Origin of the sequence: Streptomyces canarius (assembly GCF_014650735.1) — a bacterium.
Lineage (GTDB): Bacteria > Actinomycetota > Actinomycetes > Streptomycetales > Streptomycetaceae > Streptomyces > Streptomyces olivaceoviridis.
This window is the reverse complement of sequence record NZ_BMVN01000034.1, coordinates 1-103794: the sequence shown is the minus strand read 5'-3', so window position 1 is coordinate 103794 and position 103794 is coordinate 1. Positions and strand designations below refer to the sequence as shown.

At 70.8% G+C, this 103794-nt stretch carries 83 protein-coding genes and 5 pseudogenes; 48 read left to right on the top strand and 40 right to left on the bottom strand.

Annotated elements, in window-relative coordinates; all coding sequences use genetic code 11:
• Positions 1-1021, bottom strand: a 1021-nt coding sequence (locus IE294_RS34185) for a serine hydrolase domain-containing protein (RefSeq protein ID WP_189892620.1), incomplete at its 3' end; no start/stop codon positions are given.
• A gap of 345 nt (positions 1022-1366) precedes the next feature.
• Here IE294_RS34185 and IE294_RS34180 point away from each other — a divergent pair.
• Both IE294_RS34180 and IE294_RS34175 read left to right on the top strand, forming a co-directional pair.
• Positions 1367-2128, top strand: a complete 762-nt coding sequence (locus tag IE294_RS34180) for a GNAT family N-acetyltransferase (protein ID WP_229917563.1) — start codon at positions 1367-1369, stop codon at positions 2126-2128.
• A gap of 302 nt (positions 2129-2430) precedes the next feature.
• Positions 2431-2922 (top strand): hypothetical protein, encoded by a 492-nt coding sequence (locus IE294_RS34175; protein WP_189892616.1) that lies wholly within the window; start codon positions 2431-2433, stop codon positions 2920-2922.
• Between the two features lie 166 nt (positions 2923-3088).
• On the opposite strand, the pseudogene IE294_RS48040 reads toward IE294_RS34175, so the two are convergent.
• The 5 genes and pseudogenes from IE294_RS48040 to IE294_RS34155 all read right to left on the bottom strand — a co-directional run.
• Positions 3089-3181 (bottom strand): annotated as a pseudogene (locus tag IE294_RS48040) (LysR family transcriptional regulator); the annotation flags it as partial.
• A gap of 531 nt (positions 3182-3712) precedes the next feature.
• The gene (locus IE294_RS34170; protein WP_189892614.1) at positions 3713-4480 is read right to left on the bottom strand and encodes an SDR family NAD(P)-dependent oxidoreductase; all 768 of its coding nucleotides are present in this window, start codon (positions 4478-4480) and stop codon (positions 3713-3715) included.
• 354 nt (positions 4481-4834) lie between these two features.
• Positions 4835-5182: an ArsR/SmtB family transcription factor gene (locus IE294_RS34165; protein ID WP_189892612.1), complete on the bottom strand. Its 348-nt coding sequence runs from the start codon at positions 5180-5182 to the stop codon at positions 4835-4837.
• Positions 5183-5519: 337 nt separating this feature from the next.
• Positions 5520-6209, bottom strand: coding sequence for a sigma factor (locus tag IE294_RS34160; RefSeq protein WP_189892611.1), 690 nt, complete (start codon positions 6207-6209; stop codon positions 5520-5522).
• Between the two features lie 142 nt (positions 6210-6351).
• Positions 6352-9159 (bottom strand): helix-turn-helix transcriptional regulator, encoded by a 2808-nt coding sequence (locus IE294_RS34155; RefSeq protein ID WP_189892609.1) that lies wholly within the window; start codon positions 9157-9159, stop codon positions 6352-6354.
• Positions 9160-9374: 215 nt separating this feature from the next.
• Here IE294_RS34155 and IE294_RS34150 point away from each other — a divergent pair, with 215 nt between their 5' ends.
• Positions 9375-11108 (top strand): FAD-binding protein, encoded by a 1734-nt coding sequence (locus IE294_RS34150; protein ID WP_189892607.1) that lies wholly within the window; start codon positions 9375-9377, stop codon positions 11106-11108.
• Positions 11109-11184: 76 nt separating this feature from the next.
• Here the strand turns inward: IE294_RS34150 and IE294_RS34145 are convergent, their stop codons facing one another.
• Both IE294_RS34145 and IE294_RS34140 read right to left on the bottom strand, forming a co-directional pair.
• Positions 11185-12042 (bottom strand): helix-turn-helix transcriptional regulator, encoded by an 858-nt coding sequence (locus IE294_RS34145; RefSeq protein WP_189892605.1) that lies wholly within the window; start codon positions 12040-12042, stop codon positions 11185-11187.
• Between the two features lie 308 nt (positions 12043-12350).
• Positions 12351-13817, bottom strand: a complete 1467-nt coding sequence (locus IE294_RS34140) for an aldehyde dehydrogenase family protein (RefSeq protein ID WP_189892629.1) — start codon at positions 13815-13817, stop codon at positions 12351-12353.
• A 612-nt stretch (positions 13818-14429) separates the two neighbouring features.
• Here IE294_RS34140 and IE294_RS34135 point away from each other — a divergent pair.
• Both IE294_RS34135 and IE294_RS34130 read left to right on the top strand, forming a co-directional pair.
• Positions 14430-15140, top strand: coding sequence for a sigma-70 family RNA polymerase sigma factor (locus IE294_RS34135; RefSeq protein WP_189892603.1), 711 nt, complete (start codon positions 14430-14432; stop codon positions 15138-15140).
• A 90-nt stretch (positions 15141-15230) separates the two neighbouring features.
• Positions 15231-17975: a helix-turn-helix transcriptional regulator gene (locus IE294_RS34130; RefSeq protein WP_189892601.1), complete on the top strand. Its 2745-nt coding sequence runs from the start codon at positions 15231-15233 to the stop codon at positions 17973-17975.
• A 103-nt stretch (positions 17976-18078) separates the two neighbouring features.
• Here the strand turns inward: IE294_RS34130 and IE294_RS34125 are convergent, their stop codons facing one another.
• A complete protein-coding gene (locus IE294_RS34125) occupies positions 18079-18837 on the bottom strand; it encodes an SDR family oxidoreductase (protein ID WP_189892599.1) in 759 nt (252 codons plus the stop codon).
• Positions 18838-19143: 306 nt separating this feature from the next.
• A complete protein-coding gene (locus IE294_RS34120) occupies positions 19144-19842 on the bottom strand; it encodes a sigma-70 family RNA polymerase sigma factor (RefSeq protein ID WP_189892597.1) in 699 nt (232 codons plus the stop codon).
• Positions 19843-20118: 276 nt separating this feature from the next.
• On the opposite strand from IE294_RS34120, the gene IE294_RS34115 reads away from it, so the two are divergent.
• Positions 20119-20526: an OsmC family protein gene (locus IE294_RS34115; protein WP_189892595.1), complete on the top strand. Its 408-nt coding sequence runs from the start codon at positions 20119-20121 to the stop codon at positions 20524-20526.
• A gap of 41 nt (positions 20527-20567) precedes the next feature.
• Here IE294_RS34115 and IE294_RS34110 read toward each other — a convergent pair whose 3' ends face one another.
• The 5 genes from IE294_RS34110 to IE294_RS34090 form a co-directional block, all read right to left on the bottom strand.
• A complete protein-coding gene (locus tag IE294_RS34110) occupies positions 20568-23339 on the bottom strand; it encodes a helix-turn-helix transcriptional regulator (protein ID WP_189892594.1) in 2772 nt (923 codons plus the stop codon).
• A gap of 86 nt (positions 23340-23425) precedes the next feature.
• Positions 23426-23767: a hypothetical protein gene (locus IE294_RS34105; protein ID WP_189892592.1), complete on the bottom strand. Its 342-nt coding sequence runs from the start codon at positions 23765-23767 to the stop codon at positions 23426-23428.
• A 157-nt stretch (positions 23768-23924) separates the two neighbouring features.
• Entirely contained in the window at positions 23925-24644 is a 720-nt protein-coding gene (locus tag IE294_RS34100) for an alpha/beta fold hydrolase (protein ID WP_189892590.1), read from the bottom strand.
• A gap of 95 nt (positions 24645-24739) precedes the next feature.
• Positions 24740-25690, bottom strand: a complete 951-nt coding sequence (locus IE294_RS34095) for an alpha/beta hydrolase (RefSeq protein WP_189892588.1) — start codon at positions 25688-25690, stop codon at positions 24740-24742.
• 165 nt (positions 25691-25855) lie between these two features.
• The gene (locus IE294_RS34090; RefSeq protein ID WP_189892586.1) at positions 25856-26644 is read right to left on the bottom strand and encodes a DUF427 domain-containing protein; all 789 of its coding nucleotides are present in this window, start codon (positions 26642-26644) and stop codon (positions 25856-25858) included.
• Positions 26645-26885: 241 nt separating this feature from the next.
• On the opposite strand from IE294_RS34090, the gene IE294_RS34085 reads away from it, so the two are divergent.
• The 4 genes from IE294_RS34085 to IE294_RS34070 all read left to right on the top strand — a co-directional run bounded on the left by IE294_RS34085 (position 26886) and on the right by IE294_RS34070 (position 30628).
• The gene (locus IE294_RS34085) at positions 26886-27356 is read left to right on the top strand and encodes a carboxymuconolactone decarboxylase family protein (protein ID WP_189892584.1); all 471 of its coding nucleotides are present in this window, start codon (positions 26886-26888) and stop codon (positions 27354-27356) included.
• Positions 27357-27514: 158 nt separating this feature from the next.
• Complete coding sequence (locus IE294_RS34080) at positions 27515-28477, top strand: alpha/beta fold hydrolase (RefSeq protein WP_189892582.1); 963 nt, start codon at positions 27515-27517, stop codon at positions 28475-28477.
• Positions 28474-30009, top strand: coding sequence for an MFS transporter (locus IE294_RS34075; protein WP_189892580.1), 1536 nt, complete (start codon positions 28474-28476; stop codon positions 30007-30009). Before IE294_RS34080 ends, IE294_RS34075 begins: the two co-directional genes overlap by 4 nt.
• Before the next feature lie 124 nt (positions 30010-30133).
• A complete protein-coding gene (locus IE294_RS34070) occupies positions 30134-30628 on the top strand; it encodes a cupin domain-containing protein (protein ID WP_189892578.1) in 495 nt (164 codons plus the stop codon).
• A 193-nt stretch (positions 30629-30821) separates the two neighbouring features.
• Here the strand turns inward: IE294_RS34070 and IE294_RS34065 are convergent, their stop codons facing one another.
• Positions 30822-31274: a cupin domain-containing protein gene (locus tag IE294_RS34065; protein ID WP_189892576.1), complete on the bottom strand. Its 453-nt coding sequence runs from the start codon at positions 31272-31274 to the stop codon at positions 30822-30824.
• Positions 31275-31559: 285 nt separating this feature from the next.
• Here IE294_RS34065 and IE294_RS34060 point away from each other — a divergent pair, with 285 nt between their 5' ends.
• From IE294_RS34060 to IE294_RS34050, 3 genes and pseudogenes are all read left to right on the top strand, one after another.
• A complete protein-coding gene (locus IE294_RS34060; RefSeq protein WP_189892574.1) occupies positions 31560-32300 on the top strand; it encodes an SDR family oxidoreductase in 741 nt (246 codons plus the stop codon).
• 112 nt (positions 32301-32412) lie between these two features.
• A complete protein-coding gene (aceE, locus tag IE294_RS34055; protein WP_189892573.1) occupies positions 32413-35100 on the top strand; it encodes a pyruvate dehydrogenase (acetyl-transferring), homodimeric type in 2688 nt (895 codons plus the stop codon).
• 112 nt (positions 35101-35212) lie between these two features.
• Positions 35213-36406, top strand: a pseudogene (locus IE294_RS34050) (2-oxo acid dehydrogenase subunit E2); the annotation flags it as partial.
• Between the two features lie 120 nt (positions 36407-36526).
• Here the strand turns inward: IE294_RS34050 and IE294_RS34045 are convergent.
• From IE294_RS34045 to qcrB, 3 genes are all read right to left on the bottom strand, one after another.
• Entirely contained in the window at positions 36527-37126 is a 600-nt protein-coding gene (locus IE294_RS34045) for a GNAT family N-acetyltransferase (RefSeq protein ID WP_229917561.1), read from the bottom strand.
• A 75-nt stretch (positions 37127-37201) separates the two neighbouring features.
• Positions 37202-38044 (bottom strand): alpha/beta fold hydrolase, encoded by an 843-nt coding sequence (locus IE294_RS34040; RefSeq protein ID WP_189892567.1) that lies wholly within the window; start codon positions 38042-38044, stop codon positions 37202-37204.
• 252 nt (positions 38045-38296) lie between these two features.
• A complete protein-coding gene (gene qcrB / locus IE294_RS34035; RefSeq protein WP_189892565.1) occupies positions 38297-39916 on the bottom strand; it encodes a cytochrome bc1 complex cytochrome b subunit in 1620 nt (539 codons plus the stop codon).
• Between the two features lie 422 nt (positions 39917-40338).
• Between qcrB and IE294_RS34030 the strand changes: the two genes are divergently transcribed.
• The 5 genes from IE294_RS34030 (at position 40339) to IE294_RS34010 (ending at position 45923) form a co-directional block, all read left to right on the top strand.
• Complete coding sequence (locus IE294_RS34030) at positions 40339-41103, top strand: class I SAM-dependent methyltransferase (RefSeq protein WP_189892563.1); 765 nt, start codon at positions 40339-40341, stop codon at positions 41101-41103.
• Positions 41104-41269: 166 nt separating this feature from the next.
• Entirely contained in the window at positions 41270-42508 is a 1239-nt protein-coding gene (locus IE294_RS34025; RefSeq protein ID WP_189892562.1) for an NAD(P)/FAD-dependent oxidoreductase, read from the top strand.
• A gap of 103 nt (positions 42509-42611) precedes the next feature.
• Positions 42612-43355 (top strand): PIG-L deacetylase family protein, encoded by a 744-nt coding sequence (locus tag IE294_RS34020; RefSeq protein ID WP_189892560.1) that lies wholly within the window; start codon positions 42612-42614, stop codon positions 43353-43355.
• Between the two features lie 76 nt (positions 43356-43431).
• Positions 43432-44532, top strand: coding sequence for a phenylacetate--CoA ligase family protein (locus tag IE294_RS34015; protein WP_189892558.1), 1101 nt, complete (start codon positions 43432-43434; stop codon positions 44530-44532).
• The gene (locus IE294_RS34010) at positions 44532-45923 is read left to right on the top strand and encodes an aldehyde dehydrogenase family protein (protein ID WP_189892556.1); all 1392 of its coding nucleotides are present in this window, start codon (positions 44532-44534) and stop codon (positions 45921-45923) included. The genes IE294_RS34015 and IE294_RS34010 overlap by 1 nt, the downstream gene beginning before the upstream one ends.
• Before the next feature lie 7 nt (positions 45924-45930).
• Here IE294_RS34010 and IE294_RS34005 read toward each other — a convergent pair whose 3' ends face one another.
• Positions 45931-46563, bottom strand: coding sequence for a DUF5134 domain-containing protein (locus IE294_RS34005; protein WP_229917559.1), 633 nt, complete (start codon positions 46561-46563; stop codon positions 45931-45933).
• 264 nt (positions 46564-46827) lie between these two features.
• Here IE294_RS34005 and IE294_RS34000 point away from each other — a divergent pair, with 264 nt between their 5' ends.
• Together IE294_RS34000 and IE294_RS33995 are read left to right on the top strand one after the other, a co-directional pair.
• The gene (locus IE294_RS34000; RefSeq protein ID WP_189892553.1) at positions 46828-47724 is read left to right on the top strand and encodes an RNA polymerase sigma-70 factor; all 897 of its coding nucleotides are present in this window, start codon (positions 46828-46830) and stop codon (positions 47722-47724) included.
• A 276-nt stretch (positions 47725-48000) separates the two neighbouring features.
• Positions 48001-48498 carry an Ohr family peroxiredoxin gene (locus tag IE294_RS33995; protein WP_189892551.1) on the top strand — a complete coding sequence of 166 codons (498 nt, stop codon included), beginning with the start codon at positions 48001-48003 and terminating at the stop codon, positions 48496-48498.
• 148 nt (positions 48499-48646) lie between these two features.
• Here the strand turns inward: IE294_RS33995 and fdxA are convergent.
• Positions 48647-48952: pseudogene (fdxA, locus tag IE294_RS33990) on the bottom strand (ferredoxin); the annotation flags it as partial.
• 234 nt (positions 48953-49186) lie between these two features.
• On the opposite strand from fdxA, the gene IE294_RS33985 reads away from it, so the two are divergent.
• The 3 genes from IE294_RS33985 to IE294_RS33975 all read left to right on the top strand — a co-directional run bounded on the left by IE294_RS33985 (position 49187) and on the right by IE294_RS33975 (position 52511).
• Positions 49187-50887, top strand: coding sequence for an L-aspartate oxidase (locus tag IE294_RS33985; protein ID WP_189892628.1), 1701 nt, complete (start codon positions 49187-49189; stop codon positions 50885-50887).
• A gap of 113 nt (positions 50888-51000) precedes the next feature.
• The gene (locus IE294_RS33980; RefSeq protein ID WP_189892547.1) at positions 51001-51747 is read left to right on the top strand and encodes an SDR family oxidoreductase; all 747 of its coding nucleotides are present in this window, start codon (positions 51001-51003) and stop codon (positions 51745-51747) included.
• 167 nt (positions 51748-51914) lie between these two features.
• A complete protein-coding gene (locus tag IE294_RS33975) occupies positions 51915-52511 on the top strand; it encodes a YceI family protein (protein WP_373315893.1) in 597 nt (198 codons plus the stop codon).
• Between the two features lie 121 nt (positions 52512-52632).
• On the opposite strand, the gene IE294_RS33970 is transcribed toward IE294_RS33975, so the two are convergent.
• Entirely contained in the window at positions 52633-52899 is a 267-nt protein-coding gene (locus IE294_RS33970) for a WhiB family transcriptional regulator (protein WP_189892543.1), read from the bottom strand.
• 420 nt (positions 52900-53319) lie between these two features.
• Positions 53320-54183 carry a sigma-70 family RNA polymerase sigma factor family protein gene (locus IE294_RS33965; RefSeq protein WP_189892542.1) on the bottom strand — a complete coding sequence of 288 codons (864 nt, stop codon included), beginning with the start codon at positions 54181-54183 and terminating at the stop codon, positions 53320-53322.
• 219 nt (positions 54184-54402) lie between these two features.
• Here IE294_RS33965 and IE294_RS33960 point away from each other — a divergent pair, with 219 nt between their 5' ends.
• From IE294_RS33960 to IE294_RS33950, 3 genes are all read left to right on the top strand, one after another.
• Complete coding sequence (locus IE294_RS33960; protein ID WP_189892540.1) at positions 54403-54837, top strand: cupin domain-containing protein; 435 nt, start codon at positions 54403-54405, stop codon at positions 54835-54837.
• A gap of 206 nt (positions 54838-55043) precedes the next feature.
• Entirely contained in the window at positions 55044-55298 is a 255-nt protein-coding gene (locus IE294_RS33955) for a hypothetical protein (protein ID WP_059267085.1), read from the top strand.
• Positions 55299-55491: 193 nt separating this feature from the next.
• Positions 55492-56013 carry a hypothetical protein gene (locus tag IE294_RS33950; RefSeq protein WP_189892538.1) on the top strand — a complete coding sequence of 174 codons (522 nt, stop codon included), beginning with the start codon at positions 55492-55494 and terminating at the stop codon, positions 56011-56013.
• Between the two features lie 120 nt (positions 56014-56133).
• On the opposite strand, the gene IE294_RS33945 is transcribed toward IE294_RS33950, so the two are convergent.
• The 3 genes from IE294_RS33945 to IE294_RS33935 form a co-directional block, all read right to left on the bottom strand.
• Positions 56134-57483, bottom strand: coding sequence for an NAD(P)/FAD-dependent oxidoreductase (locus IE294_RS33945; protein WP_189892536.1), 1350 nt, complete (start codon positions 57481-57483; stop codon positions 56134-56136).
• Positions 57484-57682: 199 nt separating this feature from the next.
• Complete coding sequence (locus tag IE294_RS33940) at positions 57683-57850, bottom strand: hypothetical protein (protein ID WP_189892534.1); 168 nt, start codon at positions 57848-57850, stop codon at positions 57683-57685.
• A complete protein-coding gene (locus tag IE294_RS33935; protein WP_189892532.1) occupies positions 57850-58584 on the bottom strand; it encodes an alpha/beta fold hydrolase in 735 nt (244 codons plus the stop codon). The genes IE294_RS33940 and IE294_RS33935 overlap by 1 nt, the downstream gene beginning before the upstream one ends.
• A gap of 327 nt (positions 58585-58911) precedes the next feature.
• Here IE294_RS33935 and IE294_RS33930 point away from each other — a divergent pair, with 327 nt between their 5' ends.
• From IE294_RS33930 to IE294_RS33915, 4 genes and pseudogenes are all read left to right on the top strand, one after another.
• Positions 58912-59814 carry a sigma-70 family RNA polymerase sigma factor family protein gene (locus tag IE294_RS33930; RefSeq protein WP_189892530.1) on the top strand — a complete coding sequence of 301 codons (903 nt, stop codon included), beginning with the start codon at positions 58912-58914 and terminating at the stop codon, positions 59812-59814.
• 247 nt (positions 59815-60061) lie between these two features.
• Positions 60062-60700 (top strand): annotated as a pseudogene (locus tag IE294_RS33925) (sigma-70 family RNA polymerase sigma factor); the annotation flags it as partial.
• Positions 60701-61673: 973 nt separating this feature from the next.
• Positions 61674-62255: a hypothetical protein gene (locus IE294_RS33920; protein ID WP_189892527.1), complete on the top strand. Its 582-nt coding sequence runs from the start codon at positions 61674-61676 to the stop codon at positions 62253-62255.
• 338 nt (positions 62256-62593) lie between these two features.
• Positions 62594-63511, top strand: a complete 918-nt coding sequence (locus IE294_RS33915; RefSeq protein ID WP_229917557.1) for an alpha/beta fold hydrolase — start codon at positions 62594-62596, stop codon at positions 63509-63511.
• A 585-nt stretch (positions 63512-64096) separates the two neighbouring features.
• Here IE294_RS33915 and IE294_RS33910 read toward each other — a convergent pair.
• From IE294_RS33910 to IE294_RS33895, 4 genes are all read right to left on the bottom strand, one after another.
• Complete coding sequence (locus tag IE294_RS33910; RefSeq protein WP_189892525.1) at positions 64097-65974, bottom strand: ABC transporter permease; 1878 nt, start codon at positions 65972-65974, stop codon at positions 64097-64099.
• 1020 nt (positions 65975-66994) lie between these two features.
• The gene (locus IE294_RS33905; protein WP_229917555.1) at positions 66995-67237 is read right to left on the bottom strand and encodes a prephenate dehydratase domain-containing protein; all 243 of its coding nucleotides are present in this window, start codon (positions 67235-67237) and stop codon (positions 66995-66997) included.
• Positions 67238-67358: 121 nt separating this feature from the next.
• A complete protein-coding gene (locus tag IE294_RS33900) occupies positions 67359-68309 on the bottom strand; it encodes a hypothetical protein (protein WP_189892523.1) in 951 nt (316 codons plus the stop codon).
• A 10-nt stretch (positions 68310-68319) separates the two neighbouring features.
• Positions 68320-69297, bottom strand: a complete 978-nt coding sequence (locus IE294_RS33895; protein ID WP_189892521.1) for an NAD(P)-dependent oxidoreductase — start codon at positions 69295-69297, stop codon at positions 68320-68322.
• 431 nt (positions 69298-69728) lie between these two features.
• On the opposite strand from IE294_RS33895, the gene IE294_RS33890 reads away from it, so the two are divergent.
• Entirely contained in the window at positions 69729-71654 is a 1926-nt protein-coding gene (locus IE294_RS33890) for an N-acetylmuramoyl-L-alanine amidase (protein ID WP_189892519.1), read from the top strand.
• Positions 71655-72195: 541 nt separating this feature from the next.
• Here the strand turns inward: IE294_RS33890 and IE294_RS33885 are convergent.
• The 9 genes from IE294_RS33885 to IE294_RS33845 all read right to left on the bottom strand — a co-directional run bounded on the left by IE294_RS33885 (position 72196) and on the right by IE294_RS33845 (position 82795).
• Entirely contained in the window at positions 72196-73329 is a 1134-nt protein-coding gene (locus IE294_RS33885) for a hypothetical protein (RefSeq protein ID WP_189892517.1), read from the bottom strand.
• Positions 73326-74192 (bottom strand): GNAT family N-acetyltransferase, encoded by an 867-nt coding sequence (locus IE294_RS33880; protein ID WP_189892515.1) that lies wholly within the window; start codon positions 74190-74192, stop codon positions 73326-73328. The genes IE294_RS33885 and IE294_RS33880 overlap by 4 nt, the downstream gene beginning before the upstream one ends.
• Positions 74189-75415, bottom strand: coding sequence for a M16 family metallopeptidase (locus tag IE294_RS33875; RefSeq protein WP_189892513.1), 1227 nt, complete (start codon positions 75413-75415; stop codon positions 74189-74191). Before IE294_RS33875 ends, IE294_RS33880 begins: the two co-directional genes overlap by 4 nt.
• Before the next feature lie 568 nt (positions 75416-75983).
• Entirely contained in the window at positions 75984-76793 is an 810-nt protein-coding gene (locus tag IE294_RS33870) for an ABC transporter permease (RefSeq protein WP_189892511.1), read from the bottom strand.
• Positions 76790-77554, bottom strand: coding sequence for an ABC transporter permease (locus IE294_RS33865; RefSeq protein ID WP_189892508.1), 765 nt, complete (start codon positions 77552-77554; stop codon positions 76790-76792). Before IE294_RS33865 ends, IE294_RS33870 begins: the two co-directional genes overlap by 4 nt.
• Positions 77551-78510: an ABC transporter ATP-binding protein gene (locus IE294_RS33860; RefSeq protein ID WP_189892507.1), complete on the bottom strand. Its 960-nt coding sequence runs from the start codon at positions 78508-78510 to the stop codon at positions 77551-77553. Before IE294_RS33860 ends, IE294_RS33865 begins: the two co-directional genes overlap by 4 nt.
• A gap of 463 nt (positions 78511-78973) precedes the next feature.
• On the bottom strand, positions 78974-80017 hold the full coding sequence (locus IE294_RS33855; RefSeq protein WP_189892504.1) for a S66 family peptidase: 1044 nt from the start codon (positions 80015-80017) through the stop codon (positions 78974-78976).
• 115 nt (positions 80018-80132) lie between these two features.
• The gene (locus tag IE294_RS33850) at positions 80133-81797 is read right to left on the bottom strand and encodes a hypothetical protein (protein ID WP_189892501.1); all 1665 of its coding nucleotides are present in this window, start codon (positions 81795-81797) and stop codon (positions 80133-80135) included.
• Between the two features lie 119 nt (positions 81798-81916).
• Positions 81917-82795 carry a P-loop NTPase family protein gene (locus IE294_RS33845; protein ID WP_189892499.1) on the bottom strand — a complete coding sequence of 293 codons (879 nt, stop codon included), beginning with the start codon at positions 82793-82795 and terminating at the stop codon, positions 81917-81919.
• 336 nt (positions 82796-83131) lie between these two features.
• Between IE294_RS33845 and IE294_RS33840 the strand changes: the two genes are divergently transcribed.
• The 3 genes from IE294_RS33840 (at position 83132) to IE294_RS33830 (ending at position 85961) form a co-directional block, all read left to right on the top strand.
• The gene (locus IE294_RS33840; RefSeq protein ID WP_189892497.1) at positions 83132-84070 is read left to right on the top strand and encodes a nucleoside-diphosphate kinase; all 939 of its coding nucleotides are present in this window, start codon (positions 83132-83134) and stop codon (positions 84068-84070) included.
• Between the two features lie 77 nt (positions 84071-84147).
• Positions 84148-84963: a phytanoyl-CoA dioxygenase family protein gene (locus tag IE294_RS33835; protein WP_189892496.1), complete on the top strand. Its 816-nt coding sequence runs from the start codon at positions 84148-84150 to the stop codon at positions 84961-84963.
• Complete coding sequence (locus IE294_RS33830) at positions 84963-85961, top strand: class I SAM-dependent methyltransferase (RefSeq protein WP_189892494.1); 999 nt, start codon at positions 84963-84965, stop codon at positions 85959-85961. Before IE294_RS33835 ends, IE294_RS33830 begins: the two co-directional genes overlap by 1 nt.
• Positions 85962-86115: 154 nt before the next feature.
• Here the strand turns inward: IE294_RS33830 and IE294_RS33825 are convergent, their stop codons facing one another.
• Complete coding sequence (locus tag IE294_RS33825) at positions 86116-86253, bottom strand: hypothetical protein (RefSeq protein WP_189892492.1); 138 nt, start codon at positions 86251-86253, stop codon at positions 86116-86118.
• Between the two features lie 114 nt (positions 86254-86367).
• Here IE294_RS33825 and IE294_RS33820 point away from each other — a divergent pair, with 114 nt between their 5' ends.
• The 14 genes and pseudogenes from IE294_RS33820 (at position 86368) to IE294_RS33750 (ending at position 102734) form a co-directional block, all read left to right on the top strand.
• Complete coding sequence (locus tag IE294_RS33820; RefSeq protein ID WP_189892490.1) at positions 86368-88065, top strand: hypothetical protein; 1698 nt, start codon at positions 86368-86370, stop codon at positions 88063-88065.
• Positions 88058-88789: a hypothetical protein gene (locus IE294_RS33815; protein WP_189892488.1), complete on the top strand. Its 732-nt coding sequence runs from the start codon at positions 88058-88060 to the stop codon at positions 88787-88789. The genes IE294_RS33820 and IE294_RS33815 overlap by 8 nt, the downstream gene beginning before the upstream one ends.
• Positions 88790-88799: 10 nt before the next feature.
• Positions 88800-90092, top strand: a complete 1293-nt coding sequence (locus IE294_RS33810; RefSeq protein ID WP_189892486.1) for a YcaO-like family protein — start codon at positions 88800-88802, stop codon at positions 90090-90092.
• Positions 90089-91258, top strand: coding sequence for a TfuA-like protein (locus IE294_RS33805; protein WP_189892484.1), 1170 nt, complete (start codon positions 90089-90091; stop codon positions 91256-91258). Before IE294_RS33810 ends, IE294_RS33805 begins: the two co-directional genes overlap by 4 nt.
• A 107-nt stretch (positions 91259-91365) precedes the next feature.
• Positions 91366-91812, top strand: coding sequence for a cupin domain-containing protein (locus tag IE294_RS33800; protein WP_189892482.1), 447 nt, complete (start codon positions 91366-91368; stop codon positions 91810-91812).
• Positions 91809-93119 carry a GTP cyclohydrolase II gene (locus tag IE294_RS33795; RefSeq protein ID WP_189892480.1) on the top strand — a complete coding sequence of 437 codons (1311 nt, stop codon included), beginning with the start codon at positions 91809-91811 and terminating at the stop codon, positions 93117-93119. Before IE294_RS33800 ends, IE294_RS33795 begins: the two co-directional genes overlap by 4 nt.
• Positions 93120-93232: 113 nt before the next feature.
• Positions 93233-93826: a DUF6939 family protein gene (locus IE294_RS33790; protein ID WP_189892478.1), complete on the top strand. Its 594-nt coding sequence runs from the start codon at positions 93233-93235 to the stop codon at positions 93824-93826.
• 13 nt (positions 93827-93839) lie between these two features.
• Positions 93840-95216, top strand: a complete 1377-nt coding sequence (locus tag IE294_RS33785) for a phenylacetate--CoA ligase family protein (RefSeq protein WP_189892476.1) — start codon at positions 93840-93842, stop codon at positions 95214-95216.
• 45 nt (positions 95217-95261) lie between these two features.
• The gene (locus tag IE294_RS33780; RefSeq protein WP_189892474.1) at positions 95262-96980 is read left to right on the top strand and encodes an Ldh family oxidoreductase; all 1719 of its coding nucleotides are present in this window, start codon (positions 95262-95264) and stop codon (positions 96978-96980) included.
• On the top strand, positions 96977-97777 hold the full coding sequence (locus IE294_RS33775; RefSeq protein WP_189892472.1) for an HpcH/HpaI aldolase family protein: 801 nt from the start codon (positions 96977-96979) through the stop codon (positions 97775-97777). Before IE294_RS33780 ends, IE294_RS33775 begins: the two co-directional genes overlap by 4 nt.
• A gap of 162 nt (positions 97778-97939) precedes the next feature.
• Positions 97940-98623, top strand: coding sequence for a winged helix-turn-helix domain-containing protein (locus IE294_RS50160; RefSeq protein WP_435858147.1), 684 nt, complete (start codon positions 97940-97942; stop codon positions 98621-98623).
• A pseudogene (locus tag IE294_RS49850) lies at positions 98620-98985 on the top strand (transposase family protein); the annotation flags it as partial. The gene IE294_RS50160 and the pseudogene IE294_RS49850, both read left to right, overlap by 4 nt.
• Before the next feature lie 360 nt (positions 98986-99345).
• On the top strand, positions 99346-100683 hold the full coding sequence (locus tag IE294_RS33755; RefSeq protein ID WP_189892470.1) for a helix-turn-helix domain-containing protein: 1338 nt from the start codon (positions 99346-99348) through the stop codon (positions 100681-100683).
• Positions 100684-101855: 1172 nt separating this feature from the next.
• A complete protein-coding gene (locus tag IE294_RS33750; protein ID WP_229917553.1) occupies positions 101856-102734 on the top strand; it encodes an alanine--tRNA ligase-related protein in 879 nt (292 codons plus the stop codon).
• Positions 102735-103794: the final 1060 nt, after the last annotated feature.

Sequence of the window (103794 nt, the reverse complement as noted above, 5' to 3'; positions counted from 1 at the left end):
TGAAGGCGTACGTGTAGTAGCCCTGCACGGTGCCGGTGTGACCGTAGACCGTCACGCCGCAGGACAGTTTCCTGCCCCGCAGGCCGAGTCCGTAGGACTGGGTGCCGTCCGCGTTCACCGGGACCATGCTCATCATCTCCCGCAACTGCGGCTGCGGGACGAGCTTGCCGGTGACGATCGCGGCGAAGAACCGGTTCAGATCCGCCGAGTTCGAGATCACCGCGCCGGCGGACTGAGCCCATGAGACGGTCTGCTCGGTGGAGTCCACCAGCGGCAGAGTGGTGTCGTCGTCGCGGACGTACCCCCGCGCGTAGGAGCCGGTGATGGTCGTCCGCGGATGCACGTAGGAGGTGTTCTTCAGGCCGAGCGGCTGGAAGATCCGCTGCTCGTACTGCGTGGCCATCGGCACACCGGTGACGTGCTCGATCAGCTGGCCCAGCACCACGAAGTTGGTGTTGGAATAGCTGTAGGCGGCGCCTGGCTGGTTGGTGGGCTGGTGCGCGGTCGAGAGGTCGATCAGTTCCTGGAACGTGAACACCTTGTTCCGGACCGCCTCGAAGCCCGGGACGGTGTGGTAGAACATGTCGTTCGTGTAGTCCCACAAGCCACTGCGATGGCTCAGCAAGTGCCGCACCGTGATGCGGTCGTCCGGCAGCGGCTTGGGGAGGTAGTCGTTCGCCGGCGCGTCCAGGTCGATACGTCCCTCGGCGACGAGTTGCATCAGCACCACGGTGGTGAAGGTCTTGCTGACGCTGCCGACGCGGAACCTGCGGTCGGCGTCCATCGCCGTGCCGGCCGCGGTGTCCGCCTTCCCCACGGCGATCCGGTAGCTGGAGGCCCCCGAGTCGATGCGGGTGAGCGCGCCAGGCGCCCCGTTGGCCATCGCCTGCTTCTGCACGGCGAGCACACCCGTGACCGACGGGCTGGGAAGGCTGGTGGTGGCGGCGCCGGCGGGCGTCACGGCCACGGCAGCCATCACGACGGTACCTGCGAGCACGACGCCCGCGTTCTTGATGCGCATCCGATTCTTTCTGACGTGATCGGGTGAAGACGCTGAAAGCGATCCACGGGTCGTGGGACGGTCCCTGACAAGACACGTCATTGGTCCTCACTGTGGAGGACAGTCGTGGGTTGGAGATCGCCGGCCAGAACCATAACGCACACGCCGGACACAACGGCGACCACAGGACCGCCTCGTCCTGGACCTCCCGCCGGGAACCTCACCCCGGACGGCACTACACTCACCGAGCCCCCGTCAGAACCGCGAAGCAAGAAGGCCGTGTTCATGATGCATGCAGCAAGGGCGAACAACACACCACACGATGACCGGACGCAATCCCGGGAGACTGCCCGGGTCCCCGGCCCGATGGCGTCGGTGTTCGCCAACTTCCGCCAGTACCTCTTGGGATGGGACGCGGAGAGCCGCCCAGGGCCCGAGGTCGATCAGTTCCGCAGCGGGCTCGCCACCCCGCAGTTCAACGGCGTGGTGCGCGCGCGGTCCACGTCCGCGATCGGGCCGGCCGTGGCGGCCGTTCGCCGGGACCTGGCGGATCTTCCCTGGTGGTGGTGGGTCGGGCCCGACAGCCCCGACGACACCGCCGACGCCCTGCGGCGACACGGCGGACGGGAGCTCGCCGTCCTGCCGGTGCTGGTGAGGTCGCTCGGCCACCCGGCCGACACGCTCGGTCCGACCGGTCAGGACGGTGCACTCGCCGGCCTGCGGGTGGAGACGGTGCGGGACGGCGAACGGCTGGCGGAGCTGGTCCGGACGTACCGGACGTCGATGGGTATCGCGCCCGGCCTGGAGCCGGAGATGGTGCGCATCGAGTCGCAACGCGAGGACAACGCGGACATCGTCCGGCTGGCAGCGGTACTGGACGGCCGGGTGGTCGGGTCGACGGTGGTGATCAACGCCCACCGGGTGGCCGGGATCTTCCTCGTGCACGTGGCCGAAGCGCATCGCCGGCGGGGCATCGGTGCGGCGTTGACGGTCGCCGCGCTCCGGGCGGGCCAGGAGAGAGGGATGCGCTCCGCCGCGCTCGTGGCGAGCCCAGCGGGAGAGCCGCTGTACCGGCGCTTCGGCTTCACGACGCTTTCCGAGTACCGCCTGTTCGCCTTCCCGGCCTGAACCGCCGCCCGCAGTGGTGGCGCCGGTGGTGCCGTACGACAATGGAGCGGGCTGTCACGTCACGACGTTGCGGTAGCCGCACGGAGCCTGGCAGGCACGGCCGGACGCCCCCACACGGGCCCGGTTCGCGGCCCGGCGGACGATGTGTGTCATCGGCGCCGCGGCGCTTCCGCACACTGGCGGGAGAAGGGACAGGCGCATCCGTGTCACAGATTCACTCGATGCTTGGTCATGGCGGGAGAACACTGCCAACATAACGTTGGTTGAACGGTGTGAACCGCCGAACCGTGTCGAGGACTTCAGTGAACGCCGTACGTCGCCCCACGCTGTTAGCCACTCGTAGACACCCCGAACGCATATCGGCCGCCACGTGGCTGACCTGTGCCGCCCTGACCCTGGTCGCCCTCGGCATCTCGCTCCCGCACGACGGCGCCGACACGGGTGACGACCGTGTCGGCGCCGGGCGCACCTGCCGTTCCGTCCTCCCCGCCGACCAGGAGCTGTCCTGCGGCACGTACGGCTTCGGCGACCTGCGTTACGTGTGCCCGGTGCCCGACGCGCCGCGGCGCTGTTCGAAGACCACGCAGGTGCGGATACGCAACGCCGGGCCGTCCACCGTGTACGTCAGCGTCATCCACGGGCCGCGTGAGGGCGAGCGCCGGCAGGGCCCGGAACGGGAGATCGCCCCTGGTCACACGGCTGGCCTGCGCCCTGGGCAGGGAGACCTGCTGTTCGACCTCACCCTGCGTGGCGCCGGCCCCCTCAAGACCCTGACGGTCGTCTCCGTGCGCTGAGCCCGTCCGCATCCCTCGCTCCAGTGCCGGCCGGACGCCCTGGGCGACCGGCTCGGTCACTGCCGTCGCGAGGCAGTGCCCTTCATCGCCCGGGCGCCGCCGCGGATCGATCGAGCGTCTCGGCCGTGGGCGGGTCCGCGCGGAAACGGCCCACCGTGTGTCATCGGTCAGGAGCACAGTGCGGCTGGATCGGCGTGGCGGGCAGCCGAAAGGTGTCGCCGTCCGCGGTCCAGGGCAGGACGGCGTCCACGAACTCCATGCTTCTGTACCCCTTCGGCAGTCGTGCGAACTGCCGGCACAGGCACTGATCGCCAACCGGTCCGACGCGCATGCGATGTTCGACGACGTCCGCGACGCGGTCGGGCTGCGCCGGGGCCTGGCCGTCACCGGCCCTCAGCAGTACGGCGGGTCGGCCTCCGGCACTGTCGAGGCCATGATCGGCCCGATCACCGCCGCCTGCATCCGGCTGGGCCACCCGCCGGAGCAGGCACGGGCCGCGGCCACGCTACTCGTCTCCGGCCTGCGCGGATTGTGCCAGGACCGCCTGGTGACCCATGACGTCGCCCGTACCGACGCGGCAGCCGACCGTCTCATCGACGGAGCCACCGCGGCGTCCGGCCGACCCGGCGCGCCGACCGCCTCGCTGCTCCCCGGGACCCGTCTGACCGCGCTCAGCTCGTCGGATCAGGTACGCCGCAGGCACCCTCACGTGGCTCACGGGTTCCCGTGGATCTCCCCGGGCCACGCGAGATCGTGGCGAGCCGTCAGGAGCGGGCCGGGGGCGGTGGAGTCAGATGAGTTCCAGCCCGCCGTCCACGGTGATCACCTGACCGGTCGCATGGCGCCCGGCGGGATCGGCCATACGAAGGATCCAGTGGGCCACCTCGTCAGCGCTCGCGATGTGGTGCGTGGGGATACGGTCGCGCTCGTAGGCGTACATGTCGTTGGCGGCCTCCGGGGAGAGGCCGGCGTGCAGCATGACGTCGGTCCGGGTGGGGCCGGGGGCGACCGAGTTGACCCGGACACCTTCGCCGGCGAGCTCCAGGGCCCAGCTCCGCGTCATCTGCTCGACGGCCGCCTTGGTCGCCGAGTAGTGCGCGCCGCCCGCCATGGGACGGTGGCCGTAGGTACTGGAGACGTTGATGATCGTCCCGGAGGTCCTCCGCAGGTGGGGCAGGGCCTCGTGGGCCAGCAGGCTCGGAGCGACGACGTTGAGCGCGAGCAGATCGACGATCGTCTGCTTGTCGGTCTCCGCCAGTGGCATGACCGCCGTCGCGCCGGCGTTGTTGATGAGGTGGTCGAGGCGGCCCCAGCGTTCCACGGCGGCACTGACAACCTTGGCAGGTGCGCCGTCGCCGCATATGTCGATCGCCAGGACGTCGATGTTGGCGTGGGCCGCGGCCGTCTCCCGCAACGGCGCCTCACGTCGACCCACACCGAGTACGTGGGCGCCGGCCTCGGCGAAGGCGGTGGCCGTGGCCCGGCCGATACCGGATCCGGCGCCGGTGACGATCGCGACATGGCCGGAGAAGGTCCGGTCGAGGGGGTCCGCACGCATGAGGCTCTCCTTGTTCGATGTTCGTTGTACATAGAACATTATGGAGGCTTCGTGTCACAGTCAAATGGAAAGAAGAGGCTCCGCCGGGCGACGGACTCACGGCGTGTCACACGCGACGGGGACTGGAGCATGCCGGACACCGATCGGCGCCGATCAGGCCCGGTCGCCTCCCCCAGGGGCGCTTCGGGGCGTTCGCCCCCCATGGGCACACAGTGGCATGGGTGACACGACACACCGCGACCAGTGCGGCGGACGCCAGGTCCGGTGGCAGCCCGCGTCACAACCTCTGCGGCGAGGGATCACCCGCCCGGGGACACACAGCGCATTCAGTACGGGGCGCCGACAATGACGTAGTTACGCCGGTTCGTCGCGCTCGGTGACATGGTCTCCGATGTCGTCGCTGACAGCGGCGGACAGCAGTGCCGGCAACAGGCCGGGGAAACGGGCCTCAAGGGCGTCACGCCTCAGCTTCACATAGCAGCGCGTGCCCTCCTGACGGGTCTGCGTGACACCCGCCTCGCGCAGCATCTTGAGATGATGACTGAGAGTGGACTTGGCGACGGGGGCGCTGAATTGCCCCCATCCGCGCTCGGCACCGTCGGACAGGATGCGGACGATCCCCAGCCGGGTCGGGTCGCTCAGCACTCCGAGCAGGCGCGGCAGGGCGATCTCGTTGTCGGCAGGGGACGAGTGGTCCGGCATGCCGACCATGTTACCGGGCGTTCGGTACATGTCGAACATCGCTTGCGATCATGAGCGCACTGGTGAGCGCCCGGTGCTCCGGATCACGGCTCGGGCCGTCACCCGGCGCCGCGCTTCAAGGTCCCCTCCGTGTGACACCGGCTCGGCCGGGAGACTGTTCCTCCGGGGACGCGCGTGAGCCGGGGAACTTGCCGGGTGGCAGGCCGTGCCACGGTTTCGCGTGCCTTCTCCGGTGCCGTCATCCGGCAGTCACACGACTGCGCGCTGCGGGCGGGCACGGCAGCGCCGTGGGCGCACGACCGTGGCTCCGCATGGGTCGCGCCGTTCGTGCCTCCTCTCAGGCCGGCGACAGCAGGCGGTGCACGTGGCTGCCGGGGATCAGCAACCGGATGAGGTCTTCCAGGTCGCCGGTGCTGGCCGCGGTCAGGAACGCGGACACGAGACGACGGTGCGACTCGGCGGGGACCGGCCGTTCGCGGTCGCACTCCAGGCGGGCCTGCGCTCGGTGGACCACCACGCGGGCGTTCTGCACGCTGATCCGAAGCAGCCCCGCCAGATCGGCATAGGCGTAGTCGAAGGCCTTGCGCAGCACGTAGGCGGCCAGCCGGTCCGGGGTCAGCCTCGCCATGAGCAGGGCCAGGGCCGCCTCGACTGCCACGGTTCGCTCGGCACACACCATGGGATCCTGGGCGGCCCGGTCGCCGAGGTCGGCCAGCTGCGGCTCGGCCGGTGTCTCGTGACGGTGCCGCGCGGACTGGACGACGTTGATCGCCAGACGGGTCGTGGCCGTGGTCAGGAACGCGGCCGGATTGTTGATCTCCACGCGGTGGGTGAGCTGCCAGCGCAGCCACACCTCCTGCACCACGTCTTCGGCTGCCGAGACGTCACCGACAATCTGGTAGGCGATGCGGAACAGCCGTGTCCGCTGGGCCAGGAAGGTGTCGAGGGCGATGTCCAGGTCGTCCTCGCCCGGCCGGGTGACCGGGGGTTCGGTCGGCGTCGTCGTCTCCGGGCTGGGCGCGAACATTCGGGAACCTCTCTTCGCGGGCGGGCGCCCCTCGGGGCGTTGCCTTCCACCCTCGGCCCGAGGCACCGCTCACCGCGCCCTTGGTACCCGTGGTCGAGCCCGTAGGGACCCCGTGGGGTCACCTGGGGCCCGGCACCGGCCCTCAGCCGGACGGCACCTGGTTCCCGGTGCCCGCGGCCGGGGTACTCGCGAGGGCACCCGGCAGTGCGCGACGCGATTTGATACCGAGTTTCGTGTACACCTTCCGCAGGTGCCACTCCACGGTGTGCGGGCTGATGAACAGCTCCGCGCCGATCTTCGCGTTCGTCATGCCGTCGGCGGCGAGCATCGCGACCTGCGCCTCCTGGGGGGTGAGGGCGCTCGTCGGTACGCTCTCCCGCACCCTGACGTGCTCGCCGGTGGCGAGCAGCTCGCGGCGGGCCCGCTCGGCGAACGCGTGGGCGGGCATCTTGTCGAACATCTCGTAAGCCGTGCGAAGGTGCTCCCGGGCCAGCGCACGACGGTTGCCGCGGCGGAGCCACTCGCCGTACAGGAGGTGGGTGCGTGCCACCTCCACGGCCACACTGCCGCGGCCGAACTCCTCGATCGCGGTCCGGTACAGGCGGTCGGCCTCGTCACCGTCGGCGAGGAGGGCCTGGCTGCGGGCGCTGGCGCCACGGGCCCATCCGGAGTCGGCGGCGCGGGTGAGTTCGACCAGCCGGGCCAGCGAGGCGCGGGCCTGGTCGAGCTCACCGCACCGGGTGGCGGCCTCGACGTGTTCCACCAGCGACAGGCCGGTGAAGTTGAACCCGTCGTGGTCGATGCCCGTGCGGGCGGCCGCCAAGGCCTCCTCGTAGCGTGCCAGACCGTTGAACAGCACGCCCTGGATGTAGCCCATGGCGCCCAGCAGTCCCACCTCGCCGCGTTGTTCGGCCCGCTGCCGCGCTTCTTCGATGATGCCGGCGGCGACGTCCGCCTCGCCTCGCCACGCTGCCAGGACGAGCGTCGCGTACTTGTGCGGGGCGTGGCCGGTCGCGGCGGCGAGCGCGTCGGCTTCGTCGATCATCCGGGCCGCCTCGGCGAAATCACCGTAGTGGATGTGGACCCCGCCGGCGTAGACGAGGGCCGGTGGCAGCGCGCCGAGCGCTCCGATGTCGCGGGCCAGGCGCACCGCGCGACTCGACAGCGTGTCCCACGCGTGCAGGTCCCAGGCGTAGTGGATGAACGCCTCCAGTGCGACCGGGGCCAGCAGGAGCCAGCGCACGGTCGCCTCCCGCGTGCCGAGCTCCTCGTGTGCGAGCAGCTCCAGCGCGCCGTGCAGTGCCGGGACACCGGCCTCACAGCCGTCCGCGAGGAGCGCGGCCACACCGTCCAGGAGCAGGTCGGCGGCCTTGGAGCCCGAGGGGGGCGCCCCGGACCCGCGGGCCGCGATCGCGGCGGCGCGGGCACCTGTCGGACCGTGGACCCGGCCCGCGAAGATGGTCGCGCTGATCGCCTCCAGGTACGTCTCGCGCGCCAGCGGCGACCCGGCGGCGGTGAACTGTGCGGCGGCTTCGAGGAGCAGGGGTGCCGCCTCGTCGCTGCGGCTGCGGGCGAACAGGATCCTGGCCCGCAGGCGCGCCAGGCGGGCGCGGTCCAGGGCGCTCAGGGGACACAGTTCGGCCACCGTCGCGAGCTCCGTGGCCCGATCGGGCGCGGCGGCCGAGAAGTGGGCCTCGGCGGCTGCGAGGGCTCGGCGCCCCCGCGGCCACGGGTCCGGCGTCACCTCGGCCGCGCGCTCCAGCAGTACCGCCTCGGCCGCGATCCCGCCGCGCTGCCGCGCGCGGTCGGCGGCCTGCTCCAGCCCGGCGGCGACCTCCTCGTCCGGCCCGTCGGCGGCCTGGGCGGCGTGCCAGGCGCGCCGGTCGGGGTCCAGGACCGGGTCCGTGGCCTCGGCCAACGCCCGGTGCACCGCCCGGCGTTCCTCGGGCCCGGCTCCGTGGTAGACCGCCGAACGGACCAGCGGATGCCGGAACCGTACGGACTCACCGAACTCGATCAGACCGGCCGCCTTGGCCGGTGCGGCATTGGGGGTGATCTTGAGAGAGGCGGCCGCGCGGACCAGCAGACGCGCGTCACCGACCGGTTCCGCCGCGGCGATCAGCAGCAGTGTCCGGGTCGCCGCCGGCAGCGAACCGAGCCGGCTGGCGAAGTCCCGTTCGACACGGCTCGCGACCGGTCCCTGGACGCTCCGGAACCTCGACGAGTCCAGGCCGTACGCCAGCTCGGCGGCGCTGCGGCCACGGGAGAACTCGAGCAGCGCGAGCGGGTTGCCGCCCATCTCGGCCACGAACCGGTTGCGGACCCGCTTCTCCAGCCGCCCGCCGACGGCGGCCTCAAGGAGCTCTCCTGCAGCGACGGCGTCGAGACCGCCGATCCGCAGTGCCGGCAGACCGTGGAGTGCGTCGTGACCCTCGGGGTCACGTACCGCGAACACCATCGCGACGGCCTCGGCGAGCAGTCGCCGGGCCACGAACTCCAGGGTCTGCAACGACACCTGGTCCAGCCACTGAGCGTCGTCGACCAGGACGAGCACCGGCCGGCTCTCCGAGGCCCGGGTGAGCAGTGTGAGCACGGCGAGGCCGACCAGGAAGCGGTCGGGCGGATCCCCGATCGCCATCCCGAACGCCACGCGGAGGGCGTCGCGCTGGGGTTCGGGCAGTTCGTCGAGCTCGTCCAGGAACGGCGTACACAGTTGGTGCAGGCTCGCGTAGGGCAGCTCCATGTCGGCCTCGATGCCGTGTGCCCAGGCCGACTTCACCCGTGACGCCCGCGCGGCGACGTATTCCAGGAGCACCGACTTCCCGATGCCGGCCTCGCCACGGACCACCAGGACGCGGGACCCGCCTTCACGCAGCCCGGCCAGCAGGTCGTCGAGGGCCGCGCACTCGCGATGCCGGCCGACCAGGTCGGGATGCGGGCTGGCGATCATACGACGCGGCTCCTTGGAGGAATCCGGGGGTGTAGGGCTGCCACAACGGTTGTCGGAGCGATCCTCACAACGATACCCGGGCGGCCCCTACAACTTGTGTCGGATCATTGTGACGGACTCCACAGCGAAAGTTGCTCCGACGCTGTCACACACGAGGCCGCTGTCCGGTCGACCACTGCCTATGATCTCGCCCGTCCGCTGTCGCAGGAGGTCCCGTGTCTTCGCTCGGACACCAGCTCGCCACGTCCGTTCTCGTAGTGGGAGCCGGTGGAGCTGGCCTCCGCGCGGCCATCGAAGTCGCCGAGGCCGGCATCGCGGTCGTCGTGGTGGCCAAACGCGCGGCTGACGACGTCCACCACACTGTCACGACATCCGGGTGTGCGGCTGAGGCGCCCTTCGCCACCGGTCCCGAAGAGACGTGGGAACGGCACGCGGCCGACACACTGCGGGCAGGGCACTTGCTGGCCGACCCGCGCACCGCGCAGGTCGTGGCCCGCCACGCCGCGCAGGGATTCCACGACGTGGTGCGCTACGGCATGCGTCTCGACCGCCAGGGCCGCGGCGGGGCCGCCCGGCGCCGGTTCGCCGACCACACGTACCGCCGTGCCGCGTTCACCGGCGAGCACGCCGGCCCGGACGTGCGGCGAGCGCTCCGTGAACGCGCCGAGCAGCTCGCCGTTCCCGTCCTGTCGAACGTGTACGTCACCCGGCTGCTGGTCGACGACGGGACTGTCTTCGGTGCCTATGGGTTCGATCTCGTCGACGGCTCGCGCTACCTCGTGCACGCCGACTCCGTGGTCCTCGCGACCGGAGGGCACACGCGCATCTGGCGGCGTACGTCATCGCGTCGAGGCGAGAACGCCGGCGACACGTTCCGCCTCGCCGTCGAGGCCGGCGCCCGGTTGCGTGACCCCGAGCTGGTGCAGTTCCACCCCTTCGGACTGATCAGGCCGGAGAACGCGGCCGGCATGCCCGTCAGCGAGGCGGCACGCGCCGTGGGCGGGGTCCTGCTCAACAACCTCGGCGAGCGGTTCATGACGCGCTACGACGCCGAGCGAATGGAGCTGTGCAGCCGGGACAGGGTCGCACTGGCGGCCTACACGGAGATCAAGGAGGGCCGCGGCAGCCGGGCCGGCGGCGTGTGGCTCGACCTGTCGCACCTGCCGCGTGAGACGGTGCTGACGCGGCTGCCGCGGGTGCACCAGGCGCTGTTGGACCTCCAGATGCTCGACGTCACCCGTGACCCGGTCGAGGTCGCGCCGACCGCCCAGTACTCCCTGGGCGGTGTCTGGGTACGGCCCGAGGACCACAGCACCGATGTCGACGGGCTCTTCGTGGTCGGGGAGGCGGCCAGTGGTCTGCACGGTGCGGACCGGCTGGAGGAGAACTCGCTGATCGAACCACTCGTCTACGGCCGGATCGCCGGCCGGGCCGCGGCGGAGTACTCGGCCGGGCTCACCTCCCAGCAACGGTCGCCGGCGGCGGTTCGCGCCGCGGAGGCGGACGTGAACCGGCTCGCGGTCGCCGACGGCGACCAGGACGTCCGCGCGCTGCAACGGTCGGTGCGGCACCTGATGACGGAGCGCGCCGGTGTCGTGCGGGACGAGGCGGGGCTCGCCGCCGGGCTCGCCGAACTCGACGCGATCGAGGCCCGCATGGCGTACGTGGGCGTGCACGTCGACATCGGCGGCTTCCAGGACCTCGCGTACGCCTTCGATCTCAGGTCCGCCGTCCTCGCCGCTCGCGCGACACTTCTGTGCGCGTTGGAGCGGCGGGAGACACGGGGTTGTCACCACCGGTCCGACCACCCCGACGTCGACCCCGACCTGGACGTCAATCTGGTGTGGTCCCCGGCGACCGGGGTGCGCCGTGAACCCGTCGCGCCCATCCCGACCCACATCGCCGAGTTGATGCGCGACGTCCCGGCCGACGCGCGGTTGCTCCGGTAGCGCGTCCACGGAGCCGGCGGGCGGGCCTCGGAGCGCGGCGGAGGCGGCCACCGCGGCAACCACCCGCTCGACTCCCTCAGGGTCTGCCCGGTACGGGCTGTCCCCCGGCGTTCGGCAGGAGGGACAGCAGGCGCAGGTTGGTGTGGCTCTCGGTGCCCGGTGTCGCGGTGTACACCACGAGCCGCTGGGACTGGTCGGGGTCGACCAGTGTCTGGCAGTGCAGTTCCAGCGTCCCGACCTGGGGGTGCAGGAAGCGTTTGGAGGCGCAATAGGGCCCCAGTGCGGGGCGCTCGCGCCAGATTTCGGCGAACTCGGGGCTTTCCCCGTTCAGCGCGTCCACGAGCTCGGCGGCACGCGAGTCGCCGCCGTCGCGGATGTACGCGCCGTGGAGGTCCGCCACCATCAGGCGGCTCTGCTGGGCGTGGTCGTCCTCGGGGTGGACCAGGCGGGCGGCCGGGTCGGTGAACCAGCGGTAGTGGGCACTGCGCGCCAGTCCGGTGTGGGCCGTCGTGTCACCCAGCAGCGTCACCGCCAGGCGTGTTTGTTTCAGTGTCTCGCCCAGGTGGTTCATCACCTGGGCGGGGGTGTCCTCCAGCCGGTCCAGGATGCGCATCATCCCCGGGTTGATGTGGTCGCCGCGCCGCACCCGGTGGGGCAGGGCGTGACCGGCGAGTTGGAAGAGGAGGTCGCGCTCTTCCAGTGACAGGTGCAGTCCGCGGGCTATGGCGGCGAGCATCTGTTCCGAGGGGTGGGGACCTCGTGGCTGTTCGAGCCGGCTGTAGTAGTCCACCGACATGTCGCAGAGTGCCGCGACCTCCTCGCGGCGCAGCCCTCCGGTACGCCTGCGGCGCCCGCGGGGCAGTCCGACGTCCTCCGGCTGGAGGGCCTCGCGGCGCGCCCGGAGGAAGGCTGCCAGTGCTGCCCGGTCTGCCATGGCTGTCCTTTCGCACGGGACGGTGCCGTCCCCCACGGTATTGCCCGTCCGTGGGTGTCCTGACCGGGCTTGCGGGAGAGGGCGCCGCCTCGACCGCGGCCTTCGCGAAGTGCTCCGGTCATGTGAGCAACGCGGCCAGGACCGCTCATTCCCCGCGACAGTGTGCCGTCCCGCACCTTCGCGAGCACAGGGAGGGCGTCCCTGACGGCGTCGGCCGCCGTGCGAGGGGCGTCCCCCCACGGCCGCGCCGCCCCGGGAGGAGCGTCGGCGTCCCGGCTCGCCTCCCGGGGTGATGGCGACGCGGTGTGTCAGCGGGTGATCGCCTTGGTCTCCAGGAACTCCTCGATACCGGCACGGCCCATCTCCCGGCCGTTGCCGGACTGCTTGTACCCGCCGAACGGTGCCTGGAAGTTGTGCGCTCCACCGTTGACATCGACCTGGCCGACGCGCAAGCGCCGGGCGATCGCCATGGCGTGGTCCTCGTCACCGGTCACCGCACCGTTGAGGCCGTAGATCGTGCCGTTGGCGATCTCGACGGCGTGGTCGTCGTCGACGTAGGGGATGACGACGAGGACAGGGCCGAAGATCTCCTCCTGGGCGATGACGGACTCGGGGGCGACGTCGGAGAAGATCGTGGGCCTGACGTAGGCACCGGTCTCGAAGCCCTCTGGCCGGCCGGGGCCGCCGACCACGAGCGTGGCGCCGTCGGAGATGCCACGCCGGATGTAGTCGTCGACGCGCCGGCGCTGGGTCTCCGAGGCGAGCGGGCCGATCCGTGTGCCCTCGTCGGCGGGGTCGCCGACGACGTACTCCTCGGCCGCGTCCCGGAGCTTCTCGACCACGGTCTCCTGAAGGCTCTCGGGCACCAGCAGGCGCGTGTAGGCGCCGCAGGCCTGACCGCCGTTGGCCCAGGCGTAAGCCAGTCCGCGACGGACGGCGAAGTCGAGGTCTGCCTCGGGAAGGACGATGTGGGCCGCCTTGCCGCCCAGTTCGAGTGCGACGCGTTTGACCGTGCCGGAGGCGGCCACGGAGACGCTTCTGCCTGCACGGGTGGACCCGGTGAAGGAGATCATGTCGATCTTCGGATGGCGGGAGAGTGCTTCGCCGACGACCGGGCCGGTGCCCTGCACCACGTTGAACACACCGTCCGGCAGACCCGCCTCGGTGGCGATCTCAGCGAACATGCGGGCGCTGAGCGGGCTGTTCTCCGAGGGCTTGAGGACGACAGTGTTGCCCGCCAGCATCGCAGGGACGACCTTGGTCACCAGTTGCTGAAGCGGGAAGTTCCACGGGGTGATGGCTCCCACCACGCCGATGGGTTCGCGGATGAGGAGCGAGTTCTCGACCACCTCCGTCCACTCGAACCGCTCGGCCGTCGAGATCGCGGCCAGGGTCGCCGCGACGGGGAACCCCACCTGCGCCTGTCGGGAGAAGCCGATCGGGGCGCCCATCTCCAAGGTGATGGTGGCGGCAAGTGCCTCGGAGTGCTGCTGAAGGCCTTCGGCCAGGCGCCGCATGACGGCCACACGGTGCTGCGGGGACGTCGACGCCCATGCCGGGAAGGCGGCGAGCGCGGCGTCCACCGCCTTGTCCACGTCCTCGGCCGTGCCCTCGGGCACCACGGCGATCACCGATTCGTCGGCGGGATTCACCACGTCGATCAACGGCCCGGAACCTCGCAGAGGCCGGCCGTCGATCCAGTGGGACGGCGCAGGGAAGGGAACCGCAGGGTTTTCGTTCATGCCGCCAAGAGAACATCGGCCGTCGCGAGGCAGCCATGCCTTCCCATGTCCATGATCCGCGTCACTTGCACGCCGTCCTCGTACGGGGGCAGCTGCGCGGGTGGCGGAGCGCGTGCGAGGTCTCGACCGGCTGTGCTCCATGCTGAAGGCCGGGCGCAGCGCCGTTCCGGTGCTGCGGGGCGAGGCCGGCATCGGCGGGTCCGCCCTTCCGGACCGTCTCCGGCCTCCGGCGAGCCATGTGGTGAGGGCCCGTTCGCCGGACTGCCCGGACTCACGCCGGAGGGGCTGGACCTCGACGCCTTCGCGCTGCTGGATTCGGCGACGAGAGGACAACCGGACCCATGGCCGACCGCGTCGAGCGGGCCTGTGATGTCGCTGAGACGCGCGGCTGAGCACCTCCTTCGACCGAAGGGGGCCGTTCCGCGTGGCAAGCCGACCCGGACACCGGGCAGCGGCCGGTCGTCATCGGAACGCGCTCGTCCACGGAGCGCACGAGCATGAACCGTCACCGATCCGCCACGGGTCCGCCACGGACCACTACGAACCCGCCCACGGCCTCCGGGGGGCGCGATCGGTCACACCTGGGTGCGACCTTGGCGTCTGCCGCCCTTCGGGGCGCCTTCCAGTCGAGCGAAGGAGCCGGTCGTGAAGCCGTATCCGACCAGAGCCAGACCGGTCCGGGACGTTCCGGGCATGGCGGCCCGCCCGGCCGCCGACGAATTCCGTGAGGCCGTGTCGGTGTTCGTCCGGGCGCGGCCCGGACTGCTCAGGATCGCCCACCGCATCACCGGCGACGCGGTCGAAGCCGAGGACGTCCTCCAGGAGACATGGGTGCGGTGGCAGGGAACCGACCGGACGGTCGTGCTCAACCCGCCGGCGCTGCTCAGGACGACGACGATCCGGCTCGCCGTCAATGTCGTCCAGTCCGCCCGCAGACGCCAGGAAACGTGCGCAGGCGCCTGGCTGCCGGATGCGACGGACCACCAGGCCGGTCCGGACACGGTGGCCGAGTTGCAGGACGCCGTCGAACGAGCCGTCCTGCTGCTGATGGAGACGCTGACCCCGAGCCAGCGCGCGGTGTACGTCCTACGGGAAGGGTTCGGCTACCCCTACGCCCGTATCTCCCAGATCCTGCACGTCAGCGTCCCCAATGCCAGACAGCAGGCCTTCCGTGCGCAAGAGCGTCTCGCCGGCAGCCGGCGGCCCCGGCCGGTGGACCCGGACGCACACCGACGGCTCGTGAGGGCCTTCCGCGCTGCGGCCCGGTCGGGCGACCTCGTGCCCCTGGAGAGAGTGCTCGCCGCCGACGGCGCGCCCGCTGCCGTGCGTGGCGAGCGAGTGGAGATGCGCCTGTGAGGAGCGGGGAAGACGGCCCGCTCCTCCCCCCGCCACGACCGGCTGAGCCGCTCATGGCGTTGTTATGCTCCCCCACGTGCGGGGGTCAGGATGAGTGGGGACGGTCCGGCGCGGCTGCGTGGTCGGCGCCGCGAGTGTGAGGCGCTCGAAGAGCTGGTCTCGCAGGTGGAGGCGGGACGCAGCGCCGCACTGGTCCTGCGCGGTGACGCCGGAATCGGGAAGTCGGCTCTGCTGGATCACCTGGCGGCACGCGTCGTCGGACACCGCGTCGCCCGTGTGGCGGCTGCCGAGTCCGAGATGGAACTGCCGTTCGCGGGGCTGCACCAGTTGTGCGCCCCGTTCCTCGGCCGCGTCGGCTCCCTTGCGCCCCCGCAGGGAGAAGCGCTGGCCACCGCGTTCGGACTCAGCACGGGACCACCTCCGGACCGGTTCCTGGTCGGTCTGGCCGTACTCGGACTGCTGACCGAAGTGGCCGCCGAGCAGCCGCTGTTCTGTCTCGTGGACAACGCCCAGTGGCTGGACCGGGTCTCCGCGCACACGCTGGCGTTCGTAGCGCGGCGGATCCACGCCGAACCGCTGGCCCTGGTCTTCGCCTCCCGTGAACAACGAGGACGCGACGAGTGGGCCGGTCTGCCCGAGCTGAGGCTCGACGGCCTCGACGACGCCGATGCGCGCGCGCTCCTGGACGCGGCGGCCGACGGCCCGATGGACGAGCGGATCCGCGACCGGGTCCTCGCCGAAGCACGTGGCAACCCCCTCGCGCTGCTGGAACTCCCCCGCGGCCGCATCGGGGCGGGGCCGGCCGACGGGCTCGACCTGCCCGATCCCGGACCGGTGACCGGCCGTATCGAGCGAAGCTACCTCACGCAGGTCCGCTCGCTGCCGGCCGCGACGCAGCGCCTGCTGCTGCTCGCCGCCGCCGAGCCGGTCGGTGACGCGGCGCTGCTCAGGCGTGCCGCCGAGCGACTGGGCATCGACTCCGCCGCCGCGGCCGGCCCGGCGGTGACGGCGGGGCTGCTCGACATCGGGGCTCTGGTGCGTTTCAGGCACCCGCTCCTGCGCTCCGCGATCTACCGGTCGGCCGAGCTGGCGGAGCTGCGGGAGATCCACCGCGTCCTGGCGGAGGCGACCGACCCCGACCTCGACCCGAACCGCCGCGCGTGGCACCTGGCGCGGGCGACGGTGCGGCCGGACGAGGCGGTCGCCGCCGAGCTGGAGTCCTCGGCCGGACGGGCGCTGGCCCGCGGCGGCACCGCCGCCTCGGCGGCGTTCCTCGCACACGCGGCCGTACTGACGCCTGACCCCCGGCGCAAGGCGAAGCGCGCCCTCGCCGCGGCTCAGGCGAAACTCCGCGCCGGTGCGCCCGCTGCGGCGCGCGATCTGCTGGCGCTGGCCGGGAGCGGCGTCCTGGACGCACTCGGTCGCGCCCGCGCGGACCTCCTCCAGGCCCGGATCGCCTTGGCCTCCAGCCGGGACAAAGAGGCGCTCCGCCTTCTGCTGACCACCGCACGGCGCCTGGTGCCGCTCGACGCCGGCCTGGCTCGCGAAACCTTTCTGGACGCCCTGTCGGCCGCCATCTTCGCCGGACGCCTCGCCTCCGGCACGCACGTACGCGAGGTGGCGGCGACCGCGCGGAAGGCGCTGCCGCCCGTCATGGGACCGCCGCGCACCGCCGATCTGCTTCTGGACGCCTTGGCCATCCGCTTCACCGCCGGATACCGCGAGGCGGTCGCCGCCTCGCGCGAAGCGGTACGGGCGCTGCGCCGTGAGAACGACCCCGAGGAGATCCTGCGCTTGTCGTGGCCGGCTTCGGCGCTGGCGGCCGAGATGTGGGACGACGAGGGCTGGACGGAGCTGGTGACACGCCAGGTCCGCACGGCGCGGGCCGTCGGCGCGCTGGCCGAGCTGCCCCTCGCACTCAACTCGCGGGCCGTCCTCCACACGTGCGCCGGCGAACTGAACGCGGCGGCACTGCTCCTCGCGGAGATCACCCGGGTGCAGGAGGCGGCCGGCACCAGCTTCGCGCCGTACGGCACGATGACGCTCGCCGCCTGGCAGGGCCGCGAACACGAGGCCGCTCCGCTGATCGAGGCCGGCACGGACGAGGCCGTCCACCGCGGTGAGGGCCTCGGCGTGGCCATCGGACTGCGGGCGGCAGCCGTGCTCAACAACGGCCTGGGCAGATACGAGGAGGCCTTCGACGCGGCCCGTCTGGCGACCGCGCACCAGCAGGACCTGATCGCGGTCAACTGGGGACTGGTCGAACTGGTGGAAGCCGCGGCGCGCAGCGGTCGCCACGACGCGGCCGAGGTCGCACTGGACCGGCTGACCCGGGCCACGGAAGCCGCCGCCACGAACTGGGCGCTCGGTGTCCAGGCGCGCTCCCGGGCGCTGCTCGGTCGAGGCCACGCGGCCGAAGAGCTGTACCGCGAGGCGATCGAACGACTCGGACGTACCCAGGCCGGAGTGGAGTTGGCCCGGGCCCACCTGCTCTACGGGGAGTGGCTGCGGCGGGAGAGCCGTCGCGTGGACGCCCGGGAACACCTGCGCGAGGCACACGTCCTCTTCAGCCGCTTCGGTGCGGGCGCGTTCGCCGAACGCGCCGTCCGCGAGTTGCGGGCCACCGGTGAGACGGTGACCCGGCGCGACGGTGTCGCCGCGGAGACACTGACCGCCCAGGAGACCCAGATCGCGCAGCTGGCCCGGGAGGGTCTGACCAACTCGGAGATCGGCGCGCAGCTGTTCCTCAGTCCGCACACCGTGGAGTGGCACCTGCGGAAGGTGTACGCCAAGCTCGGCATCCCCTCCCGGCGGCACCTGCACACGGCGCTGTGACCCGATGTCTCGGCGCTGGGAGCGCCGGCGTGACGGTTCCGCGGAACGACCGCCCGGGGGCTTGCTCGCCGCCGACGGACGACGGGCCCACCCCCGTCGCCGGTCACCGACCGGTTGTCATGGACCGCCCCAAGGAGGCGAGGTGTTCGTCGAACGTCCGGCGGCACTGGACGTACTCCCCGCGCGGCAGCAGGCCGCCTCCTGACATGGCGTTGCCCACCTTGCCGGGAAGTGTCACCGGCACGACGAGCCGCCGCCGGCCCCGCGAGCGCAGGATACGGCGCGTCATCTCCACCATGTCCAGCCGCTCGGGCCCCGCGATCTCCCGTGCCATGCCGGAAGGGCCCTGTACCGCGTGCTCGACGAGCTTCTCGGCGACGTCCTGGGCGGCGACGGGCTGGGTGAGCATCCTCGGCATCATGACCACCGGTGACCGGTTGTCCAGCAGCGGCTCGGGGAACTCGAAGAACTGGGTGGCACGGAGCACCGTCCACGGCACGCCTCCGTCGCGGACCAGTGCCTCCTGAACGCGCTTTCCGAAGTAGTACCCGAAATCCACCTCGTCGCTGCCGACGATCGACAAGGTGACCAGATGCCCGATCCCGTTCGACCGGGCGGCGGCAAGCAGGTTGCCGGTGACCCGGGAGAAGAAGTCGACCGCGGTCTTCCTCCTCGTCGTGACGATGTTCGTCACATCGATCACCGCGTCACTGCCGGACAGCCTGTCTTCCAGGCCGACGCCGGTGGCCAGGTCCACGCCGTGCGAACGGGCGAGAACCACAGGTCGGTGTCCCGCGGCCCGCAGCTCCGCCACGACGAACTTCCCCACCATGCCGGTTCCTCCGGCCACGGCCACCCGCATGTGATTGCCTCCTCGTAACGACGACGGATCCCTGCTCCGCCGTACAGACAAGGCAGGCGCTCCCGCTGTGACACGACGAGGTGGGAATGGCCGGTCTCACGCCGTCGGGGTGGGCGGCCACCCGGTGAGCACGGTGCGCGGCTGCCGGCGGGAGGTGATGCCGAGCTGCTCACGGGCGGCACGCGGGCCGTCCGGCAGTCGGGCACGTTGGCCGCCGGATGGTCCGGGAGGGCGGTCCTGCCGATGCCGGCCTCCCCGCGCACCACATGGACGGCGCTCCGGCCGGCTCGTACCTTCGCCGCCAGCTCATCCATGATCCGACGCGCTCATGGGTTCTCCGGTGTCGCTCAGGAGGACCTGCTCGAGACGGGCCAGGTCGCCCACCTGTGCGGCCGCGAGCAACGCCTGCACCAGCCGGCGGTGCGCGACGACATCCACGGGCTGCCGTCGCCACGGTGCATCGAGACGCTGCTGTGCACGGGTGACCTGCTGCCTGGCGTTGGCGACGGAGAGGTCCAGGAGCCCGGCGATCCGGTCGTACGGGTATCCGAAACCCTGCCGGAGGACGTACACGGCGCGCTGCTGGGGTGTCAGCTTCTCCAGCAACAGGGCGACCGCTCGCTCCACGGCGTCCTGCCGCTCGGCCACCGCGTCCGGCGTGGCATCGGGGTCCGGCGGATCCGGAAGCCACGGGGTGGCGCAGTACTCCCGCCGTCTGCGAGCCGACTGGAGCACGTTGATCGCCACCCGTACGGTGATCGTCCGCAGCAGCGCCGGAGGGCTGTGCACGGCTGTGCGGTCGGTACGCTGCAACCGCAGCCATACCTCTTGCATCACGTCTTCGGCCTCGCTCGCGTTGCCGAGGATCCGATAGGCGATGCTGATCAACGAGGGCCGGGCCCGCAGGAACACGGACACCGCGCCCTCCAGATCGTCGATCGCCGAGGCCATCGCGCGGCTGTCCTGCACCGGCGAGCGTCTGCGTTCCCTCAGATACGTGTCCACGGTCGGCTCCTGCCGCTGGAGTGGGTGAGCGACGTCGGAGCGCCGCGCGACCAACCCTCGCGCGGCAGCGCGGCGACCGCGCCATGGAGAACCCGTGGGAGGCTGCGTGGTGGTGCCCTGGTGATGCCCTGGTGGGCCGCGCCGCGCACCGCGGCAGGGGGCCCGGGACAGCACTGCGCTGTCCCGGGCCGGCCTGTCACACACACGTGCGCCGCTCGGTCTGTGCGAAAGGGGATGAGCTACCCGGTCCCCGCACCTCGGTCGAGAGGAAGACCCATGAACACACGCATCGTGTCCATTGCCGAAGGCAGACGGCTCACCCGCTCCATCGCGGTCGGCCCCCACACCCTGACGGCCGACGAACCCGAGCCCATCAGCACCGACGCGGGTCCCACCCCGGGTGAGCTGCTCCTGGCGGCGCTGGGGTCCTGCACTTCCATGGCCGTGCGGGCGCTGGCCGACCGGCACGGCTGGGCACTCGACCGCATCGACGTGGCCGTACGGTTCGGTGATCAGGGGCGCATCGTCAAAAACGTCGGGCTGACCGGCGATCTGGAGCCGGCGCAACGGGAGCAGCTGCTGGCAGCCGCCGAGCGCTGTCCCATTCACCGCCTGTTGACCAGGGAGGTCAAGATCGTCACCGTACCCACGTTGCTGGCGGAGCCGGACGTTTCCCCCGCCTAGCCGCGCCCCCGGTGACCGGGCCCGCCCGGAAACCGGGCGGGTCAGGACGTCGCCGGCGTCCCTTTGAGTGGCACGGAGCCGATCTCCTTGCGGGAGGAGATCCCCAGCTTCGCGAAGATCTTCCGCAGATGCCATTCGACCGTGTGCGGGCTGAGGAACAGCCGGGCGCCGATCTCCGGGTTCGTGAAGCCGCCCTGGGCGAGTCGCGCGATCTCGACTTCTTTCGCTGTGAGGTCCACCGGCGTCGCCGAGGCGCGTTTGCGCACCTTCACGCCCACGGCCTGCAACTCGCGTCGAGCACGTTCCGCGAATGCCTCGGCCCCGGCTTCTCCGAGCATCGTGTGCGCCTCGCTCAGCTGGGAACGGGCCTCGGCCTGTCGCTGTTCCAGGCGCAGCCATTCACCGTAGCGAAGCCGTGCCCGTGCGCCGTCCATCCGGGTCTGTGCCATGTCGAGCCGCTCGATCGCTTCCCCGTGCAGGACGTCGGCGTCCTGCCCCTCGCTCACCAGGGCACGAGTGGCGGCCGAGATGCCGAGCGCCCAGTCGGTTCCGCTGACCTGGGCCATCTCCTCGATCGTGCGCACGGCCTCGGCCGCCTGCGCGGTCCGCCCCAGTCGTACGGCCGCTTCGACGAGTTCGACCCGGGACTGGAGGGACAGTCCGAGTTCCTGCGGGTTCTCGCATCCACGCTCGGCGGATGCGAGGGCCTCCTCGTATCGGCCGAGGCCGTTGTAGAGGACCGCCGCCGCCCACTGGGTCGCCGTCGTCACCTTGCCCTCGTCCCGAAGGAGACGGTCGTGCGTGAGGGTTTCGATCGCCTGCCGGGTCGTGGACTCCCGTCCCTTGAAGGGCTCCACGACGAGTGCTCCGTAATACGCGAAGAAGCTGCTGCCCGTGGCTTCGCCGATCGCGTTCGCTTCCACGGCCAGGGAATCCGCGCCGCGGAGGTCGCCGGCGAACACCCGGTTCGACAGGCGCAGGAGGAGGGCCGAGGGCAGAACGGCAAGCGCTCCGTTGCCGCGGGCGAGGTCGACCAGCCGTGCCGAGAGCTCGGACCAGGCGGCGAAGTCCCAGGTGCTGTGTGCCATGCGGCACACAAACGGAAGCCATCCCAGACCTTCCTCCCGGGAGAGTCCTCCCGTACGGAACGCGTCGACGGCCTTCCGGAGGATCGGCGCACCCGCGGGGTATCCCTCAGTGATCACACGTGCGAGACCGGTCAGGAGAAGACCTTCACGGCTCACGGTGTCGACATGGCCCGGCGCGCTCAGCACCGCCTCGGCGACGTCACGGACCCCGCCCGTGGCCAGCCGACCCGCGGTCAGGGCTGCGTAGATCGCGTCCCGGTACGTCTCACCGGCGAGCACGGAGTCGTACGGCTGGAGCCGCTTGGCCGCTTCGAGCAACAGCGGCAGGCCGGCGCCGGCGCTCTTGGCCGCGGACATGATCTGTCCCCGGAGCAAGGTCGCCTGTGCGGCTCCGGCCTCGTCGAGATGGCTCAGTTCCGCGGCATCGACCAGTTCCCGTGCAGCGTCGAAGGCGCCCGCCTGGTATTCGGCCTGCGCCGCGGCCAGGGCCCTGGCTCCGCGGCGTACGGGATCCGGGGTCAGTTCGGTGGCCCGGTGCAGGAAGGCTGCCGCCGCAGCGACCCCGCCGCGCGCCTGCGCCCGCCCGGCGGATCCCTCCAGTTCGGCGGCCACGGCCTCGTCCGGTCCCGTCACCGCGCTCGCCAGGTGCCATACGCGGCGTTCGGGATAGAGCCTCGCGTCGATCGAGTCGGCCAGGGCTGCGTGCACGCGCCGACGTTCCTCGAAGCCGACGGCGCGGTACGCCGCGGAGCGAACCAGCGGATGGCGGAAGCGCACCCACATGCCGAGCGTCATCAGTCCCGAGGCCTCGGCGTGGGCCACGGCGGTGTCCACGGAGATTCCCAGGCGCTCGGCGGCATCCCGCAGCAGGGCCACGTCACCGACCGGCTCGATGGCGGCGATGAGCAGCAGTTGTTGCGCCTCCGCGGGAAGCGACTGGATCCTTCGCAGGAAGCCCGCCTCGATCTGACTGGACAGGGGACGGGCCTTGGGCCCTGCGAATCCTCCGGCCATCTCGACGGCGGTCAGGCCTCGCGGCAGCTCCAGGAGGGCCAGCGGATTGCCGCGCGTCTCGGCGATGACGCGGTCGCGCACACGCTGGTCGAGCGGCCCGGTGACGACGGAGTCGAGGAGTCTGCGGGACTCGCGCTCGTTCAGTCCACGCACAGCGAGCTCCGGCAGGTCGGCGAGGATCTCGCGGGAGCCGGACTCGCGGACGGCCAGTACGAGCAGAATCGATTCGGCAAGCAGCCGGCGAGCGACGAATTCCAGAACCTGGGCCGACACACGGTCCAGCCACTGCGCGTCGTCGACCAGGCAGACCAACGGCTCGTCGCCGACGGCCCCGGCGAGCAGACTCAAGGTGGCCAGACCGACGAGGAACCGGTCGGGCGCGTCACCGACCTGCATTCCGAACGCTGTGCGCAGTGCGTTGCGTTGCGGCTCGGGAAGATCATCGAGATGGGACAGCAGCGGAGCGCAGAGCTGATGCAGCCCGGCGTAGGAGAGCTCCATCTCGGACTGCACCCCGGCAGCCCTGACGACACGGCATCCGGTGGCACGGTCGCGCAGGTGGTTCAGCAACTCGGTCTTCCCGATGCCCGCCTCACCGCGCAGCACCAGAACCCCGCTTCGCCCGGCCCTGGCCTGCGTGAGAAGGTCATCGAGAACCTTGCACTCGTCCCGCCGCCCGAAGAGTCCGGTCCGTGCTCCGTCCCTCGCCATGACAGCCTCCCGGCCGCCACGATACCTTGGCGTTCAAGGACGTCGAGCCCTTCCCGAACATGCCCCCCGGTCGCACGGCGCGGGGATCAGGACACCGATCCCACGACGACGGCCGTGCACACGAACGTCAACACGGTGATCACCGCCATGGCGATCACTGTTCCGCGCAGCCATCGACCGAACCGGATGTTGTTCGCCGTCTCGGCCGCGCCGACACTGTCGGCGATGTACTTCGTCACCATGCGGGCCACGTACTTCTGCTCCTCCAGATACCACAGCTCGATATCCCTCTTCTGTTCGTGGGTCAGCCCGTCCATCCTCGCGGTGAAGGCCGTCACACGCCGGCGAGCAGCAGTGAGATGAGCCTCCCGGTACAGATATGCCTCTATGTCGACCAGTCCACGAGCTGCCTGCTTGTTCATGTTCATGATGCGTTCCCAGAGTCGGTGGCCCGGCGCTCGGCACCTGGACCGGGCTGCGGGGCGGGGCAACGGCCATCGGCGCGTGCTTCCCGACGCGCCTGCGGGCGGCCGACCGCCACTCGATCGGCCGCCCGGCGGGGCCCGATGCGCCGGGGCCGGCGGTTCAGCCGGTCGCCTGCGCCGCCTCGTTGATCAGGCGCGCGACGTCACCGGGACGCGAGACGCTGACCGCGTGGGAGGCGGTGACGCTCACGACGGTGGCCTTCGCGCGTTCCGCCATGAAGATCTGCACCTGGGCCGGGATGTTCCGGTCCTCGGTGGCCACGAGAACCCACGACGGGAGGTCCGTCCACGCCGGGGTGGAGGCACCCTCCGCCAGCGCGACGTCGGCCACGGGTCGCTGGGTCGCGGCCATGACCGCCGTGGTCTCCTCCGGAACGTCCGCGGCGAACTGCTGGTGGAACTTGCTCTTCTCGATGTAGAGATCCGTGACCTGACTGCCGTCCGGCAGGGTGACCGGTACCGGGTGGAGCGCCTCCCCCAGGGTGCTGCCCGGGAACTTGCCGGAGAGGGTGACCGCGCTCTCGCCCTCGTCCGGCAGGAAGGCCGCGACGAAGACGAGTGCCTTGACGTTGTCGAGGCCGACGGCGGCGTTGCTGATGACCGAGCCGCCGTAGGAGTGGCCGGCAAGGACCACTGGGCCGTCGATGGAGGTCACGAGTTGTCTGACGTACTCGCTGTCTTTGGCCAGTCCGCGTAGCGGATTGCTCGCGGCCACCACCGGGTAGCCGTGCGACTGGAGCCTTTCGACGACGCCGTTCCAACTGGAGGAGTCCGCGAACGCGCCGTGGACGAGGACGATGGTCGGCTTTTGTGCACTCATAAGAGAGTGGCCTTTCATTTTGCCTGTGAAGTACGCCGGTGAGGACACCGGTGAATGGGATCCTCCGGAATTGCCGCGCGAGAACGACCAGTTGATCAGTCGGTTCCCAGCGCCTTGCGCAGCACATGGACGGCCTGCTCGATCGCCGCGGTCGAGGCACGAGTTCCGCGAACCGGGTTCAGCATCATGAAGTCGTGCAGAGTGGCGTTGTAGCGGACGCTGGTGGTCGGCACGCCGGCCTGGATCAGCTTGCGGGCGTACGCTTCGCCCTCGTCGCGCAGTACGTCGTTCTCGTCGACCACGACGAACGCCGGCGGCAGCCCCTGGAGGTCTTCCAGGGTCGCGCGCAGGGGCGAGGCCGTGATCTCGTCACGCTCGGCCGGGTCGGTGGTGTAGGCGTTCCAGAACCACTCCATGGCCTTCGCCGTCAGGTGCGGACCGTGGGCGAAGAGCCGGTAGCTCTCGGTGTCCTGCCCGGCGTCGGTGACGGGGTAGTACAGCGACTGGTGCAGGAAGGTGACGTCGCCGCGCCGCTTGGCCAGGTGAGTCAGGGCGGCGCTCATGTTGCCGCCGACGGAGTCACCGGCGACGACCATACGGGAGCCGTCCAGACCCTCTTCGGCGCCCTTGGTGGTGACCCACTGGGCGGTGGCGTACGCCTGCTCGACGGCGACGGGGTACTTCGCCTCCGGCGAGCGGTCGTACTCGACGAAGACCAGGGCCGCCTCCGCGCCCACGGCCAGTTCACGCACCAGACGGTCGTGGGTGCCGGCGTTGCCGAGGATCCAGCCGCCACCGTGCACGTAGAGGATCACGGGCAGGACGCCGGTGCTGCCGACGGGCTTGATGACGCGTACCCTCACGTCACCGGCCTCGGCGGGGACAGTGATCCACTTCTCGTCCACGTCGAGCTTGTCGATCGGCCCGGACTGGACGTCGTCGAGCAGCTTGCGGGCGCCCTCGACACCGAGTTCGTACAGCAGCGGCGGCTTGGCGGTGGCGTCGGCGAATTCCTGTGCGGCGGGTTCGAGAATGATGTCGCTCACGGCATACTCCTCGCGATGGGGTGGGTTTGGAAGGACTTTCCACCTCAGGAGACCGGGCCGGGAGTCGAAGTGTGACGCGTCGGTGAAAACGGCGCGTAAACCGCTCACCGGCCACGGCCTTTCACGAGGAATCCTGTGCAGGCCGGGCCGGCTGGTCCGGCGTCGTCAGTCAGCGGCCGGCCGGGTGGGGTCGGTGGGCTTCGGCAGCAGGAAGCCGTCGACGTACAGATCGACGTGCTCGTTGTAGAACGCGGTCAGTCCGGCGATGCGGTTGGCGTGGATGGTCGGGAAGTCGTACATCCAGGCGATGTCCTCGTGGGAGGCGGTGTCGCTGTCGAACGACCAGTAGCTGCTCGTCGTCCCCTTGTAGGGGCATCGGGTCACCGTGTCGGAGTGCCGCAACCTGGTCCAGTCGATGGTCGTACGGTCGAGGTAGTAGCGGGTCGGCAGGCCCGTCTCGAACAACTTCACGCAGTTGGGGGCGTCCGCCAGCACCACACCGTCCACCTCGACTCTGACGCTGCTGCCGGAGCGCAGGGCGTCCACGCGGGAGTACGGGCTCCGGGGATGGACGAAGACCGGCTCGTCCTCCTCGAACCAGAAGTCCAGCGCCTCCCACTCGAAGCGCACGGTGTCGTGCAGGGGTCCCGGGGCGCCCTCTCCCCAGACCCACGCCGCCCCCGGCCGGACCTCCGAACCCACCCGCAGGGTGTGACGGTGCGCCGGGCCGGCGCCGAGGTGCTCCGTGTGCTTGTCGTCGTCGAGCACACCGTCCACCAGGTCCTCGACCGGGATGCTGAACTGGGGGTAGGCCTGCCACTCCCAGACGTACAGCGCGCGGCGGGTGTCGAAGACGACACGGCCGCCGATCATTCCCCGGACGCGGCGGGGTACGGGCTCGACGTGCCCGACCGGGACGATGAGGCTCGGGTGCAGGACACTCTCGGTTGCCATGGTGATCACCTTGAATTCGCTGAATGGTGCGCTCGCCGTGCCCGGTGTCCGCGGTCCAGGATGACCGCCCTCGGGCCGACGGGCCTCACCTGCTTGTTGTCACACGGTGCTGCGGATCGTATTGCACCGATCCGGACCGCGTCCTGGTCCGACGGGAGTGACTCGATGACCGACGGTGTCACAGATCGAAGGGGCTCCCGGTCAGTGAGCTGTAACTGTTCCACACTTGAGGAGTTCCGTCATGGACGCGCGTGTCAACTACTTCGGCAACGCCCTGGCCGGCAAGGTCATGAAGCACCTCAACTCGGCCGGCGCGGCGGTGCACTCGGCCCTCCCGGTCGCCACTCAGGAGCTGGTGAAGATCCGTGCCAGCCAGATCAACGGCTGCGGCTTCTGCACCGACATGCACACCAAGGACGCCGCCGCCGCCGGTGAGGACCAGCAGCGTCTGAACCTGGTGGCCGTGTGGCGCGAGGCCACCGTCTTCACGGACGCCGAGCGTGCCGCGCTTGAGCTGGTCGAGCAGGGCACACGCATCGCGGACGGCGCGGACGGCGTGTCGGACGAGGCATGGGCGAATGCCACGAAGCACTACGACGAGGACCAACTCGTCGCGCTGATGTCGCTGATCGCCGTCATCAACGCCTACAACCGCATCAACGTCATCAACCGGCAGCCCGCCGGCGACTACAAGCCCGGCATGTTCGGCTGAGTCAGCCGCTCCGGCTCGGCCGGCCGCGGACCGTCCCTCGCCTGGTCGCCCCGACCGTCGACCAGGCGTCGGACGCCGCCCCGCCCGGTCGGTCGAAGTCCGCCCGGCGGCACGGAGCCGGGAGCGACCGCCGCGGGCCTTGGAACCCAGAGGACCCCATGTCTGAACGCCACGCACTCGCCCCTCTCCGGCGAGTCAGCACCGACGTACTGGAAGTCGCCTACTACGAGACGGGTTCCGGAGACGACACCGTGCTGCTCCTGCACGGTTTCCCCTACGACATCCACAGCTACGCGGACGTCGCCCCGCTGCTCGCCGAGAGCGGGTTCAGGGTGGTCGTCCCTTATCTGCGGGGCCACGGGCCCACCAGGTTCCTGTCCGAATCGACTCAGCGCTCGGGTCAGCAGGCCGCTCTGGGAGCCGACGTCGTCGCCTTCCTGGACGCCCTGGGCGTGGAGCGGGCCTACCTCGCCGGTTACGACTGGGGCGGGCGCGCCGCCAACGTCGCCGCGGCCCTGTGGCCCGAGCGCGTTCTGGGCCTGGTCTCGGTCAACAGCTACCTCATCCAGGACATCGGCGCGGCGATGGAACCCGTCGCACCCGAACGGGAGGCGGGCTTCTGGTACTTCTACTACTTCCTCACCGAGCGGGGCCGGTCCGGTCTGGCCGCCGACCCGCAGGGGGTCGCCCAGGTCATCTGGAAGCGGAACTCCCCCAAGTGGGCGTTCCGCGAGGAGGATCTGGAGCGGACGGCGAGGGCCTTCGCCAATCCCGACTACACCGACGTCGTCATCCATTCGTACCGGCACCGGCTCGGTTTCGCGCCGGGTGCCGAGGCGTACGCGAACCTTGAGGCACGCCTCGCCGAGCTGCCCGTGATCACGGTTCCCACCATCACCCTCGACGGCCTGGCCGACGGCAACTTCCCCGCGGCGGACGGTTCCTCGACCGCTCGTCACTTCACCGGCCCCCGGCTCCACCGCAAGGTGGCGGACGCCGGCCACAATCTTCCGCAGGAGAGCCCCGAGGCGTTCGCGGCTGCCGTGCGCGACGTGCGCGTCCTGCGCCAGGAGTACGCCGGCCGCGACGGCTTCACCGGACGGAACCAGGACACGACATGACGCACTCCCCCGCTCCGGACGACTCCGCCCCGCTCCGCCTCGCCAGTGCCCGGGGACGGTGGACCCTGCTGGCCACCGTTCTGGGATCCACCGTGGTGCTGGTCGGCTCGACCGTCACCAACGTCGCTCTGCCGCGCATCGGTGACGACTTCGACGCCGACCTCGCCGTGCTCCAGTGGACGGTGAACGCCTACATGCTGACCCTGGCGGGTCTGATCCTGCTGGGCGGCTCCCTGGGCGACCGCTTCGGGCGGCGCCGCATCTTCGTCCTGGGCCTGGTGTGGTTCGCGGTGGCCTCCCTGCTGTGCGGTCTGGCTCCGGACACCACCACGCTGATCACCGCCCGAGCCCTGCAAGGCGTCGGCGGTGCTCTGCTCACGCCCGGCTCACTGGCGATCATCGAGGCCTCCTTCCACCCGGACGACCGACCGCGCGCGATCGGTCTGTGGTCGGGCTTCGGCGGTGTCGGCGCGGCCCTCGGGCCGTTTCTGGGCGGGTGGCTGGTGGACGGTCCCGGCTGGCGCTGGACCTTTCTGCTGAGCATCGTCCCGGCGCTGCTGTGCGTGCCCGTAGCACTGCGCCACGTCCCGGAGTCCGTCGGCACACCCCGGACGGACGGGGCCCTCACGGCCGGCACGGGGGGCCGGCGGCGCATCGGTTTCGACATCCCCGGCGCCGTCCTGGGTGCTCTGGCACTCGCCCTGATCACCTACGCGCTGACCGAGGCCCGGGACGGCGGACCGGTGGCCGTCGGCGCGTCCGTCGCCGGCGTCGCGGCAGGTGCCGCGTTCCTCCGCGTGGAGCGGCGCAGCAGCGACCCGATGATGCCGTTGTCCGTCTTCTCGTCCCGGCAGTTCACCGCTGTCAACCTGATCACCCTGTGCGTCTACGCGGGCACGGGCGGCTTCTTCTTCGTGACCGCTCTGCAACTTCAGATCGTCGTCGGGTACTCGGCGCTGGGAGCCGGTGCGGCCATGCTGCCCAACGCAGCGCTGATGCTGCTGTTCTCGTCCCGGTCCGGGATGCTCGCCCGGCGGCTGGGGCCGCGGATGCCGCTCACCGTCGGCCCGCTGGTGTGCGCGGCGGGCATGTTGATGATGCTGCGGGTCGGTCCGGGCGCGTCCTATCTCCGCGACGTCCTCCCCGCCCTGCTGGTGATGGGAACCGGCATGGTCGTCATGGTCGCTCCGCTGACCGTGACCCTGCTGTCCTCGGTGGACTCCGCGAACGCCGGGCTGGCCAGCGGCATCAACAACGCCGCGGCCAGGGCGGCCGGGCTGGTGTCCGTGGCGGCGTTGCCCCTCCTGGTCGGGATGGGACCGGACGCCTACCGGTCCGACGCGGCCTTCGACACGTCGTTCAGCCGGGCGATGCCGCTGTGCGCGGGCCTGCTGGCCGTCGGCGCGTCGGTGGCCTTCGGCACGCTGCGGCAGACCGCCGCGGCTTCCCGTGCGCTGCACGGGCGGACACACGGCTGGCTGATGGAGCCGCCGCTGGTGTCCCGCTTCATCCACCACCAGGCCGCCGAATGACCCCCTGCCGGGGCCCCGGCTGTCACACCGGCGGACGTCCGCCGGTCTCGTTGTAGGAAGGACCGCTGCACGGCGGTTCACCCCGGCGTGTCACCACGCGCCCGCCGCAGGAAGGGATCCAGATATGTCGTACCCGTACCCGGAGCAGAAGTACTGGGGAGAGGACGGTGAGGTCAGCGCCGTCTTCCGGCCGGCCAGCACACCGCCGGCGATCGGTGAGAGCGGTACCGGCAAGGACGCCACCCACTACCTGGCGACCACGGGGACCACTCGGGGCGAGTTCGGGCTGTACCGGGTGGAGATGCGGCCCAGGGCGGGCGGCCCCAAGACGCACTTCCACAAGCGGATCTCGGAGTCCTTCTACATCCTGGACGGCACGGTGCGCGTGTTCGACGGTGTGCAGTGGGTCGATGCGCGCAAGGGAGACTTCCTGCACGTGCCCCAGGGCGGGCTGCACGCCTTCCGGAACGACTCCGATGCTCCGGCCGACATGCTGCTCCTGTTCACCCCGGGTGCCCCGCGCGAAGAGTACTTCGAGCAGGTGTCGCAGCTGGCGCACGCCTCGGAGGAGGAGCGTGCCGCGTTCTTCGACAAGCACGACTCGTACTTCGTGGAGTAGGAGACACCGACAGGCGGGGCCCTGCGCCCGTGACACCCCGGCGGTAACCGGTGTCACGGGCGCAGGGCCCCGCCTGTCGTGTGGACGGCCGGCCCTGCGTGCTACGGAGCAGGTCATGCGGCCCCTGGCACACAGCGCGGACATGCCGCCGCCCGCCGCCGTGGGGCAGCGGACGGCGGCCGGACGTCCCGGGTCAGGCAGTGGGCCGCGGTGCGCGCAGGTGGGCGCGCTCCTTGAGCTCCTGCTCGTCGACCAGCTCCAGCATGGGCTTGCCGGGGGCGCACATCATGGTGACGATGAATTCGGTCCGCTCGTCGGCGAGGGCGTTGCCGTCCTGGTAGTGGATGGCGTCGCCGCCCGGCTCCCAGAAGGTGCCGCCGGCTTCGATGACGCGCTCGGGCTCGCCCTCGAGTTCGAAGCGGACCGCGCCTTTGATGACGTAGCCGAACGCCGGGCCGGAGTGGCGGTGCGGCGGGGTGCCGGGGTCGCCGGGCTCCCACTGGACGTGGATGGTCATCGCCGAGGCACCCTCGGGGACCGTGATGGGCGAGGCGTCCTGGAGCATCTTCGCCGCTCGGGTCCAGCTCGGGCCGTCCTCGCCACCGGTTCCGTGACCGTGGTGGGCGTGCTGTGAGTTCTCCGACACTGAGTCGCACCTTCCGTGGTTCCATCGTGTCCGGGCGGCACATCCTCCGCCGTGCACGTGGTCATGTCCGGTCGTGAAGACCGCTCGTCCTCCTGACCGGGTGGCCGACGGATCTGTGACACGGGGCGGTGGCCGGGGGCGGCCGGCCCCCGCGGCGGGGTGCGGTGTCACAACGACCGGACGCGACCTGTCTAGGTGTGGTGAGCACGGTGGCACGCCGACGTCCGCCACCGCCTTCGACGCATACCCAGCGGGGTCATCGGCCCCTGGACGGAAGAGACCCAGATGAGAGTCGTCGTTGCAGGTGCCACCGGTCTGATCGGTTCCAGGACCGTCGCAAGGCTCCGGGACCACGGGGTGGAGGCCGTGCCGGTATCCCGCGCGGCAGGGGTCGACGTCAGCACCGGACAGGGTCTCGACCAGGCACTGCGCGCCGCCGAGGTGGTGGTCGACGTCACCGACGCACCCTCGCGGCGGCAGGAGACCAGCACGGCGTTCTTCACCACCGCGGCGGGCAACCTCCTCAAGGCCGCCGCCGCGGCGGGCGTCGAGCACTACGTGGCGCTGTCGGTGGTGGGCGCCGACCGGGTCGGCTCGGGCTACTTCCGGGCCAAGGCGGCGCAGGAGGACCTGGTGCGGCACACCACCGTTCCGTACTCCGTGGTGCGCGCCACCCCGTTCCACGACTCCGTGGCGGCCGCCGTGGCGGCCGGCACCCGGCCCGACGGTGTGCACGTGCCCCCGTTGCTGCTGCGTCCGGTCTCGACGGACGACGTCGCCGCGGCGGTCGCCCACGTCGCGGTCGGTCTGCCGCGGTTCGGGGTGCTCGAGATCGCCGGCCCGGAAGAGCTCCGGTTCGAGGACGTCACCGCCGAGCTGCTCACCTCCCTGGGCCGGCCCGGCCCGGTGATCGCCGACGCCCAGGCCCCGTTCTTCGGCGCGGTACTCCAGGAGCGGGCACTCCTTCCCGGGCCGGCCGCCCATGTGGGCCACCACACCTTCAGCCAGTGGCTCAGGAACCGCTGAGTCCGCCGGGCGGCGACGCGTCGTCGCCCGTGACCCCCACCGACCGCCCCGCGGCGCCCACCGTGTCCGCGGCCGGCGTCGCCGGCACCCACGCAGTGACAGGAAGGCTGCCATGAGTGATCCGTCCCGGCCCACCGCCACCTCTGTGACAAGTGAGCTCGACCAGCTACCCGACCGTGACCGTGAGGAGACCGCCGAATGGCAGGCCTCCCTTGACGCCGTGGTGCGGAACGCCGGGCCGGAGCGGGCGGCTTACCTGATGCGGCGGATGCACGAATTCGCCGCGGCGACGGGGACACCCCTGCCCGGACTGCTGTCCACGGACTACATCAACACCGTCCCGGCGGCCGCACAGCCGGAGTTCGACGGCGACCTGGAGATGGAGTCCAGGATCACCGCGTTCAACCGGTGGAACGCCGCGGCCATGGTCACCCGGGGCTCCCGGCTGGGACTGGGCGGCCACATCTCCACCTATGCGTCGGCGGCCTGGCTCTACGAGACCGGGTTCAACCACTTCTTCCGGGGCAAGGACGGTGGCGGCTCGGGCGACCAGTTGTTCCTCCAGGGGCACGCCTCCCCGGGCATCTACGCCCGGCTGTTCCTCGAAGGGAGGCTGAGCAGGGAGCAACTGGGCGCCTTCCGGCGGGAGGCGAGCGGTCACGGTCTGCCGTCGTACCCGCACCCGCGGCGGCTGCCGTGGCTGTGGGAGTTCCCGACGGTGTCCATGGGGCTGGGCCCGCTCGGCGCCATCTACCAGGCCCGCTTCAACCGTTATCTGCTGGCTCGCGGCATCAAGGACACCTCCGCCTCGCGGGTGTGGGCGTTCCTGGGCGACGGGGAGATGGACGAGCCGGAGTCGACGGCCGCCCTGACTCTGGCCTCCCGCGAGGGCCTGGACAACCTGACGTTCGTCATCAACTGCAACCTCCAGCGCCTGGACGGGCCGGTGCGGTCCAACTCGAAGATCGTCCAGGAGCTGGAGGCGCGGTTCCGCGGCGCGGGCTGGAATGTGGTCAAGACCCTGTGGGGCGAGGCCTGGGACCCGCTGCTGGGCCAGGACACCACCGGCGACCTCGTACGGCGCCTGGGCGAGGTGCCCGACGCGCAGATGCAGACGCTGGCCGCGCGGGACGCCGCGTACATACGCAAGAACTTCTTCACCGGTGACGCCCTGTCCGCCGTGTCCGCCGCCCTGAGCGACGCGCAGGTGGTCGACCTGTTCGAGAACTCCCGCGGCGGACACGAGCCGTTGAAGGTGTACGCCGCCTACCGGGCCGCGGTGGAGCACCGGGGCGCGCCGACGGTGGTCCTCGCCCAGACGGTGAAGGGTCACACCCTGGGTTCGGCGTTCGAGTCCCGCAACGCCAACCACCAGATGAAGAAGCTCACGATGGAGCAGTTCCGTGAGATGCGGGACCTGTTGGGGCTTCCCATTCCCGACAGCGCGCTCGCCGGTGACCAGGTCCCGTTCTGGCACCCGGGGGAGGATGCGCCGGAAGTGCGGTACCTGCGCGAGCGCCGGGCCGCGCTGGGTGGTCCCGCCCCTCTGCGGCGGGTGATCGCCAAGCCGCTGCCGGAGCCGCCCGCCAAGCCCTTCGAGGCGCTGGAGAAAGGTTTCGGCCACCAGGAGGCCGCCACCACGATGGCGTTGGTGCGGCTGGTCAGGGATCTGATGCGTGACGAGCGCAGCGGAGCGCGCTGGGTGCCGATCATCCCCGACGAGGCCCGTACCTTCGGCATGGAATCGATGTTCCCCACGGCCGGCATCTACTCCCCGCTGGGCCAGAACTACGATCCGGTCGACGCGGACCAGTTGCTCCACTACAAGGAGAGCACGAGCGGACAGCTGCTGATCGAGGGCATCACGGAGGCCGGTTCCGTGGCCGAGTTCGCCGCCGCGGCGACCTCGTACGCCACGCACGGCGAGCCGATGATCCCGTTCTACATCTTCTACGCCATGTTCGGCTTCCAGCGCACCGGCGACCAGTTCTGGGCGCTCGGCGACCAGATGGGCCGTGGCTTCGTCGTCGGCGGCACCGCGGGGCGCACGACCATGATCGGTGAGGGATTGCAACACGGGGACGGGCACTCGCACCTGCTGGCCGCCACCAATCCGGCGGTGATCAGTTACGACCCGGCTTTCGCCTACGAGATCGCGGTGATCGTCCGGGACGGTCTGCGCCGGATGTACGGCGAGCAGCCGGAAGACGTCTTCTACTACCTGACCGTGTACAACGAGCCGAAGCACCAGCCGGCCATGCCCGCGCTGCCCGGTATCGAGGAGGGCATCGTCCGGGGCATCTACCGGTACCGGCCCGCCGAACCCGCCGCGGCGGGACCCCGGCTCCAGCTGCTGTCGTCCGGTACGGCCATTCACTGGGCTCTGCGGGCGCAGGAACTCCTCGCCTCCGACTGGAACGTACACGCCGACGTGTGGTCGGTGACGTCGTGGACGGAGCTGCGCCGCGACGCCATGCGCGCCGACGACGCCCGGATGCGCGGTGAGGACCGCACTCCGTACGTCACCCGGGCACTGGCCGGTGCGCCGGGGCCGGTGCTGGCCGTCAGCGACTGGATGCGGCAGGTGCCCGACCAGATCAGCCAGTGGGTCGAGCAGGACTACTACTCCCTGGGCACCGACGGTTTCGGTCTGTCCGACACCCGCGAGGACGTGCGCCGCTACTTCCGCGTGGACGCCGAGTCGATCGTGGTGACCGCACTGGACCGGCTGGCCCGGGCCGGGCAAATCCCCCTGGCGACCGTCGCGCAGGCCCGCGCCCGCTACGGCCTCGACCGGTGAGCGGCGGCGAAACGCGACTGACCCCCCATGACGCAGGTCATGAACGACAGGTTCGGAGGGCCCTTGCGCCCTGCCGGTCCGTGAGGAGCTGAACGACATCATGACGGTTACCGTGACCCTGCCGGCCCTCGGCGAGTCCGTCACCGAGGGCACCGTGACCCGCTGGCTGAAACAGGTCGGCGAACACGTCGAGGCCGACGAGCCCCTGCTGGAGGTCTCCACCGACAAGGTCGACACCGAGATCCCCTCCCCCGCGGCCGGCGTTCTGCTGAGCATTGCCGTCGCCGAGGACGAGACCGCCGAGGTCGGCGCCGAGCTCGCCGTCATCGGCACGGCGGACGCCGTCCCGGCCCCCGCGCCCGCGCCTCCGGCCGAGGCCCCTCAGGCCGCCCCGGCGCCGCCTCCCACCCCGGCGCCGGCGCCGGTCACGCCACCTGCTGCCGCACCCCTCGCCCCGTCGCCGGCCCCCGCACCCGCACCCGCACCCACGTCGGCACCACCGGTGCCGGCGCCGGTCGCGCCGGTGTCACCCGCGCCCGCTGTGCCGGCCGCCCCGGCGGCGCAGGAGTCCGTGCTGCGCGGCCGGACGGTCCGGATGAGCCGCATCCGCAGAGCCATCGGGGACAACCTGAAGAAGGCCCTGCTGGAGCAGGCGCAACTGACCAGTACGGTCGAGGCCGACGTCACCCGGCTCATGCGGCTGCGAAACCGGGCGAAGGACGGTTTCCTGGCCCGCGAGGGCGTCAAGCTGTCCCCGATGCCCTTCTTCGTCAAGGCCGCGGCCCAGGCGTTGAAGGCGCATCCGGTCGTCAACGCCAGGATCAACGAGGCCGAGGGAACGATCACCTACTTCGACACCGAGAACGTCGGCATCGCGGTCGATACCGAGAACGGGCTGATGACCCCGGTGATCAAGGCCGCCGGCGACCTGACCGTCGCCGGGATCGCCCGGGCCGTCCACGACCTGGCGGACCGGGCCCGCAGTGGCCACCTCACCCCCGACGACGTGTCGGGCGCGACCTTCACGATCTCCAACACCGGCTCGCGCGGCGCCCTGTTCGACACCGTCATCGTGCCGCCGCGCCAGGCGGCGATCCTGGGCGTGGGCGCGACGGTCAGGAGGCCCGGGGTCGTGCGCAGCGCCGGTGAGGAGGTCATCGGTATCCGGGACCTGGTGCACCTGTCGTTGTCGTACGACCACAGGCTGGTGGACGGGGCGGATGCGGCTCGCTACCTGACCACGGTCAGGGAGATTCTGGAGTCCGCGGCGTTCGAGGACGACCTGTACCCCGACGCCGGGACGTGAGGCGTGCCGACGCCCCGGTGAAGGTGCTGTTGAAACAGCCGGTGCGGAACACTGTGTTCCGCACCGGCTTTTCCTTTCGGGCCGGTACCCGGTCCGGCTGACCCACACAACAGTCGGTGATCACCGGTGCCCGGCGCGGAGGAGGCGACTGAGCCGGCGGCCGGGCAGGCCGACCACCAGCTCACGTGTCTGGACCCAGGCGGTGACGGTGCCCCCCTCCTCGCTCCGGTGCACGGCGACGGGCACGTGGCGCAGGAGGGCGTCCATCCGTTCGTCGCCGGACAGGACGATGCCGTAGAGCGTCTCCCAGCCGCCTCTGAGCGCGTGGTGGCCCAGATGGTGCAGCAGGCGGGTACCCAGCCCCTGGCCCTGCCAGGAGTCCTCGACCAGAAGCGCGGCCTCGACGGCCGAGTGGTCCGGCATCAGATGGCCCACGGCGATGATGCGGCCGGTGGTGTCCCGTGCGGCCAGGTGGACCGAGCCGGGGCGGCCCAGCAGAGCGGGCAGGTAGGTCTGGGGGTCGGCCATGGCCCGGTGGTAGCGGGTCCACAGGGTGTGCGAGGAGCAGCGACGATGCATCGCCACGAGGGGAGCGATGTCGCCGGGGCCTATGGGAACGATCCGCGGTTCGCGGCGCATGGGCTGGTCCTTGCGCGGCCGGGCCCGGCGCGGGATGCGCACGGTCGGACCGGCGGTCGGGGGAACGGGGTTCGCGCGCATGGAAGCGTGGAACGCCCACGGGACCGACGTGGACCGAACGGTCCGTGTCAGTCCCGTGGGCGTGACGCGGAAGGGTCAACGCACCGAGCGCGCGGCGTCCTCGATGACGTCGGTGACCTTGCCGGGCTGCGACACGCTCACCGCGTGGGACGCCCGGACCTCCGTGGTGTGGGCACCGGCCCGCTCGGCCATGAACTCCTGAGCCTTCGGCGGAATGTTGAGGTCCTGCGTGGCGACCAGGACCCAGGACGGGATGGTCTTCCAGGCGGGCTCCGCCGCGCCCTCGGCCAGGGCGGCATCGGTGACCGGTCGCTGGGTGACGGCCATCAGGTCGGTCTCGTTACGGGGTACGTCCGCCGCGAACTGGTGCCGGAACTTGTCGTTCTGAATGTAGAGATCGGTGCCTTCGGAACCGTCGCCGTTCTTGAACGGCACCGGGCGCAGCGCGTCACCGAGGGTGCTGCCGGGGAACTTACCCGACAGGTCGGCCGCGCTCTCGCCCTTCTCCGGCAGGAAGGCGGCGAGGTAGACCAGCGCCTTGACGTTCTTGTTGCCGGTGGCGGCATTGCTGATGACCGAGCCGCCGTAGGAGTGACCGGCCAGGACGATGGGACCGTCGATGCCGGCCAGGACGTCCTTGAGGTAGGCGGAGTCACCGCTCAGGGAGCGCAACGGGTTGGCGACGGCGACCACGGGATAACCGTCGTGCCGCAGTCTCTTGATGACGCCGTTCCAGCTCGTGGAGTCGGCGAAGGCACCGTGGACCAGGACGACGGTGGGCTTGGGCGCCCGTACGGGGGCGCCCTTGTCGGCGGAGGCAGGGGCGATCGTGGTGGCGAGGAAGCCCGCGGCGATGGCGGCGCCGGCCAGAACGGTGAGGGAGGTGCGGGCCCGGCGTGCGCGGGAGGTACGGGTCATGTCGAATGCCTTTCGGACGGGATCGGGGCGCCGGCTCCCGGAGGGGGATGCGGGCCTGTACTGAGGGGGTCGATGACCTTGCACGGGCAAGGGCGGCGGCCGGGCCGACGCGGCGGCGCAGCCCGGCGAACTGCCGTGGGCGGCGGGCCGATTGGCCCGTCGGTTTCTCCTGCCGCCTTCCACTCCTGTGCCGGGAGACCTGCCGCAGGTATGACATGGCGTGACGACAGGTCCTGGAGTGTGCGTCGGCGATCAGGAGTGGTGGCGGCTGCTGATCTCGGTGTACTCGGACGCTGTGGGCTTGGGAACCTGCGTCCCCGAACCGTAGAGGACACGGCTGAGCCCGACGCGCAGACGCAGCGCACGCCGGGGCACGGCGCCGTCCGCGTCCCGCACGGGTGCGGCCTCCAGGGGCCGGTACTGCGTGTGGGCGGTCAGGACGTGCAGTTGCGCCTGGGTGAGCGGCTCGTGAACCTCGACGTACTCGCCGTGCGGGAGCCGTTTGATGATGCCGCTCTCACGCCCGTGCAGCACCTTGTCGCGGTCTTGCCGCTGGAGTTCCAGTGCCACGCGTTTGGTGACGAAGAAGGCCAGGGCCGGGACGACGAACAGGCCGATGCGCACGGTCCAGGTGACTGCCTCGACGGAAACATGCAGATGAGTCGCTATCAGGTCGTTGGCGGCACCGACGAGCGCCACCGAGTAGACGCTGAGCCAGGCCACGCCCAGGGCGGTCCGCACCGGGCGGTTGCGGGGGCGGTCCAGCAGGTGCTGTTCGCGGTCGTCGTCCGTGACCCAGGCCTCGAGGAAGGGGTAGGCACCCATGGCGAGGAAGAGCAGTACGCCGATCAGCAGGGGCAGGAAGTTGTCCAGGGCCAGGGTGTGGCCCCAGAACGCGATCTCCCAGCCGGGCATGACCCGCAGCAAGCCGTCGGCCACGCCCATGTACCAGTCGGGCTGGGAGCCGGCGGAGACCTGGTCGGGGCGGAACGGCCCGTAGTTCCACACCGGATTGATCTGCGCGACGGCGGCCATGAAGAAGATCACGCCGGACACGAGGAAGAAGTAGCCGCCGGCCTTGACGGCGTACGCGCGGAACGGGATGCCGACGACGTTGGTGTTGGTACGTCCGGGCCCGGGGTACTGAGCGTGCCGGTGTCGTACGGCCAGGACCAGGTGGCCGACGATCAGGGCGACCATCAGTCCGGGGATGACCAGGACGTGGAGGGTGTTGAAGCGGGCGATCAGGTCCTCGCCGGGGAACTCTCCGCCGAAGAGGAAGAACGACACGTACGTCCCGACGACCGGGATCGAGAGGATCGTGCCGTTCACGACCTGAAGTCCCGTTCCGGACAGCAGGTCGTCGGGCAGGTCGTAGCCGGTCAGGCCCGCGAACATGGCCAGGATGAGCAACAGGAACCCGAACACCCAGTTCAGTTCGCGTGGCTTGCGGAACGCGCCGGTGAAGAAGACGCGCAGCATGTGCGCGAAGACGGCGGCGACGAAGACCAGCGCCGCCCAGTGGTGGGCCTGGCGGACGAGGAGCCCGCCGCGGACGTCGAAGGATATGTGCAGGGTCGAGTCGAATGCCTCCGACACCGGCTGGCCCCGCAAGGGGGCGTAGCTGCCCTGGTAGACCACGGAACCGGAGGAAGGGTGGAAGTAGAAGCTCAGGTAGGCGCCGGTGAGCAGCAGGATGACGAAACTGTAGAGTGCGATCTCGCCGAGCATGAACGACCAGTGGTCGGGGAAGACCATGCGCCGAGCGGAGCGGGCCAGGCGGCGGTAGCCGAGTCGGCCGTCCACCCATTGGGCGAGCCTCTCCCCCGTGCGCTCCTGCCCCGGCTCGGCCGGCCGGCTGTCGTTGCCCATCTCTTCACCATTCATTTCTGCATCACCCGAAGCTCGCTGCGTCTGATGGCGCCGCGGTCCCGGGCACTGCCGTGGGTCCGCGACACTGGCGTGTTGCGAGGGCTCCCGTCGCCGTGCGGCCGTAGCTGTCCGTGCCGTGTGCGTTCCGCCGGCCCCGGCACGGGCCGGGGAGCGCGCACGCGGCGCTGCGGAGCCGACTCGTCCACGGCTGTGCTGTTCGGGCACGGTTCGTGAACTGCTGTCCCAGTCATGACCGGCGAGACGGCTGAGGTGTGACACGAGGAGCCGGGTGCCGCCGTACTCCTCCAGGCTTGCTGACGGTGCGGATGTCCTGGATCAGCGGCGGGATGGAGACCTCCGCATCCGCCGGGCCCACGGGCCACCGTTGTCACACCCGCGGCCCAGGTGCTGTCTTGCTGGATATGCACCCTGTCATAGCGAGAGCACCGACCTTCCGGCCGCAGACGGATTCCTACACCGTCACCGCGGAGTTCTACGACATTCTCCAGGCCGAAGCGGACGAGAGACGGGTCCGTCACCTCTACGGTCGCGAAGTCGCGAAGGCCCGTATCGGCGTCCTGGACATCGGCGCCGGTACCGGACGGGTCACGTTGATGAGCCTGGCGGAGTCCCAGGCCGACGTGTATGCCGTCGAGCCCGCGCGGGCCATGCGCACGTCCTTGATGACCCGCCTCGCCGCCCTGCCCGCACGGCAGAGGGAGCGGGTGACCGTGCACCCGCACGCCTTGGACGAGGCGGCTCTGTACGCGGTGGCGGACGTGGCCGTCTGCCACAACACGGTCGCCTGTCTGTCGCCGAGTGCGCGGCACGCGCTCTGGCATGCGATCGGCGCGGCCCTCGTGCCCGGTGGTTCGCTGTTCCTCCAGCTCCCGCCTGCCCTGCTTCCGCCCCGGACCGTTCTGCGCGTCCTGCCCGAACAGCGGGTCGGCGAGCACACGTACGGCGGACGCATGGTGATGTCGACCGCCGGGAACCGCATCCACACACGCGCCGACTACTGGGTCCGGGGTGTGGAAGGTGTGCTCCGGGAGCACACCGAGACGTTCTGGATGTGGCCCGCCTCGCGGTCCCAGGTGATCGACGACCTGGGACGGCACGGGTTCGTCCCGTTGCCGGGACACGATGATCCGGCCGTCCTGGCGGTGACGCTCCGATCTCCCTGGTGAGACGACGGACCACACATCCCGGTACGCGCGAGGACGGCCGGGGGGCGCCGACGGCCCCCGGCACGCTGACGCGGCGATGTCACAACCCGTGTCGTCGCCCGGTCTCATGGATGAGCGCATCACACGACTCGCTGTGTGCGCCGCACCACCTGAGACGGGGATCATCATGTCGCCTGCGAATACATTCGTGATCGTCGGGGGTGGCCTGGCCGCCGGCAAGGCCGCGGAAGAGCTGCGCGCGCACGGTCACGACGGGCCGCTCCTCCTCATCGGGGACGAGCGGGAGCGGCCGTACATTCGACCGCCGCTGTCCAAGGGCTACCTGCTGGGCAAGGAGGACCGCGAGTCGATCCACGTGCACCCCGAGGGCTGGTACAGGGAGCACGGGGTCGATCTGCTTCTGGGCACGAGCGTGACGTCCGTCGACGGGCAGGCCAAAGAGGTGACGCTGGACGACGGTCGTCGCGTGCCCTACGCCAAGCTGCTCCTGGCGACCGGTTCCTCACCGCGCCGCCTGTCCGTCCCGGGGGCGGACCTGGACAACGTGCTGTACCTGCGGCGCGTGGGCGACAGCGAGCGTCTCAAGTCCGCCTTCACCGAGGGTGCGCGGATCGTGGTGGTCGGCGGCGGATGGATCGGTCTGGAGACGGCGGCCGCGGCCCGGACGGCAGGGGCGGAGGTGACCGTTCTCGAGCACGCCGAGCTGCCCCTGCTCAGGGTTCTGGGGCGGGAGGCGGCCGAGGTCTTCGCCGGCCTGCACCGGGACCACGGCGTCGACCTGCGTCCCCACGCCGAGATCCAGCGCGTCACCGGAACCGGCGGCCGCGTGGACGGGGTCGTGCTCGCCGACGGCAGTCACCTGCCCGCGGACGCCGTGGTGGTGGGGGTGGGCATCACACCCAACGTCCGCCTCGCCGAGGAGGCGGGCCTGGAGGTGCGCAACGGCATCGTCACGGACGAGCACCTGCGGACCTCGGTGGCCGACATCCACGCCGCCGGCGACGTCGCCAACGCCTACCACCCGCGGCTCGGCCGGCACCTGCGCGTGGAGCACTGGGCCAACGCGCTGCACCAGCCGCGCACCGCCGCGCTGAGCATGCTGGGCAAGGACGCGGTCTACGACCGGCTGCCGTACTTCTACACCGACCAGTACGACCTCGGGATGGAGTACACCGGCTACGCCGAGCCGGGCGGCTACGACCGCGTCGTCTTCCGCGGGGCACCGGACGAGCGGCGGTTCATCGCCTTCTGGATGTCCGGGAACCGGGTCGTGGCGGGAATGAGCGTCAACGTGTGGGACGTCATCGACACGATCCGTTCCCTGATCGAGTCCGGCGCGGAGACGGACGACGCCGTGCTCTCCGATCCCGCGGTGCCCCTGGAGAGCCTTCTCCCGCGCGTCTGAACCACCCCGGCGGCACGGTCGGCTCCAAGGCGCCCGAGCACACCGACCCGGGCGGCCCCGTGCCTGCCTGCCGCCCCCACGCGATATCGACGAGAGCAGACACATGACCGACAGCCCCCTGCCGCCGCTCCGCCCGATGCCGGACGACTGGCGACGGGCACTCGCCGTGGTGGCCCATCCCGACGATCTCGAGTACGGATGCTCGGCCGCCGTGGCCTCCTGGGCGGCCGACGGCCGGCAGGTCACCTACGTCCTCGCCACCCGTGGTGAGGCCGGTATCGACAGCCTGGCGCCCGAACGCGCCCGAACGCTGCGCGAGGCGGAGCAGCGTGCCGCCGCCGCGGCCGTGGGTGTTTCCACGGTGGAATTCCTCGACCACCAGGACGGTGTGATCGAGTACGGCGTGTCCCTGCGGCGCGATATCGCCGCGGCCGTCCGGCGCCACCGGCCCGAGCTGGTGATCACGCTGAACCACCGGGACACCTGGGCCCATGGTGCCTGGAACACACCGGACCACGTGGCAGTGGGGCGCGCGGTGCTGGACGCGTCGGCGGACGCGGGCAACCGCTGGATCTTCCCGGAGCTCACCGCACAAGGCCTGCGGCCCTGGAACGGCGTCCGGTGGGTGGCCGTCGCCAACTCGCCCGCGCCGACTCACGCGGTGTCCGCCGAGCCGGGCTTCGAACAGGGGGTGCTGTCCTTGCTGCGGCACCGCACCTACATCGAGGCATTGACCGAGGAGGACCCCGAGGCGTACGCGCGCCGTTTCCTGGCCGACAGCACCCGCGCCCACGGTCCGCGGTTCGACGGCCGGCCCGCCGTCGCCTTCGAGCTGTTCAGCCGGTGACCGAACGCGCCCCGATCCCACACGCCCCGCGGAACCTCGCTCACACGCACGAGACCGTGCCGAGGAAGGACCATCCATGACGTACGAGTTCCCCACCGTTCTGGACGCCGGGCCGTCCGACGACGTCGACCCGGACGAGTTCGTCCGAGCGGCCATGCGCTGGCACTTCGACCCGGCGACAGGCTCCCGCTACTGGCTCGACCGGGCCGATCGGCTCGCCTTCGATCCGCGGCAGGACGTCAAGGGCGTGGACGACCTGATGCTCTTCCCCGACCTGGCCGACGAACTGCGGGACGTCCCGGTGGCGGACCTGATCCCCCGGGGCTACGGAAACGACGCCCGGCTGCTCAACGTCTTCGACAGCGGTGGAACGACCGGGGCGCCCAAGCGCGTCGTCCAGCTCGACGACTGGATGCGGCACAGCACGGAGCAGGTCGACAAGCGCCTCCGGGACCACGGCCTGCCCGTCGGGGCCCAGTGGCTGACGGTGGCGCCGACGGGTCCGCATCTGGTGGGTGACGTGCTGCGACGGGCCGCGGAATCCCTCGGCGGCCCGGGGCTGGGCATCGACATGGATCCCCGCTGGGTGAAGAAGCTGGTCGCCGCCGGCCGGAGCGACGAGGTCGAGTCCTACACCGACCATCTCGTCGAACAGTGCCGGCGGATCCTGCTGACCCAGGACATCGGGGTACTCGCCGCCACCACCCCGCTGCTGGAGCGCTTCGCCCGCGAGGACGACCTTCTGGAGCGGATCAACGGCTCCGTCCAGGCGATCATCTGGGGTGGCACGCACATGGACCCCGACACCCGCCACCTGCTGGGCACGGAGGTCTTTCCCGACGTACCCCTCATCGGCATGTACGGCAACACCATGATGCTCACCGCGCTGCTCGAACGGGCAGGTCTCAGCGCTTCGGAGCCCTGCGTGTTCGACCCCGTGTCGCCGTACGTGTTCCTGTCGGTCGTGGACCCCGACACCGGGGATACGGTCGAGGTCGGTGAGCGGGGCCAGGTGATCGTCAGTCACGTCAGCAAATCCATGCTCATCCCCAACAACGCGGAACGGGACACGGCCGTGCGCATGCGGCCGGCCGACGGCCAGGCGGGTGACGCCGTCGCGGACGTCGCGCCGGTTCCCACGGTGAAGGGCGAGACCGTGATCGAGGGCGTGTACTGATGGCGGATGCCGAGGTCAGCGGGCCGGTGTACCTGGACGCGCTGGGTTCCCGCGGTCCGTACCGGACGCGGGTGCCGAGCGCGGTGACGGATGTGTCGGGTACCGAGGTGGCGCGGCTGAGCCTGGTGCCGCCGGTGTTCGTCGGCCGGGCGCTGGCCGCGCTGCGCAGGGCCGAGGCGGTGCCGGCGGCCGACATCGACGCAGTGCTGGCGGCGGCCGGCGAGGAGTTCGCCACCGGCACCGTCGGCGGACTGGGCGTACGCGAGTACGAACACCTCGTCAGCCGTACGTCCGGCACGCCGCTGACGGTGGTGCGCGCGGCGACACGGGGCACGGCACGGTTCGTCAGGCTGGCCCGTTCCTCCGCCGAGCGAGGCAGGCCACACGGGGCGGTCCCCGACCGCCGGGACCCGGCCCTGGAGGCCGGCCACGCCGTCTGGGCCCGCCAGGGGAACGTGTTCGCCGTCAACGCCTCCGGCAACCATCCCGGTGTCCACCGGCTGTGGGTCGAGGCGCTGGCACTGGGCTACCGCGTCGCCGTGCGTCCGTCGCGGCGGGAGCCGTTCACCCCGCACCGGCTGGTCGGGGCGCTGCACCGGGCGGGTGTCCGGGAGGACCAGCTGGTGTTGCTGCCCACGGACCACCGGACCGCCGACGTGCTCATCCGCGGTGCCGACCGCGCGGTCGTGTACGGCGGCGACGAGGTGGTCGCCCGGTACGCCCGCGATCCACGCGTGCTGCCCCAGGGGCCGGGCAGGTCCAAGATCCTCGTCACCGCGGACACCGACTGGCGGAAGCACCTCGACACGATCGTCGGCTCGGTCGCCGACGAGGGGGGCACCGCGTGCGTCAACGCCACCGCCGTCTTCGTCGAGGGCGATCCGGCGCCGCTCGCCGAGGCCGTCGCGGCCCGCCTGTCCCGGCTGCCCGGTCTGCCGCCCCAGGACGCGCGGGCGGTGCTCCCGGTGTGCCCGCTGGACCGGGCACGGGCCCTCGGCTCCTACCTGAGGTCGGTGGCGGCGGGGACCCGTGCCTGGCTCGGTGGTGAGGGCGTCGTCGACGACCTCGGTGACGGAAGCGCCGTCCTGCGTCCCGCCGTCCACCAGGTCGGCAGTTCCAGTGCCGCGCAGCTCCGGACCGAACTCCCCTTTCCCTGCGTGTGGGTGGCGCCCTGGAACCGTACGGACGGCACCGCCCCGCTGCGGGACACACTCGTGCTCTCGGCGCTCACCCGCGACGGCGCGTTGCTCGACGCGCTGCTGGCGGAACCCACCATCGCCAATGTGTACGTCGGTGACCACCCGACCTACTGGATGGCTCCGGGTGTGCCCCACGACAGTTACCTGTCGGACTTCCTGATGCGCAGCAAGGCCCTGGTCGGCGCCCCGTGACAGGCGGTCAGTGGGGCATGAGCAGCATCAGGGCCGTCCCCAGCGCCATCGCTCCGTCGCGGACGTGACCGTACGGGTCCGTCGCGGCGGCGCGGTGCGCGGCGTCCGGGACGGGCCGCAGCGAGGGCATGGGGCGGGTCAACGACCACATGGCGCACGCCAGGAGACAGGCCGCCAGCAGCCCGGTGACCCAGGCAGCCGACACCGGTGCGCCGGTGGCATGGCCGTGAGCCGCGGTGTCGTGCGCGGCCGGGACGCCTGCGGCCAGGGCCTCGTGGGACGGCACCGCCCGGCCGTGGTGTGCGAGCGGCATCCAGGCCATCGCGGCCATGCCGGCCGCGGACGGCAGCCGGCCGGCGATCCGCGTCACCGCGTTCGCCGTGTGGCGGCGGAGGGCGGTCAGCGGGAACCACAGTGCGGCGAGCGTGAAGAGAACCGTCGTGGTCCGACCGGGCAGCGATTGGCCGAGGCTCCACGGCATGGCCGCCATGGCCGCGGACATGGCGGCGTGCAGGAGGTGGTCCACCCGGTCACGGCGTCCCGCCCCCGGCGCCCGGACACCGTGCCACAGTGCGTGCACCGCCGCGAGGACGAAGAGCACCGTCAGCATGAAGTGCACGACGTCGACGGGAGTGTCCATGGGACGCGTGCACCTTTCCTGGTCCATGACCTTTCACAGTCTTGACCGGGCGTGCGGTTGTTTCGTGACAGGGCTCGCTCGCCACCAGGAGCGGGCAGGTCTCGGGAGCCGTGCGGAGCCGTACCCCGCACGGGATGCCGCAGACCCAGCGTGTGCCACGGTGTGCACGCTGGACGGCGTCCCGGGCGGTCGTGCCAGCGCCCCCGACGCGGCCCTGCGCGGCCGCTTGTAGCATGGTGCGCACGAAGCCAGAGAGGAAGATCCATGCACGCTGGCGCTCATCCCGACACCCTCGATCAAGCGACGAAGGACTTCCTTTCGGCGCGCCCGCGACTCTTCGGCATCGCCTACCGCGTCCTGGGCAGTGCGGCGGAGGCCGAAGACGTCGTGCAGGAAACCTGGCTGCGGTGGCAGAACACGGACCGCACGAAGGTCCTGGAACCGGCCGCGTTCCTCACCACGGTGGCCACCCGGCTGGCGATCAACCTGGCACAGTCCGCACGGGTGCGCCGGGAGTCCTACGTCGGCCCCTGGCTTCCCGAGCCCGTCGACACCACGGAGGATCCTCAGCTGGGCGCGGAACGGGCCGAGGCCCTGGAGATGGCGGTTCTCCTGCTCCTGGAGAAGCTGAATCCCATGGAGCGCACCGCCTACGTGCTGCGGGAGGCGTTCGACTACCCCTACGGGCGGGTCTCCGAGATCCTCGAAACAAGCGAGGCCAACGCCCGTCAGCTGGTGAGCAGGGCACGCAGGCACCTGGCCGCCGAGCGCAGGGAGCGCGTCACGCCGGCAGCCCATCGGCGGCTGCTGGAGGTGTTCCTCTCCGCGGCGCGGACGGGCGATCTGTCGGTGCTGGAGGACGTTCTCACCGCCGACGTCGTCAGCTACTCGGACGGTGGCGGGATCCGTGGCGCGTCCAAGATCCCGGTCATCGGGCGGCCGCACGTCTCGCGGTACCTCGTGGCATTCGCACCGCGCTTCTGGCCACAGGCGGACGTCCGGTGGGTCGAGGCCAACGGCCTGCCGGCCGTGCTCGTCTCGTCCGGCGGGCAGGCTGTCGCCCTGCTGTCCGTCGACATCTCGACGGAGGGTATCGACCGGCTCATGTGGGTGATGAACCCGGCCAAGCTGGCGCCCTACGTGGCTTCCCTGCACGACTGACCCGCCGGCGGCCCCCTCCCCGGCCGTCGGCGGGCACGCGTCACAGGAACGGTTACTTGTCGGTCAACCAGTAGTCCGGACCCCGGACGCCCCGACCCCAGGACGGACGACGTGACGTGTGGTGTGTGCGGTGCCGCCCTCGACAGAGAGCGGCACCGCCTGCCCGGCGTGTCCCGCGGACCCGCGCGTCACCGCCTTCCGTGCCTCCAGGCCCCTGAGTACGCGTTCCCGGACGTCCGCCGGAACGCCGTACCACGACCACATCGGAGTCACGCCGTGACCGAGCGCATCCCACTGCCCTCCCTGTCGACCGAGAAGAACTACGACGGGAACGAGTTCTCGCCCATCTACACGACCACCGTGACCGTCCACGGCGGTGTGGCCTCGCACGGGCGGGCCTCCGGCCGGGCACGCTCGTCCGACGGCGCCCTGGACCTAGACCTGCGCATGCCCGCCGAGCTGGGCGGCGACGGCCAGGGAACCAACCCCGAGCAGCTCTTCGCAGCCGGCTTCGCGGCGTGCTTCCACGGCGCGCTGAGCCTCCTGGCACGGCAGGAGGCGCTCGACCCCGCGGCCATCTCGGTCGTGGCGACCGTCGCCTTCGGACGGGATCCGGAGGACGGTGGCTATCTGCTCCGCGTCGACCTGGTGGTGCAGTGGCCCGGCGTCGCTCCCGAGACGGCAACGGATCTGATGGAGAAGGCCGACGCGCTGTGTCCCTACGCGCGCATGGCCTGGAGGGGTACGCCGACCACCATCACGCTCGCCTCCTGACCGGCACGTTCGGTATGCGTCGGCCGCCGCCCCCGGGCGGCGGCCGCTCATCGCCGGCACATCCCCGTCAGGACGGGAACCACAGGTCCACGTCGGCGGCTTCCTCCTTGCGGACGGCGAAGACGGAGACCTCCTTCTTGTGGAGAACCTGCCGGGGCAGGGCCGCCACCAGAGGGTGGTCCCCGGCCGCGCCACCCTGGTGCTCCCGCTCCGGCGTCGCGGCTACGAAGAACTCCGCGTTGACAGACCGGTAGTGCGCCCAGTGCCGCGGCAGGTCGTCCTCGTAGAAGATGGCCTCCACGGGGCAGACGGGCTCACAAGCATGGCAGTCGACGCACTCCGCGGGGTTGATGTAGAGCGTGCGCGAACCCTCGTAGATGCAGTCCACGGGGCATTCGGTGACACACGCCCGGTCCTTGATGTCGACGCAGGGCTGCGCGATGACGTACGTCATCCCTCTCCTCCTCCTCGCCGCCGAACACGCCGCAGGGCCGGCTCGGGCGGCCGTCGGACTCATCGATACGACCGGGGACGCCGTCTCGTTGTGACACGTGTGCTCCCCCCGGGGTGACCCGCCCCGGAGTCGGAGGGCGCCCGTGTCACAAAGCTCCGCCTGGCCTGGTCGTAGTCAGTGACACCCACAGCGACGGGAGCAATCGTGGCTATCACCGAACAACGACTGTCGACCATGGTCCTCGTGATCGGTACCGGCGGGGCGGGCCTGCGGGCGGCGATCGAGCTGGCCGAGGCCGGCGTCGATGTCGTTGCCGTCGGCAAGCGCCCCAAGGAGGACACCCACACCTCCCTGGCCGCCGGCGGGATCAACGCGGCCCTGGCCACGATGGACCCCGAGGACAGCTGGCAGCAGCACGCCGCGGACACCCTCAAGGAGAGTTACCTGCTCGGCGACCCTCGCACCGCGGAGATCGTCACCCAGGGCGCGGCGCTCGGTATCGACGACCTGGAGCGCTACGGTATGGCCTTCGCCCGCGAAGGGGACGGCCGCATCTCGCAGCGCTTCTTCGGCGCGCACAAGTATCGCCGCACCGCCTTCGCCGGCGACTACACCGGCCTGGAGATCCAGCGCACGCTCATCCGGCGCGCGAGCCAGCTGGACATACCCATGCTCGACACCGTCTACATCACCCGCCTCCTCGTCCACGACGGTGCCGTCTTCGGGGCTTACGGTTTCGACCTCACCAACGGCACCCGTCACCTCATCCACGCGGACGCCGTCATCCTCGCGGCCGGCGGGCACACCCGCATCTGGCGGCGCACCTCCTCGCGACGGGACGAGAACACCGGCGACTCCTTTCGCCTGGCCGTGGAGGCCGGGGCCCGTCTGCGCGACCCCGAACTGGTCCAGTTCCACCCCTCCGGCATCATCGAACCCGAGAACGCCGCCGGCACCCTCGTCAGTGAGGCGGCCCGCGGCGAGGGCGGCATCCTGCGCAACGCCCTCGGCGAGCGGTACATGAACCGTTACGACCCGCAGCGGATGGAGCTGTCCACCCGTGACCGCGTGGCCCTCGCCTCCTACACCGAGATCAAGGAAGGCCGCGGCACCGCCAACGGCGGGGTCTGGCTCGACGTCTCCCACCTCCCCCGCCAGACGATCATGAACCGGCTCCCCCGGGTCTACCAGACGCTCCTCGATCTCCAGATGCTCGACATCACCCGCGAACCCATCGAGGTCGCCCCCACCGCTCACTACTCGATGGGCGGCGTCTGGGTCCGTCCCGAGGACCACAGCACCGATGTCCGCGGCCTGTACGCCATCGGCGAGGCGTCGAGCGGACTGCACGGCGCCAACCGCCTGGGCGGCAACAGTCTCATCGAACTCCTCGTCTACGGCCGCATCACCGGCCAGGCCGCCGCCGCCTACTCGGAGTCGCTCACCGCGCAGCCCCGCTCCGCGGCCGCGGTGGCCCAGGCCCGCGCCGAAGTCGACGAACTGCTCGCCGCCGACGGGCCCGAGAACGTCCGCGCCCTTCAGCGCGCCATCCGCAACACCATGACCGAACACGCCGGCGTCGTCCGTGACGAACAGGGTCTGCGCACGGGCCTGGCGGAGCTGGACACCATCGAGAAGCGCATGGAGAACGTCGGAGTCCACCCCGACATCGCCGGCTTCCAGGACCTCGCCCACGCCTTCGACCTCAAGTCGGCCGCCCTGGCCGCCCGCGCCACCCTCGAAGCGGCGCTGGAACGCCGGGAGACCCGCGGTTGTCACAATCGCAGCGACTTCCCCGACATGGATCCCGCCTTCCGCGTCAACCTCGTCTGGTCCCCGACGACCGGAATCACCCACGAGAGCATTCCCCCCATCCCCGACGAGATCGCGACCCTCATGGAAGACGTCACCACCGACGGAAAGCTCGTCGAATAGCGGTCCGTCATCCCGCGTTCCTGCTGCACGGAATTTTCGTCGTCACAGAAAACCAGTGCACCCGGTCATTCCTGGTGCAGACCCAATCACACATCTCCCGGAGGATTTCCACTATGAAGGTCGTAGTGATCGGCGGTACCGGACTGATCGGCTCGAAGCTGGTCGCCAAGCTGAACGAGCACGGTCACGAGGCCGTGCCGGCCGCCCCCAACACCGGCGTCAACACGCTCACGGGTGAGGGCCTGGCCGAAGTCCTCGACGGGGCCTCGGTCGTGGTCGACGTCTCCAACTCGCCCTCCTTCGCGGACGACGCCGTCATGGAGTTCTTCCGTATCTCGACCACCAACCTCCTCAAGGCGGAGGCGGACGCCGGGGTGACCCACCACGTCGCCCTCTCCGTGGTCGGTACGGAAAGGCTCCAGGAGAGCGGCTACTTCCGTGCCAAGCAGGCGCAGGAGGGGCTGATCAAGGACTCGGGAATCCCGTACTCCATCGTTCACGCCACGCAGTTCTTCGAGTTCATGAAGGGCATCGCCGAGTCGGCGACCGACGGTGACACCGTTCGTCTGGCCCCGATCAAGATCCGGCCCGTCTACTCCGACGACGTGGCCGCCGTCGTCGGCCGCACCGCTGTCGGTACCCCCGTCAACGGGGTGGTGGAGGTCGCCGGTCCCGACGTGTTCCAGCTGGACGAGCTGATCCGGAAGGGGCTGGCCGCCAAGAACGACCCGCGCACGGTCGTGACCGACGAGCACGCCCCGTACTTCGGTGCGGAACTACAGGAGACCACCCTGCTCCCCGGTCCGGACGCGCACATCGCGGAGACCCGTTTCGCCGACTGGCTCGCGCAGCAGCGGTGAGCCGCCGGTGGCGGGCCCTGGGGCAGGGACCGCCACCCGCGAGGGGGCCTGTCATCCGCACCGCGGCACGACAGGCCCCTTCTTCGTGTCCGGCGCGGCAACGGCCGGGACGCCGACACATCTTGCAACCGACAGACAACCACCGCAGAGAAGGCCACCCAACCATGCTGACGCAACGCGATCAGGCCGTTCCTTCCCGCTCGGGTCCGTACCGGGGGGTGACCGGTGCCTACACCATCGACCCCGTCCACAGTTCGATCGGCTTCTCCGTCCGGCACGCCATGATCTCCAATGTCCGCGGGAGATTCGACCGTTTCGAGGGCCTTCTCATACTCGACGGCTCCGACCCCTCCCGTTCCGAGGCGTACGTGAGCGTCCAGACCGACAGTCTGGACACGGGAATCCAGGAGCGCGACGCCCATCTCCGGGGGCCCGACTTCTTCGACTCCGCGACGTTTCCCCTGATGACTTTCCGTTCCACCGGCATCGTCCCGCTCGACGACGACGAGTTCCGTCTCACAGGCGGTCTGCGCATCAAGGACATCGAGCTGCCGCTGGACATCGACGTCGTCTTCGGCGGAGCCCGCGAGGACGCCTACGGACAGCACCGGGTCGGCTTCGAGGGCACGGCCACGCTGCGGCGTTCGGACTGGGGGCTGGCCTGGAACACACCGTTGGCGACGGGGGGCGTCCTCGTCGGCGACAAGGTGACTCTGACGCTGGACGTCTCCGCGATACGGGTCGACCGGGACACGGTGGCCTGACCGGAGCGAGGGCGGGGCCGTACCCGTTCCGGAACCACCCCGCCCACCCCCTTCCCCGTCTGTGGTCTGCGGCTTCGGCTGCTTCCACGGCCACAGCCGGGTCCGCTCACTCGGCCTGCGCTCACGCGGCGGTTTCCGTCGCCCCCGGCGTACGCGCCGCGCGCCGGCGCATGGCGCGGCGCTCCCCTTCCGTCGTACCGCCCCAGATGCCCTCCACCGGATCGGCGTCGACGGCCCACGCCAAACACTGCTCCCGCACGGGGCAGCGACGGCAGACGGCCTTCGCCTCATCCGTCTGTATCGCCACCGGGCCACTGTTGATGTTGCCTATCGGGAAGAAGAGATCCGGGTCCTTGCCTTGGCAAAGCGCCCGTTCGCGCCAGTCCATGGAACACCTCCTGAGGTGAAGGACGGATACGGTCTCGGGGGGGGCGGCTCGTCATCAGGGAGTGCGAAGACGCGGGTGGGCAGTACACCACCGCTCGTCACTTGAAAGGACCGAGCGGTCGACGTGTGTGTGACATCGAAACGGTGCCGGGCGGTCGGTGTCTTTGAAGGCCGGCGAGTGATCCACCGGTGAATGCATGGCGCCCCGCCGAAGGCCGGCCTGAGCGAGGCCGTTGCCGTGTTCGCCGAGCTCCGGCATCCCGCCGGTATCACGGCGTTCCGTCCCGGAAGCCGGCGCCGCATGAGGTGCTCGCGCCGAACGCGGTCGGGCTGTCCGCGGCGAGGGCACCCGGGCTCGCCTCCCCGTCCTGGGCCGCGGCCGTCATGACCGTCGCGGTCACTCACCAGGTGACGCGACGCGTCATGGACGAGAGCGGTTCCAGGAGCGCAGTTTGTCGGGGTTGAGGACGACCCAGACCTGGACGACACGCGAGCCGGTGATGTCGAGGGTGATGACCGCGGCGACCTGGTCGTCGTAGCGGACGACGAGTCCGGTGCGTCCGTTGGCGGGGTGCGTGTGCAAGGTGGTGCGGGGGTGCCGGGCGAGCAAGGTCAGCAGACTCCGGGCGACGCGTCCGCTGCCGGTGACGGGCCGCGTCAGCGCGCGGACCTTGCCTCCGCCGTCGAAGAATGCGGTGGCGTCCGGGGTCAGCAGGGACGCCAGGCGGTCGGCGTCCCCGTCGGCGCACGCGTGCCGTACGGCATGGGCGATCTCGTCCTGCCGGCGTGGCGGTGTCGGCTGCGCGCGCCGGGCCCTCATGCTCCGGCGGGCCCGGTCTGCCGGCTCGGCGCATTCCGCCTCGGACCGTTCCACGATGCCCGCAACCGTGCCCGGCGCCACTCCGAACACGTCATTGACCACGAACGCGGCCCTCTCGACCGGTGGCAGCGTGTCCAGCGTTCGCAGCAACACCGCGCTGACCTCGCCCTCCAGACCGGAACCGTGCTGCTCCCTCCTCGGCACTGGGCCCTGGGCGTCTTCCCTGCGGCCGGGCAGGGCCAGCCGCACCAGGCAGATGTCACCGACGACCTGGGTCAGCCAGGCTCGTGGCGTCGTTATCCGCTCCCGCTGGTGATCGGAGAGCCCGTACCACCGCCGGTACGCCTCGTCGGTGACGCGCTCGGCAGCGAGACGACTGCCCAGCATCCAGTGAGCGACCTCCAGCAGATGCCTCCGCTCGTCGAGTAACTCCGTGATCGGCAGGGTGTCAACGACAGGCTCCATACCGCGTTCTCCTTCCGGACCGCCCTCGGCACCACCGCCGCTGCGGTGGCGTGTACATCTCGCGACTGCCTCATTGTGTCGCCGAAACACACTTTCATGGGACCCCGCTGTCGGTGTCATTTCCCACGGCAATACAGTGGGGCCTGTCGAACAGGCCGCTCCCGGGGTGCACTTACCCGGGCGGCCCCCTCACCTACCCACCTCCCGAAGGGGATCAGCATGCGCAAGGTGTTGCGTGCCGCGGCCATCGGTGCCGTGTCCGCAGGGCTCACGCTCGCTCCGAGTGTCGCCCAGGCGACGCCCGGCGGTCCCGGTGTCACCGGCAAGACACTGGCACACTGGACCACCAGTCGTTGGGACTACAGTCTCCGTGAGATCACCATTCCTCCCGGTCAGGGGACGGGCTGGCACTACCACGACGGCTACCTGTACGCCTATGTCAAGCAGGGAACACTGAGCCACTTCAATGCCACGTGCGCGTCGGACGGCGTGTACGAGAAGGGCGATTACCTGAAGGAACCGCCTGGCGCGGAGCACGTGCACATCGGCCAGAACCGCGGCGCGGTGAACGTCGTACTGGAGGTCCTCTACGTCCTTCCGCACGGCGCCCCCTTCGCCGAGGACGCCCCTGATCCCGGCTGCGAGCCGAAGTAACGAGGCGCACCGCTTCAGGGCTGTCACAGCTCCCGCCACTGCCTGGTCAATGCGGTGTCGACGGCTTGTAGCGGCAATCGCTCAAGCCGTGCGGCGATGAAAGAGGAGCATGGCAGGGACACACGTCGGCAGACGCGTTCGAGTGATCGCTGTTCGAGAGACGTCCGTGCCCAGGCTTCCGGCACAAGCTGAGGAAGGACGAGAGGATGCCCCGAAGCACTGACCGGCAGGCCGATCCCGCCGCCGCCACCGCGTCGCTGGCGGCGGAGGCGGCGCTGCTCGAGGGCCGGCTGCGCCTGCTCCGAGAGGCGATCGACACGGTGGACGCCCGCATCGACGTGGTCTCCGAGGCCCTCCGGCAACTACAGCATGCGGTGGCCTTGCCCGCCGAGGGCCGGAAGCACCCGGGGGAGACGGACGGCGCCAGGCTCGATCACTCGACGAGGCCCGACCGCCCCTGACAGATCGCGCGGGCGGACCCGGTGAAGCGCCGCATCAGTCGATGCGTGCTCTCCGGTGTCCGCCCGCTCCGTTCCCGACCCGTGGGGGCCGCTGCATATGATGTGCGGGTAGCATCCGACGGTGTTGGGCCGGCTGACGTCGCCGGCACATCGGCGGCCCCGCCGGAACAAGGGTTGAGGACGAGAGGAACACATGGGCCCCGTGACCCCCAAGGCTCGCAACATCGAGATCACCGCCGAGAGCCTCCGGGAGGACCTGGCCCGGCTGGAGGTTCAGAAACAGGCGCTGGAGCGGGAACTGTCCGCGGTCACCGCTCACCTCGACTCCGTGCAGCGAGCCCTCAGCGCCCTTCAGGCCCTGATGCCCTTGGCCGCTCCCTCAGCTGCGGCACCCGGGCCTGTGGATGTCCGGGCGACGGCGGAGCCGGCGCCCGCGGACACGACCGAGGACGCCGACACGAGCCGGGAGAAGCCCGACCACGCCGAGGCCGAGGCCGACGGCGAACCGAAGTACGGCAAGTTGACCGAACAGATCCTCAAGTACTTCGCCGAAGCCGCAGACACCGACGTCCGTGCCCGCGATGTCGCCGCCGCTCTGGGCCGTGACACCGACAGTGGCAGCATCAACGCCGTTCGGAGCACGCTCGACCGTCTGGTCGGCACCTCCCGCATTCGCCGTGTCGGCCGCGGTCTGTACCGCGCTGCCAAGCCCTGACCGGGGACGGAACGTCGCCGCGCCAGGTGACGGGTGCCGCTGTCACCGGAGGTGAGCACACCACCTCGGGCAACGGGTGCTCCCGGCGGGACACCCGTCACCCGGCACGTCACCGCCGGCCTAGCCGGTGACGACGTCCGTGGGCTCCTCGCTGCGCCGTGGGGCGCCGCGGGAGACGAAGGCGTCTCTCGGGTGCTGGACCGAGACGAGGGAGACGATGTCGCGGCCGTAGAAAGCGGCGGTGGCCCACACCGCGAAAACACGGACCTTGCGTTCCCAGCTGGGTACGGCCAGGACGTGGTAGCCGCGGTGCATCAGCCAGGCCGGGAAGCCCTTGATGACCAGGCGCCGGTACTGGAAGATGCCGCGGCCCAGCCCCAGCGTGGCCACCACGCCCAGACTGTGGTGCACGTAGTCCTTGGCCGGCCGGCCCCGAAGTGACGCCAGGATGTTCTTCGCCAGAAGCTTGCCCTGGCGGACGGCGTGCTGCGCGTTGGGCACCGTGCGTGCCCCCGGCCGCCCGGCGGCGAGGTCGGGCACGGAGGCGTCGTCGCCGGCCGCCCAGACATCCGCCACGACCTCGGTGTCCGTGCCGACCCGGAGATCCGCCCGCACCGTCAGCAGGCCCCGTTCGTCGACCGGAAGGTCGGTGTGGTTGTGCACGATCGGGTTGGAGGCGTTGCCCGCCGCCCACACGATCAGGCCCGAGTCGTACTCCTCCCCGTCGGACAGCACGACGTGCCCGCCCTCCGTGGAGACGAGCTGGGTGTTCAGATGCACCCTGCCACCCCGCTTCTCCAGCGAGCGCACCACCCACTCACCGGGCCGGTCGGTCACCTCGGGAAGGATCCGGCCCCGCGCCTCGACCAGGTGGAAGCCCAGTTCTCCCGCATCGATCTCCGGGTAGTGCTTCAGCAGGGCGGTCGCCAGGGCCAGCAGTTCGCCGAAGCCCTCCACCCCGGAGAATCCGCCGCCGACCACGGTGACGGTGAGCAGCTTGCGGCGCTCGGGACCGCGCGGAAGGGTCGCCGCACGGTCGAACGAGGTGAGCAGCCGGTCGCGGATCGCCACGGCCTCCTCGACGTGCTTCAGTCCGTACGCCTGGTCGCTCAGCCCCGGAATCGGGAAGGTGCGCGTGACGGCCCCCGCCGTCACCACCAGCACGTCGTAGGGGAGGTCGAAGTCCGGCCCGGTCTCCGGCCGGACCGTGACCGTGCGCGCGCTGTTGCGGATCTCGGCCACCGTGCCCGCGATCACACGGGTCCGATGCAGGTGCCGCCGCAGCGAGATCGCGGCATGCCGGGCCTCCACCGACCCGGCGACCACCTCGGGGAGGAACGGCTGGTACGTCATGTACGGGCGAGGGTCAACCACGGTGACGCGTGCCTCACCCCGTCGCAGCTTCTTCTCCAGGCCCCACGCGGTGTAGAAACCCGCGTAACCACCACCCACGATCACAATCTCACGCACGGTGTCCTCTGTTCCTCTCGGTTGCACCTATCAAGACCGGCCACAACCACGTGGTGTGACGTGACCGGGAGCGGAACCGGGAATTCCGTACGTGCGTGCACCTTCCTGCCACTCGGACCTTCACCGGCTCGGTACCGGCGGCGCCGACGATCGTCACGCGGGCCGCCGGTACGGTGTCGCGTCCGTGCGGGTGGCAGAGTCACACCTTGCTGCCGCCGAACCTGATCGCGATCCAGTCGCCCTTCGTCCCCGCGACCACGAACCGATGCCCGGTGTGGGCCGTGGTGCCCCAGTCGCCGGTGCGGCGGACGGCGGTCGCGAACGGGTGAAGCGCCCGCCGTTCCGTCGGTGCGACCGGCGCGTTCATCACGCGTTGGCGTTCCGGCTCCAGTGCGCCTCCAGGATCTCGGCCACCTCTGCGGGCCGCTGGAGCAGGGGCCAGTGATTGCAGTCCATCTCGATCACCTCGGACGCGTGCAGGGAGGCGCCGAGCTTGCGCCCGAACTCGATCTGACAGGCGGGGTCGAGCGCTCCCCAGAAGACCAGGCACGGCGCCGACACCGCGGACAGACCCGGCTCCCACTCCGCCCCCACCGTCACAGCCGACCGGTACAGCCTGAGGATGGCATCCTTCATCGGACCGTCCACGTGGCTCACCATCTCCCGGGCCAGGTCGATGGGTACGTCGAAGCCGGTCGCCAGGTCGTCGGCGAACTGTTCCGTTTGCAGTTCCTCCATGAAGCGGTCACCTTCGACCTGGTCCTGCCAGATCTTGGCCAACGGGTGCCACACGTATGCGGAGTTGATCGGCCCGTTGCCCCCGGCCCAGGTACGGACCAGATCGGGGCGCAGATAGGCGACGCGGGCGGTGAAAATGCATCCCCAGTCGTGACCGACCAGGTCGACCGGCTCACCGACCCGCTCCAGCCGTTCGATGAGCCAGTCCACGTACTCCTCCTTCGTGGATCCGAAGCCGGCCGGGCGCGCCGTGCCGAAGCCGGGCAGGTCCCAGGCTTCCACGTCGGTCCGGGTCAGGTGCCGCCGCACGCCGTCCCATACCCGGTGGGTATCGGGAACGCCGTGAATCAGGATGGCAGGCATGGAAGGGTCCCTTCGTCAGCGGGCGGCGCCTCGCGATCGGTGTCGGGGGAGCATCCTGTCACACTGTTGTGTCCGCGGAATTGCCGAGCCTCGCTCATCGTCACACGTCGGCGCGGCGAGGTGGAACTCCGTCGGATCGGGTGACGGGGGCGTCCTGATGTCACATGATCCGTGCCTGTCCGGTCTGCACTGCGGAGGGCACCGAAGACGGGCCCGTCGGCCGAGGGCGTCCCGGGACCGGGTGCTCCGTCAGCCGACCGTCACGGACGTCGATCCAGCCGATCTCGGCGATGGTGACGCGGTGCCGCGTGAGAAGGAGGATGCCGTATGGACCAGGCCGGTGACGCGGTGCCGATCGCGGATCTGCTCGACGAACGACGGCATCTGCTCAATGTCGCCTACTGGATGCTGGGCACAGGCCCCGGGGCCGAAGACGCCGTCACCGAGACCTACCGACAGTGGTACGACCTGTCGGATCTCCAGAAAGCACGTATCACCGACCCGGGTGCCTGGCTGACCGAAACCACGGGCTCCATCTGTCTGGCACGTCTCATCCTGCCCGAGCGACGATCCACAGGTCCGGGCGGGAACGACGGCGATACGGCGCCGGGACTCCACCGGGCCCTGGAGGAGGAGATCAGCGGCGCCCTGCTCGACGCCCTGGACGCTCTGTCCCCCGCTGAACGAGCGGCTTTCGTCCTCAACGACGTCTTCGCCATGCCACCACGATCGGTCGCCGGCATCGTGGGACGGACGCCGCTCGAATGCGCCGAACTCGCCGACCGTGCCCGCCGGAGCCTGCGTACCAGCCGCTCACACCCCACCACACAACAGCAGCACGACAGGATCGTCCGCGCGGTCCGGCGAGCCTGCACCACAGCCGACGCCACCCATCTGGCATCCCTGCTGGCACCCGATGCCACCGCGTTCTTCGACGGCGGCGGCAAGGTCCGTGCCCTCACCCGGCCGGTGCACGGCAATCAGCACGTCGCCCGCACCCTCCTCACCCTCCTGACCCCCCGACCGCACACCACCCTGCACCTCAGTCCGGCCAACGGCCGTACCGCAATCGTCGTGCGCCACATCGACCAGGTGGCCGCCGTCATCAGCTTCGACATCGCCGGCCACCACATCATCCAGGTCTGGGCCGTCCTCAACCCCGACAAACTACGCGCGTGGAACCGCCCCCACACCCCCGGCGCCCCCACATCCACAGCGCTCGAAGACTGAGACACCTCCACACCGTGCGTCCGGGTCAGGCCGAGCGCACAACAACTCTTTCGCTGCTCACAACAACTGGTCACGACAGACCTGTAACGGATCGAGGATGGCCCTGGTCTATGAAGCAGACACAGTTGGAATCAATGTGACTTGTTGTGGCGCGTCCAGGAGTCGGCCAACGGGCGGACCGTAACGCGCCAGCCGTACGAGCGCGCCCGCCGGCAGTACCGTCCGCGGGGAACGGAGACAGAAGAACATGCATCGTGAGACGCCCTCCGTGGGAAGCAACCTGGAAGAGGCCGTATCTGTCTTCGTGGAGCTCCGCCCACGTCTGTTCGGAATCGCGTACCGCGTTCTGGGTAGTGCGGTGGAGGCCGAGGACGTGGTTCAGGACGTATGGGTGCGCTGGCAGAGAACGGACCGCTCGGTGGTGGTGAACCCCATGGCGTTCCTGTCGAGCGCGACGACCCGGCTGGCCATCAACGTGGCCCAGTCCGCCCGGGTGCGCCGCGAAACCTACATCGGCCCCTGGTTGCCCGAGCCCGTCGACACGAGCAGCGATCCGGAGATCGGCGCGCAGCGGGCCGAGGCACTGGAGCTGGCCCTGCTCCTCCTCCTGGAGAGGCTGAACCCGATCGAGCGGGCCGCCTACGTACTGCGGGAGGCGTTCGACTACGGCTACGCCGAGATCGCCGACATACTGGGGCTGACCCTTGTCAACGCGCGGAAGATCGTGAGCCGGGCCCGCAAGCACCTGTCGGCCGAACATCGGGAGTCCGTGGATACGGCCGAACACCGACGGCTGGTCGATGCCTTCGTCTCGGCGGCGCGGACCGGGGACGTCGCCTCGCTGGAGGCCGTCCTGGCCCCGGACGGCGTCCGTCAGCCCGGTGGCAAGTCCTCCGGTCCCACTCGCCGTCGACAGGGCAGGACGCTGGGCGCCCTGCTGCCTGTTCCGGCGTTCGGGGCACTGCTCGAAGTGGGTTGACCTGTAGTGACGACTGCGCTCGGACGTTCCCGGGCGGACTGACGAGCAAGATCCACACTGCCGTCGGGCAGGGGCACAAGTCCTTGTCCGTGGTGATCCCGGCCGGGCAGCGGGGTGACTCGCCGCCGACGAGGACCCCGACTCTCGCAGCAACCGGTGCTATGCGGGCTGACGCGGGATCAAGGCCATCCTCCCGGTTCCGGCAGGCCGAGTGCGCGACCGCCTCGGACTCGGTTCGCACGGTGGCCGGCCGCATTCCTCCGACCAACACGACCACAACCAGCGGCACGCGGTCGAGTGCAAGATCAACCGACTCAAGCGCCACCGGGCCGTCACCCCCCCTATGGGGCGACCGTGCCGGACGCAGCCACAACGAGTGGCTGCGTCCAGCACTTTCACCACATGCCTCGCACTTGTCACAGCTGCGCCGGCTGCTCGGCCACGGCGGGTGGTGGACCCGGTGACACCGCTCGGGTCCCACCCGGCCGCACGTGCGCGATGCGCCACCGCGTCGACGGTGCCCGGCCGCGACCGCCCGAGGTCCGTGCGCGCTCCGCCGGTCTTGCGACCCGCCAGTGCAGCGGGTGCCCCGAGCGGGACGGGCGTGTCGTCTCGCCCCTGACCCCCGCTGGAATCCCGTCGGGATACGGACCCGTCGTTGCGTTTCGAGCGGGCGAGTGGCAACAATTGATGGACAAGCATTCATCGAAGTATCACTGCATCTTCTCCCCTGTGACAACACAGGTATCCCGGATGCGGATGCATCGGCAGATCGTTTTCCGCATAGGATGCACCGAAGCGCCCATCCCGGCGTCCGCGTCGAGCGTCACTCCAGGTGAACGGAGTCGGGCACGGTAAAAGCTGAGGATGAGAGGAAGACATGACCCCGGCAACTGGCGCGGCGCGCAACATCGAGGTCACCGCTGAGGGGCTGCGGGAGGATCTGGCCCGTCTGCGGCTCCAGAAGCAGGCGCTGGAGAGGGAACTGGCAGCCGTCATGGCCCATCTGGACACCCTCCAGCAGGCCTTGGGCGCGCTCCAGGTCCTGATGGCGGATCCGACGGGTGGCACGCCGGTTCCCGTGGACACCGTCGATGCGGGCCCACGTCGCGCCCCGGGGCCCGGACGGGTGCACACGGACGTTCCGCCGGCCCGACGTCCCGCGGCCGCAGCGATCACCCGGGCCTCGGGGCAGCCCGGGAACCGGCGGGGACCGGGCATGCGGGCGCCCCGTGCCGAGGCCGAGGGGGAACGCACGTACGGAAAGCTCACCGAGCAGATCCTGGAGTACCTCTCACTGGCCGGCGACGTCGACGTACGCGCCCGGGACGTAGCGGCGGCACTCGGCCGCGACACCGACAATGGAAGCATCAACGCGGTGCGCAGCACACTCGACCGTCTCGTCGGTGCGTCACGAGTCCGGCGGACCGGCCGTGGTCTCTACCGTGCCGAGCGTTCCTGACCAAGTTCGCGGTGACGACCGTGAATGGCCCCGGACGCCGTCTGCGGGGGATCGATGACGTCCGGGGCACTGCACCCGCTCGGCTCGTGCAGCGGGTGTGGAAGCGCCCATGACGCTTGTGCGGGGGTTGCCACCCTGCGTCTGGAACACTGTGAATCAGTGTATCGCACGCTCACAGTGCTGAAGGCCGACAGTAGTGGTGTGCGGCCGAGTCCTGGAGCAACCGCGCCACACCGGACCGTTCCGGCGATGCCCGACTGGGCGGCCCGATAACAGTGTGATGACATGTTGCGTTTTTTATTGGAGGGCGCCACCCCCCCAATGGATCATCGGAAGACGTGAAGCACTCGTCATCGCCGCTGTCCCCCGGCACCCACACGATCACCGTCCCTCACGACACCGCCCACGTCGAACAGCGCTACCACGTCGCCGGTTCGGGCCCTGTATGCATCGCCCACTCGGGCGGACCCGGCATCGGCTGGGAATACCTGCGCATGCCCGCGCTCGAACGCAGCCTCACCATGGTGTACATCGAGCCGGTCGGTACGGGGGCGTCCGGACGACTCCCCGATCCGCAGGACTACTCCGTGACCACGTACGCGCGTCTCCTGCACCATGTGGTCGAACACCTGGCAGTGCCCGAGGTCATCCTGCTCGGCCACTCCCATGGTGGTTTCGTCGCCCAGCAGTACGCCCTCGACCACCCGGAGCGCCTCGCTGCCCTGGTCCTGTACGACACGTCGCCGGTGGCGGACGAGCAGTTCTGGTCGGCGGCGGTCGCCGCCATGCAGCGCTTCGTGGACCGTCACGTCGACGACCATCCGGAGGTGGCCGGTTACGTCGCTGCCCTCACGGCCCGCCTGGACCTGCTCGACGACGACGGCACCACCGCCATCCTCCGCAAGATCATGCCCGCCTATCTCTTCGACTACTGGGGCAGGGAGGAGGAGTTCGCCCCCGCCCGCCAGTCGCTCCGGATGTATGCCGCCCCTACCGGGGGCCAGGGCACTCCGTTCGACGTCCGGGACGCCCTGCCCGGTATCACCACACCGGCACTCGTCCTGGCCGGCAGGCAGGACTTCATCTGCGGACCGCGATGGGCCCGCCTCCTGCACGAGGCCCTGCCCGCCGCCGAGTTGTCGATCCTCGACGACACGGGGCACCTCGGGCACATCGAACGGCCCGCACAGTTCGGCGCTGCGGTCCTCGCCTTCCTCCGCGGTCAGGGTGTGCTGGGGAGCCGGCAGACCCCATAGTCGTTCCGCCGGACGACAGTGTGGAAACGGCCGCAGGATGGCCGCGGTGCGCCTCCACACCACGTGCGATGCATGGCGCCGGCATCGACGGCGCGGGCGGAGGCGCGATGCCGTCCGGCAGCACGGCGTAGGCGGTCTCGGTGCGGCCGGCGCCGGGAGCCGAGCGGATCCGTGACGTCGCCGGCCAGGTCGGTACCGTAGGCGGTCCGCGTCGGCCGGGTCTGAGATCCCCGCGAGCGACGCCCCATGGGCAGCGCGAGCGGGGTGACGCGGGCGGCGACGGTGCCGTCCGCCGGCCCCGAGCCGACCAGCTTCCGGCGCAGCCCCGTCGAGAGGGGTCCCGCGCCTCTCGCGGGCTGTACCTGGAGATCCCCGCCCACTCGGCGCGGGGATCGGCGCTGCCGCCGGGCAGGCCGGGAGAAGCCCGGCCTCCCGGGTCCAGCGTTCCGGAGCCGGGTCGCATGCGCCAGCTCCTTCGCGATGGACCGCGGTCTTCGGCGCGCTGCTCAGAGCTTCGCTCCGTGGCCCGCCATCTGGCCCCGTGACCGAGCACGTCCCGGAACCGTCGCTTACCGGATGTCGGCATCACTCGTGGCGAATGGCCTCCACCCGGGTGACCCGCCGCAAGGTCGGCAGTGTCAGCACGGTCACCAACAGGACCGCTCCCGCGCCGATTCCGGTCATCGCCAGCATGCTGATCCAGTCGAATACCGCCGCACGGCCGATGAGGTGGAGGAGGGTGCCACCGAGCACGGTTCCGACCAGTCCCGCCACCAGCATTCCGATCGCCACGGGCAGCGCGGTCTGCCACAACACCGAGCCGCTGAGGGTTCGCCGCCGGACACCGACGGCGACGAGCATGGCCATGACGCGTTTTTGGTCCCTCAGCTGTTCGACGGCGCCGATCAGCATGCTTGTGGCGATCAGGAGCAGGACGACGGCAACGCCTGCCAGCAAGGCGCGACTGATGCTGCTCAGGGCCGTATCTTCCCTGCGGTCCCCCGGGAAGTCGACCTGGGACCGGGGGGTCAACCGGGCCGCGGCCGTGCGGATGTGGTCCCGGACGTCTTCTCGGGAAGTCCGGTACGCGAGGCTCACGGCAGGGGTTGCGTGTGCGATCGCGGTCACGCCGGCGGCTCCGGGAGTGGCGAGCAGCATGGTCTCGGGAAAGGCGCCTTGAGGGTTCGCCTGCCTGGCGCGGGCCGTGGCAGTGATCCGGGGCACCCGCCAGGCCGGGCCACTCATGCCCATGCGCATCCTCGTGCCCGTCTCCCACCCGGTCATGTCGTGCGTGCTCCCGTTGCGGGGGGCGACCAGGAAGGCGTCGCCGTCCGAGCACGTGGGCACGGAGGCGAGGAGACGAAGTACCGCGCAGTCGGCGATGCGTACGGTCTGCGGGATGCCGTAGGGGCCCTCACTCACCTGCAATTCGCTGAAGCCGACGGCCCGTGTCACTCCTGGGGTCCGGGCAAGGAGGGACGCGTACGGCTTCTCACCGTCGGCTCCGGCCAGCCGGACCACGCCGACCTGCGTGTCCGGCGCCGACCGCCCCCGTGTCGTGGACGGGTGGTTACCCGTATGGCTGTGGGCGATACCGGTGAAAAGGGTCTGCAACGCGATGGCCCCGGCGACGGCGACCACGATGCCGTTGACCGGTCGGGTGGACGCTTCGCTGTGCGACCGCAGCCTGCGCATCGCGAGCTGCCAGGAAAGAGGGCCCGCCCCGCCGGCCCGTTCGGTGAACCGCTCCAGGAGCCAAGGCACGACAGCGGTCACGCCCACGAGCAGCCCGAGCACACCGGCGACCACCGAAACGACACCTGCGGTGCTCTGCACCTGCGATGCGTCCCGGACGGACGTCCGCAGGAGCAAGAGGCCGAACAGGGGCAGGGCGACGCGCCACCACAGTCGCCGCTTGGCGCGGACGGACCTGCGCACCACTTCCAGCGGTTCGGCGACCACCTTGTTCATCGCCAGATGAGCGCTGATCAGGGAGAGACAGGGCACGGCAACGACCACCACGGCCGCCAGGGACGGCTCGGGGGTCAGGTCCTGTGGGAAGACACTGAGTCCCTGGACATCGACCAGTTCGACGCACCGGCGTCCCACCGCGAACAGCGCCGCGCCCACAACGACGCCGATGAGGGAGCTGACCAGTGCCTCGCCGGCGGCGATGCGGGCCGTCATGCCGCGGTCCGCGCCGATCAGCCGCAGAGCTGCCAGCCGCCTGTCGCGGTGTTCACCGCCGAACCTGGTGGCCGCGGCGATGAACACGACGACCGGGGTGAGCAGTACCACGATGCCGACGGCGGTGAGCAGGAGGAGATCGGGAGCCAGGGGCTTGACCGCATAGACCTTGCCGAAGTGGTCGAGCCGCCGTGCGCCCGCTACGCCGCTCTCCATGTGCTCACCGCCGAGGAAGTAAACGTACTCGCCGGGGCCGAGCAGACCCGAGTCGTCCACCTTTCCTGCGACCGGGTGGTCGAGGCGGGCACGCAACAGTCCGTTCCCAGGCTCCGCGAGCAGTCGTGCGAGAGCCGGTGACACGACCATTTCGCCTGGCCGTGGATACCTGTCAAGTCCGGGCGGCAAAGGGGCGTCGGGCCCCTCGGGTTCCACGAGCCGACCGCGGATCACAACATCGCGGAACACAGTGTCGATGTCGCTCACCAGTACGGTGCGGCGGGAAGCCGGTACGACCCGGTCGTCCAGGTCGACGTCGATGCGTCCGTGGATGCGCGCGTCGCGATGATGCCGTGCCGTGGGCACCGATGCCGCGAGAAGCACCACGGCGACACCGATTCCGATTCCCGCGGCCATCAAGATGGTTCGTACCGCGCTGACCCGGCCGCCGGTCAGGGCGAGTCTCGCTCCCAGGGCGACTGCGCGGAATCCGCCGAGGCGCTTACGGCGTTTCGGGGCCATGGCCGGGAAGCTACCGGGCTGATCTTGCCGACGTGGGCTCACTGGCTTCCTCTCATGCTGCGAGCAGAGCTGTGCCCGGCCCGACGGGAGGGAGCAGGCTGGGACCGGGACCGGGGCGAAACTGCGGAAGCGGCGTACATGGGTGTGGCCGCCTACCGCGTACACGACGCACGGCACGGCAGCCGTGAACGGGGATACCTCCGGACGCCGGAACGACTATACACAGCGTGTGTAGTGGGCCGGGTGGTTACCGCGGCATACCCGGTGCCGCCGAGCCGCGAAGGGTGCGGCGGCACCGGTGAGGACCGCTGCCAGGTCGGTGGCAGCGACGGCCTGAGGCGCGTGTCGGAAGGGCACGATTCCCTGTTGGACCGGCCTTCCCGTGGCGGTCGTCGCGTAACAGGTCGTGAACCTGCCGGGTGGTGCCGTCTACGCCCCCGCCTGCCGAGCCTCCCACCGGTTCCAGCTCTTCAGCCGGTAAGGACGCGCCGGTACACGCCCAGGGCGCGTACCTCGGAGGGCAGGAACCGCGGCTCGTCCAAGGCAAGGGCGACATGGTCAGCGTCGGCCTCCCGGTCTGCGGGGCCGGAGCGGCCTCCCGGGACAGCACGACGAACCGCAGTACTCGACCTGGTTCAGGGTGCCGCCCGCCACGCCCATGAGGTCGAAGCGGATGGGCAGGAAGTATTCGGCGACGCTGTGCAGGTCCGAGTCCGGCAGCAGGTGGTGCACGTCGGCGACGCGCCCCGGCGCGGAGTTGTCCACCGGGATCACTGCTACGTCGGCGTCGCCCAGGATCACGGCGTCCAGGGCTTGACTGAAGCTGGTTCAGGGCAGTTCGCGCCTGCCGGGTACAGGGCGTTCGCGGCGGACGCCGAGTTGGAACCAGGTTCGTCCTGGTATGCGACAGCTGTCACGTTCTTCAGCCCTTCCTGAGGGGCGTGCTGGCGGCAGGCGGCAGAATCTCCGCTGCGAATCGCGCCTGCTGGAGTATGGGGGAACTGGTCTCGATGATGCTCACCAGGTCGTGCCGGTCGCCCACCGTGTCCACGGACAGGATCTGCTGGTAGACCTCGGTGAGCACGTACTGGACGACGGTGGCCACCTGCCGGACCTGCTGCGCGAGCCGCACCTTGAGGACCTGCGGCAGAACGTGCCGCGCGGTGGGAAGTCCGTGCACGGTGGCCGCCAGACTCAGCCGCTCGTCGTGCAGCACGGCCGCCAGCTCGGCGGCCTGCCCGGCGGGCGCCGCCGGAGGGTGCGGCGGTGTCGGGCCCGGCGTGCTGCCCGCCAGCGCGTCTGTCATCCGACGGACCGCTCCCAGCGCCAGGGCGGCGATCGCGGTCCAGTGGAAGGCGGCATCGCTCGCGTACAACGGCTTGCCCGTCGTGTACGTGGAGAAGCCGACCGGCACATACACATCGACCGCTGCGTACACGTCCGCCGGCCGGGACACCGGCCCGGACGCCGGGCGGCTGTCTCCCGTACTGCTGGGGAGTCCGCCCGTCGTGAGGAGGTTCTTGGCGGGCACCACGAACAGATCGGGGCCGTTCTGCTCGGCGTCCGTGCCGGCGGAGGACCTACGGCCGCCGGCGAGTGGCAGTGCCACCCACGGCATCGCTTCCGCGGCGGAGGGCAGCCGCCAGTGCCCCGAGAGGGTGTAGCCCCCGGAAACCGGCCGAGCGGCTGGTGTACCGGTCCAGTCGGTGCCGGGGACTCCGGTGGGCAGCTGTGCGGCCCAGTTCCACGTACTGGTCAAGGCCCGCCAGGCTCCAGCGGGGTCGTCATGGCCGTACTTCTCGAAGGCGGAGAGCACCCCTACAAGGGTGGAATCGGGTCCCACGGCCTTCATCTGATCGTCGTGCGTGGACATCGACATGTGTTCAGGCCGCCTGTTCGTCGACTTGGGCTCCGGTTGTCGTCAGGACGATGTTGTGCAACTCCTGGCCACGCTGGTAACGGCCCAACTGCTGCGACAGGAAGTCCTTGCTCATGGCCTGGAACGCGTCCGTGAACGCGGCCACATGGGGAGTGATCAGCACGCCGGGTAGGTGCCACAAGGGGTGATCGGCCGGCAGGGGTTCCGGATCCGTGACGTCGAGCGCGGCCCGCAGCCGCCCCGCCCGCACCCTGCGGACCAGGGCGTCGGTGTCGACCAGTTCGCCGCGCGCGATGTTCACGAGCATCGCATTGTCCCGCAACAGCGCCAATGTATCCGCGCCGAACATGCCGCGCGTCCGGTCAGTCAGGGGCGCGCACAGCACGACCGCGTCCACCGTGGGCAGCAGCGTGGGCAGCTCCGCCGCCCCGTGCACGTGCCCCGCCCGGGACATACGCGCCGTGCGGGCCACGAGGACCACCTCGCACCGGAACGTGCTCAGCCGGGCCGCGACCGCCGCGCCGACAGCCCCGTGGCCGACGACCAGGACGCGTTTGCCGACCAGTGTGGTCCGGAACTCGGGCTGCCATCTGCCCTCGTCCTGTCGCGCCCTGAAGTCGTCGAGTCCCCGGCACAGAGAGAGCAGCAGGGTCACCGCCAGCTCGGCTGTGGCCTCGCGGTGCACACCGCGGCCGGTCGCAAGCCGCATGCCGGGGGGCACGCCGTCCAGCAGCGGCATGACGTACTCGTAGCCGGAGCTGAGGAGTTGGAGTACCTCAAGGTTGTGCATGCGCGGCAGAACCGAGCGCAGTATGCGGTCGGCGCCCGGCGACGGTGGGCCGACCAGGAAATGCACATCGTCCGGATCGCCGGGTAGTGCGGTCGAGCCGTCCCAGAAGACGTATCGCAACCCGTCCGTCAGGTCGGGGATCTCGTGTGGGGGGTACGGGAGCCAGACGGTCTTGGCGTCGCCGTCCTTCATGGTAGATCAACTTCTTCCAGCTTCGGTGCCGCGTGGACCGACACGGACACACATAGTGGTCCACGCGGATTTTGGTTGCCTCCATGAAGTTTCATGCACTCGTGGGACGAGACGTGTCAGTCGATGTGAAGGTTTGATGTGAAGCTCACCACTCGAACCGCTGCGTCGTCGCGGAGTGGGCCAATCCGGGCAATGCATCGGGGCCTGCTCAACACGGGGCACACCACGTTCGGCGCAGGTAGGGCTTGAAATCGTGCGCTTCAATGCGGTTCTCACGGCGTTCAACCTCGCCCGACCGACTCGGGTCACAACGTTGTGATTGACTTGTCATCACGTCTGCTACGTTCGGAGCGCATCGAACCAGGCCGACGTGGATCTCCGTCGGCCGACAGCCGATGTGACCTTCACCTCTGCCCAGATTTGGGAAGTTGATGACAAAAGAGACGAACTCCCGCCGGAAGCATGCCCTCCGGCGGCGTCCCGTTGCGCTCGGTGCCGCGGCCGTGGCCGTGGCCGGAGCCATCGCCGTTCCGGTGGTGGCGCAGGCGACGCAGGGCGACCCCGCGAGCGACCCCACCCTGCAAAAGGCGTTCGCGGCTGCTGCGGCCGAATTCCACGTTCCCCCGCAGGTGTTGCTTGCGGTGGCCTACGAGCAATCGGCCTGGGACACCCACAAGGGGCAGCACAGTGCCTCGGGCGGTTACGGCCCGATGCACCTGACCGACGTCACCCCCGAGATGATCGCTGGCGGCTCCGCCGGCATGGCCGGCCGTGCCGAGGCCACCAAGCTCGCGAAGGGCGAGGACAAGCACACCCTCCGGACCGCCGCAAAGCTCTCCGGGCTGCCCGTCGACAAACTGCGTACCGACCCCTCGGCGAACATCCGCGCCGGCGCTGCGCTGCTCGCGTCGTACCAGAAGGAATTGAACGGCAAGACCTCCAACAACCCGAACGACTGGTACGGGGCGGTCGCCCGGTACAGCCAGGCCACAGTGCGACAGGGCGCGTCGGCGTTCGCAAACCGGGTCTTCGACACTATGAAGAAGGGTGTCGCCCGCAAGACGGACGACGGCGAGACCGTGCGGCTCACCGCCGACGGCGAGGTCACCCCAGCCACCTCGCAGATGAAGGCGCTCAAGCTGCCGAGTGCCAAGGCGACGACCGACCCCGAGTGCCCTCCGACCCTGGACTGCACCTTCGTCCCGGCTGCCCCGGGCAACGGGCAGGTCTCGGACCGGCCCGCGAACGGGGTCAGGATCGACCAGATCGTCATCCACGACACCGAGTCGCCCTACGAGTCGGCCATCGCCACGTTCCAGGACCCGTCGAGCTCCACCTCGGCCCACTACGTGGTGCGCTCCTCCGACGGCGCGGTGACCCAAATGGTGCCCACCAAGAACCTGGGCTTCCACTCGGGCAATTACTCCACCAACCTGCACTCGATCGGCATCGAGCACGAGGGCTACGCGGCGCACGGCGCCACCTGGTACACCGAGTCGGAGTACCGCGCGACCGCGGAACTGGTGAAGTACCTGGCCAAGCGTTTCGACATCCCGCTGGACCGTCAGCACATCATCGGTCACGACAATGTCCTGGCGCCGGCCGATCGGTTCACCAAGGACCAGCACTGGGACCCGGGGCCCTCCTGGGACTGGGAGCGCTTCATGGGCCTGGTCGGTGCTCCACTGAGGGGACGGCACGGCGTCGGCCCCGTGGGCTCGGCCGTGACGATAGCGCCGGATTTCACCCGGAACGAGCAGACCATGGAGCTCTGCCCGCAGGAGGACGGCAGCGGCGCCACTAAGGAGTGCACGACCGTGCGCCAGGCGTCGAACTTCATCCGTCTGCGCACGGAACCGCGTGCTGACGCGCCGCTCTTCGCCGAGCAGTCCATCCACCCGAACGAGCCCGGCACCGACCGAATCAGCGACTGGGGCTCCGCCGCCCAGGCCGGGCAACAGTTCGTCGTCGCCGACAAGGAGGGCGGCTGGACGGCCATTTGGTACAGCGGCAGCAAGGTGTGGTTCCACAACCCACACGGTCGTTTCACCATCCCCGCCCGTGACGTGACCGTCGTCCGGCCCGCTGGGACCGAGTCCCTCAAGGTCTTCGGTACCAGCTACCCGAACGCCGACGAATACCCAGAGGGTCTCTCGCCGTCTACGCAGGCTCCGCTGAGCATGTACAGCGTTCCCGCCGGGCAGGCGTACGTGGCCACGGCCGAGCCGACGCCGACCGATGACTTCTTCCCGTCCAGCGGCAAGGTCGTCTTCGGTGCCGAGAAGATGTACACGATCCAGTACGGCCACAAGACCGCCCTGATCCACGCGGACGAGGTCAACGCCACGGGGCGTTGAGCGATTTCGCAAGGGTCGGAGACCTGGCTGGTCGACCATCCGGCGCAGTGGCGTACGTCAGCCGGCCGACATGTCCTCTCCATCTCTGCGGAAGTGACGCTCCGACGGCCAGTTGCCCGCCAGGGCGGCTGGCCGTCGCACGTGAACCCGCAGCACGACCCCGTCGCACGGTGCACCAACCGTCTCGAACAGGGGCGCGGTCCGGCCACACGATGCGACAAGCGCTTGCGGGCCGCCGTCGAGCTCGGCACCCGCGGCGACGAAGTGGTCGCCCTGGAGGCTCGTGAGACCGCCCATGCGAGCAGTCCAGTCGCCGCCTCGTCCAGACCCTCCCCGGGGCCAGGGATCCGACGGGGAACGGAAGCGGCGAAGTCGCCTACCACTCGCGCGGCCAGACGCCGCCCCGCCCGGGCCTCCACCGCCTGAGGAAGCCGCTGCCGAGCAGGAGCGGTCCCGGCGGGGGCGGGACGGACCGCCTCTTCGCCGGGACCGAGGAGCACTTCGCGACAGACCGGGTCGACGGCTTGACCGGCTGCCGCGTTCACACCGCGTCGAGATCGCGCAGCGCGGCCATGCCGCGGTCGTACAGGTCCTGGTCGACCAACGCGTCCAGGACCAGAAGGAAGTCAGCGGCCGGTGTGCGCAGCAGCGCTCCGCCGTCGAAATGGTGGACGACGGCCGCTGCGGGGTCCCGGCGGGGACGCGTGCCGCGTTCGAGTTCGGTCAGCTGCATGCCGAACACCGGGGTGCCCTGGGCGCGTAGTGCCGATGCCACCTCGGAACCGATCGGGCCGGTCGCGTCCTCGGTCGCCCCGTGGTCGCGCGACCATGCCTCGCGCCTCCCCTGTTCGCGCCGGGCTGCCAAGGCCAGACCGTCCAGGAGGCCGTGGTCGAGATGGTCGAGATGGTCGCTGTGCGCCCGGGTGTGGAGCAACAGTTCCAGCAGTTCGGGCGCCAGGCGCCACCGCTCCGCGGATTCGACTATCAGGGCCGGGTCCACGGGACGGCCGGGAGCCAGGGCCATGATGACGTCGGCCGCGTCCTTGGCGTTGAAGGGACGCTGGAAGCGTTCCTCGGCAACGCCCAGGAGGCCGGCGGCCACCTCGTCCTCGGGCAGGAGGGCCCGCATGGGCACGGCGGCGTGGTCGCCGGTGAAGGCGCAGGTGCAGATCTCCACCCGCAGGTCGTGGTCGAGCAGCGGATCCAGGCCCGGCCAGGCGAGCGCCACGAGGAAGTGCCGCGGCTCGCCCCCGAAGACGGTGACATCCATGGTCCGCGGACCGAAGGCGTCGATCACCGCGCCCACGGTCCGCCACAGCGCCGCCTCATCCGGTACGACGAGGTCCAGGTCGTTCATGGGGCGCGGCAGGTCGGCGGGGTACCAGACGGCCAGCGCCGGTCCCTTGACGGCGCGTGCGCCCAGCGGCCGGCAGTGGCGCAGGACCTCGGCGTAGAAGTCGAGGCGCAGTCTCATCCGGCGCAGTTCGTCGGCTGATCCCGTGCCGACGACGCCGTCACGGGCTGCCGCGGCCATCACCAGGTAGCCCAGGCCCCGGGAGACCTCCCGGGCCTTGGACAGCAGTTCGACCGCGGGGTCCCGCTCGTCCACGTCGAGCAGCCGGTGGAAGAAGGCGAGGTCGAGATGTGGTGGCACAGCGGGTTCGACGGTGCTCACGTGGGCTCCCGGTCGGGTGGCGGCGGTGGTGTGGTGGCGTTCGCAGGTGGACCCGCGGGAGCCCGCCAGTAGCAGTGCTCGGTTCGCCAGCCCTTCTTGAGCAGGGAGGCCACGACGCGGTCACCCCTGTCGGAGGCACCGGCCGTGACCCGCTGATGGATGACGTTGCCCAGCAGCGGCAGTCCCGTTCGAGCGACATGGGCGAGGCAGGCGTCGACCAGGGCGGCGGTGATCGTGCGAACGTCCGCCGTGGGCCTGACCAGAACGTCGAAGAGTTCGGTGTACTCGGTCCCGGTCACGTCGTCGGTGAAGGGCAGCATGGTGGCGTGGCCTACCGGTTGCCCGGCGGTCGCGGCCACCAGGCTGTGCCGGCCGGGAACGGCCAGGAGCTGGGAGGCGTGGTCGTGGGCGGTGTCCCGTCCGACGTCGATTCCCTGGTCTCTCGCTCCGGCCTGGAAGGCGTCCGCGAGCCAGCCGAGGACCAGGGCGGTCTGGTCGGTCGTCGCCGCGGCGATCGTGACGTCGCCGGCGTCCGGGTCCGTGCGGTGGTCTTCCGGTGGTCCGTCATGCCGGAGGTAGGTCAGGTGGCGCGTCCACGGCGCGGGCAGTTCCACGCCCGGTTCGGTGCGCAGCAACACGCCGTGCACCGTGGGGTGGACGCGCATGGCGTGGGCGAGGAGTTCGGCTGCCCAGCCGGACCGGGCCAGGGCCTGTGGGTCGGCGTACTCCACCAGGCAGGAGTGTTCGCCGTTCAGGGAGTCGGTGGCCGCTCCCATGACGCATCGGGCTCCCGCGACGCGGGTGAGTGCCCCCGCGTCCCGGGCGGCGTCGAAGTACGCGGGGGCCGGGGCGGTACCGGTCATGACCGCTCCGGGCGGATGGCGGTGACCGGTCGGTCGGCGAGCTCGGCAGCGGCGTCGCGGATCTGGTCCGCCGTGACCTGTCGCAGGGCCTGGATGCCGTCTTCGACCGTCCAGGGCCGGGTGCCCAGAAGCGTCTCGGTGGCGAGCTTGGTGGTGTGGTCCCAAGACTTCTCGGTGGTCAGGACGAGGTCCATGACGGCCTGGTGCCGGGCCGCGGTGAGGTCGTCGGCGGTGGGTCCGTCGGCGGCGACCTCGGCGAGGAGCCCCTCGATGATCCGCCGGGCCCGGGACACGTTCCGGTCCTCGACACCGGCCATGATCCGCCAGGCCCCTGATTCGGCATAGCTGCGGGACCAGGCGAAGAAGGCGTACACCAGACCGGCGTCGCCGCGCAGACGACGGTAGAGCAGCGAGGCGGAGGAGGGGCCGAGGAGGTGGGCGAGGACCACGTACGCGTGCCGGCGCGGATCGTCGGCCGCCGGTGCCCGTCCGCCGACGGCGAGCCAGGAGAATCCGTCGGACTCCGCCCCCTCCTCGGAGGGGGCGGTGGGGGCCGCGAGGGGCGCCAGGGGTTCGTCGTCCCGCCTGTGGGGCCGGCCCAGCGCGTCGGCGAGTCCCGTGTCCTCAGCGAGCCGTCGCAGGTTCGCCACCGGGGTCCCGCCGGCGCCGGTGAGGACGATGCGGCTGCCCAGGAAGAGATCCCGGTGCGCTTCGCGGAGGCTGTGGACGTCGGTGGCTTCGATCTCCTCGGCGGTGCCACCGACCGGTCTGCCCAGGGGGTGGCCCCGGAAGACGCTCTCCAGGAAAGCGTCCTGGACCTGGTCGCTGGGGTCTGCCGCCGCCGCGGCGAGTTCCTGGAGCACGGCCTGGCGTTCGGACGCGAGCACGGCGTCGTCGAGGCGGGGACGCAGCAGGGCGGTGCTCATCATGGCCAGAACCTCGGGAACGTCCTCGTTGAGGACCTGAGCCTGGAAGAACATGTGGTCCAGGCCGGTGGTGGCGTTGGCCGCGCCTCCCAGGCGTTCTATGCGCTCGCTCAGTGAGGGTCCGCCGTCCAAGGAAGCCGACATCAGCAGGTGTTCCAGGAGATGGGCGGTGCCGCCGTGGCCCGGCGGGTCGTGCCGGGAGCCGAATCCCGCCGCCAGGCAGAGCGTGGTGGTCGCGCGTGATTCCTCGTACTGCCCGAGGACCGCGCGGTGTCCGGACGGTCGTTGCGGGGGCATTCGTCATCCATCCCTGCTGGTGGAGGTCTTCCCGAGAACGAGGCGGGTCAAGGAGTGCCTCGCGGGTGGTACACGGGGGGGGACTGCCACCGGGGAGTACCGGACTCCCCGGTGGCACGGGCGTCACTTGCCGCCCTTCACCTTGATCTTGTCCAGGCGCGGACGAAGACCGGACGCGTGGTTGCGAGACATGGGGCACCTCCTTCCAGGGGGTCGAGGTCCGGACCGGCAGCCGGGTGGACCGTGGTCGCCGGGCGGTACCGTGTGGTTCGCCGAGGCGGGGGCAGAAGGCCTGTCGCCGCCACCAGGGAGTACGGGACTCCCCGGTGGCACGGGCGTCACTTGCCGGCCTTCACCTTGATCTTGTCCAGGCGCGGACGAAGACCGGACGCGTGGTTGCGAGACATGGGGCACCTCCTTCCAGGGGGTCGGAACCGGACCGGCGGCCGGTGAGGCCCGGTCGCCGGGCGGTACTGCCGGTGGTTCGCCGAGGCGAAGGCGGAGGCCTTTCCTCGGCCACCGGGCGGCCTGCGGCGCCCGGAAGCTTGGGGGTGGTCGCGTCGCCGCGTCATGTGCCGAACTCGATCGTTCCGGCCCGGCGTCCGCGTTCGGCGACCCACCCGAAGGCGGTCACCGCCGCGGCCAGCCAGCCGGCTCCGGCCAGCGCGCCGAGGGCGGTCTCCCCGGCGACCGCGGACACCGGCGCGCCGTCCAGCAGGTGGCGCAGTGCGAGGAGTTCGTGGGTGAGTGGCAGAAGGGCGGCGACGGCCCGGACCGGGACGGCCCAGTCGTGCAGGGGGACCTGTACTCCGCAGATGGCCATCATGCCGAGGTAGGCGACGTTGGAGACCACGTTGCGCAGACCGGGCCGGTTCAGGACGAGGGCGGCCAGGGTGAGGCCGAAGCAGTAGGTCCCGGCCGCGGTCAGGAACACCGGTAGCACGGCCGCGGTCACGCTGACGACGGTCCAGTGGACGCCGAAGAACGGGGTGACGGCGTACAGGGCGACCAGCGAGGTGGCCGTGCCGCTGACGATCCACTGAAGGCTCCGCCCGATGAAGGCCCACGCGAGGTGGGTGGGGGCCGCGGTCAGCAGGGGAAGCGTGCCCAGGCCGCGCTCCCAGGCGGTGGAGGCGACGACCATGGTGGCTTCGATGGCACAGACCATGAGGGCGTTGCCGATCACCAGGAAGCGTTCGTCACCGGCGCCTCCGAGCAGCCTGCCTATCAGGGTGAAGAAGGCGACCTGACAGAGCATCCGGGCCACCCAGCCGCACAACCACGTACGCCAGGTGTAGATGGCGGCCAGGTCGGCGAGCGCGACCGCGCTGCCACGGCGGAGGACTTCGGCGGCCTGCGCGATCCGTGCGGTTCTCATACGTGCCCCAGGGTTCCCAGTACCCGCACCCGGTTCAGGACCCGGCGCAGCAGTACGGTGGCCGCCGCCGAGCCGGCCAGACCGAGCGCGACGAGGGCGAGCAGTCGCTGGGGCACGTGACCGGCGGGCTCCGCGGCGAGGGCGGAGCGCAGCAGGTCGGCCGACCAGGACAGGAAGATGAGCCTGCTGACCGGGCGGACCCAGTCGGGCAGCAGGGAGACCGGGACGAGGATGCCGGACAGGAGGTAGAAGGGGTAGCTGAGGGAGTTCTGGTAGAGCCTGCCGCCCCGGCTGAGGACCAGCAGTACCGCGATCAGCGCGGCCGAGCCCGCGGTGGCGAAGGCGGTGGCGAGAACGGTGGCGGCCAGGACGGCCGGGTGGTGGACGCTGATGCGGACGCCCCATCCGTAGGCGACCGCCCACGCTTCGGCGAAGGCCGCCAGGCTGATGGTCGTCACGGCGGCGATCCGCCCGGTCAGCACCAGGACCAGGGAGGCGGGAGCCGCGACGGTGGCTTCCAAGGTGCCTTGCTGCCGGTCCCGGTCGATGATGTCACCGGCCGTGAACAGGGCCATGGACCACAACGCCATCAGGACGGGCGCCAGCACGGCCCGGGCGGCCAGCCCCGGCCGGTCCGAGTGGTCGGTCATGGCCAGGAAGATCAGGGTGTAGAGCGGGACCGTGGCCAGGATCTGGAGATCGCCGGGCGAGCGGCGCAGCACGGTGGTCTGGAGGCGGAAGCCGGCCAGGAGCGCGGTCATCGGCTGACCTCCATGCCCCGGTCTCCGACCAGGCGGAGGTAGACCTCTTCCAGACTGGGGCGTGAGGTGGACAGCGTGGTGACGCCGGAGTCGACGAGCAGCCGTAGCACGTCGGCGGTGGCGGAGCCGGTCTCGGTCTCGATTCGGGTGCTGCCGTCACCCTGGAGACGCACACGGCTGACCCCGGCCAAGGTGCGGACACGGTCGGCGAGTTCGGCGGGCACGTCGCGCGCGTCGACCCGGTCGTGTCCGGAGACGAGACGAGCCAGCTGCCGCGGGGTGGAGGTGTGGAGGATCTCGCCGTGGTCGATGAGGGTGACCCGGTCGCAGACCGCCTCCGCCTCGGCCATGTCGTGGGTGGTGATGAGAATGGTCCGGCCGTCGTTGCGCAGGCTGCCGAGGAGTCGGCGGAACTCGTGCGCGGCGACGGGGTCCATGCCAGTGGTGGGCTCGTCCAGCAGCAGCACCCGCGGGTCGTGGACGAGGCCCCGTGCCAGGTGGAGGCGCTGTTTCATACCCCGCGAGAAGGTCTCGACCCGGTCGTCGGCGTGCCCGGCCAGTCCGAAGCGTTCGAGCACCTCGGAGGTGCGCAGGCCGATCCGGCGGCCCGGTACGCCGTACAGCGCGGCCCAGTAGGACAGGTTGTGCCGCGCCGACAGCCTGCCGTACAGGCCCCGGTCACCGCCGAACACGCAGCCGACCAGCGGGCGGACCGCGGCGACGTCGGCGACCACGTCACGGCCCAGGATGGCGGCCGTGCCGGAGGTGGGCACCAGCACCGTCGAGAGGATCTTGCAGAGAGTGGTCTTGCCGGCCCCGTTGGGGCCCAGGAGGCCGTGGATCTCGCCCTCGGGTATCGACAGGTCGATTCCTCCGAGGGCGACTCGGGGGGCTTCACCGGAGGACCGGGACACGGTGAACTCGCGCCGTAGGGAACGGACTTCGACGGCGTTCATCGGACCGCCCCGCACGGGGTGAGCAGGTGGCGCACCGGGGTCCGACCCACGGGTCCGAAGACGTCGGCGCCGTGGTACGGGGGCTTGGGGCGCAGACGGCGGACCGGCGGGTGGGCCGGGGTGCCACTCGGCCCGCCGGTGGCACCGGCGAGCGTGCCCGGATGCTGCACGGCGGGGGAAGCGAAAGCGAAAAGGAGTGCGCCCCCCACGCTCACCACCGTCCTTTCGTCGTTCGGCGAGGCGGCCATGGGAATCCGACTGCTCGATTTCCGCGGTCCGCGTCTTGATGACTCCTAGAGAATCCCAGTCACATGACAAGTGAGTCAAGTACCTAGTCATAATTTCTCGGCTACCTGTCATGCGAGACACCGGGGAGGTACTCGATATCGGAGGAAAGTGCCGTCCCGAAGCAGAACGGCGCCACCCTCACCGCCGGTGCGGAGGGAAGCAGCCGCCCCGGCCCTCAGTAGGTGACGGTGATGCGACGCGCGAGGCCGTCCACCCGGACGCGCCCGCCGTACGGGATGACCGTCTGGGGGTCCGTGTGACCCAGGTCGACGTCGAAGACGGCGGGCATGCCGGGTGCGTAGCGGTCGAGGACCGCCACGACGGCCTCGCGCTGCTCCTGGCGGTACCGCGCCCGCTCCGGCGCGCTGAGCGGCCGGTCGAACGACCAGCTCTTCGCCCGTCCCATCAGCAGAGCCCCGAACCGGCGCAGAAGCCCCCGCTCGCCCATGCTCCGCAGCGTGCGGTAGACCTCCCGGGCCGGCGGCATCTCCTCGGACGTCTCCAGGAAGAGGACGCAGCCGGCGTATGCGTCGGGCGGCTGGATCGCGCGGTCGGCCATCATCAGCCAGGACAGGATCTCCAGGTTGCCGCCCCAGGTGACCCCCTCCACCACCTGGCCGTCGTTGTGCCAGGTCCAGTCCTCGGCCGCTTCCAGTTCGGGTTCGGTTTCGAAGGTCCGGGGGTCCTCCCACGGCCGGTTGACGTGCCCGCACCGCTCGGCCGGTGTCAACAGGTGCTCGCCCGGGGTGAACAGGGCCGCGCGCAGGGAGGCGGCGGTGGTCGGATGCATGGCGCCCGGTCGCCCGAACTCGATCATCACGGAGCCGCCGTGGTATCCGACGATGCCCAGGTTCCAGAGGTGGACCAGCAGGTTGGTGTTGTCGCTGTAGCCGAAGAACGGCTTGGGACAGGCGCGCAGCAGGTCGTCGTCCAGGTGAGGGAGCACCGAGATCTGGTCGTCGCCGCCGATGCTGGCGATCACCGCCGCGATGCCGGGGTCGGCGAAGGCCGCGTTGACGTCCCGGGCCCGGTCCTCGGGCGACGCGTCGAGGCGGCGCGTCGTCGGGTACTCCACCGGCTCCAGCCGGAAGTCCTCGCGCAGTCTGCGCATGCCCAGTTCGAAGGGGGCCGGCAGCCGTGCGGGCAGCCCGGACGAGGGTGACAGGACCGCGACACGGTCCCCGGGGCGCGGCTTGCGGGGATAGACGGGGGCCGTCACCGCACGATCCCGGGGCACGCGCTCCGCCCGCGCGCGGGCGGGGAGTCGATCGGCCGGCCCCGGGCGGGGTGTGCCGCCCGGGGGGCCGGGCCCGGGCGGCTGCTCGGACGTGGTCTCACCTGCGCGGTGAGATGTAGGCGCTGGTGAACGTCGGGCGTCCGGTGACGACGCACGGTGCGGGGTGCTGCATGCGACGCAGTCCCAGTACCTCGCCGAGTCCCCAGGAGCCGACGGCCGTCACCACCTCGCGGGTGGCCCGGAGAGGCGCCACCGCCACGCCGCGCGCGGCGAGCACCTCGCGGACGGTGTCAGCGCTGTCCGCGGGACGGGACATGCGACGGACGAACTCGCGCGTCCGGACGAGATATCCGGTGCCGACCTCGGCGAGGGCCGGTGGCAGCAGCTCCGCGAGTTGCGCCGCGTCGTCGGTGAGCAGGACGGCCTCATGGCGGGTGTCCGCCCGCACGACGACGGCGCGGGTGCGGTCGGCGGGGCTGCGGCGCGGTTGCAGGTAGACCCGGAGGGGGACGCCCTGACGGCGCCATCGCTGGTGGATCCGGCCCACCTGCTTGCGTTCCGCGATCTGCAACTCGGCGGTCACGCCGAGCTGTCGGAGGCGCTTGACCAAGGCGTGCGCGCCGGTCCGTTCGTCCACGTCGCCGCCGGAGAGCGTCACGGCGACCTGGACGGGCGCGAGATCGGGGTGGACGAGGAGTTCGCCCTGGGAGTCCATGCCCAGGAGCAGGTGCATGAGGACCAGCCGGCGGGTGAGCGCCCCCGTGACGTGGTGGGTGTTGTGGAGCACGCCGTCCTCGCGGTGTCCGACGCCGTACAGGCTGGAGAAGCGGTCGCCTTGCTGGTACACGCAACCGACCTGGATGGTCGTGCCCCGGGGCAGCGGCACGTCACCACCGATGGTCACCTCGGACACCCCGGTGTTGTTCGTCCACGGCGGCCGCGTCGCCCACAGCACCGGTACGTGCATCTCGGTGCACAGGCGGCGCGCCATCGCCACCGCGTCGGTGAACCCCTCCCGTGCGGCCGGCCCGTCCGCGAAGCACGCCTGGAACTCGTAGACGTCCAGGGCCTCGATGGCACGGAACACGCTGCGACCGGCGCGGGCGGGCCTGAAGTACCGGGTGCGGCGGTAGGCGCGGATCGGCAGGTCGCGGGCCGTGCGTACCATCTGCGCCCAGTGCGTGTACACCGCCGCCTCGCCGGTCGGGGTCAGCACCATGCGCTTGCGGCCGGCGTCCCAGTCCTCGTCATCGCCCGCGAACACCAGCGCCCCGTCCAGGGACATGAGGGAGCGGCTTGGTTCCAGCACCGAGGACGGCACGAGCAGCGGGTAGTCGTACTCCTCGTACGCGTGGTCTTCGTAGACGCTCCGCACCAGGGTGTCGAAGCGGCGCATCAGGCGCATGCCGTAGGGCAGAGTGACGGTCGCGCCCGGCAGTTCGATGGGGCCGGTGTCGAGGACCCCGGCGTCACGCAGCCAGCCGGCGAAGCGTCCCATGTCGAAGTCCGCGGACCCCTCGGCGGACACCAGGGCGCGGGGCCGGTGGCCGTCACGCGGTGGGCGCCAGGGCAGGGCGGTGGCACTCTCCCTGGGCGGGGCGGGAGGTTCTCCCTGGTCCCAGGGCAGTACGGCGTCCGGTGACAGTTCTTCGGGCGCGTCCGTCCGGGCGGAGGTCACCGTGCGGGGGAGGGAGGACGCCGGGACGGACGGGTCGCGGCGTTGGGATACGGAGGTGCGGTCCAGGTGCGAAGAAGTGGTCACGGGGTTCCTCGGGGGCTCGGCGAGTGGCGGATGGGCGAGGCTGGACACGTCCGGCGGGCCCGTGCCCCGGGAGCTGCTCGGAGACGACCGGGTGGAGGGGGTACCGGGCGGGGCCCCGGTCATCCGGCCGCTTCCAGCGCTTCCTCCACGGCCCCGCCCGGAAGCGGCAGCCGGCCGGGCAGCCCGGACTCCTCGACGTACCGGCACCTGCGTTCGTACAGGAGCTCCAGCGTGGCGGCCGAGCCGTCGTACCCCTCCGGCAGGGGCGAGTAACCGATCGCGCCCAGCAGGGGCAGGCCGGTGGCCGCGGTCACCCGCTCCCCCACGGCGGCGACGCCCGGGGTGCCGCCGATCTGGTTGAGTACGAAACCCAGCAGCAGCGGCCTCACCGCCGGTGAGAGCAGCGAGGGCATGCCCGCGAGTGCGTTGACGTGACCGGAGCGGCGGGCGTTGGTGACCAGGACCACCGGCAGGCCCGCGCGGGCCGGGAGCAGCTGGTTGGCGAGGTCGTTGTCCGGGTCGACCTCCCCCGCGGCGCCGGCACCCTCGATCAGCACCCAGGCGCCGGACGCGCGCAGCCGCTCGTGGCCCTCCTCCACGGCCTCCACGCACAGCCGGCGGAGCCGCTCCGGCAGCCGGGCCGTGTCGAGGCTGTCCTCCCCCGCGACCACGGCGGTGCCCACCCGCTCACCGCGGACCCAGAGATCACCCTCGGGGGCGCCGGGCCGCGGGAGGTCGACGACCACCGGGTTGTTCCACCAGCGCACCGCGAGGCCGGCGGCCCGGCAATTGTGGAGCACTCCGCGCTGCCATGGCTCCACGGCGGCGTAGGCGGGGTCGTCGGGGGCCACGACCGCCACCGCCTTGAACGGCAGGCACGGCACGCCGCGCAGGTGCAGCCTGCGCAGCACGCCGATCGACACACCGGTCTTGCCTGAACCCGCTGCCGCGCCGAGCACGGTCATGCCACGCGGTGCGGGGTCGCTCGAAGAGGTCATCGTGAGGCCACTGCCTGTTCTGGGTCAGAGGTACGGGGAAGACGCCGCCGTGCCCGCCGGGGCCGGTCGGCGCAACGTGGGGCCCGGGTCGTGGACGACCATCGCGAAACCATCCCGGAATTTCATTATGCAGTCAACCTTTCCCGGCCGGTGGACATGCCGTTTCTCGCGGTATCCGCAGCTCGACTCCGATCAGGTAACCGGGCATCCGGACTTTCTTGACAGTGTAGTCACAATGTGAGTCACTAGGCCGCATGCCGATTGCGCTGCCTCTCGGCCACCGACCCAGTCCCCGCGCTTCGCTCCGCGGACGCACGCCAGTAAAGGACGGCCGAGGTGTCGGACCTGGACTACCGCCGAACGGCACTCCTGCTGATCACACCCGACGCCGTGCGCCGGCACCTCTCCGCAGAGGTGCTGCGCCGGCTCGACGTCGCGGGTTTCCGTGTCGCCGGCCACCGGTTGTGGCACACGGCGCCCGGCGACCTGGACGCGTTCCACCGCCGCAACGCCCCGGTGGCCCGCGACCCCGCGCTCTACCGGCTGATCGAGGATCTGTTCGCGCTCGGCCCGCTGATCGCCCTCGCAGTACAGGAAGGCACAGGCCACCCGCCGTACGGGGTGCACCGCCGCCTGGCCGAACTCAAGGGACGGGGCGATCCGGCGTACGCCGCCCCCGGCTCGATCCGCAAGGACCTCCGCTCGATCAACACCGTTCTGAACATCGTCCATTCGTCGGACGACGCCGAGGACACGGCCCGCGAGGCGGTCCCCTTCCTCGAAGGCGGCCACGGGCCGTTGGAGACCGGGGAGTCCGCCTTGCGGCGGTCGCTGTACCTGGCCGAACACGGACACCCGGCGGAGACCCGGCTGTTCGAGGACGTGCTGGCAGGAGTGCGCACCCGTGTGCTCGCCGCCGTCTGGGGTCGCATACAGCCGGCGCGGCGCGCGCTGGCCGAGAGCCGGCCGGCGTTCCGCGACGCCGCCCTGCTGGGCGGCCCCGAAGGCTCGGAGCTGCTCACGGCCGTGCTCCCGGCCGGACACCGGCTGGGCGGCATCGTCGACCCGCCGCCTCCGGGCGGTGAGTGCCCGGCCGACCGGCGGGAGCTGGAGCTGGACGCCCTCGCCGAACTTGGCGTGGTCCTCGACCCGTGGGAGCGCCTGGTCCTCGCCACCTCCCGCTACTACCCACCGCTCCCGGACTCCCGGGCCGCCGGCGCGCCCCCCGGGGGCGCGGCCGTCCTTGCCGCGGCCGGTGAGGCGGTGCCGGGCTGACACGGCGCCCGCACCCGCCCGCGGCACCGATTCCGCCGCGGCCCCGGCCCGCCCCCTACGACCAAGGAACAGGAAACATGACTGCGCACGTCCTCACCGCTCAGCAGCGCGACGACTTCCGCGACAAGGGTTTCATCGGCCCGCTCACCCTCATGTCCGTGGCGGAGATGGAGGCGCTGCGACCACAACTCGCGGCCGTCATGGACACTCCAGGACTGGCCCCGGCGCCCTCGGCGGAACAGGCCGCCGGCCGACTCGCCTCGCTGGTGGCCGACCGCGGTGGCGAGAGCCCGGTGCCGTACATCGAGTGCAGGCACCTCGACTCCCCGCTCGTCCACCGGCTCTGCACCCACCCCGTCCTGCTGTCCGCCGCCCGCGCCCTGTACGGCGAGGACCTGCTGCTCTGGCGTTCCACGTTCATCGCCAAGGCACCGGGCGGCCCCGCGTTCCAGTGGCACCAGGACTGGGGCGGGGTCTACGCGCCGGGTGAGGAGTACGGGCTGGAGCCGCCGCTGCACTTCACTTTCTGGATCGCCATCAGCGACGTCACCGAGGACAGCGGCTGCCTGAAGTTCGCCTCGGGCACCCGCGCGGTGCTGCCCGCCCGCCCGCAGGGACCCGGTGCGCGCGCGACCCTGATGATGGACGAGGAACAGGTGGACCAGGACAGCGTCGTGTCGATGCCGCTGCGCCCGGGACAGTGCGCCGTCTTCACCGATCGCGCGGTACACGCGTCAGGCCTCAACACCTCGGGTTCCCAGCGTCTCGGGCTGGCCGTGCGGCTGACCGTTCCGGCGGTCAAGGTGCGTCCCCACTTCCCCCGGCACGCCAGCGTGGTCGTCAGCGGACAGGACCGGGCGGGCCTCAACACGCTGGCGCAAGCCCCCCGTTGATGTCCGGATCGGACGGCGCCCGGCCGGTGACGGCTCTGGACGCCGAGCAGACGCTCCACCTGCTGGACCATCTGACGTGGTGCCACGACCACCAGGACGCCTCCGACCCCTGGCCGGCAGCGGCGCGCCACATCTCCGAGCGCCTCACCGACCGTCCGCCCCCTGCCCCGGACGCCTGCCGGACGGCGGCGGAGCGGTTCGGGGCGACCGGAACGGCGACCGGTGACCGTGACACCGCCGCGCTCTACCGCGCCAAGTACGACCTGATGGTGCGGCTGCACCCGGCCGAATGGCTCACCTTCATGAACATGGGCTACACGGACGAGGGCGAGCGCCGGGTCGGCGCAGGGGACCCCGCCACCGGTCTCGGCAGCGCGCCGGCCCGGCTCTACGAGCTGGTCGCGCGGCAGTCGGGGCTCGCCGGGACGGACGTGCTGGACCTGGGCAGCGGCCGGGGCGGCGGGACCGCGCTCCTGGCCCGGGAGCCCGGCGTCCGGTCCGTCGTCGGCGTCGACTTCTCGCACGCCGGCGTCGCGTTCTCCCGCCGGGTGCACCCCGGCCGGCTGCGGTTCGTCTGCGCCGACGCGGCCCTGCTGCCCTTCCCGGACGGGAGCTTCGACCGGGTGGTGAGCGTGGAGTCGGCGCACTGCTTCGCCGGGCCGGCCCGGTGCTTCGCGGAGGTCCGCCGGGTACTGCGCCCCGGCGGACGCCTCGTCCTCGCGGACGAGTGGCCGGCGGGCCGCGTCGCGGATCTGACGGCGCTCCTGGCGCAAGCGGGACTGCGGGTGACGGACCTGGCCGACATCACGGCCGGCGTCCTGCGGTCACTGGACCGGCTGCCGTCCGAGGTGGCGCGCTGGCTGGCGGGCCGATCCGACAGCGCGCACACGCGGGCTTACGAACGGTTCTTCCGGGACCGGATCGGCGGTGACTCCGCCGGGCTGTACCGGTCAGGCCGGTACGCCTATGTGCGGGTGACCGCGGTGCGGGACCGGTGACGCGGAGGGCGGGGCGGGACAGACGTGCACGACGGTTCCGTACCGGTGCGCTCCGCGGACTCCGCGGCGCTGCCGGGTGCCGCCGCTTCCCGGTGGCGGCTGGATGGACGGCGCCGGCCCCTGCCGGAGACGGTGTCGCCGGCAGGGGCTGCGGTCACCAGTGGGTGATGACGCCCTCAAGGATGCTGTCCTTCACCGAGGCGAGCTGCTCGAAGTACTCCTGCCTGTCCTGCTCGTCGTCCGTGCCGGGAACCGCTGCGGGGGCCTCGCCCGCAGGATCTTCGTCCACCATGTCCCTCTTCCTTCCGTCGTGACGTTTCGGCGGCCGGACTGACCGCCGATTCCCGGCGACGATATCCGCACTATGCGACGATGACAAGGATTTGTGACTCCTATGTCAATAAACATGGAGCAGAAAGCGCAGCCTCGGGCGGCGACGACTACGCGGGCGGGACTCGTCCTCGGCTGGGGGGTGCCGGAGACGCTCGTCCTCGGGTACGCCCGCGCCCGGGGCCGCCCAGGACTCCTCGTCCCCGACCGGGCGTCCGCACTGGAGGTCCTCTCGGCCGGGCGGCACCGCTCGGTGTTCCTGCTGGCGCCGGAGCGGGACCTCGACTTCCCGACGGTCGGACGGCTCATCGAGCAGGGCCGGGCGGCCCGTCTGCCGATCGGCCTGTTGCCGCTGCCCGACGACCCGGACGAGGCCGGGCGCACGGTGCGGCGCGCGGAGCGGCAGGCGGCCGGTGCGGGCCGGGCGTACCGCCACCGCACCGCTCTGTACTGCGATTTCCGGCCGGAACCGCCGTCCCCGGACCCCAGCGCTCACGGATCGGGGCAGGCCGACGCGTTCATGGCACGCCTCACCGACGGGGTCGAGGGCCTGGTGCTGCACAGTCACGGCAACGGAGCCGACTTCAGGGTCGGCAACCACGTGCTGTGCCTGCGGGTCGGCCCCAAGGCCCCGGCACCCGGTGAGCCGGGTGAACGCTTCCTGCCCTGCCAGGCGGGCGGGGTCTGCCGGCTGGACCACAAGACGGGCTTCGTCGCCTATCACGGCGCGGACGCGGTGCGCGCGCGGCTCGTGGTGATGCTGTCCTGTTCGGCCTATCAGCCCCACGGCGGCCTGCTGGGAGCGCGGTTCCAGCTCTCCCAGAACCTCATGAGGGGTGAGGACGTGGCGGCGGTGGTGGCGTCCGTGCGGATCAACCACGGGACTCCGCAGCTCGGGGTCGCGGTCGACCGGCTACTGCGGGAGGGCGCCAGCGTCGGCGAGGTGGCGCTGCGCATCAACCGCCTGGCCCCCGCGGACGCGGCCTCCTACGTCTGTCTCGGCGATCCCGACCTCACCCTGTCGCGTCTGCCCACGACGACGCCGGGGGCGGCCACGGCGACAACACCGGCCGCACCGGCGACCGCCTCCGCCGGCCTGCGCACCGCACCCGGGCGCGACCCCGCGGCACCGGCCGCCCGGCGGCGGTCCGGCCCCACCCCGCAGGGGCCGGTCGATCTGCTTTTCGCGGCGGACCTGGCGGCTTCTCAGGGGGCCGTGACCACGGCGGATGCCCTGGCCGCGGCGGCCACCGACGCGATCCGGGGACCGGCGACACCGCGCTTCGACCGCCACGTGGCCAGGATGCTGGCGCGAGCGGTGGACGACGGTGACCGACCCGCCTGGCATCCGCTGTGCACGTCGACCGGCGAGCGCGCCGGGCCGCCCTGTCCGTTGTGCGGCGGGCCGACCGTCGAGGAGGAACACGCCTCCCCCCTCTACGCCGGCTACCTGAGGCGTCTCACCCGCTGCCCCACGCACGCCGTGGTCCGCGACGTCCCGGCCGGTACGGCCTCGCCCGCGGGCCCCGTCCCGCGGGACATCCGCATCGACCGGGTCACCCGTACGGTTCGCTGGAACGGTGACGGGGTGCCGGGGGTCTGCGCCGTCGCCGCCCCAGGCGCGGCCACGCGCACCGGCTGGGCGCGCGCCGAGGACGGCCGGTGCGCCGCGCCCGCGGGCGACGGGGACGTCCCGGTACTGATCCACGTGGCGGCCGGCTCCTTCGCCGTCCACCGCCCGACACCCACCGGGGCGGGAGGCGGACATGCCTGATCCGCACGGCAGCCGCCCCGACCGCGGCGCGGACCGTCTGCTCCAGGCCATGACGGTACGTGCTGCCGTCGCCGCCGGTGACTGTCCCGGCGAGTCCGGCCGCCGACTCGCCACCCTGCTGGAGGAACTGGCCCGCGGGGCGGTGTATCCCGCGCCGTCGGGCGAGGAGCCGACCGTGCCGTCCTGCGGCGGCCGACCCGCCTGCGAAGCGGACGCCGACCGCGCGTTCACCGCGTTCCTCAGCCGGATCCTCAGCCGCCGGGGGCCGGACATCCACGACTACCTGAGCGGCGCCGTCTCCTACTCCCCCGAGCGTCCGGTCGCCGAGGCCCACCACTGCGGCCGGCGGCTGCTGGTCGTCCGGATCGTCCCGCGCTGGACGGTGGGCGGCGTGCGGGACTTCTACGTGTGCGAACGCTGCGGCCCCGCGTACGCGCTGCCCGAGGGCAGCCGGCCGCCGCGTCGGTTGACGGTGCACGCCACGCGGCTGACCGTCGAGTTCGCCGAGCCGCTGTCCGCCGACGGCTGGTACACCGCCTGCCGGCAGCCGGTGGGCGGCCACCCGGAGCGGCCCGGGGCGCTCCGTCGGATCGGGGCGGGTGCCACCTCGCTGGAGGTCGCCCTGCCCGCGCAAGACGCACCAGGGCTGCGCCGTTTCGCGGTGGCGCTGGTCTCCGACGGCCGATGCGCCGTCGTGCAGGTTCCCATTCAGCAGCACTCGTGAGGTGACATCCGTGCAAGCGCTCAAGACGCCCCACTACAAGGATCACCGGGGCGGGACCCACCGCTCGCGCCCGCCGTCCCAGACCCTGGCCGACTTCGGCGGGCGGATGGAGCGGATGGGTATCACCCGCCTCGCCGACATGACCGGCCTGGACTGGATCGGCATTCCGGTCTTCAACGCGATCCGCCCCAATTCGCGCTCCCTGTCGGTGTCCCAGGGCAAGGGGGTGGACCGGGACGCGGCGGCGGTGTCCGCTCTGATGGAGTCCGTGGAGTACTGGCACGCCGAGTTCTTCGACGGGCCGCTGCGGCACGACTCGTACCAGAACATGCGCCGCCGTCTGCCGGTGCTCGACGTCCACCGGCTGCCGTTGCGAGGCGGCCTGGACACCACGGGGCAGGGCAGCCGCGAGACACCCGCCCGGGCGCGCCTGCGCACCGACCTGCCGATGCTGTGGACCGAGGGGCACGACCTCCTCAACGACACCCCGATGTGGCTGCCGCACGAGAACGTACTGCTCAACAAGGTCGGGATCGACTACGCGGCGACGACCTTCCGGGTGGGCTCCAACGGGCTCGCGTCGGGCAACAACCTGGTCGAGGCCGTGATCCACGGCATCTGCGAGCTGGCCGAGCGCGACGCCCTGACCATGTGGTGGCAGGGGCTGCGCAGCCGTGACGACGTGGAGGCGCGCAAGCTCGACCTGGCCACGGTCGTCGACCCGGTCTGCGCCGGACTGCTGCGGTCCTTCGAGGACGCGGGGATCGAGGTGGCCGTCTGGGACGTCACCTGCGACACCGGTGTTCCCACCTTCCAGTGCTGTGTCCTGGAACGCGCCGACCGGGCCGCCTGGCGGTCGTTCGGCGCCTGCTGGGGCTACGGCGCCCATACCTCGCCCGCGGTGGCGCTCTCCCGTGCGCTGACGGAGGCGGCCCAGAGCCGCATCACCGTCATCGCGGCGAGCCGGGACGAGAACTTCCGGACGATGTACCACGCGCAGAACGACGCCACGACACTGTCCCGGACCCGGGACGTCTTCTTCTCCCGGCCCGGGTCCTTCCCGTTCGACGCCGGATCCGGATTCGACCACGACACCCTCAACGAAGACCTCGACGAGTTGCTGGACCGTCTGCGGGCGGCGGGCGTCGACAACGTCGTCGCGGTCGATCTCACCCGGCCCGACATGGAGATCCCCACGGTCAAGGTGGTCGTGCCGGGCCTGGAGCACTATTCCCTGTTCATCGGCTACGTCCCCGGCCCACGCGCGCAACGGCGGCTGGCCCGGGCGCGGGAGGCGTCATGACCACCACGTACGTCTTCCTCGGACCGAGCCTGCCGGTCGACGAGGCACGCGATGTGCTCGACGCCCACTACCTGCCACCGGTGAGCTGCGGCGACATCACGGATCTCGTCCTGGACCGGGAGCCGCCCGACGTCATCGCCATCGTGGACGGGCTGTTCGAGCAGGTACCGGCGGTCTGGCACAAGGAGATCCTGTTCGCGCTCAGCAAGGGGGTCCGGGTCTTCGGCTCGTCCAGCATGGGTGCGCTGCGCGCCGCCGAGCTGCACAGCTTCGGCATGGAGGGCGTAGGGGGCGTCTTCGAGGCGTTCCGGGACGGCCGTTACACGGACGACGACGAAGTGACGATCGTGCACGCCCCGGCGGAGAACGGCTACCGGCCCCTGTCGGAGGCGATGGTCAACCTGCGCCTCGGCCTGGCCGGCGCGCGGGACGCCGGACACCTGGGTGCACGGACGCACGACCGGCTCGTCGCCCTGGCGAAGGGCACGTTCTATCCCGACCGCTCCTGGCCCCGGCTGTTGCAGGACGGCCGACGGCTGGGACTGCCGGCCGCCGAGCTGGACGCCCTGCGGGCCTACGTACGGGACACGGCGCCGGACGCCAAGGCCGGCGACGCACGCGCACTGCTGGCCCGGGTACGGCAGGTCCTGGACGAGGGGTGCACACCGTTCCGGGCCGAGTTCGACTTCGAGCCCACCTACTACTGGGAGAAGCTGACGGCGGTCGTCCGCCAGCAGCGCGCGGAGAGGCGGACCGCCGAGGTCGTGGGGGTGCCCGCCGCGCGCCTCCTGGACCATGTGACGGCGGAGGATGCGGCCGTCGTCGACGCGGCCCTGCTCGACCTGCTGATCCGTCAGGAGGCGGCCCGGCTGGGGATCTCGCCGTCGGCGGAGAGTCTGGACCGGCACGCGGCGCGCTACCCGCACCTCGCTCCGGACGCGCCGGAGGCGATGTGGCTCGCCGAGCGGGACGCACTGCGGGAGGTCCTCGTCAAACGGCTGCGGTCCGACCTGACGGACCCCGTCCTGCGGGAACTGGCGGCCGGCGGCCGGCTCGCCGCCACGCGCGAGGCCCTGGAATCCGCGGACACCGGGACAGCCGCCGCACCAGTGCCCGACACGGGCCGCGCTGCCGCCGTTCCCTTGCCGAACGGGCGCCGTGAATGATTGTGACTACGCAGTCAATATTTATTGACTGCATTGCTTGAATCCCCCTAATCTGACCGTCGGAGCAGCCTGATGAGGCCTTCGAGCAACCACACGAGGAGACGGCGATGAGTTTGATCTTCAACCCCGACGAGCACATAGCGAACCTTCTCGAGTCCGCCGAGCGCACGATGTACGACGACATGGGCGTGCGGCTCGAGGACATCACCGGAGTGGCCGGTGCCTCCGCACGCATCGCCGGCGGCCTGCCGATAGGCGTCGACCGCATCATCATGAACCCCGGCAGCGGGTTCCCCCTCCACATCCACGAGGGCGCCCACCTGCTGTACGTCCTGAACGGCAACGGCGGACTGCACATCGACGGCCGGGACTACGCCCTGCACACCGGTGACTCGATCTACGTCCCCGCCGAGTACCCGCACGGCATCCAGGGCCCCCTGGACGACAATCCGGTGGAGTTCCTCGCCTTCGGCGTACCGCACCACCCCATCGACTCGCACACGCGCATGACCATGGTCCGCGAGTCCGCCACCTCCGCCGCGGTGACCCGATGACGGTGCACGACCGGACTCCGGCGACGGTCTTGCAGGCTCCCGCCCCGGACGGTCCCGCGCATCTTCCCCTGCGCTGGGAGAACGGCGAAACACCGTTCGTCCTCTGGCACTTCGACTTCGGCGGTGAACGGTGGGTGGCCGCCCACACCGGCGACCTGACGGCCGACGAGCCGATGCCGCTGCGCATCGAGTCGGCCTGTGTCTTCGGCCACGTCCTGCGCTCCGCGCAGTGCGACTGCGGCTACCAGCTCGAGGAGGCGATGAAGAGCTTCGCCAGGAACGGCCGCGGTCTCCTGCTGTACGGCGTGGACCAGGACGCCCGCGGGCTGGGCATCGCCGCCCACTTCGCCATCTACGCCATGCGCCAGCAGGAGAACCTCGACACCGACGCGGTGTACGAGCGGCTGGACGCGCCGGTCGACGCACGATCGTACGAACCGGTCGCGGCCATCCTGCGGCACCTCGGCGTCGGGGCGGTCCGTCTGCTCAGCAACAATCCCCGCCGGGAGGCGTTCCTGCGGTCTCGGGGCTTCACGGTGGAGACCGAACCCCTCGAAGCCCCCCTGGACCTGCACAACATGAGCACTCTCATGCTGGAGAAAGAAGACCTCGGATACCGGTGGTCCTTCGAGACCCACGCGGACTGGCTGGAGCCGCTCCAGGAGAAGGTCGAGGGGAGTCCGGACCGGTCCGCCGCCTGCGCCGTGGTGCCCGGCAAGGGAACGGCGGACGGTCCTCTCGCCCAGGTGTCCTGCGGCCCCGGGGAGGAGCTGGCGCACCACTTGGCGGACGCGCTCCCCTCGGCGGCCGGCAGGGAGGGGACCCTGGTGGTCTACCTGACCGATCTGCCGCGCGCCGACGAACTGCCGGTGTACGCCCGCCTGGGCGCCGGTGCCGTCGTGGTCCCCTTCGCCGAGGTGCCACCGGCCCTGCGCGCCGCAGCCCGGGACCACGGGCTGCGCCTCGTCGACTGGCAGCGCCGCAACGCCTACCGGACGGACCGGCCGCAGTGGCGACTGATCCACCGCGGCGCGACCGCCGACGTCTACGTGCGCGGCGACCGGATACGGTGCGTGGCCGTCGGGCCGGGGGGCGACCACACGGCCGCGGTTCCCGGCAGCGACCCCCGGGACACCGCTCTGGAGCGGTGGGTGCGGTCCCACGCCCTGCTCGACGGGGTCCGGACGGAGGCCGGCGGCTCTCCCGCCGTCCGGTGGATCGAGTTCGACGCCACGGACACCGGCCGCCCGACGGCGGACGTCGCCGAGGCCCTGTCCGCGACGGCGAGCCCACCGGCCGCGTCATGACCTCGCCCGCCCCTCGCCCCCCCGCGACCTCGGCACCGCCGGGCACCCGTCGGTGCCGGGCGGTCAGCAGGGCCACCGGGACGGCCCTGCCCGCCACAGGTCCCGCGCTGGCGGTGGACACGGCACTCGCGGCCCCCGCGTCGATGAGGCGCTTCGTCACGATGAACCCCTTCCACCACGATCCCGCGCTGCGCCTTCCCGTACCGGGCCTGCCGGCGGACGTCCGGGCGTGTTCCGTGGAGAGCGTCTGGCAAGCCCTCAAGATCGTGGACGGCGCGACGGACCTCGGCATGCTCACCGGTCCACCGTCCAAGCGGCCCCCGGAGTCGGAGCGGGGCCCGGGATACGACTACGGCGCCACGACCTTCTCCTACGGCGGCCGTCCCATCGGGCTCGTCGCCGCGCGGTACCTGATCTATCTGCCGGTGTATCTGTACGCGCTGGAGCACGTGGTGCCCGAGGAGGTGACCAGGGAGATCGGTGACGCCCTGTCGGCCGGCCGCGACGTCGTCTTCTACGACTGGGACTCCAACCTCGACATCGAGGACACCCGCGATTCCTTCAGCCACTCCGCGGTGCTGGCCGCATGGTTCGGCGGCCGCATGGAGAACGAGTTCGTGGCACGCCGTGCCCGGTGGCTGGGCGCCGACGAGGCCGCGCGCGCACCCCTCCCCCTCGACCGCTACCACCGCTTCCACCAGCACTGAAAGGTCGTCCCCCATGCGCTTTCCCCGACGGGCCGCCGAGTCCGTGTACTGGCAGGAACAGCGGTTGCGCGGCCGGGGCCCGGTGCGCGAACGCCTCGACTGGCTGCGCGCCAATCAGGAGAGGACACCCGCGGAGATCGCGGAGCTACAGTTCGACAAGCTGCGCGCCGTCTTCCGGCACGCCTACGCCACGGTGCCCTACTACCGGCAGGTGATGGACGAGCACGACATCCGCGACCTGGAGTCCCCGGCCGACCTGCGCAGACTGCCCGTGCTCACCCGCGACGTCCTGATCCGCGAGCAGGACCGGCTGGTGTCCACCGAGGCCGACCGAGACACCCTGCAAACGAACTACTCCTCCGGGTCGACCGGCCGTCGCGCGGAGTTCAAACAGGACCTCGACTTCCGCATGTGGATGCGCGCCCACCAGCTGCGGACGTACGAGTGGTGCGCCGGATGGCGACTCGGGGACCCCTTCGTGCTGTTGTGGGGTTCGGAGATCTACTGGTCGTTCAAGCAACTCCTCGACCGGACCGAGAACTTCCTCACCAACCGCCGTGAGTTCAACACCTTCCATCTCTCCCCCGATCTGATCAACTCGGTTCTCGACCAGCTCGTGCGGTTCCAGCCCACGTTGATCAGCACCTACTCCAACGCCATGCACCTCATCGCGAAGGAGGCCGAACGCAGGAAGGTCAGCATCCCCGGGCTGCGCGCGGTCCAGGGCACCTCGGAGCCTCTGCCACCGGCGCTGCGCGCCACCATCGGCCAGGCGCTCGACTGCCAGGTGTACGACAAGTACGGCATGCGCGAGACGAACATCGTCGCGCATGAACACCCCGGCGGCGGACCGATGATGATCCAGGCGGAGAACGTCTACGTCGAGTTCCTCGACGACGACGGCGAGCCGTGCGCGGACGGCCAGACCGGCCGGATGGTCGTCACCACGCTCAACAACCGCTCGATGCCCCTGCTGCGCTACGAGACCAGCGACCTCGCCGCGCCGCTCGCGCGCACCGCGGACACCGTGCTGCCGTACCCGGCCATGACGTCCGTCGCCGGCCGCCTCCAGGACCTGATCGTCACGCCCGACGGCAGCCATGTGGACGCCTACCTGTTCTCGTACCTCTTCATGCGCTTCCCCGAGGTGCACTGGTTCCAGGTCGTGCAGCACGAGCCCGACCGGCTGCACGTGAAGATGTACGCGCCAGAGGGGCTCCGCAAGGACACCGCGGACGCCGTGCTGGACCGAATCCGCCATCACACCGGCTACCCGTTCGCGGTGGAGTTCGAGACGCTGCAAAGGATGCCCGAGTCGTCCACGGGCAAGTTCCGCCTGTGTGTGTCCGAACTCGGCCGGTCGGCAACCACCGGGAGCGTCCGTGGCTGAGCGGAACCGTCCCCGCCGCCGCGGCGCCGGCCGGAGCGGGCCGTCATGACCGCTGCCCCGCGGCCCACCCGGATCGTCGTCGTCACCGGCGCCCCGGGCGCCGGGAAGACCGAAACCGGTCGCCGGCTGGTACGCCGGTACAACCTCCCCGCCGCGCTCATCGACACGGACACGGTCGCCGACATCTACCCGTGGAACGCCGACGAGCGACTCTACGCCGTGCTCGGACGCAACCTGCGCAGCTGTCTGGCGGCGTACCGCGACTGGGGGGCCCGGGTCGTCGTCGTCAGCGGCGTCCTGCTGCCCGGCCGCTCCCTCGACCAGTTCCGCGACCTCCTGGACGATCCGTCGCTGGAGTGGGTCTTCTACGGTCTGCGCGCCGGGCCCGACGAGCTCGCGGCCCGCATCCGCACCGACCCCAAGGTCCAGGACGCGGGAGGCCGTCTCGCGTGGTCGCACCTGGACGGCGAGGTGCCGTCGGTACCCGGTGTCCGGCTGATCGACACCCGGACCAGAACGGTCGACGAGGTCACCGACCTGATCGCCACGCGTGAAGCCGCCGAGCTGGGGCCCGCGGCGGTGACCGCCGGGGTCACCCGTCCCTTCCATGCCGCCCGCCCGCCCGTCCCCGATGCCGCCGTCCCTGTCCGGACCACTCGCGTTCCCGCTCCCGACGGGCCGGTACCGCCGCGCGGAGACGGCCACCCCGGCGTGCTCTGGGTGGAGCCGGCCGAGGCGGTACGCGTCTGTCGGACAGCCCTGGTCCGTCTGGGCTTCCCGGCGAAGACCGCTGAGACGACCGCCGTGGACCTCGTGGCGGCAGAGACGCACGGCATGCCCTCGCACGGACTCCTGCGGGTCGCGGAGTACGCCGCCGCGATCGACGCCGGACACCTGGACCCGACAGCCGAGCCGGTGGTCACCCGTACCGGCGCGGGCGCCTGGCTGGTCGACGGACGGCACGCTCCGGGCGTGGTGGTGCGCCGCTCGCTCACCGACACGCTCGCCCGCGCGGACACCGGCGGACCGGTGGCCGTGGGCCTGCGGGCCGCGGGGCACCTGGGGCGCCTGTCCCCGCTGGCCCGGGAGGTCGCCTCCGCGGGGTTGGCCCTGGTCGGCTTCGTGAACTACTGCGGTGCGGGCCAGAAAGTAGCTCCCGCGGGGGGCAGTTCGGGCATGTGGGCCACCAATCCGGTGGTACTCGGCTGCCCTGCGCCCCCCGGGCCGCCGGTGATCGCCGACATGAGCACGAGCACGGTGGCAGAGGGGGTGATCCGCAGCGCGCTGCTGAACGGCGGCTCCGTCCCCCCGGGTCTCCTGGTCGGCCCCGACGGGGAGCCGGTCACCGACCCCCGATTGCTCTACACCTCACCACCCCAGGCGGCGATCCTGCCCGCAGCCGGCCACAAGGGGCACTCCTGGGGTGCGTTCGTCGAGATCCTGGCCGGCGTGGTGGCCGGCGCGGGCCATCCGGCCGATCCCCGGCTTCCCGGAAACGGCGGACTCTTCCTGGCCTTCCGGGTCGACGCGTTCGGCCGGTCCGAATCCGAGGTCGCGCGCGCCATCACCGGTATCGAAGCACTGCTCCGGTCCTCCGCCAAGGACCCCGCCCACCCACCGCCCCGCCTGCCGGGCCGAGGCCCACGCCCAGGCGCGGAGGTGGCCTTCCCCGTGCCGGTCGACGTCTGGACGCGACTGCTGGACCCGCTCGGCGCGGTCGTCACGACGCCGGCACTCTCTTCGACCGAAGGGCAACTCCCATGACCACCGACCCCCGCGGCCGACTGCCGCGCCACGACGAGTGGACCGGGCTGCTCCGGCCCGCCGACGAGCGCCCGGCTCTGGGCATCTTCCTCGTCACGGCCAACAGCATGCTGACCGAACTGTGCGGCACCCTGCCGCTCGACTGGGTGGTACTGGACATGGAGGCGTCCCCGATGACGAAGCGGGACGCCCTCCACATGTTGCAGGCACTGAACGGCTCCGGCTGTGCGCCGATCATTCGCGTGCCGTTCCTCGACCATCACGCGATCGAGCACGCTCTGGACGTGGGTGCCGCGGGCGTCATGGTGCCCAAGGTGGACAACGCCCGAGACGCCGCCGTGGCCGCGTCGGCCTGCCGTTTCCCTCCCGAGGGCAGTCGCGGCCTGAACCCGGTGCGTGCCTCGGGCTACTTCGAGGACGTTCCGGGTTACGTGGACAGTTCCAACAAGACCACGGTGTGCATGGTGCAGATCGAGTCGGCCACCGCGGTCGGCAACGCCGGTGAGATAGCCGCCACAGCAGGCGTGGACGTGCTGTTCATCGGGACGGGCGACCTCGCGCTCTCCCTCGGTCAGCCGTGTGTGCTCACTGGTCCCGCCCTCGACGAGGCCCGCGCGGCGGTGCTGACCGCCGCCCGGACGTACGGCAAGCGCGCCGGCATCTTCGCGTACAGCCTCGAAGCGGCACGGCAGTACATCGACGAGGGCTTCGACATCATCGCGTTCGGCAACGAGGTGAAATTGCTGCGCGAGGCGCTGCTGGGAGGGCTGGCCGTCCTGCGCGACGCGCGAGTGTGAGCCGGGCCTCGAGCCGGGCTCGCCGTGCCGGATCTATGGGTCACTGACCTTCACAGCGTGGTGCCGTAGGGGCTGGCGTCTCGTGATCCCTGCGGTACGCCGACCCGTGAGGAATGCGCAAGGGGCGGGCTGACCGACGAACGGCGGGCCCTGCGTGAGCAGTTGCGGTGGGAGGCGGCCGAGCGGTTCAGGCAGGGCGACGAGGACGCGGTCATCGCTCACGAGCTGAGGGTCGGCGTCCGGCTGTTCGCCGTGCTGGGACGTGGGCTGCGCAAGGGTCTGGTGGCACACGGAGCGCCGGATCAGACCTGGACGCTGTCGCGGATCGCGACGCTGGTCGGACACCGCTTCCACGAGAGCTACACCGTGCAAGGGATGGTCGCGCTGCTCAAGCGGCACGGCTGGAGCGCCAGGTGCCCGCCCGCCGCGCGACCGAGCGCGACGCGAACGCAGTGGCCGGCTGGGGGAAGGAGACCTCGCCCCATTGGAAGGACCGCGGCGGCGCTCGACGCCTGGCTCGTCTTTCAGGACGAGGCCGGCTTCTCGATGACGCCGCCCACCACCCGCATCTGGTACCGCCGCCGCCTGTCGGTGGCCGCCCTGGCCTGCGACAGGCACGGCGAACGCTCGCGGCTGATCTACCGGCCCTGCCCGGACGCCCGGCCCGACGGGCGCAAGAGCTCCTCCTGGAAGGACTACCGCGACTCCGTCCAGACCGCGCACCAGCAGCTCGGCGGCCCGATCGTGCTGGTCTGGGGCATCCTCAACACCCACCTCACCGCCGGCGTGCGCCGCTACATCGCCGACCGCGACCATGGCGAAGGGCGCCCGTCGGCCTGGTGGTGACTCCTTGCCTGGACGCCCTTCTGGCCGCACCGCACGTGTTCATCGACGACCACGTGGCGCCGCGTCGCCGGATCGGGCGGACCCCGAAACCGACAGACGCCGAACTGCTGTGCCTGGCGGTCACCCAGGTACTGCCGGGTTTCCCCTCGGCCCGGCACTGGATCCGCTTTGCCCACGCCCGGCTGGGACACCTCTTCCGTTCCCTGCCCCAGCAGTCCGCCTACAACAAGCGGCTGAATGCCGCCGGCCCGCTGATCTCCCGCGTGATCGAGGCCCTGGCCCGACAGGTCCCCACCCGGCACGAGGACCTGCGGCTGATCGACTCCACCCCGCTGCCCTGCGCCCCCTCCCGGGAGACCGTCGCCAGTGGATCGAGGCCGTCTTCGACACCCTCGAAGACCAGCTCAGCCCGGAACAGCGCGGAGGCAGGACACCGGCCGGAGTGTCCGCACGGACCGCGGAGACCGGGTCGTGATGAATTCGACACGGAACCATCACTGCGATGATGACAGACCTGCACTACGGTGAGTCAGTGCGTCATCACACCGCTGCGCACGGCAATCTGTCACAAGCGTCCCCACCAGGACATCTTCAACAGTTCCCAGGTCAGGTACGCTTGACCGCGAGAGAAGGTGCGGTAGCGAGCGCATGACACCAGAACCCGGTGCGGGGGCGTAATGCAGATCCTGCCGCCCTCAAGTCATGTCAAGTGAGGAGTCACAGTGACGGACGACGAGTCGCTGGGATCACGGATTCGGCGCCTCCGCAGAGCCGCTGGACTCTCACAGGAATCCCTGGCCCGCCCCAACCTGTCGCCGAGCTATGTCTCGCTCCTTGAAGCGGGCAAGCGTATTCCGTCGGAAGGCGTACTCGCACAACTCGCCGAGCGGCTCGGCTGTGACGTCGCCTACCTGGCCGGCCCGCAGGCGAAGCCCGACGCCGTCCGTCTTGAGGTGGAGGTGCGGTACGCGCAACTCGCCCTGCGCAACGGCGACGCCGGGGCGGCCCTCGACGCCTTCACCGCCCTGCGTGCGGAGCTGACGGCACCGGAGCACCGGGACCTGCTGTTCGCCGTCGACCTGGGCATCGCCCAGTCGTTGGAGCACAAGGGCGACCTCGAGGAGGCCGCGACGCGTTTCGAGGACCTTCGCCGTCTTTGCGTCACGGAGGGGCGCAGCACAGTGGACCAGCTGTGCGTGGTGATGTCCCTCTGCCGTTGCTACCGGGAGCTGGGCAACCTGTCCCACGCCATCGAGGTGGCAGAGGACGCTCTGGCCAGGGCCACAGAGCTGCCTCCCACCGTCGCGTACCTGGAACTGATGTCCACGCTCATCGGCGTCTACTGCGAACGCGGCGACCTCCACCGCGCCGGCTTCCTCGCCACGCAGGCGATCAGCCATGCGGAGGTGATCACCGACCGCAGGGCTCTGGGCGGTGTCTACTGGAACGCCAGCGCGGTCCTGCACCGTCAGGGGCGGTCGGAGGAGGCCCTGCCCCTCATCAAGAAGGCCGTCGCCATCTACGCGGAAGGAGACGACGAGCGCGCCCTCGCCCGGGTCCGCAACGCGCACGCGACCGTGCTGTTGCAGTCCGACGATCCGAACCCGGAAGCCGCCAAGGCACTGCTTGAGCAGAGCGCGTCGACGCTTCGCGCCCTGGGCAGCAACATCGACGTCGCCTACGTCGAGACCGCCATGGCCCGGGCCGACGTGATGCTCGGCCAGCCGGAAAGCGCCATCGAGCACGCCGAACGCGCTCTGGATCTACTGGGACCGGAGCACCGCCTCGAGAGCGCACGTGTCCACCTCGTCCTTGCGGCTGCCCACGCGCTGCGGGACGACCACGAGGCGGTGCAGGCGGCCTACGAGCGTGGCGCCCTGCTGCTGGAGGCCTCGGAGGCTGGGCGCCAGGCGGCCTTCGCCTGGTCGGAGCTCGCGGAGATTCTGGAGAAGATCGGTGAGAGCGAGCGAGCCGTGTGGGCCTACCGGCAGGGCATGCGGCTCATGGGTCACCGCAGCAGCCTGATCTCCGCGCAGCACCAGCCGATCAACCGGAACTAGACCCTGTCCTGCGCGGTCAGGCGGACGAGGCGCGCGTAGCAGCAGTGGGCGGCGGTGAGGTTGATTCGCCTGCCCCTTAGCCGTTTCCGCAGGTCAGGACGTCGTGCGCCGTGTCCGCATCGAGCCGCTGAGGCGGAGTCGAGCACGGCCCGGGACGGGGCGAGCAGGTGGGCGTCGTGCTCAACTCCATGATGCCGCCCCGCACTTGACCCACCGAGCCACCCGCCACGTAGGGCTCGGACCCGGCCTTGGCGCACTCCGCCTCGAAGCGTCCCACAAGGCCCCCTGTGGGACGTTTTGCGTACCGGTCTCAGCAACACAGGGGGAGATCGTCACCGTCCCCGGCGTCCGCCTGGGCGAGCACTATGTGCGACTCCGCCGCGGAGCCGGAGGGAAGCGGTTCCGCCACCGCAGCCGTGAAACCTGTCTGAAACAGGGCGAGCAGAACCAGGAAAGCGGCAGCAATCGTACGCACAGCGGACACCTCTCCGTCGGAGCAGCCTTCAGTCGCAAAGCTCAACGGCAGAGATCGTCGCAGCACATGACTGAGGTAGTCAATATTTCTATGACCAGACCCAAAGGAGGCTCTTTTGGCGTTTTGTCCTGATTAGAGTGACAGCATATTTGGGGTCATGGCTATGTTTGTAAACCAGGCAAAGGAAGGCAAAATGTTTTGTTATAGTCAGCTGTTAGATTCCAGTCACTAATCAGACGGGGGAGTCAAGAACGTGACGACGGACATCCAGCAAATCTCAGACACGATGGCGGCCCACGGATACCGCTGGCAGCCGCCTCCGAGTCTCGTGCCCGCGCGCCCCGGACTGTTCGCCCACCACGCCGCTCCTTCGTGGATCGACCCGCTCCTCGTCCCCCTGACACGCGCACGCGGGGGCGTCCAGACGGTGCGCTGGTCGATCGCCGCCCGTCACTGGCACGCGGTGCCGGCGGCCAGGCCTCCCTCGGCGCAGCGCGTGCTCAGCGCCCTCTGGGCAGGACCGCGTCCCCTTCATGTCCCCGTCGGGGATGTGGCCAGGGCGCTTGCCAGTGCCGGGGTGGACTCCAGCGACCTGGCCTTCGTCGTGTCGTCCTCATCTTCCGAAGGTGATTCCCTGCGCCGCGCTCTTGGCCGCCTCGGGGTGGATGCCCGTCGGATCGGGTCCGGCGAGGAGACCGTGGCCACGGTACGCCGGGCCGTGCTGGCCGGCGGCCCGCACCTGAGCATCGAGTTCCCGGTCGGCCCTCCGTGCAGCATCACCTGCGGCCCAGGATGCCGATGCGGCCGCTACCGAGTGCTGGCTCACCTGCGGTTCAACCCGGCGTCCCAGACACGCTCCCTCATGGAGATCGCCGTACTGGAGAGCGAACTCCTCGGTGCCGTGCACGGCACGCGCGAACCGTATGGCGTCCATCGCTTCGCGACTCTCGTGAAGAGCGTGCGTGACGCGCTGCCGGCGAAGGGAACGCAGGCGGCGCGAGCCCAGCGTGTCCGTCTCATCGCCGATCGCCTCTTCACCGCCACCTTGCTGATCGGGTCGGGTTTCGAGCCCGGCCCTCGGGGGGCCGCCTATGTGGTACGCCGCCTACTGAGGAACGTGGGTACCGAACTGGCCCTCGCCGGTGGCTCCCTGACCTGCCTCGACGGTCTCGTACAGGTGGCGGACAGGTCCGTGCGCACCACCTTGGGCTTCGCACCGCTCACCGACGCCCTGCTCGCCGTCGTGCGTGACGAGCGCGAGCGCTTCGCACACGTACTCGCCAGAGCGCCGATCCTTCTCCGCAGCACGGTGACCCGCCGCCAAGGTCCCACCGAACGTGCCCATGCGCTGCTGCGGCTGCGTAACGAGCAGGGCGTCCCCCTCGGCATCGCCGTGGCCTGGTGCCGGGAGAACGACTTCGCCCTCTCGTTACGGCGCGTGGCGCTCCTGCAGGAGACATCCCAGAGGGGGGAGGGGGCATGGGGACTGCCTGGTCCGTTGACGGACACGAGGCCTCGGCCAGACTCCGACACGCACTCCACGACTCCTCACGCCATATCCGCGGCCGGCCTCTGAGGCGCGCACCGGCAGGGCCTCGTCACGGTCACCGCGACCGGGACCGAGTGGCCGTGCCCGGGAGGCCCGGTGCCGGGCGGGCGCACACGGGCCGGGGGACATCCGGTCGTCCAGCAGGCCGCTCCACTCGTGCACCCCGTTCATGTCCCAGCCATGTCTCCAGGGCGCGAGGCCCTGTCCGACGAGCCGCGGCCCGCACCGCAGGTGGCGGCACGGCGTACCGCACCACGGGCGCCGTCCCGTCGTGCGTGCTGGAGGTCTGAACCTTCCACCGGACCGCCCGAGGTTGTCTGAGGCCCAGGTGACGTGGCCGGACGGGGAGTTGGAACTCGGCCTGCCGGCCCACGGCCGGGAGGACCAGCGGTGGACCGTGGCACGGGTGAAAACGTTGACCGGCCGACCCTTCCACGGCGGGTACATGGGCGCTGCCGCGGCGCCACGGCTGGCCCTGGCGGCAACCAGCCCGCCGCGCGATCGAGCGCGATGGCGCAGTTCGTGGATCCAGTCGTGATCCCGAGGCGTGGCAGTGCGCGGCTCCAAGGTGGGGTCCATGCGTATGTTCCCCGAGACGGTCCGGCGTTCGCGCCCCAGCACGGAGGAGTCCGGCAGACGGCACCTGATACGCGTGGCACGGAGTCCGGCCGCGCCGGCTTCCAACTCCTGCGACAGCGAGTTGTGTTGTTGTGACGGACAGGGATGGCGTCACAGAAGTCGCGCCGGAGCCCGGTCTCAGGTTCTGGCACGGCTTCCGTGCAGCGGTCACGATGAGACCGGTTCCCCATGTTCCCGTGCACGGCTCCTGATACAGCCCCTCGGACGAAGGCATGGTTCCAGAGGCCACCGACACCGGTCACGGGGCGAGGAGGACCCGCTTGCGGAGCAGTGCGAAACCGGCGCGTTCGAACGTCTGGCGCTCGGGCAGCTTGATCCGCTTGCGACGGCACTCCGGCCGGGTCCGTCCCGCCGTCAGCCGGACAGTTCCGCCGAAACGGCTCCTTCCCCGGGCGCGGGCCGCCAGATGCGGGACGGGACGACGAGAGGGCCGCCGGTGACCGGGTCG

What these genes read in the sequence shown, in the direction of transcription:
- aceE (WP_189892573.1), top strand. Translation starts at nt 32,413, where the DNA reads ATGAGTGATCCGTCCCGGCCCACCGCCACCTCTGTGACAAGTGAGCTC.
- IE294_RS34060 (WP_189892574.1), top strand. Translation starts at nt 31,560, where the DNA reads ATGAGAGTCGTCGTTGCAGGTGCCACCGGTCTGATCGGTTCCAGGACC.
- IE294_RS34040 (WP_189892567.1), bottom strand. Translation starts at nt 38,044, where the DNA reads ATGACCCGTACCTCCCGCGCACGCCGGGCCCGCACCTCCCTCACCGTT.
- IE294_RS33940 (WP_189892534.1), bottom strand. Translation starts at nt 57,850, where the DNA reads ATGAACGCGCCGGTCGCACCGACGGAACGGCGGGCGCTTCACCCGTTC.
- IE294_RS33870 (WP_189892511.1), bottom strand. Translation starts at nt 76,793, where the DNA reads ATGAGAACCGCACGGATCGCGCAGGCCGCCGAAGTCCTCCGCCGTGGC.
- IE294_RS33930 (WP_189892530.1), top strand. Translation starts at nt 58,912, where the DNA reads ATGGACCAGGCCGGTGACGCGGTGCCGATCGCGGATCTGCTCGACGAA.
- IE294_RS33875 (WP_189892513.1), bottom strand. Translation starts at nt 75,415, where the DNA reads ATGCCCCCGCAACGACCGTCCGGACACCGCGCGGTCCTCGGGCAGTAC.
- IE294_RS34115 (WP_189892595.1), top strand. Translation starts at nt 20,119, where the DNA reads ATGAACACACGCATCGTGTCCATTGCCGAAGGCAGACGGCTCACCCGC.
- IE294_RS33965 (WP_189892542.1), bottom strand. Translation starts at nt 54,183, where the DNA reads ATGGAGCCTGTCGTTGACACCCTGCCGATCACGGAGTTACTCGACGAG.
- IE294_RS34030 (WP_189892563.1), top strand. Translation starts at nt 40,339, where the DNA reads ATGCACCCTGTCATAGCGAGAGCACCGACCTTCCGGCCGCAGACGGAT.
- IE294_RS33860 (WP_189892507.1), bottom strand. Translation starts at nt 78,510, where the DNA reads ATGAACGCCGTCGAAGTCCGTTCCCTACGGCGCGAGTTCACCGTGTCC.
- IE294_RS33880 (WP_189892515.1), bottom strand. Translation starts at nt 74,192, where the DNA reads ATGACCGGTACCGCCCCGGCCCCCGCGTACTTCGACGCCGCCCGGGAC.
- IE294_RS34005 (WP_229917559.1), bottom strand. Translation starts at nt 46,563, where the DNA reads ATGGACACTCCCGTCGACGTCGTGCACTTCATGCTGACGGTGCTCTTC.
- IE294_RS33800 (WP_189892482.1), top strand. Translation starts at nt 91,366, where the DNA reads ATGAGTTTGATCTTCAACCCCGACGAGCACATAGCGAACCTTCTCGAG.
- IE294_RS33815 (WP_189892488.1), top strand. Translation starts at nt 88,058, where the DNA reads ATGCCTGATCCGCACGGCAGCCGCCCCGACCGCGGCGCGGACCGTCTG.
- IE294_RS33920 (WP_189892527.1), top strand. Translation starts at nt 61,674, where the DNA reads ATGACCCCGGCAACTGGCGCGGCGCGCAACATCGAGGTCACCGCTGAG.
- IE294_RS34080 (WP_189892582.1), top strand. Translation starts at nt 27,515, where the DNA reads ATGTCTGAACGCCACGCACTCGCCCCTCTCCGGCGAGTCAGCACCGAC.
- IE294_RS33825 (WP_189892492.1), bottom strand. Translation starts at nt 86,253, where the DNA reads ATGGTGGACGAAGATCCTGCGGGCGAGGCCCCCGCAGCGGTTCCCGGC.
- IE294_RS34100 (WP_189892590.1), bottom strand. Translation starts at nt 24,644, where the DNA reads ATGAGTGCACAAAAGCCGACCATCGTCCTCGTCCACGGCGCGTTCGCG.
- IE294_RS33900 (WP_189892523.1), bottom strand. Translation starts at nt 68,309, where the DNA reads ATGTCCACGCACGACGATCAGATGAAGGCCGTGGGACCCGATTCCACC.
- IE294_RS33775 (WP_189892472.1), top strand. Translation starts at nt 96,977, where the DNA reads ATGACCACCGACCCCCGCGGCCGACTGCCGCGCCACGACGAGTGGACC.
- IE294_RS33795 (WP_189892480.1), top strand. Translation starts at nt 91,809, where the DNA reads ATGACGGTGCACGACCGGACTCCGGCGACGGTCTTGCAGGCTCCCGCC.
- IE294_RS34085 (WP_189892584.1), top strand. Translation starts at nt 26,886, where the DNA reads ATGGACGCGCGTGTCAACTACTTCGGCAACGCCCTGGCCGGCAAGGTC.
- IE294_RS33970 (WP_189892543.1), bottom strand. Translation starts at nt 52,899, where the DNA reads ATGGACTGGCGCGAACGGGCGCTTTGCCAAGGCAAGGACCCGGATCTC.
- IE294_RS34110 (WP_189892594.1), bottom strand. Translation starts at nt 23,339, where the DNA reads ATGGCGAGGGACGGAGCACGGACCGGACTCTTCGGGCGGCGGGACGAG.
- IE294_RS33785 (WP_189892476.1), top strand. Translation starts at nt 93,840, where the DNA reads ATGCGCTTTCCCCGACGGGCCGCCGAGTCCGTGTACTGGCAGGAACAG.
- IE294_RS34165 (WP_189892612.1), bottom strand. Translation starts at nt 5,182, where the DNA reads ATGCCGGACCACTCGTCCCCTGCCGACAACGAGATCGCCCTGCCGCGC.
- IE294_RS33960 (WP_189892540.1), top strand. Translation starts at nt 54,403, where the DNA reads ATGCGCAAGGTGTTGCGTGCCGCGGCCATCGGTGCCGTGTCCGCAGGG.
- IE294_RS33950 (WP_189892538.1), top strand. Translation starts at nt 55,492, where the DNA reads ATGGGCCCCGTGACCCCCAAGGCTCGCAACATCGAGATCACCGCCGAG.
- IE294_RS34180 (WP_229917563.1), top strand. Translation starts at nt 1,367, where the DNA reads ATGGCGTCGGTGTTCGCCAACTTCCGCCAGTACCTCTTGGGATGGGAC.
- IE294_RS34125 (WP_189892599.1), bottom strand. Translation starts at nt 18,837, where the DNA reads ATGCGGGTGGCCGTGGCCGGAGGAACCGGCATGGTGGGGAAGTTCGTC.
- IE294_RS34025 (WP_189892562.1), top strand. Translation starts at nt 41,270, where the DNA reads ATGTCGCCTGCGAATACATTCGTGATCGTCGGGGGTGGCCTGGCCGCC.
- IE294_RS34000 (WP_189892553.1), top strand. Translation starts at nt 46,828, where the DNA reads ATGCACGCTGGCGCTCATCCCGACACCCTCGATCAAGCGACGAAGGAC.
- IE294_RS33980 (WP_189892547.1), top strand. Translation starts at nt 51,001, where the DNA reads ATGAAGGTCGTAGTGATCGGCGGTACCGGACTGATCGGCTCGAAGCTG.
- IE294_RS34090 (WP_189892586.1), bottom strand. Translation starts at nt 26,644, where the DNA reads ATGGCAACCGAGAGTGTCCTGCACCCGAGCCTCATCGTCCCGGTCGGG.
- IE294_RS33865 (WP_189892508.1), bottom strand. Translation starts at nt 77,554, where the DNA reads ATGACCGCGCTCCTGGCCGGCTTCCGCCTCCAGACCACCGTGCTGCGC.
- IE294_RS33805 (WP_189892484.1), top strand. Translation starts at nt 90,089, where the DNA reads ATGACCACCACGTACGTCTTCCTCGGACCGAGCCTGCCGGTCGACGAG.
- IE294_RS34130 (WP_189892601.1), top strand. Translation starts at nt 15,231, where the DNA reads ATGAGTGGGGACGGTCCGGCGCGGCTGCGTGGTCGGCGCCGCGAGTGT.
- IE294_RS33895 (WP_189892521.1), bottom strand. Translation starts at nt 69,297, where the DNA reads ATGAAGGACGGCGACGCCAAGACCGTCTGGCTCCCGTACCCCCCACAC.
- IE294_RS33955 (WP_059267085.1), top strand. Translation starts at nt 55,044, where the DNA reads ATGCCCCGAAGCACTGACCGGCAGGCCGATCCCGCCGCCGCCACCGCG.
- IE294_RS34170 (WP_189892614.1), bottom strand. Translation starts at nt 4,480, where the DNA reads ATGCGTGCGGACCCCCTCGACCGGACCTTCTCCGGCCATGTCGCGATC.
- IE294_RS33845 (WP_189892499.1), bottom strand. Translation starts at nt 82,795, where the DNA reads ATGACCTCTTCGAGCGACCCCGCACCGCGTGGCATGACCGTGCTCGGC.
- IE294_RS33830 (WP_189892494.1), top strand. Translation starts at nt 84,963, where the DNA reads ATGTCCGGATCGGACGGCGCCCGGCCGGTGACGGCTCTGGACGCCGAG.
- IE294_RS34020 (WP_189892560.1), top strand. Translation starts at nt 42,612, where the DNA reads ATGACCGACAGCCCCCTGCCGCCGCTCCGCCCGATGCCGGACGACTGG.
- IE294_RS33890 (WP_189892519.1), top strand. Translation starts at nt 69,729, where the DNA reads ATGACAAAAGAGACGAACTCCCGCCGGAAGCATGCCCTCCGGCGGCGT.
- IE294_RS34045 (WP_229917561.1), bottom strand. Translation starts at nt 37,126, where the DNA reads ATGCGCGCGAACCCCGTTCCCCCGACCGCCGGTCCGACCGTGCGCATC.
- IE294_RS33780 (WP_189892474.1), top strand. Translation starts at nt 95,262, where the DNA reads ATGACCGCTGCCCCGCGGCCCACCCGGATCGTCGTCGTCACCGGCGCC.
- IE294_RS33820 (WP_189892490.1), top strand. Translation starts at nt 86,368, where the DNA reads ATGGAGCAGAAAGCGCAGCCTCGGGCGGCGACGACTACGCGGGCGGGA.
- IE294_RS34145 (WP_189892605.1), bottom strand. Translation starts at nt 12,042, where the DNA reads ATGGCAGACCGGGCAGCACTGGCAGCCTTCCTCCGGGCGCGCCGCGAG.
- IE294_RS34105 (WP_189892592.1), bottom strand. Translation starts at nt 23,767, where the DNA reads ATGAACATGAACAAGCAGGCAGCTCGTGGACTGGTCGACATAGAGGCA.
- IE294_RS33935 (WP_189892532.1), bottom strand. Translation starts at nt 58,584, where the DNA reads ATGCCTGCCATCCTGATTCACGGCGTTCCCGATACCCACCGGGTATGG.
- IE294_RS34155 (WP_189892609.1), bottom strand. Translation starts at nt 9,159, where the DNA reads ATGATCGCCAGCCCGCATCCCGACCTGGTCGGCCGGCATCGCGAGTGC.
- IE294_RS33835 (WP_189892496.1), top strand. Translation starts at nt 84,148, where the DNA reads ATGACTGCGCACGTCCTCACCGCTCAGCAGCGCGACGACTTCCGCGAC.
- IE294_RS34015 (WP_189892558.1), top strand. Translation starts at nt 43,432, where the DNA reads ATGACGTACGAGTTCCCCACCGTTCTGGACGCCGGGCCGTCCGACGAC.
- qcrB (WP_189892565.1), bottom strand. Translation starts at nt 39,916, where the DNA reads ATGGGCAACGACAGCCGGCCGGCCGAGCCGGGGCAGGAGCGCACGGGG.
- IE294_RS34070 (WP_189892578.1), top strand. Translation starts at nt 30,134, where the DNA reads ATGTCGTACCCGTACCCGGAGCAGAAGTACTGGGGAGAGGACGGTGAG.
- IE294_RS34010 (WP_189892556.1), top strand. Translation starts at nt 44,532, where the DNA reads ATGGCGGATGCCGAGGTCAGCGGGCCGGTGTACCTGGACGCGCTGGGT.
- IE294_RS33985 (WP_189892628.1), top strand. Translation starts at nt 49,187, where the DNA reads ATGGTCCTCGTGATCGGTACCGGCGGGGCGGGCCTGCGGGCGGCGATC.
- IE294_RS34075 (WP_189892580.1), top strand. Translation starts at nt 28,474, where the DNA reads ATGACGCACTCCCCCGCTCCGGACGACTCCGCCCCGCTCCGCCTCGCC.
- IE294_RS34160 (WP_189892611.1), bottom strand. Translation starts at nt 6,209, where the DNA reads ATGTTCGCGCCCAGCCCGGAGACGACGACGCCGACCGAACCCCCGGTC.